Annotated in this window: 94 protein-coding genes and 1 pseudogene; 12 read left to right on the top strand and 83 right to left on the bottom strand. The window is 36.7% G+C overall.

Annotation, left to right across the window (positions count from 1 at the left end):
* A partial coding sequence (locus tag ACXVYO_RS02085) for a UDP-N-acetylglucosamine 2-epimerase (protein WP_176541828.1) occupies positions 1 to 274 on the top strand: 274 nt, incomplete at its 5' end.
* Between the two features lie 47 nt (positions 275 to 321).
* On the opposite strand, the gene tagH is transcribed toward ACXVYO_RS02085, so the two are convergent.
* The 33 genes and pseudogenes from tagH to nuoA form a co-directional block, all read right to left on the bottom strand.
* The gene (tagH, locus tag ACXVYO_RS02080) at positions 322 to 1,971 is read right to left on the bottom strand and encodes a teichoic acids export ABC transporter ATP-binding subunit TagH (RefSeq protein ID WP_458465905.1); all 1,650 of its coding nucleotides are present in this window, start codon (positions 1,969 to 1,971) and stop codon (positions 322 to 324) included.
* A gap of 15 nt (positions 1,972 to 1,986) precedes the next feature.
* Positions 1,987 to 2,793 (bottom strand): ABC transporter permease, encoded by an 807-nt coding sequence (locus tag ACXVYO_RS02075; protein ID WP_458465904.1) that lies wholly within the window; start codon positions 2,791 to 2,793, stop codon positions 1,987 to 1,989.
* Complete coding sequence (locus ACXVYO_RS02070) at positions 2,790 to 4,073, bottom strand: nucleotide sugar dehydrogenase (protein WP_088093295.1); 1,284 nt, start codon at positions 4,071 to 4,073, stop codon at positions 2,790 to 2,792. The genes ACXVYO_RS02075 and ACXVYO_RS02070 overlap by 4 nt, the downstream gene beginning before the upstream one ends.
* Positions 4,074 to 4,147: 74 nt before the next feature.
* Positions 4,148 to 6,838: a heparinase II/III domain-containing protein gene (locus ACXVYO_RS02065; RefSeq protein WP_458465903.1), complete on the bottom strand. Its 2,691-nt coding sequence runs from the start codon at positions 6,836 to 6,838 to the stop codon at positions 4,148 to 4,150.
* A gap of 153 nt (positions 6,839 to 6,991) precedes the next feature.
* Positions 6,992 to 8,644: a glycosyltransferase gene (locus ACXVYO_RS02060; RefSeq protein WP_458465907.1), complete on the bottom strand. Its 1,653-nt coding sequence runs from the start codon at positions 8,642 to 8,644 to the stop codon at positions 6,992 to 6,994.
* A gap of 541 nt (positions 8,645 to 9,185) precedes the next feature.
* Positions 9,186 to 11,750, bottom strand: a complete 2,565-nt coding sequence (locus ACXVYO_RS02055) for a CgeB family protein (RefSeq protein ID WP_458465902.1) — start codon at positions 11,748 to 11,750, stop codon at positions 9,186 to 9,188.
* On the bottom strand, positions 11,750 to 12,115 hold the full coding sequence (locus tag ACXVYO_RS02050; RefSeq protein WP_240687584.1) for a hypothetical protein: 366 nt from the start codon (positions 12,113 to 12,115) through the stop codon (positions 11,750 to 11,752). Before ACXVYO_RS02050 ends, ACXVYO_RS02055 begins: the two co-directional genes overlap by 1 nt.
* A 151-nt stretch (positions 12,116 to 12,266) precedes the next feature.
* On the bottom strand, positions 12,267 to 13,565 hold the full coding sequence (locus ACXVYO_RS02045; RefSeq protein WP_458465901.1) for a glycosyltransferase: 1,299 nt from the start codon (positions 13,563 to 13,565) through the stop codon (positions 12,267 to 12,269).
* On the bottom strand, positions 13,516 to 14,757 hold the full coding sequence (locus tag ACXVYO_RS02040) for a glycosyltransferase family 4 protein (RefSeq protein ID WP_458465900.1): 1,242 nt from the start codon (positions 14,755 to 14,757) through the stop codon (positions 13,516 to 13,518). The genes ACXVYO_RS02045 and ACXVYO_RS02040 overlap by 50 nt, the downstream gene beginning before the upstream one ends.
* Positions 14,758 to 15,052: 295 nt before the next feature.
* Entirely contained in the window at positions 15,053 to 16,054 is a 1,002-nt protein-coding gene (gene mreB / locus ACXVYO_RS02035; RefSeq protein WP_000457991.1) for a rod shape-determining protein, read from the bottom strand.
* A 161-nt stretch (positions 16,055 to 16,215) separates the two neighbouring features.
* Positions 16,216 to 16,488 carry a sporulation transcriptional regulator SpoIIID gene (gene spoIIID / locus ACXVYO_RS02030; protein WP_000544012.1) on the bottom strand — a complete coding sequence of 91 codons (273 nt, stop codon included), beginning with the start codon at positions 16,486 to 16,488 and terminating at the stop codon, positions 16,216 to 16,218.
* Between the two features lie 394 nt (positions 16,489 to 16,882).
* Positions 16,883 to 17,263 carry a triple tyrosine motif-containing protein gene (locus ACXVYO_RS02025; protein ID WP_098239249.1) on the bottom strand — a complete coding sequence of 127 codons (381 nt, stop codon included), beginning with the start codon at positions 17,261 to 17,263 and terminating at the stop codon, positions 16,883 to 16,885.
* A gap of 152 nt (positions 17,264 to 17,415) precedes the next feature.
* Positions 17,416 to 17,550 (bottom strand): hypothetical protein, encoded by a 135-nt coding sequence (locus tag ACXVYO_RS02020; protein ID WP_000008903.1) that lies wholly within the window; start codon positions 17,548 to 17,550, stop codon positions 17,416 to 17,418.
* A gap of 287 nt (positions 17,551 to 17,837) precedes the next feature.
* Positions 17,838 to 18,743, bottom strand: coding sequence for a peptidoglycan DD-metalloendopeptidase family protein (locus tag ACXVYO_RS02015; protein WP_458465899.1), 906 nt, complete (start codon positions 18,741 to 18,743; stop codon positions 17,838 to 17,840).
* Between the two features lie 161 nt (positions 18,744 to 18,904).
* The gene (locus ACXVYO_RS02010) at positions 18,905 to 19,612 is read right to left on the bottom strand and encodes an ABC transporter permease (RefSeq protein WP_088064857.1); all 708 of its coding nucleotides are present in this window, start codon (positions 19,610 to 19,612) and stop codon (positions 18,905 to 18,907) included.
* Entirely contained in the window at positions 19,612 to 20,454 is an 843-nt protein-coding gene (locus tag ACXVYO_RS02005) for an ABC transporter ATP-binding protein (RefSeq protein ID WP_163095916.1), read from the bottom strand. The genes ACXVYO_RS02010 and ACXVYO_RS02005 overlap by 1 nt, the downstream gene beginning before the upstream one ends.
* 201 nt (positions 20,455 to 20,655) lie before the next feature.
* Positions 20,656 to 21,663, bottom strand: coding sequence for a LytTR family transcriptional regulator DNA-binding domain-containing protein (locus ACXVYO_RS02000; protein WP_458465898.1), 1,008 nt, complete (start codon positions 21,661 to 21,663; stop codon positions 20,656 to 20,658).
* Between the two features lie 116 nt (positions 21,664 to 21,779).
* Positions 21,780 to 22,256, bottom strand: a pseudogene (locus ACXVYO_RS01995) (AMP-binding enzyme); the annotation flags it as partial.
* A gap of 107 nt (positions 22,257 to 22,363) precedes the next feature.
* On the bottom strand, positions 22,364 to 23,383 hold the full coding sequence (spoIID, locus tag ACXVYO_RS01990) for a stage II sporulation protein D (protein WP_073517180.1): 1,020 nt from the start codon (positions 23,381 to 23,383) through the stop codon (positions 22,364 to 22,366).
* A gap of 207 nt (positions 23,384 to 23,590) precedes the next feature.
* Positions 23,591 to 24,895, bottom strand: coding sequence for a UDP-N-acetylglucosamine 1-carboxyvinyltransferase (gene murA, locus ACXVYO_RS01985; protein ID WP_000411269.1), 1,305 nt, complete (start codon positions 24,893 to 24,895; stop codon positions 23,591 to 23,593).
* Between the two features lie 39 nt (positions 24,896 to 24,934).
* Positions 24,935 to 25,639 (bottom strand): YwmB family TATA-box binding protein, encoded by a 705-nt coding sequence (locus tag ACXVYO_RS01980; protein ID WP_458465897.1) that lies wholly within the window; start codon positions 25,637 to 25,639, stop codon positions 24,935 to 24,937.
* A gap of 51 nt (positions 25,640 to 25,690) precedes the next feature.
* Complete coding sequence (locus tag ACXVYO_RS01975) at positions 25,691 to 25,927, bottom strand: DUF1146 family protein (protein WP_071724788.1); 237 nt, start codon at positions 25,925 to 25,927, stop codon at positions 25,691 to 25,693.
* 212 nt (positions 25,928 to 26,139) lie between these two features.
* Positions 26,140 to 27,654 carry an NADH-quinone oxidoreductase subunit NuoN gene (nuoN, locus tag ACXVYO_RS01970; protein WP_458465906.1) on the bottom strand — a complete coding sequence of 505 codons (1,515 nt, stop codon included), beginning with the start codon at positions 27,652 to 27,654 and terminating at the stop codon, positions 26,140 to 26,142.
* Positions 27,655 to 27,661: 7 nt separating this feature from the next.
* Positions 27,662 to 29,164 carry an NADH-quinone oxidoreductase subunit M gene (locus tag ACXVYO_RS01965; protein ID WP_458465896.1) on the bottom strand — a complete coding sequence of 501 codons (1,503 nt, stop codon included), beginning with the start codon at positions 29,162 to 29,164 and terminating at the stop codon, positions 27,662 to 27,664.
* Entirely contained in the window at positions 29,161 to 31,023 is a 1,863-nt protein-coding gene (nuoL, locus tag ACXVYO_RS01960; RefSeq protein WP_458465895.1) for an NADH-quinone oxidoreductase subunit L, read from the bottom strand. The genes ACXVYO_RS01965 and nuoL overlap by 4 nt, the downstream gene beginning before the upstream one ends.
* Before the next feature lie 29 nt (positions 31,024 to 31,052).
* Entirely contained in the window at positions 31,053 to 31,367 is a 315-nt protein-coding gene (gene nuoK / locus ACXVYO_RS01955; RefSeq protein ID WP_000100078.1) for an NADH-quinone oxidoreductase subunit NuoK, read from the bottom strand.
* Positions 31,360 to 31,884: an NADH-quinone oxidoreductase subunit J gene (locus ACXVYO_RS01950; protein WP_001012824.1), complete on the bottom strand. Its 525-nt coding sequence runs from the start codon at positions 31,882 to 31,884 to the stop codon at positions 31,360 to 31,362. Before ACXVYO_RS01950 ends, nuoK begins: the two co-directional genes overlap by 8 nt.
* Positions 31,881 to 32,300: an NADH-quinone oxidoreductase subunit NuoI gene (gene nuoI / locus ACXVYO_RS01945; RefSeq protein ID WP_000677191.1), complete on the bottom strand. Its 420-nt coding sequence runs from the start codon at positions 32,298 to 32,300 to the stop codon at positions 31,881 to 31,883. Before nuoI ends, ACXVYO_RS01950 begins: the two co-directional genes overlap by 4 nt.
* Positions 32,301 to 32,325: 25 nt before the next feature.
* The gene (gene nuoH, locus ACXVYO_RS01940) at positions 32,326 to 33,327 is read right to left on the bottom strand and encodes an NADH-quinone oxidoreductase subunit NuoH (RefSeq protein WP_000573437.1); all 1,002 of its coding nucleotides are present in this window, start codon (positions 33,325 to 33,327) and stop codon (positions 32,326 to 32,328) included.
* A complete protein-coding gene (nuoD, locus tag ACXVYO_RS01935) occupies positions 33,327 to 34,427 on the bottom strand; it encodes an NADH-quinone oxidoreductase subunit NuoD (RefSeq protein WP_458465894.1) in 1,101 nt (366 codons plus the stop codon). Before nuoD ends, nuoH begins: the two co-directional genes overlap by 1 nt.
* 3 nt (positions 34,428 to 34,430) lie before the next feature.
* The gene (locus ACXVYO_RS01930) at positions 34,431 to 35,492 is read right to left on the bottom strand and encodes an NADH-quinone oxidoreductase subunit C (RefSeq protein WP_458465893.1); all 1,062 of its coding nucleotides are present in this window, start codon (positions 35,490 to 35,492) and stop codon (positions 34,431 to 34,433) included.
* Positions 35,489 to 36,007, bottom strand: a complete 519-nt coding sequence (gene nuoB / locus ACXVYO_RS01925) for an NADH-quinone oxidoreductase subunit NuoB (RefSeq protein ID WP_000236331.1) — start codon at positions 36,005 to 36,007, stop codon at positions 35,489 to 35,491. Before nuoB ends, ACXVYO_RS01930 begins: the two co-directional genes overlap by 4 nt.
* Positions 35,998 to 36,366, bottom strand: coding sequence for an NADH-quinone oxidoreductase subunit NuoA (nuoA, locus tag ACXVYO_RS01920; protein WP_000179273.1), 369 nt, complete (start codon positions 36,364 to 36,366; stop codon positions 35,998 to 36,000). The genes nuoB and nuoA overlap by 10 nt, the downstream gene beginning before the upstream one ends.
* A gap of 289 nt (positions 36,367 to 36,655) precedes the next feature.
* Here nuoA and ACXVYO_RS01915 point away from each other — a divergent pair, with 289 nt between their 5' ends.
* Positions 36,656 to 39,385 (top strand): putative bifunctional diguanylate cyclase/phosphodiesterase, encoded by a 2,730-nt coding sequence (locus tag ACXVYO_RS01915; RefSeq protein ID WP_458465892.1) that lies wholly within the window; start codon positions 36,656 to 36,658, stop codon positions 39,383 to 39,385.
* 16 nt (positions 39,386 to 39,401) lie between these two features.
* On the opposite strand, the gene ACXVYO_RS01910 is transcribed toward ACXVYO_RS01915, so the two are convergent.
* The 19 genes from ACXVYO_RS01910 to ACXVYO_RS01820 form a co-directional block, all read right to left on the bottom strand.
* Positions 39,402 to 40,055, bottom strand: a complete 654-nt coding sequence (locus ACXVYO_RS01910) for a DUF975 family protein (RefSeq protein ID WP_458465891.1) — start codon at positions 40,053 to 40,055, stop codon at positions 39,402 to 39,404.
* Positions 40,056 to 40,102: 47 nt separating this feature from the next.
* On the bottom strand, positions 40,103 to 40,885 hold the full coding sequence (locus tag ACXVYO_RS01905) for a DUF975 family protein (RefSeq protein WP_458465890.1): 783 nt from the start codon (positions 40,883 to 40,885) through the stop codon (positions 40,103 to 40,105).
* A gap of 284 nt (positions 40,886 to 41,169) precedes the next feature.
* Positions 41,170 to 41,571 (bottom strand): F0F1 ATP synthase subunit epsilon, encoded by a 402-nt coding sequence (gene atpC, locus ACXVYO_RS01900; RefSeq protein WP_060487972.1) that lies wholly within the window; start codon positions 41,569 to 41,571, stop codon positions 41,170 to 41,172.
* 20 nt (positions 41,572 to 41,591) lie between these two features.
* Positions 41,592 to 43,001, bottom strand: coding sequence for a F0F1 ATP synthase subunit beta (gene atpD / locus ACXVYO_RS01895; protein WP_001032603.1), 1,410 nt, complete (start codon positions 42,999 to 43,001; stop codon positions 41,592 to 41,594).
* Positions 43,002 to 43,241: 240 nt separating this feature from the next.
* Positions 43,242 to 44,102, bottom strand: coding sequence for a F0F1 ATP synthase subunit gamma (gene atpG / locus ACXVYO_RS01890; RefSeq protein ID WP_073517190.1), 861 nt, complete (start codon positions 44,100 to 44,102; stop codon positions 43,242 to 43,244).
* Positions 44,103 to 44,315: 213 nt separating this feature from the next.
* Positions 44,316 to 45,824 carry a F0F1 ATP synthase subunit alpha gene (gene atpA / locus ACXVYO_RS01885; RefSeq protein ID WP_000027514.1) on the bottom strand — a complete coding sequence of 503 codons (1,509 nt, stop codon included), beginning with the start codon at positions 45,822 to 45,824 and terminating at the stop codon, positions 44,316 to 44,318.
* A gap of 11 nt (positions 45,825 to 45,835) precedes the next feature.
* Positions 45,836 to 46,378 (bottom strand): F0F1 ATP synthase subunit delta, encoded by a 543-nt coding sequence (atpH, locus tag ACXVYO_RS01880; RefSeq protein ID WP_000064683.1) that lies wholly within the window; start codon positions 46,376 to 46,378, stop codon positions 45,836 to 45,838.
* Positions 46,375 to 46,881, bottom strand: coding sequence for a F0F1 ATP synthase subunit B (gene atpF / locus ACXVYO_RS01875; RefSeq protein ID WP_001142618.1), 507 nt, complete (start codon positions 46,879 to 46,881; stop codon positions 46,375 to 46,377). Before atpF ends, atpH begins: the two co-directional genes overlap by 4 nt.
* A gap of 129 nt (positions 46,882 to 47,010) precedes the next feature.
* Complete coding sequence (atpE, locus tag ACXVYO_RS01870; RefSeq protein ID WP_000052064.1) at positions 47,011 to 47,229, bottom strand: F0F1 ATP synthase subunit C; 219 nt, start codon at positions 47,227 to 47,229, stop codon at positions 47,011 to 47,013.
* A gap of 56 nt (positions 47,230 to 47,285) precedes the next feature.
* Positions 47,286 to 48,005, bottom strand: coding sequence for a F0F1 ATP synthase subunit A (atpB, locus tag ACXVYO_RS01865; protein WP_016085476.1), 720 nt, complete (start codon positions 48,003 to 48,005; stop codon positions 47,286 to 47,288).
* Between the two features lie 7 nt (positions 48,006 to 48,012).
* Positions 48,013 to 48,405, bottom strand: a complete 393-nt coding sequence (locus ACXVYO_RS01860) for an ATP synthase subunit I (RefSeq protein ID WP_000567600.1) — start codon at positions 48,403 to 48,405, stop codon at positions 48,013 to 48,015.
* Complete coding sequence (locus ACXVYO_RS01855) at positions 48,405 to 48,629, bottom strand: AtpZ/AtpI family protein (RefSeq protein WP_042981045.1); 225 nt, start codon at positions 48,627 to 48,629, stop codon at positions 48,405 to 48,407. The genes ACXVYO_RS01860 and ACXVYO_RS01855 overlap by 1 nt, the downstream gene beginning before the upstream one ends.
* Positions 48,630 to 48,655: 26 nt before the next feature.
* The gene (locus tag ACXVYO_RS01850; RefSeq protein WP_071724806.1) at positions 48,656 to 48,769 is read right to left on the bottom strand and encodes a DUF4024 domain-containing protein; all 114 of its coding nucleotides are present in this window, start codon (positions 48,767 to 48,769) and stop codon (positions 48,656 to 48,658) included.
* A gap of 370 nt (positions 48,770 to 49,139) precedes the next feature.
* Positions 49,140 to 49,769, bottom strand: coding sequence for a uracil phosphoribosyltransferase (gene upp / locus ACXVYO_RS01845; RefSeq protein WP_000517539.1), 630 nt, complete (start codon positions 49,767 to 49,769; stop codon positions 49,140 to 49,142).
* A 271-nt stretch (positions 49,770 to 50,040) separates the two neighbouring features.
* Positions 50,041 to 51,282, bottom strand: coding sequence for a serine hydroxymethyltransferase (gene glyA / locus ACXVYO_RS01840; RefSeq protein ID WP_000349795.1), 1,242 nt, complete (start codon positions 51,280 to 51,282; stop codon positions 50,041 to 50,043).
* Between the two features lie 228 nt (positions 51,283 to 51,510).
* The gene (locus ACXVYO_RS01835) at positions 51,511 to 52,128 is read right to left on the bottom strand and encodes a TIGR01440 family protein (RefSeq protein WP_458465889.1); all 618 of its coding nucleotides are present in this window, start codon (positions 52,126 to 52,128) and stop codon (positions 51,511 to 51,513) included.
* Positions 52,129 to 52,149: 21 nt separating this feature from the next.
* Positions 52,150 to 52,593, bottom strand: a complete 444-nt coding sequence (gene rpiB / locus ACXVYO_RS01830) for a ribose 5-phosphate isomerase B (RefSeq protein WP_000869917.1) — start codon at positions 52,591 to 52,593, stop codon at positions 52,150 to 52,152.
* Between the two features lie 96 nt (positions 52,594 to 52,689).
* On the bottom strand, positions 52,690 to 53,130 hold the full coding sequence (locus ACXVYO_RS01825; protein WP_458465888.1) for a low molecular weight protein arginine phosphatase: 441 nt from the start codon (positions 53,128 to 53,130) through the stop codon (positions 52,690 to 52,692).
* Positions 53,131 to 53,371: 241 nt separating this feature from the next.
* Positions 53,372 to 53,869, bottom strand: a complete 498-nt coding sequence (locus ACXVYO_RS01820) for a PTS sugar transporter subunit IIA (protein WP_000473666.1) — start codon at positions 53,867 to 53,869, stop codon at positions 53,372 to 53,374.
* A gap of 465 nt (positions 53,870 to 54,334) precedes the next feature.
* Between ACXVYO_RS01820 and ACXVYO_RS01815 the strand changes: the two genes are divergently transcribed.
* Entirely contained in the window at positions 54,335 to 54,721 is a 387-nt protein-coding gene (locus ACXVYO_RS01815) for a DoxX family protein (protein ID WP_061680023.1), read from the top strand.
* Between the two features lie 158 nt (positions 54,722 to 54,879).
* Entirely contained in the window at positions 54,880 to 55,491 is a 612-nt protein-coding gene (locus tag ACXVYO_RS01810; RefSeq protein WP_073517195.1) for a flavin reductase family protein, read from the top strand.
* Between the two features lie 508 nt (positions 55,492 to 55,999).
* Here the strand turns inward: ACXVYO_RS01810 and ACXVYO_RS01805 are convergent.
* From ACXVYO_RS01805 to spo0F, 16 genes are all read right to left on the bottom strand, one after another.
* The gene (locus ACXVYO_RS01805; RefSeq protein WP_061680025.1) at positions 56,000 to 56,515 is read right to left on the bottom strand and encodes a hypothetical protein; all 516 of its coding nucleotides are present in this window, start codon (positions 56,513 to 56,515) and stop codon (positions 56,000 to 56,002) included.
* A 9-nt stretch (positions 56,516 to 56,524) separates the two neighbouring features.
* On the bottom strand, positions 56,525 to 56,800 hold the full coding sequence (locus ACXVYO_RS01800) for a DUF3935 domain-containing protein (protein WP_000197468.1): 276 nt from the start codon (positions 56,798 to 56,800) through the stop codon (positions 56,525 to 56,527).
* Positions 56,801 to 56,881: 81 nt separating this feature from the next.
* Positions 56,882 to 57,013, bottom strand: a complete 132-nt coding sequence (locus tag ACXVYO_RS01795) for a hypothetical protein (RefSeq protein WP_001037631.1) — start codon at positions 57,011 to 57,013, stop codon at positions 56,882 to 56,884.
* Between the two features lie 19 nt (positions 57,014 to 57,032).
* The gene (locus ACXVYO_RS01790) at positions 57,033 to 57,581 is read right to left on the bottom strand and encodes a manganese efflux pump MntP (RefSeq protein WP_242257361.1); all 549 of its coding nucleotides are present in this window, start codon (positions 57,579 to 57,581) and stop codon (positions 57,033 to 57,035) included.
* Positions 57,582 to 57,658: 77 nt separating this feature from the next.
* The gene (locus tag ACXVYO_RS01785) at positions 57,659 to 58,699 is read right to left on the bottom strand and encodes an L-threonylcarbamoyladenylate synthase (protein WP_458465887.1); all 1,041 of its coding nucleotides are present in this window, start codon (positions 58,697 to 58,699) and stop codon (positions 57,659 to 57,661) included.
* A 108-nt stretch (positions 58,700 to 58,807) separates the two neighbouring features.
* Positions 58,808 to 59,266: a mechanosensitive ion channel protein gene (locus tag ACXVYO_RS01780; RefSeq protein ID WP_458465886.1), complete on the bottom strand. Its 459-nt coding sequence runs from the start codon at positions 59,264 to 59,266 to the stop codon at positions 58,808 to 58,810.
* Positions 59,267 to 59,315: 49 nt separating this feature from the next.
* The gene (gene spoIIR, locus ACXVYO_RS01775; protein WP_458465885.1) at positions 59,316 to 60,179 is read right to left on the bottom strand and encodes a stage II sporulation protein R; all 864 of its coding nucleotides are present in this window, start codon (positions 60,177 to 60,179) and stop codon (positions 59,316 to 59,318) included.
* 111 nt (positions 60,180 to 60,290) lie between these two features.
* A complete protein-coding gene (gene prmC, locus ACXVYO_RS01770) occupies positions 60,291 to 61,142 on the bottom strand; it encodes a peptide chain release factor N(5)-glutamine methyltransferase (RefSeq protein ID WP_458465884.1) in 852 nt (283 codons plus the stop codon).
* On the bottom strand, positions 61,142 to 62,209 hold the full coding sequence (prfA, locus tag ACXVYO_RS01765) for a peptide chain release factor 1 (RefSeq protein WP_033656424.1): 1,068 nt from the start codon (positions 62,207 to 62,209) through the stop codon (positions 61,142 to 61,144). The genes prmC and prfA overlap by 1 nt, the downstream gene beginning before the upstream one ends.
* A gap of 391 nt (positions 62,210 to 62,600) precedes the next feature.
* On the bottom strand, positions 62,601 to 63,185 hold the full coding sequence (locus tag ACXVYO_RS01760; RefSeq protein ID WP_000281086.1) for a thymidine kinase: 585 nt from the start codon (positions 63,183 to 63,185) through the stop codon (positions 62,601 to 62,603).
* A 110-nt stretch (positions 63,186 to 63,295) separates the two neighbouring features.
* Positions 63,296 to 63,541 carry a type B 50S ribosomal protein L31 gene (locus ACXVYO_RS01755; protein ID WP_000643447.1) on the bottom strand — a complete coding sequence of 82 codons (246 nt, stop codon included), beginning with the start codon at positions 63,539 to 63,541 and terminating at the stop codon, positions 63,296 to 63,298.
* Positions 63,542 to 63,982: 441 nt separating this feature from the next.
* On the bottom strand, positions 63,983 to 65,254 hold the full coding sequence (rho, locus tag ACXVYO_RS01750; protein WP_001053898.1) for a transcription termination factor Rho: 1,272 nt from the start codon (positions 65,252 to 65,254) through the stop codon (positions 63,983 to 63,985).
* 394 nt (positions 65,255 to 65,648) lie between these two features.
* Positions 65,649 to 66,614, bottom strand: a complete 966-nt coding sequence (glpX, locus tag ACXVYO_RS01745) for a class II fructose-bisphosphatase (RefSeq protein WP_000442336.1) — start codon at positions 66,612 to 66,614, stop codon at positions 65,649 to 65,651.
* A 116-nt stretch (positions 66,615 to 66,730) separates the two neighbouring features.
* On the bottom strand, positions 66,731 to 68,020 hold the full coding sequence (gene murA, locus ACXVYO_RS01740; protein ID WP_000413265.1) for a UDP-N-acetylglucosamine 1-carboxyvinyltransferase: 1,290 nt from the start codon (positions 68,018 to 68,020) through the stop codon (positions 66,731 to 66,733).
* Between the two features lie 333 nt (positions 68,021 to 68,353).
* Positions 68,354 to 69,211, bottom strand: a complete 858-nt coding sequence (locus ACXVYO_RS01735; RefSeq protein ID WP_001131859.1) for a class II fructose-bisphosphate aldolase — start codon at positions 69,209 to 69,211, stop codon at positions 68,354 to 68,356.
* Between the two features lie 211 nt (positions 69,212 to 69,422).
* Entirely contained in the window at positions 69,423 to 69,791 is a 369-nt protein-coding gene (spo0F, locus tag ACXVYO_RS01730) for a sporulation initiation phosphotransferase Spo0F (RefSeq protein WP_000398592.1), read from the bottom strand.
* 201 nt (positions 69,792 to 69,992) lie between these two features.
* Here spo0F and ACXVYO_RS01725 point away from each other — a divergent pair, with 201 nt between their 5' ends.
* Positions 69,993 to 70,517 (top strand): DUF2529 domain-containing protein, encoded by a 525-nt coding sequence (locus ACXVYO_RS01725; protein ID WP_458465883.1) that lies wholly within the window; start codon positions 69,993 to 69,995, stop codon positions 70,515 to 70,517.
* A gap of 31 nt (positions 70,518 to 70,548) precedes the next feature.
* Here ACXVYO_RS01725 and pyrG read toward each other — a convergent pair whose 3' ends face one another.
* From pyrG to ACXVYO_RS01685, 8 genes are all read right to left on the bottom strand, one after another.
* Positions 70,549 to 72,156: a CTP synthase gene (gene pyrG, locus ACXVYO_RS01720; protein ID WP_000170443.1), complete on the bottom strand. Its 1,608-nt coding sequence runs from the start codon at positions 72,154 to 72,156 to the stop codon at positions 70,549 to 70,551.
* Between the two features lie 259 nt (positions 72,157 to 72,415).
* Positions 72,416 to 72,946, bottom strand: coding sequence for a DNA-directed RNA polymerase subunit delta (gene rpoE, locus ACXVYO_RS01715; protein WP_458465882.1), 531 nt, complete (start codon positions 72,944 to 72,946; stop codon positions 72,416 to 72,418).
* Between the two features lie 154 nt (positions 72,947 to 73,100).
* On the bottom strand, positions 73,101 to 73,730 hold the full coding sequence (locus ACXVYO_RS01710; protein ID WP_000238598.1) for a TetR/AcrR family transcriptional regulator: 630 nt from the start codon (positions 73,728 to 73,730) through the stop codon (positions 73,101 to 73,103).
* A 66-nt stretch (positions 73,731 to 73,796) separates the two neighbouring features.
* Positions 73,797 to 74,936: an acyl-CoA dehydrogenase AcdA gene (gene acdA, locus ACXVYO_RS01705; protein WP_107134735.1), complete on the bottom strand. Its 1,140-nt coding sequence runs from the start codon at positions 74,934 to 74,936 to the stop codon at positions 73,797 to 73,799.
* 21 nt (positions 74,937 to 74,957) lie between these two features.
* The gene (locus tag ACXVYO_RS01700; protein ID WP_001009064.1) at positions 74,958 to 76,088 is read right to left on the bottom strand and encodes an acyl-CoA dehydrogenase; all 1,131 of its coding nucleotides are present in this window, start codon (positions 76,086 to 76,088) and stop codon (positions 74,958 to 74,960) included.
* Positions 76,089 to 76,159: 71 nt separating this feature from the next.
* Positions 76,160 to 77,011, bottom strand: coding sequence for a 3-hydroxybutyryl-CoA dehydrogenase (locus ACXVYO_RS01695; protein ID WP_458465881.1), 852 nt, complete (start codon positions 77,009 to 77,011; stop codon positions 76,160 to 76,162).
* A 56-nt stretch (positions 77,012 to 77,067) separates the two neighbouring features.
* Positions 77,068 to 78,351, bottom strand: a complete 1,284-nt coding sequence (locus ACXVYO_RS01690; protein WP_458465880.1) for an acetyl-CoA C-acetyltransferase — start codon at positions 78,349 to 78,351, stop codon at positions 77,068 to 77,070.
* 9 nt (positions 78,352 to 78,360) lie between these two features.
* Positions 78,361 to 80,472 carry a heterodisulfide reductase-related iron-sulfur binding cluster gene (locus ACXVYO_RS01685; protein ID WP_458465879.1) on the bottom strand — a complete coding sequence of 704 codons (2,112 nt, stop codon included), beginning with the start codon at positions 80,470 to 80,472 and terminating at the stop codon, positions 78,361 to 78,363.
* Between the two features lie 301 nt (positions 80,473 to 80,773).
* Here ACXVYO_RS01685 and cls point away from each other — a divergent pair, with 301 nt between their 5' ends.
* The 3 genes from cls to ACXVYO_RS01670 all read left to right on the top strand — a co-directional run bounded on the left by cls (position 80,774) and on the right by ACXVYO_RS01670 (position 85,761).
* Positions 80,774 to 81,967, top strand: a complete 1,194-nt coding sequence (gene cls / locus ACXVYO_RS01680) for a cardiolipin synthase (RefSeq protein WP_458465878.1) — start codon at positions 80,774 to 80,776, stop codon at positions 81,965 to 81,967.
* A gap of 33 nt (positions 81,968 to 82,000) precedes the next feature.
* Positions 82,001 to 82,954 (top strand): UV DNA damage repair endonuclease UvsE, encoded by a 954-nt coding sequence (uvsE, locus tag ACXVYO_RS01675; RefSeq protein WP_458465877.1) that lies wholly within the window; start codon positions 82,001 to 82,003, stop codon positions 82,952 to 82,954.
* A gap of 128 nt (positions 82,955 to 83,082) precedes the next feature.
* Positions 83,083 to 85,761, top strand: coding sequence for a DUF4084 domain-containing protein (locus ACXVYO_RS01670; protein ID WP_458465876.1), 2,679 nt, complete (start codon positions 83,083 to 83,085; stop codon positions 85,759 to 85,761).
* A 14-nt stretch (positions 85,762 to 85,775) separates the two neighbouring features.
* Here ACXVYO_RS01670 and papR read toward each other — a convergent pair whose 3' ends face one another.
* Both papR and ACXVYO_RS01660 read right to left on the bottom strand, forming a co-directional pair.
* A complete protein-coding gene (papR, locus tag ACXVYO_RS01665) occupies positions 85,776 to 85,922 on the bottom strand; it encodes a quorum-sensing peptide PapR (RefSeq protein WP_098880605.1) in 147 nt (48 codons plus the stop codon).
* Positions 85,923 to 86,065: 143 nt separating this feature from the next.
* Positions 86,066 to 86,929 carry a helix-turn-helix domain-containing protein gene (locus tag ACXVYO_RS01660; RefSeq protein WP_073517210.1) on the bottom strand — a complete coding sequence of 288 codons (864 nt, stop codon included), beginning with the start codon at positions 86,927 to 86,929 and terminating at the stop codon, positions 86,066 to 86,068.
* A 409-nt stretch (positions 86,930 to 87,338) separates the two neighbouring features.
* Between ACXVYO_RS01660 and ACXVYO_RS01655 the strand changes: the two genes are divergently transcribed.
* Positions 87,339 to 87,662, top strand: a complete 324-nt coding sequence (locus tag ACXVYO_RS01655) for a bacillolysin (RefSeq protein ID WP_088022214.1) — start codon at positions 87,339 to 87,341, stop codon at positions 87,660 to 87,662.
* 12 nt (positions 87,663 to 87,674) lie between these two features.
* Here ACXVYO_RS01655 and ACXVYO_RS01650 read toward each other — a convergent pair whose 3' ends face one another.
* From ACXVYO_RS01650 to ACXVYO_RS01635, 4 genes are read right to left on the bottom strand one after another with little or no spacing between them, the layout of a single operon-like run.
* On the bottom strand, positions 87,675 to 88,277 hold the full coding sequence (locus ACXVYO_RS01650; protein WP_458465875.1) for a response regulator: 603 nt from the start codon (positions 88,275 to 88,277) through the stop codon (positions 87,675 to 87,677).
* Entirely contained in the window at positions 88,274 to 89,398 is a 1,125-nt protein-coding gene (locus tag ACXVYO_RS01645; RefSeq protein WP_458465874.1) for a sensor histidine kinase, read from the bottom strand. The genes ACXVYO_RS01650 and ACXVYO_RS01645 overlap by 4 nt, the downstream gene beginning before the upstream one ends.
* Positions 89,399 to 90,133, bottom strand: coding sequence for an ABC transporter permease (locus tag ACXVYO_RS01640; RefSeq protein ID WP_061131882.1), 735 nt, complete (start codon positions 90,131 to 90,133; stop codon positions 89,399 to 89,401).
* On the bottom strand, positions 90,130 to 91,032 hold the full coding sequence (locus ACXVYO_RS01635) for an ABC transporter ATP-binding protein (RefSeq protein ID WP_458465873.1): 903 nt from the start codon (positions 91,030 to 91,032) through the stop codon (positions 90,130 to 90,132). Before ACXVYO_RS01635 ends, ACXVYO_RS01640 begins: the two co-directional genes overlap by 4 nt.
* A gap of 157 nt (positions 91,033 to 91,189) precedes the next feature.
* On the opposite strand from ACXVYO_RS01635, the gene map reads away from it, so the two are divergent.
* The 3 genes from map (at position 91,190) to ACXVYO_RS01620 (ending at position 104,035) form a co-directional block, all read left to right on the top strand.
* Positions 91,190 to 91,984, top strand: a complete 795-nt coding sequence (map, locus tag ACXVYO_RS01630) for a type I methionyl aminopeptidase (RefSeq protein ID WP_458465872.1) — start codon at positions 91,190 to 91,192, stop codon at positions 91,982 to 91,984.
* Between the two features lie 728 nt (positions 91,985 to 92,712).
* Positions 92,713 to 102,144 carry a SpaA isopeptide-forming pilin-related protein gene (locus tag ACXVYO_RS01625; protein WP_458465871.1) on the top strand — a complete coding sequence of 3,144 codons (9,432 nt, stop codon included), beginning with the start codon at positions 92,713 to 92,715 and terminating at the stop codon, positions 102,142 to 102,144.
* Positions 102,145 to 102,634: 490 nt separating this feature from the next.
* Positions 102,635 to 104,035, top strand: coding sequence for a M28 family metallopeptidase (locus tag ACXVYO_RS01620; protein ID WP_458465870.1), 1,401 nt, complete (start codon positions 102,635 to 102,637; stop codon positions 104,033 to 104,035).
* Positions 104,036 to 104,659: 624 nt separating this feature from the next.
* Here the strand turns inward: ACXVYO_RS01620 and ACXVYO_RS01615 are convergent.
* A partial coding sequence (locus tag ACXVYO_RS01615) for a Cna B-type domain-containing protein (RefSeq protein WP_458465869.1) occupies positions 104,660 to 105,722 on the bottom strand: 1,063 nt, incomplete at its 5' end.

Genomic DNA, 105,722 nt, shown 5'->3' with positions numbered 1-105,722 from the left:
AATGTTAACTGATTCTGGTGGTGTACAAGAGGAAGCGCCGTCATTAGGTGTACCGGTTCTTGTTCTTCGTGATACAACGGAGCGCCCAGAAGGTATTGAAGCAGGTACATTGAAATTAGCAGGAACAGACGAAGAGACAATTTTTGGTCTTGCTGATGAATTGTTATCAGATAAAGAAGCTCATGATAAGATGTCAAAAGCATCTAATCCTTACGGTGATGGCCGTGCATCAGAGCGTATTGTAGAAGCAATTTTACAACACTTCAATAAGTAAATAAAAAAGAGCCAAATCATATGCGATTTGGCTCTTTTTATTATTAATCATTTCTTTACAATTGATATAGATTGAATTTCTTTATGCGTCTGATCTGAACGGGCTGCAATATAGTAACTTTTTGTTTCATAAAAGTAGTTTTTCTCTACATCATTACTTAAGCTTTCTTTTCCTAATAATTCATGTAACTTTGCAATCGACATTGAAATATCTTGGAATACAACCTCCACTACCTTATCTTGTGAAATGCCAAATTGAATATTGCCATCTTTAACAATCGTTTTTCCCATCATACTCGGTAATGGATTTAAAGGTTTAGGATAAGTTTCCTTTAACTCATTTATTGTTTTACCAAAATAAGTAGGAGCACTTTCCATATTCCCTCCATATACACGTTTTAACAACGCAGTTACATCCGCTAACTTGGCGTCCTCAATTATGTTATTATTCGATTTAAACGGTTCAATATACTTTGTATTTATCCATCCAATTTCACCATCTGATAGTTTTACTTGTATCCATTCAACATCTTTTTTCTCGCTTTTATTATTATCAGATATGGTAAAAATATCCCCGAAGTTTGCTACAGCTAATCGTTTACTGCTTGCATCTGCTTCTTCACGAATACTGATTTCATTACTGTTTACCATATACTTCGCTTCTTCTTTTTCCTTCTTTACCATTTGCTTATTTTCAGTCACATTCTTATTTGAAACAATTTTTTCAGTATATTTATTTTCATTGTTGAATGGTAGTAAATTTTTATAATACAAGCCTGTGGAAATTATACCTGCTAATAGAGCTATACAGACTCCTGTAATCAGACGACTCTTCCTTTTAAACTTCCGGCGTGTATTTTTCCCTTTTTTACGTTTTTTCTCGCTACTGGTTTGATTCCCTTGCAATAAGCCATGTTGAAATTGAGATATTTGTTCTTCTCTTAAGTTTTTTCTTTCCTCAACACTCATTTGATTATATTTCTTCAGAAATTCATTATAATGATCGACTATCTCTTTTATATCCCCGTATTCTTTTACTTGACCATAGTGAAGCCAAATTGCTTTTGTACAGAAACTTTTCACTTGAGAAAGCGAATGACTAATAAAGAAAATTGTTTTCCCTTGTTCTTTAAATTCATTCATCTTATCTAGGCACTTTTTCGTAAACGTTTGGTCACCAACAGAAAGTGCCTCATCTATCACTAAAATATCAGGATTAATATGAACTGATATCGCAAATCCTAGTCGGGATTTCATTCCACTTGAATAAGTTTTGACAGGTTGATACATAAACTTTCCAATATCAGCAAAGTCAATGATTTCAGGAATAATTTCCTTAATCTTCTCTTTTGTAATCCCCATCATTAAACCTTTTAATTCGATATTTTCAACCCCTGTTAATTGACCATTAAGCCCTGAAGAAATTGCTATCAATGCGGCTGAACCTTTAATATCCACTGTTCCTTTATTAGGCATCGTAACACCAGCAATTAAATTCGACAGTGTACTCTTACCAGAACCATTTAAACCTACAATTCCAACAATTTCCCCCTCTGGCACTTCAAAAGAAATATTATTCAAAGCATAATGATATTCTCCATCTTTGCTCCTAAAAAATAAATCCTTAAGCTTATCAAAGGGCTTGTTGTACAGCTTGTACTTTTTTGTAACATGTTCAAACTTAACTTTATAATTCATTGAATCATTCACCTTTTATAAGTAGTCAACAAACTGCTTGCGGAATCGAATATGAAGCATAGATCCAGCAAGAAACAATATGGTTACAGTTCCCCAAAAGTATAATGTGTACCATGATAAAACTATAGACGTATCATTATAAATTAGAGCTCCACGATATACTTCCACTATATAATATAGCGGATTGATCTTAATAATAAATAATAATAAACTCGACATATTTTCCTTAGGTTCCCAAAAAATAGGTGTTAAAAAGAACAACATACGTGTTACGGATTGAATTAATAATTGAATATCCCTTAACATAGTCGATAATGTCGATGTTAAAAAAGATAACGCTATTAAAAAGACAGTAGACGTAACTAATCCATACAATAATTCTAATATATTGATTGTACTAAACCCCAAATTAAAAATAACAATAACCAATGCAAATATAATTAAAATCAAATGTGTATATAATTGTGAGATTACCACATATGTAGGAATAATACTCAATGGAAAATTCATTTTAGATACAGTATTAAGCCTGCTATATATTGAATTAGCACTTTGAGTAATTGTTGTTCCTACAAAAAACCATGTAACTAACCCACAAACTAGCCAAACAAAGTAAGGAACGCCATGTACTGGCGCTCCTCCTCTAATCCCTAATCCAAACACTAACCAATACACACCAATTTGTGATAAAGGATTCAAAAACACCCATAATAATCCTAATAAATTACCTGCATAAGCTTGTTTTAATTCATATAATGATAATCTCCGGATTAAATATAGATTTTCATATTGTTCTTTAATAATGGTTTTTAACGATTTCATACCATCATCACATTTTTATTCAATGCCTCATATAAAGTACCAAAATTGATGATTTTCATTTCATCAGTTGACACTGCTTGTACACAATTACGTGTATCAAAAACAACAGTTTTCGCCATGTATGGTGCCAATGATTCATAATTCATTGTTTTAAATTCATCATGATCTGTTAATACAAGAATTAAATGGGCATCCTTAACAGCTTCTTCTGCAGAATGTAATTCAAAGAAATCAGATTCTACATGCGGATCATGCGCTGAAACTGTGATTCCTTCATTTCGGATTAAATCAATTACATCCATTGCTGGACTTTCACGCATATCATCTACGTTTCCTTTATACGTCACACCAAATGCTGCTACCTTTGGATTTTCAACACCTGCAAGCAATTCTTTTACTTTTTCAGTCACATAATGCGGCATAGAAACATTTGTTTCACGAGACAATTTTATAATATTTGCTAACTCAGGTGCTTTGGCAACAATAAAATACGGATCAACTGCTAAACAGTGTCCACCTACCCCAGGGCCTGGATAGTGTAAGTTTACACGTGGATGTTTATTAGCCATTTCAATTACATCTAATACATTGATATCTAGTGAATTACACACTTTTGTTAACTCATTTGCAAGCGCAATATTTACATCACGGAATGTATTTTCCATAAGCTTCGACATTTCTGCTGTTTTTGCATTTGTTTTAATAATTTCGCCTTCTACAAACACACCATAAACACGAGCACCCGCTTCTGCACAAGCAGGAGTTACGCCCCCCACAATACGATTATTGTGTACTAACTCATGTAAAATTTGTCCTGGAAGAACTCGCTCTGGGCAATGAACAAGGTAAATATCCTCTCCAACTTTAAATCCAGCTTCTTCCACTAAAGGTTTTACATAATCATCCATACTACGTGGTGCAATTGTAGACTCGACAATGATAACATTTCCTTTTTTTACAAATGGCAATACTTTTTCTGTAGCTGTTAAAACATATGATAAATCACAAGACTTATGTTCATCATCATGATTTGGTGTTGGAACAGAAATAATAAATGCATCTGCCTCTTCTGGCGTTAAAGATGCACGGAATTTTCCATTTGCAACTACCTCCTTTACAACTTCTCCAAGACCTGGTTCTTCAATATGAATTTCCCCATTATTCAGCTTATCTACTACTTTCTGATGAATGTCTACACCTACTACCTCTGTTCCGTATTTTGCAAACATTGCTGATGTCGGTAATCCGATATAACCTAGTCCCATTGTACAAATTTTCATAATTACTTTCCCCAATCTTATAAATATATTATTTTATTAATAGATTATTAAAAAACTAGTAATAACATCTTTAATTATACTTTACCAAATTTGAAAGTTTTTGTAATAATTCTATTGTACTGATCTTTAACAAAAACTTTAAACATATATTCACCTAAATCTTTTAATTCATAATATAGGTGTGATTTCATAGTATACATAAACTTATCAATTGTATGACCATCTTTATAAACGTAATATGCGTATTGTATATTACTTCCCGTGGCATCGCATGTCAAAATAATATTACTTCCTTCTATATACCTAATGTCAATCGAATGGATAATAGGTTCTTCAACGTTAGATAAAGAAGATTGTTTTTTATCTAGAATTTCTTCTACTTTATTTTGTAAATAAAGTGGAAAATGTACTTTTAAATCTGCATGAGTTAAATCTTCTTCTATTTCAAGTTGAACTTCATATCCATTTTCAACCAACATTTCATATAAAGGCATTACGTGGTTCAAATAGTGATGATCTTTTGTTCCCACTACAAGATTTATGCTAGGTGAAACTTCATTGGGCTGAGTTAATAACTGAAATACTAATTGATCCAGATAAAAGCAATCTGACTCTTCATCCCCACCTGCAATATACCTTGCTATATTTTTATGATTAGCTTGATTAATTAAAAAATGTCCAAGCTTACTCTGTGGTGCACCAGCTATAACATTTCCAAAATAGTATTTTAGTGCAAAGTAGACTGCTGCATATCCTCCTTTTGAGGATCCTATTGTAGTAACCTGTCCATGACAAATCTTATGTTTAGCCATAATATATTGAATTAACGAAGATACTGCAGTTTCAATAGCATGATCTCTCTTATTCCCTAAATAATAAGCACCCTGATCCCCAAAGTCATCTAAAATAAATAACTTATTAACATCTACGTCCTTTAAAGATCTCATATAGTTGAAAGCAAACTTATATTCCGGTGCCATAGCGGAAAAAACAACAAATAATTTATTTTTGTGTTTCGGATTCTTAGCTTCCTCAAAATGATACCTTAAACTACGTGTACTCATGAATGTTTTCTCTAAATTATAGGGAAGCAAATCGTCTCTACCTAATTTAAAATCCTTTAATCGAAATTCTGTTATACACTCTACATTAGAACCACTAATATCCACCTCAATTGTCGTGGTACCTCGTCTTTCCCCCATTTTTGGAAATACCCAACCACTCACCTGAGGCTTTGTTTGTTCACTTAATGCCCGTATACTAACGCCAGTAACTGTAGTTACTTCTATTTCCATTACTTTATGGTTGTTACGAAACAATTCAACAATACGATCCCTTACATGTACTATAATATCTGATGCAACATGCCATAATAACTTATATTCATGACGTTTATCAGATTTCACCAAATCCTTCACTACTATTTTTTCTTCGTCTTTCATGTAACTTACAGTACGACTATGTTCAACACCTGCATACCGTAGGTTAATTCCCGACGCTTCAACTTTGTCTTTGTTGATTTCATAATCTGATAAATAGACTTTTTCATACTGACGATCAGTTCTAGGTAAGCCCTTTCCATCAACAATCAGTGTATTATGAGCAAATGATGAATACGCATATTCAGTAAAAGGATCTTTATAATTATATCCATTAGGACCCGCTTCTGTAATAATTTCCCCATCGGAATAAATATATAAATTTAAATCATCACTATGTTTATGGTAATCTCCATGATAAGCAGCTGTAAATAAAACATAAGTAGCCTTCTCTTCTTTACTCCAATCATTTCTAAAGATTGCATATCCTGATTTAGGAAATACCTTATCATCTTCTGTAGGGGCCTTTCCCTTTTTCCCCTTAGTAACTGCATAAAGATACTGATCACTCTCATATAAATCCCAATAATTACTTTTCACTAAATTTGCTTCCGTATCACATATTGGTGGTAAAGAACCATCCGGACGAATAATATGTATGGCATATTCTTCTGTTTTTTTATAAATCTTATTAAAAATTAAACTTACATCCTTATCAAATTCCTTCATCCAGTTTGCTAACTTCTTGATATTAGAAGCTACTAATAAATGATAAGATGGTGAATGCTCCTTATGAACCCCTTCCTCAGTAAAGACCGTTTCAAAATAATCCTTTAAACGTGTTACAGCCAACTTTATATATTTTTCAAGAGAAGGATTTTCTCCTTTAAAATATGATGCATAAGTAAGTAGCGCCCTATCTTGAAACATACCATGATTTGTATTAGTAGAATGAAAAAAGTCCTCTGATAAAAGTTTTGCAGTGTCTTCCATACTTTTTTCTAACAATATAATTTCTTCCTCTGATAACACTTGACGTGTAAAGATGTAGAATCTTAACCAATACTGTAGACGCAGCGCTGTAGTTTCATCATGAAAAGCCATGGAATGTCGGTGATGTTCAAATGCGTGACTATTAATCCAATCTTTAATTAACTCTATAGATTTTTTTATATACTTCATATCACCAGTATCATTATACGCGGCTATTAAGCATCCTAAAAACGTATGACCGTGTATTAATCTTAAATATCCCCGTTCCCTCGGTTCATTCCAATTAATTAAATTAGAATATGAACTACTTCCGAATGGAGGAATCATATAAGTATTTTTTTCTATCATTAGGTTGGCAGCTTTTACATAATCTTTATTTCTATTTCCCGGCAAGACCGCAAGAATCGCTTGTACTTTTTCCACTGTCATACCTGTAGGAATATATAATTCCATTAAGAACAACTCCTCATTTTCATTAAAATAAGGCATGATTCATACTTTAATCATTAAATACATTCTATTATTTACTAAAAGCAACATCTTATCTAAAGATATTATAAATATGTTAAATGCATTATTATAAATATGCATTTAACATTCTTCTTTTTATCTTAATCTTGCTATTAATTCTTCCCAATCACCAAAAATCTTTTCAATATCAAAGCGATGCCTCACATAAGTTCTTACATCTATATCATTAGGCCCCATAACTTGATTTCTCTTCAATATGAAGGTTGCTGCCTCATCAACATTCTCGAAAATAAAATCTTCATCATAAATTGTATGACACCCTTCCCACCTTATAATTATAGGAAATGCACCAGAAGCCATTCCTTCAGCTGGAGCAAGATGGAAGCTTTCAAAATCACTAGTTGATAAAATATAGCCTATTTTTTGGAACCACGTATCCATGTCGTTTCCAAACCCATCAAAAATAATAGAATCACGCCATTTACTACTATTAATTCGCTTAAATACTTGTTCATAATATTTTTTTTCTTCTTCTTTTTTCCATAACCAAGGATAATGTGTTGGTAATTGCCCCTTAATGTGTAATGTATAACGAGAATCTTTTTCTTTTAGCTTCTCAAAAATATCAATTGCACGATCTAATCGTTTTCGAGATGGACAAATTCCTGTAATCCCCAAATTGAATTGAGTATCTTCGTACTTCTCTAAATCAAATTTCTTACAGTTCACAGCATTGTAAATCATGACCATATTATCACTTGGTATACCACAGTTATTTACAAATTCATCACGAATATATGGAGAAATTGCAATAATTGAATCAATAGCATCATAATTAAACTTTAAGTAGTGTTTAGTCTCTCTTTCCTGTAGGTGCATTCTTACAATTAACGTTTGGTCTTGTCTAACTCTATTAGAATACCAAACTGCATTACCTAATCCCCATTCACAAAAAATAACATCTGCCCAATTTAAACAGTTTGTACTGTGTGATTCGTCATTTACGCTATGTCCCTTCCATTGATCAATCTCTACTTCATAACGCGTTCTAGATGCAAAACGATCAATAAACATTTTGGCAAATTTCAAATCATGGCCAGCAAACACAAGCCTAATCCTTTTATTCTTTGCCTCCCAAAGAAACGGAGATATTCTCTCGTAAGTTTTGGCAAACGTAAAATCGGTACAAACCTTATATACCGTTTCAGCTGCACTTACATAAATATCATTATTAGTTAAAGACTGCGTAATACAAGAAACAAATTCTTCTTCACTATTTGCATAAAACGGATAATCAGAACCAAATAGTCTTTCATGCATAGGGGTACGATTTAAAATAACCGGTTTTCCCAATGCCCCATACTCTAATGCTTTTGTAGACAATTCTAAACTATCATTAAGACTATTGTTTCGCCATCCAATACCAATATCACTTTGCTGGATTAATTTTTGTACCTCTTCCCTAGTAACTCCACCAACCCAATCTACATTCTTATAAGTTTTCAATTTTTGAGTTACTTCTTCTTTAAAATTTGGATTTTCAGGATGAAGGTTAAATTTATCTCCAGCTACTACCAACTGAAATTCATGGTTAGTTCGCACAATCTTTGCGAAAGCTTCTAAAATCTCATCTGAATTCCAATCCTTAGCAAACTTCCCTGTATAAATTAAAGACTTTTTCCCAATAACAAAATTTGGTTTATTAGAATCCATGTTAGGAATCATTGGATTCAAAATAAAAAACTTTTCTCCAGACACATCTAATACTTCGTTTAAATATTCTTTCATTTCATGTGTTTGGCATATACAGTATCGCGAATTATGATAAATGGATTTTAAAGACTCTAATTGCTTTTCGTCAATCTTATCCTTATCATGTTGGAAATCTGTTATATACGAGTATATCTTTTTTGATAAGAATGGTATTTTAGAAAGTTTATACGCTAATTCAAATCCACGAACTAAAATCACATCATAATTATGCTGCTTCTCTTGCTCTTTAATTTTTTGAATAGCATCATCAACAAGTAGACGTTTTCTTTTATACCATCCTTCATTCCCTTTAGCACATGAGAAAGGGTCAATAAAATTAACCCTTTCCTTTTTTAATAAAGGCTTGACCAGCTTATTGTTAATAATAGGTCGCTTCTGAAGTATATCAATATCAATATTTTTATCCTCATGTAAAACTTGAGTTAATGAAACTAACCACATAGCTGATCCATCTATTAAATTTAAGTCTACATCACCATATAATAAAATTTTTAATCGTTCTGTCATTACTTTTAATCCTTTCAGTTATAGATTAAAGAATGTAGGAATAATATTTTTATAATTCAACTTCCTGAATATTCCCTAATACTGAATCACTAACATTTTTAACAAAATTATATTTATCGGCACTAAATAAACGAACTCCTATTTTGAATAAAAAGTCCATAGATTGTTTTTCTTCTAATAGTTCCATTCGCTTTTGATGTTCTAAATTTAAAATTACCTCCCGGCTAATTAAAGAAGCCGCTGGCTCTAAATCATGTACATAAGTATAAGTTTGTTCATCTTTACCAACCATCGATTCTACATTTTCACTATAATAAGTAGCTTTGCCGTTTACTTCAGCGTTAGAGTATTGAGCCGCAATAACCAAATCTCGAATGTAATTAGCACCATAAAAATTATTTGAACTAAATAAAGCATAATATTGTAATGAAGACTCTTCTTCTATAAAGCTTTCTACCTCATACTTTTTAATAGTTATAACATCTGCATATACCTTAATATTTACATCGGTTACTAAAATTAATTTTTTATGTTGATAATTTTGTCGTTGAAATTCACTATATACCTTTTCAGCTTCTTTATCTGTTTGAACGAAGGCTACTACGCCTACTGAATGATTGTCTCTCTCCTTAACATCAATCCCTATTTTATCAAGAATAAACCACAATCTCTCTTCATACGTATGTTTTTCATAAACCACACGTATTCCTTCTAATACGCGTTTATTATATTCAATTGAATTTTGAATTACTGAAACATATGTCTCTTCTAATTTTTCAAGTTCTTCATCCATTATGATTAATTCAGAACCAAAGATTTCATCGATTCCAACAGAATACGTACTTACAATCGGTGTGCCACATGCTAATCCTTCAAACACACGACGTGAAAACATAGTCGGTGACTCTTTTACAGAATTAACATTAAACATAAATTTATATCCTTTATACGCCTGATCAATTTGAGAATATGGTAAAGACGGCTTAACTGCTGATTGATATTGGATAGGGAATCGAAAATCTGGATTTTCATTATGATAATTTCGATCATAAATTGTAAAACCATGTTTCATTCCAACTTCAAATAGATCATCCATATCTTTACGACGTGCTTCATGACGATTACCGTAGTAAGAGCCTGCAAACACAGCTCCTTCTTGTCTCTCATTAATTAACTGAATTGGATTATGCAGATTTGGTTGAATAGAGAATGGTAGCGCATATACATTTTCATGCTTAACTACTTCTTTATATCTTGGAATCACATTTGCATCTGTAGTAAAAATATGATCAAACATAGAAGCTGTTTCAATAAACTTTTCAAAATGTATTGGATCTTCTTTATTCCAGAAAATCGTTGGTATTTTATTTTCTCTACACCAATTTATTAACTCTCTTAGTTCTGATTTATCCTGATTATTATATTTAGCAATTTTATATTGCCATGCTCCCCCATTTCCTTTCCATGCTGATTCAACAAATAATAAATGAGGTCGATTTATTGAAAATACTTCCTTCCAATTATCCTGTCTAAATGTAATGAGATCCACTTCATTTTTATAGCAATTCATTGTAAACTCATCAAAAATACAAGCTATTTTTAACTCTTTTAATGATTGTGGTGTCTCATACCCAACTAATTTTAAAAGGCTATTTGGGCTAAGAGTAAAAACTTCACTATCTATAGCTGAATTTACACCTTGCTTCACTGCATCTGCTATTTCTATCTCAATACATTTTGTAGGTAAGGTTCCCGTACCCTTTACAAAAAAGGATAGGGTCTCTTCTAAAATATCGTTATTTCTTAGGGACACTGCTTTAGTTTCGCCCAAACTTATCCTAATAGTTTGAATCCCTTCCTGTTCATTATGTACTAATAAATTCACATAACCTGTAAGCTTGTTATTTTCAGGTTGAGCTACTTTAATAATCAGGCTTTTGATTTCTTTCTTCTCTTGTTTTAATGGTAATTTGCGAAAAAGAAATGCTCCTTGCCCTGATGTATTAATTTTAGTTATATTTGCTTGACCTTTATGCTCACCGTGCATCGTTATCTTTTTAGTATCATAAACCCACTCTTTATCGCTTAGCGCATATATGTTTGCATCATTATATCTATCACTTTTAATTTCAAGAGGAATACCTGTTATAAAAACATTATCTATTTGCAAAGTACCAGTACCTTTTACAAATAAAACTATGCGAGCTTTTTCACATCCACTTGGAACCGTTAATTCCTTAGATTCATTCAATCTTATAGTCTCTCGTTTTAATACCCCTTCTTTTCCATAGAAAAAGATATATATAGAAGTATCTTGCAAACCTTTTTGATGTCCCTCTATATTTACATTTACAGATTGAATATTTTCAACTGTAAATGAAGACATTTCCGGAGCAGATGAGAATCCCTCTCCTTCATTATTATGAAGAATATAGACTCCTTTATCACCTGTTTTGACACTATATAATCCATTGTGTACCTTTTTTATTTGACCAGCCTTTTTAGAGTATGACCAACTTGAATTTGCTAAATCAAAGTCAACATAAAATCCTAAATCTTTAGCAACCTTTTCTCTAAGACTTATTAGCTGATTGATTTTTGTTGAAACACTCATCATTTACCCACCTTATTCTTCTTTTTCTTAAATGACCAGTACCATAAAGTTAATCTTCCTAATTTCGAGTTACTTAAGGACTTGTACCTTCTATCCAATACTTTTAATTCTTTCTCTTGTTTTTTTGAAAGTTTGTTTAACTCTTTATTTTCCTCTCGAACTTTCTGTAAATCGTCTACTGTATTCATATATTTTTCTACCAACTGTAAATAGTCGTAACGAAAAGCTTCATATTGATGTAATCTCTCATTTTCTTCTATCACTTCAGATGATAATTTGTAAAATTCACTCAGTAACTCTACAGAACTTTCTTCATTATCTACACTATTAGTTACTTTTTTAGGGTGAAACCTTTTTTTTGCCACAGCTATACCTCCATATTTAAATAAACAATTAGAAAATTCTATAATAAAATTAAAAAGATACTGTAAAAATTATATACAATTTATACATTTCAATCGCTATACTATCCCTAAAGAAAAACCGTTATTTTATTCAATTAGGCACAGAAAAATTTTATATAATTTCTTCATAAATTTTTATAAAATTCATTTTTTCTCTTTGCCAATTATATTTTTCCCTTGCATTTAAACAATTTACCATCATTTTTTCCCTATCGCCCTGATTATTTAATAAGTAGTTTACCCCATCCGCAATTGAAACTGGATCATGCGAGTCAACACAAACCCCTATGTTTTCTTTTTCAACTACACCTTGAATTTCAGGAAAACTACATGCAACTACAGGTACACCACTCATCATATATTCAAATAATTTATTAGAAGAAGCAGAATAATGATTAAAACAAACATTATTTAATACTTGAAATCCTAAATAGGCATTCTTTGTATAATGAATTAAATCCTGTACTGGCACTTTTGGTATAAACTTTACTCGCTCTTCTAATTTCATATCTTTTACCATTTGTTGTAATTCAGGCTTGATTCGGCCATCTCCAATGAATACCACTACACCCCGTTTAAATAAAGGAACTGCTTGTACCAATTTATCAAGACCACGTCCAATTTGAATTCCACCTTGATATAAAAGGATTGGTTCATCTCGTGAAACATTTAATATTCCATGTAAATCAATTGATTTACTCAGTTCCGGACGCGAAACAAATGGATAATTATGAATGACTTTTGGATAAAAACCATATAATTCTTCTGTATACTTTGCTCTTGTATGATTTTCCATAATCATTACATCACAAAATTTAATAAAAAACTTCTCCATAATCCCATAAATATTACTGTTATATCCTGTCCTGCTCGTCTGTACTTCATGAGAATCGTAAATTAATTTTTTCCTTCTCAATATTTTCGCACATATAAATCCTTGTGGTAATGTATTTAAATCGTTCGAGTGATATATATCGTACTTCTTTTTTAATCCTGCTCGAACCATCCTAAACAAAATTGCTCCTCTCACAAATAAAGTAGCAACCTTTCTCTGCGAAAATAATAAAGCTAGTAATAGCAAACTAACTGTTATCATAGGGAACTTCCAAATTCCTAATGCCAATAATAGACCAAGTACAGTCATTGTAGCGATATTTTTCATCGCCACCCTTTTGACGCGTTTAGCCACCCCAAATATTTTCTGTAATATCGGTACTCTATTCTTCACACGAGTTACTGTAAAGCCCTCTTGACGCTTTTCCCATAAAGGAAGATCCTCTTGTTTCCAATCGTGAATACAAATTAAATCAACCTCATACCCAGATTCCGCCAAGGCTGTACATTCTCTTAATACACGTGCATCATTTGTGAAGTGATTCCATACAAACATGCACACTTTCTTCTGTGACATCTCTTTCCTCCAATATTTTCAATAAAGTTTCAATATTTGTTTTCCAGCGTAATGTTCGAAATGCATATTGATATCCATTCTCACCTAGTCGATTTCGTAACTGCTTATCCTGTGCTAACTTGATAATGTAATCGCTTAGTTCAGCAACCGTTCTATCTTCAGTAACAAAACCACACTGAGCTTCTTCAACAACCTCTTTTGCATAACCAGCAACATCTGCAACAATCGGTTTTCTCATACTCATATAATCCATTACTTTCCCCGGGAGAACTTTTTTAAATACATCTTTTTCCACTAAACTCACATATGCTATATCTGCATTAACAATTTCAGCGAGAGTATCTTCACGATTTTTGGGCTCAATCAATTGCATATTTGGAAGTTGCTTTGCTTCGATACTCTCTCCAAGCTCTCTCTTTTGATAACCATATCCAATAATCTTAAATGAAATATTCTTATACTCTTTCAAATACTCTGCAATCAAAATTAATTTTTCTATATCTTGCGCTAATCCTATATTCCCTGTATAAATCACAGTTACTTTATCACTGTCGTTCCTCTTCGGAACAATAGATAATTCTTTTTCCGTTAAAGAATTAGGCATAAATGAAATGCGATTAGGGGCAATACCTGTAGAGGAGATATAAGAATAAAAACCTTTACTATTAATAATAATGTTATCAGCCGCATGATATATTTTATACTCTAATTTATAAGCAAATTTTAATATCCACTTTTTATTAAAAAAACCTATGCCTATTAAGGATTCCGGCCATAAATCCCTTACATCTACAATTAATTTCGCCTTCATTTTTCGTTTCGCAAACATCCCTGCTACAGGGATAAAGATGGATGGTGTGGAAACAAATATATAATCATATTTCTCTTTATCCTTACAAATTGCCAAAATCAACCTAACAGCAACCTCTATGTACAGCATCAACCTTCGAAAAAGGTTTCTTGTATATTTTCGTGTTTTTGGATGGATACGTACTATATCTTTTTCTATATTTTCATCATACCAATAACTCGAATCTTTGTATAAATTACGATTTGGATAACTAGGATCAGAAGTTAATATCTTGACATCATAACCTCGTTCATTTAATTCCAAGTATATATTTTTCATCCTATTAGAAGCACTACCAATTTCCGGATAAAAATTTTGTGTTACCATTAAAATTTTTTTCATACTAAATTAATCTCCGCTCACTTATGATGTTAGTATTACTTAAACAATCATTGTTATTTAAATCTTAAAATCAAATATTATCAAAAAAAATCTAAATGTAAGATTTACACATATCTAAGAATACTATGAAACATTCATGAGTTAAATACCTTTCCTAAAATCCATAAATCCACATTTAATAATAATATTAGAATTCACCTGAAAAAAAATTTATATATAGGAATTATATAAAACAACAAAAATACCCATGCAAAATGAAATACACTCTCATGTTTTGCATAGGTACTTTTTAATTTTATTTTAGTGCACGACGTGGTAATTTATCAATATTCTCTAACATAATACCTGTACCAACCGCAACACATTGCATTGGGTTTTCAGCAATTAATACTGGTACTTTTAGTTCTTCTGCTAGAAGCATGTCGATACCGTGTAGTAAAGCTCCACCGCCTGTTAGAATAACACCGCGGTCGATGATGTCCGCAGATAGTTCTGGTGGCGTGCGCTCTAGTACGCCTTTTGCAGCTTGTACAATGATAGCCGCGTCTTCTTTTAGTGCTTCTGTAATTTCTTCAGAGCATACTGTAATTGTACGTGGTAAGCCTGTTACCATGTCACGTCCGCGAATTTCAAGCTCTTCGCTACGCGCACCTGGGAATACTGTACCAACTTTAATTTTAATATTTTCTGAAGTACGTTCTCCAATTAACAGCTTATACTTACGTTTAACGTAGTTTAAGATCTCCATATCAAACTTATCGCCAGCCATTTTGATAGAGGAAGAGGTAACAATATCACCCATAGATAGTACAGCGATATCTGTTGTACCTCCACCAATATCAACAACCATGTTACCGCTTGGTTGGAAGATTTCCATACCAGCACCAACTGCGGCTACTTTTGGTTCTTCTTCTAAAAATACTGTTTTACCACCTGAACGTTCAGCAGCCTCACGAATTGCCTTTTGTTCTACTGATGTGATATTTGTTGGACAACAAATTAAAATACGAGGTTTTGAAAAGAAGCTCTTTACGTCCAATTTGTTAATGAAATACTTTAACATTGCTTCTGTAATTTCGAAATCTGCAATTACACCATCTTTAAGTGGACGAATTGCTACAATATTACCAGGCGTACGTCCCACCATACTTCTTGCTTCTTCACCTACTGCTAATACTTTACCTGTGTTACGATCAATTGCAACAACAGATGGCTCATTTAATACAATACCCTTACCTTTAACATGGATTAATACGTTAGCCGTACCTAGGTCAATTCCGATATCTCGCGCAAACATTCCCGTTTTTTCCTCCTCGATATTCAAAATCAGGTTACACCCGAATTCTTTTACACCTAATTTCTGATTTTATCATAAATTTAACAGAAACGTAATATTCGCAAAAAGAATTCTTCTGAAAAATATTACCGAATTGAAACGGAATGTTTGCGATCGCATATTTATTGACGTACCGGCTTTTCTACATCTTCTTTTCTATACTTTTGTTTTGTTGCTTCTCCGCCTCTTAAATGACGAATAGACTTATGATAATCAAGAATTTCTTTCACTTCATTTGCGAGCTCTGGATTAATTTCTGGTAGACGTTCCGTTAAATCTTTATGGACTGTACTCTTTGATACCCCAAATTCCTTTGCAATGACACGCACTGTCTTTCTTGTCTCCACGATATACTTACCAATCTTGATAGTTCTCTCTTTGATGTAATCGTGCACACCACTCGCCTCCCTAAATTGGATGTGAGAAGTGTGAAATGAGCCTCGCTGCATACGACTAAGAAGTAAGTGTGAGTGCTGTTTGTAAGCGTTAAACATTCTTGGATTTATAATGAAATGATTCACGATTTCTCACCTCAAACACTCTCTTTGCTTTGGTTTATACCATTGTATTGCCCGCACTACTGATATATGCTACATGTTCACTTTTTTTGCGGACTAAATAAAAAGATTTAGTGCTTATGGTAAAAAATCATCATCTCAATACTTTAACACTCTTTATTTTAAACCATGCGTTCTAACGCATATTACTATTTAGACAAACAAAAAAGAATACCCAAAATGTTAATGGGTATTCCTTTTTATTTGTCTAAAGCCTATGAATAAAATATAATTACTTTTCTATTGTCACTTCGTTTGTATACACAGAATCTATCTTCTTATTCGCATCTTTAGCATACGCTTTAACTTTGTATTTACCTGGTTCTTTTACTTCATACTTTAAGGAGTTCTCAGGTTTATACCAAATTTTTTCTACTATTTCTTCTCCTTTATAAATGTAATATGCATACGTTAGCTTTTCTCCTGTTGCTTTTACATCTACCATCAAGTTTTTTCCATTAACCGTATTAATCTTAACCTCATCGATTTTTACAGGCGCAGTTTTTTTATGTTGCTCTACTTTTTCCTTTGGGCTCTCTTTAGCTACTTCTTTGTTACAACCAGAAATTAATACTGTTGCAGCGAATAATGGTACAAACACTTTCTTAAACATTTACTTCCTCCTCAAATTCATTACAAGTTACACAGTTTTTTTCTAACAAGTAAGAATTATATCATCTTTTCATCAACAGTTCTTACTATGAAATTGATTTCTCTAACATATAAGTATAAATCATAAAAAAATGACACCTTATATATAAGGTGTCATTCTTCTCGTTCCAATTCTTCTTCTAACAATTGATGGTGGGGAACCTCTTTCTTACCGGCAATATAATAATATAAAGTGAATAAAACAAACAATAAAATAATAGCAGTCGACAGAACAAACAAAAATGACACAGTATCCCCTCCCTTTTGTAATATATATTCGAGAATCTCGTCATTTTTCCTTGTTATTGCAATTTTTTTCTCGAAATTGAGTATTTTTATATAAAGTGAAACTTTAATCAGTGGGTGCCATTTCCCACTGATTATTAGTTGAACCAATCGGACTTTTACGGGCAGTTGATCCCAGGCCTAACTTCTTAACTTTCACTGAATTTTGAAGTAGGGGTCTTACTGCCCGTTAATGCGGGGTAAAAGTAAAAAAATCAGCTCTCCTAGTGAGAACTGATTTTTCCACTTTTTTATTCTTGTGAAGAAGAACTGTTAGATGATTCTGTAGAACCATTTGTTGATTTTTCTTCTTTCTTCGGTTCTTCTTTTTTGTCACTAGTCGAACCGCTCGTTGATTTCTCTTCTTTTTGAGACTTATCTTCTGTTTTATTTTCTGGTTTCGTGCTCGTTGACTTTTCTTCTTTTTGAGATTTGTCTTCAGCTTTTTTACCAGAAGCGTTCGTTGCTTTTGCAGCGCCTGCTTCAGCTTTAATTTCTGCTACTGATTTATTTAAGTAGCGCTCAGGGTTCACAGCCACATTGTCTTTACGTACTTCAAAGTGAACGTGAGAACCTGCTTCTTTATTCATTGCACTTAGACCGGATTTTCCTAATACTTCACCTTGTGCAACTCGTGCACCTTTTTCTACTTTTACACTGCCTAAGCTTTGATAAGAAGCTGCTACACCATTTCCGCTATCAACTGTTACAACATAACCAAGAAGTGAATCTTTTTCAGCTTTCGTTACTGTACCGCTTAAAGCAGCTGCTACATTAAATTCTTTTCCATTCTTCGCAGCAATGTCGATTCCTTTATTTGGGGAATATGTGTTGTTATAAAAGACAAGTGCTTTTTCTTGTTCCGCCTCAGTTGCTGCATCTTCATAGAACTTCTTCTGTACGACTACTTCCGCATTAGCGGCAGCTGGCATTTTCACTACTTCTGAAGATTTCGTTACTGGTACTGCTGGATCTTCCGATTGTGTATACGGTGTTGCTTGATCTTGGTTCGGAGTCTTCTTCGGATTAGCTCCTTGGAACCATAGCGCAACCATTAAGATTACCGCTGCACAAGCAATGTACAGTGCCGGAAACACCCATCTTTTTTGAAATAAATGTACTACCTTTTGCGACTTTTTATTATTTCTTCCTCGCATTCCATCATCACCTCAGCAATCATTTTGAACAATATTCACGTATCCTATACAACGTATAACTAATTACTTTTCGACAAAATCTGTAAAAATATGTATAGGAATTGTAAAATTTCCGAGGAAATGATTGAAAAAAGAAAAAACTGAGCGTTTCAGCTCAGTTTTTAGTCCATTTGTTTCTTTCTATACACGAAGAGTGTAATAACAAGTACCGCAACTAACCAAATTATTATGTTCAATAAATTACTAGTAATTGCACTAAAACCCTCCCCCTTTATAACACTGCTAACTGCCACACCAATATGACGAGTTGGTAAATAATCGATTATTTTTGTAACGACTTCATTCTTCACAAACATTCCAATTAAATCACCGAAAAGAAATATCATTAATATTGGCAATCCAATTGTTGATGTTTGTGGTACATTTTGAGCTAATAATCCAATACAAGTACCAATAAGGTTAAATATTAGCATTCCGAGAACAAAGATAAGTAATAATAATGCAAAATTACCTTCTAATTTACCTAAAATAAGTAGATTAATAAAACAGATTGCAACTGTAATCAGACCTGTTAATGAACTTTTACCAATTAATACTTCAATTGATGATGCTGGTGATAGCATAAGAACACGAAGCGTATTTTTTTCCTTTTCTTCAGCAATGAGCATTGCCTGTACAAAACCTCCGACCATAACTAACGTCATCGCAGTTAATGAATTCGCTCCAATTTCTCTCATATTATCGGAGCGACTAAATAATACCGAAAAGACAAGTGGCATTAACAACATAATTAAAGTTTGTGAATTCGTTTTAAAATCCTGTAACTCTTTCCGAAAAATAGCTGAAAATCTTCTCATTGAAAATGTCATTATAATCCCCTCCCAGTAACTTCAATAAAGATATCGCCTAGCGTTGGTTCGTGTGAATGAATGGATAGTAATTCACCTTTTTTCATCCATTCCGAAATACGTTTTGCACCTAATTCGTCTTTTTGTACGATTTCTTTTTGCTTATCTTTTAATACGACTTGTATTTGGTCTTTCGCGTATTGCAAGCGAAGGTTTTCCGGTGTATCAAGCGCTACAATCTCCCCACCGCATAGAAAGGCGATGCGATTACAAAGTGTTTCTGCTTCATCCATGTTGTGCGTTGTTAAGAAAATCGTCGTCCCTTCTTTATTTAGGTCTTTTAAGATTTTATGAATGTTTTGTACGTTTACTGGATCAAGAGCAGATGTTGGTTCGTCTAAGAAGAGGATATCTGGTTTATGTAGGATTGCTCTAGCTAATGTAACGCGCTGCTTCATTCCTTTTGATAGTTTCTTTACTGGTGTTTTTTTATCATCTAATAGATTCACTTGCGCTAGTACTTCATCGATTCGTTCTTTTTTGCAATCGTATAAGTCGCAAAATAATAGTAAGTTATCATAAATGCTAAGTCTTTCGTATAAGCCGCTATTGTCTGTTAAAATACCGATTCGTTTATAATCGATGCTGCTTGGTCCGGTAATATCTTTACCTAGTACCCTCACTGTTCCAACGCTATGCAGCAATTGAGAAGTTAAAATCTTTACTGTTGTCGTTTTTCCAGATCCACTCGGTCCGAGGAATCCAAAAATTTCTCCTTGCTTCACCTCAATATTTACATTTCGAAGTGCCGTTTTTTCGTTGAAACTTTTCATTACATCTTTCATTTCAATTGCTAATGTCATCTCGTCATCCCCTTTGTTTTTTTCTTTTATAGATGAAAGTCGCTTTAGCGCTTTTCGTTTGTTTATTTCGCTTTTCGTTTGTTTGTTTCGCTTTTCTTGACTCAATCATATGAAAAACAAAGAGGTTACGCAGTAAAATACCGGTAAAAGGAGTATTTTTACCGGTGAATGAATCGTATTTTGAGCTTATTGGGGTAATTTTTACAGCCCAATCACACCTTTTAATTCATCCATTCGTCCTTTTGAAAGCGGAATTGAACTTTTTCTTTCGTCATCCAAAATTAAACTAAAGCTATTACGAGTCCACGTAATTACTTCTCGTACTCTTTGTAAATTCACAAGGTACGAGCGATGACATCTAAAGAAACCGAATCCTGTTAATCTCGCTTCTAGTTCACTTAATGTTAATGCACATACGAAATCACCTTCGCGTACATGAATATGTGTCACTCCATTTTGCGTTTCAATGAAATGAATTTCCATCGGATCAAGTAAAATAATTTTATCGTTCACTTTCGCTGGAATTCTTTCAAGTTTCATTTGCGGAATCATTTGAACAACCTTTTCTTCATCAACCTCTTCAACTTCTTCTTGTTCGATTTCTATTTTCTTCACACCATCGTTATTTAAAATGTATACATCCTCTGTTAACGAAAGGGCGTCTGATAGAAAGGATGACGTAATAAAAATCGCTTTTCCTTTCTCCTTCATTGCCATAATTGCTTTTCGAATAATAATCGTGCTCTCTGTATCTACATTTTGCTCTGGCTCTTCCAAAATAACTAAATCCGGATTATGAATCATAACTCGCCCGATATGAAGGCGACGTTTCTCTGAAAATGATAATTTCTCTATTTTAACGTTTAACTTATCTAAGAGACCGACATATTGTACGACTTCTTCCGTGCTCATATTTGATCCATACAGCCCTATTAAGAACTTAAAGTATTCCTTTACCTTCAAACGTTCGTATGCTTCATCTTTCAAAAAACAAAAACCGATGCGAGAATAATTTTTCTTTCCAATCGATTCTCCCTCAAATAGCACGTTGCCAGTTGAAGCTTCTTCCTCACCAATAATGATGCGGTGCAACACTTTAGCTGTATGGTTATTGCATTGCAAAACAACACATTGTCCCTTCTCAACCGTCAGTTCAACTACTGGTAACTGGTTCGTTTTTCCTAACTGTCTCAACTCCAATAACGCCATTCTGTCTCCCCCAAATGCTTTTTATCTTATTATATCAAACAATTAATGGAAAATTTTGATATTTTATGGAACATTCTAAAAAGAAGACTATCCAAATGAAAGGATAGCCTTCTTCTCTAGTTTTGCTCTACCATATACGTCTTGAGCTGATCACGCAGCGCTCGTTTTAAAAACTTCCCTACAGATGTTTTCGGAATTTCGTTTACAAACAAAATATCGTCTGGCATCCACCATTTCGGAAACTCTGCTTCTAATAAAGCATACAGCTCTTCCCTTTCTACTGCTTGTCCCTCTTTTCATACAACGTAAGCAACGGACGTTCTTGCCATTTTTCATGCGGCACCGCCCACAACAGATGCTTCTAACACTTTATCGTGCGACATTAAGGCATTTTCTAAATCTACGGAAGAAATCCATTTACCTCCAATTTTAATTCCGTCTTTCGTACGATCAGCAATTTTAATAAATCCTTCCGAATCAACCGTGACAATGTCTCCTGTATAGAGCCAACCGTCTTTCATTGATTCTTCTGTACATTCATCCTTGTAATAGCTTCCAGCGATCCATGGGCCCCTTAAACAAAGTTCTGTCATCGCTGAACATTGACGATTTTTTAATATATCAACGATTCGACAAGGAACCTATCTACTAACAAAAGAAAACCGTCCCAACATACCTCTTGGAACGGTCTCTTTTCCCCCTACTTCTTCACCATTAACTTTCCTTCATAATCATTCATCGACTTTATTTCGACACCCTTATAATAATGAGCAACGATATCTGTATATTTCTTGCCTTCCGCTGCCATGCCATTTGCTCCGTATTGGCTCATGCCAACGCCGTGGCCGAAGCCTTTTGTCGTAACAATGATTTTATCTCCATCTTGTTTCCACGTGAAGTCAGAAGAGCGTAAATCTAATTTGTCACGCACATCTCTTCCGGTTAATGTTTTCCCTTGAAACGCTACGTCTTTTACACGTTTTCCTTCTGTGCGCCCTTTAATATCACCAACTTTTCCGTCTGTTAGCACTTTCACACCGAGACGTTTTTGGAAGTCAGCTACTGTAAATGTTTGCTCGCTCGTAAATTTTGGAGAAGCTTGATCCCACGGACTATCTACGCTCTTTAAGTACGGATAATCATTTCCCCAATAATCAGCCGCGTTTTCTGTCCGGCCATTACTCGTTGAGAAGAAGGATGCTGAGATTGGTTTTCCATCATACGTTAAAACTTGTCCTGCGGTTTTCGAAACGGCTTCTTCGATTTTCTTCAAATTATTTTCGTAGTTATTACCCCATTGTTTCTTCAATTCTTCTTTACTTTTGTACACTTGATCTTTCACCGTATCTGTCACGTCCGCATTGTTTTTCTTTCCTCCGCTTAGCATACGCTGCACCACAAATGTTCTCGCTGCTAATGCCTGCGCCTTTAGCGCCTCTATTTCAAAACTGGCATTCATCTCAGAAGCTACTACACCGGTCACATACTCCTCCATAGGTAATGTATCTACCTTTTTCTGTTTCTCACGATATACAGCAACTTGCACCGCTGTATCCACTTTCCCTGGAGCTGGTATACTTTCTATTGCTGGAGGAGTTTTAGAAGCTGCTTCTTCCCCTACCTTTGCTTTCGCAAACGGAATAACAAGAGCAGCAGGTACAATGATAACGAGCGCTATGAGAAGCGCTACTGTGATGAAAAGTGGCTTTGAAAATTTCATCTTATTTCCCCCAATATCCAAAAGCTTTACTCCATTCATTCTTATGGAACAACTCTTTCTTTTAGAACATACTTAAGGGGAACCAGCTAAAACGAAAATTTTCTAAATATTTTTACTGGTACGTGCATAAGTATAGAATTTATTGACTATAACAGTAATAACCCAAAAAAATAGCCCCTACGCCAAAAGACGTAGAGACTATTTCAATTAAGCGTGAAGATCAGAAACTTCTTGTTCTTTCACTTCTTCTACTTTTTCGTTTACACGTTCAATAGTTGCACCTAATGCAGCTAATTTCTTATGGAAATCTACATAACCACGGTCAAGATGCTTTAACTCAGTTACACGAGTGTAACCTTCAGATACTAAACCAGCTAAGATTAATGCAGCAGCAGCACGTAAATCAGTTGCGCCTACTTCAGCACCTTGTAAGCTGTTTGGACCGTTCATAATAACAGAACGACCTTCGATTTTAATATCAGCATTCATACGACGGAATTCTTCAACGTGCATAAAGCGGTTTTCGAATACCGTTTCTGTAATCATACTTGTTCCATCAGCTTGTAGTAATAATGCCATCATTTGTGATTGCATGTCTGTTGGGAAACCTGGGTGAGGCATAGTTTTAATATCAACCGCTTTTAACTTATCTGGGCCGATAACACGTACACCTTCATTTTCCTCAATAACTTTAACACCCATTTCTTCCATTTTCGCTGTAATTGAGCGTAAGTGTTCAGGTACAGCATTTTCAATTAAGATGTCTCCACCAGTAATTGCCGCTGCAACCATGAATGTTCCCGCTTCAATACGGTCAGGAATAATAGAGTGGTTTCCACCATATAATTTATCAACGCCTTCGATACGAATCGTTCCAGTTCCAGCTCCGCGTACTTTCGCTCCCATCGCATTTAAGAAGTTCGCTAAGTCAACGATTTCTGGTTCTTTCGCTGCGTTTTCAAGGATTGTTGTCCCTTTTGCTAATGTAGCTGCAGACATAATGTTTTCTGTCGCGCCCACGCTTGGGAAGTCTAAATAAATTTTAGCTCCTTTTAGTTCTCCCTCAACGTATGCCTCAACAAAACCATTACCAACCTGTACTTTTGCTCCCATTGCTTCGAAGCCTTTTAAATGTTGGTCAATTGGACGTGAACCAATTGCACATCCACCAGGAAGTGCAATACGAGCACGACCGTTACGCGCAAGTAATGGTCCCATTACTTGAACAGATGCACGCATTTTACGTACATATTCAAATGGTGCTTCGATGTTTAGTTCTTTAGAAGCATCGATTGTTACTTGGTTATTTTCAAATACGACTTCAGCATTTAAATGACGTAATACCTCATTAATTGTGTATACATCAGACAAAACTGGTACTTCAGATAGTACATTCTTTCCATCACTCGCTAATAGGGCTGCAGCGATTATAGGTAATACAGCATTTTTTGCGCCCTCAACACGCACTGTGCCGTTTAACCGCTTTCCGCCACGGACGATGATCTTTTCCAAATTATTCCCCTCCGTGTCCTTTTTTCAGTATCTATTCACTCAATACTCAGAAGTTATGATCGGTGTGCCAACCACAATTGTATCTTTGTTGTCTGTAGAACGTATTGCTATTTGCACATTTATTTTCTCTCTATTTGTTGAAAGAGCGTCATCCCACTTTTTATTGTATGCGGAGACTGACACAAATGCTCTTTCTTCTATCTGTTCGATCGCTCTTGCTGAAAGATCTTTCAAAACCTGATTGGTTTTATTTTGCAAAACACCTTCAATCTTATCATTCAGTACACCTTGAACACAAGTGTAAATTATAGGTTTTTCACTAAAAATTTTATTTGTTTTCTGAATGTACTTCGGGTCCCATTTCGCCCCACTTACTTCAAAAATAATGAAAGTGTTTTCTTTAGTATTTTCCTTACTCCATGTTACTACTACTCGTTCTTCATAAGAAGAAAACTTTTTATAGGATGTAGCTTTATATCCATCTGGAGATTGCTCTAATTCCCACCTTTGAATATTCGCCTTGTCCTTCACATCGTTTAACAACTTTTGAAACGTATGTATATTAGAAATTGTTTTTGTTTCTCGCGCTAACCATGACCACTTCTCTACTTTAGCATTATTTTTCTCTAAAGTTGCAATCATGCTCTCCATTTTCTGTTCATCACTGATCGGTTTCATTTCTCTATATCCAACCAAAAATAAAACAACACTTATCACAACAATAAGAATGGCTTTAAGCTTCAATTTCATCCCCTCCTATCCCCATTGTTAACGGAGATATGAGGTTCTATACACTTACTTTACTAAATACGTTAAACTCTTTGAATAGCCTAAATAATCAAGGAAAAAGTTACTTACAGAGGTCCCAATTGTAATTGTAATTAGGATGAGTAATACTCGCGTCTGCATCACCTTTCCAGGCTTCATTAAACGCTCAATGTGAATACCTTGTAAGGCCCACCACGTAATGGTAATAAACAATAAATGCGAAACGATGGCAATCAGTGCTTGTTGCCCTAAAAGATGTGCCAAAAAATCGACCCCTTTTTACCCAGCTACTACTTACGAAATACTATAAAAACGATACCATAATAAGTAGGAGCCACACTTTTTCAAATACAAATAAGCATCTTACATTTCACATCGTAATTTACTCTTAAAAAACGTATACCTACATGCATTTTCAATTGTAGTTCACACAAAATAAAAAGCGCAGAGTAACAACTCCACACCTTTTATTTTCACTATTGTACCACGTTCCCTAGGAAGAAGAAATCCTTCATTAATGGAAAATATTCATAAAAGAAATTGTATCCGATCATCGGCATAATCCCTAGTATTACAATCGAAATTGCACAAAGGCTCATAACAACCTTTATATTGAATGGCAAATGAAATTTCTCTTCCATTTCTCCCGTCCGGAAAAACATTTGCTGTAGAATACGGAAATAATATACGAATGAAATGACTGTCGTCCCCATCATAATAGAAGCTAGTACGTAATGAGCTGGCTCTACATGCAGTGCACCTAAAAAGATGTTAATTTTCCCGATGAAACCAGCTGTTCCTGGTATTCCGGCCAACGATAAAATAAAAATCGTCATCACTATCGCTGTAAATGGCGACCTTTTATATAATCCGGTGAAAATCGTAATGTTTTCTTTGTCGCTTTGTAAGATTAAGCCGTGGATAATTGCAAACGCGCCTATATTCATAAGCATATACGCAAGCATGTAAAACCACATGCTATCCATCGTAAATGGTGATAGTGCTACAAGCGGAACGAGTAAATACCCCGCATGTGCGATTCCCGAATAGGCAAATAGGCGTTTTACGTTATATTGCTTTAACGCTACTACATTTCCAATAATCATCGTAATACTCGCTAGTACCGCAATGTATATGCTCATACGTCCGTATAAAGATTGCATGTCTCCTTGCACCGATACACTTGCAAAAACCATGAGAAACAGACGAATAATGAGTAAGAATCCAGCAATTTTAGAAATCGTTCCAAGAAAAGCAGTAACAGGCGTAGCCGCTCCCTCATACACATCTGGTGCCCACATATGAAACGGCACCGTCGCAATTTTAAACGAGAGTCCAACGAGTAATAGTAGAAATGCGAGAGCTAACAATAACTGAATACCACCAGCAAGCTCCCCTGCGAATACTTTTTGCATATCCACGATATTAGTTGATCCTGTAATACCGTATAAATAACTCATTCCAAAGAGCGTAATTGCCGTTCCAATCCCTCCGTTAATGACATATTTCATGGCCGCCTCGTTTGATGCACGGTTCTTTTTTCGTATTCCTACTAAAATATATGAAGAAAGTGAAAGCAATTCTAAACCGACGAAAAGTGTAATGAAGTCGACACTAGAAGCCATAAACATAGCCCCAAGAAGTGCCATTAAAAATAAGTAATAATATTCTCCCTTATCTTCAATGGGATTCTTCTTATCATCGCTCATTGCGGTGCATAAGATAAGAGCTGCTCCGCCTAACAACAACGTTTTGAACCCTTTTGAAAACCCATCTAACACGAACGATCCGTTTAAAATATCTCCTGTCGGTTCACCATATAGCGTAATTAATGACACGATTGCTAATATGACAGCTGCGATTGCACTAAGCGCTACATATCTATGGTTCAACTTAAAAAACAAATCACATATGGAAAGAAGGATGGCCGCTCCGAGAATTATGAATTCTGGCACCATGAGATGCCATGACAAGCTAAGTAACGTATTCATATCCATCCTACTTCACCCCCAATGTTTTCAATGTATTTTGAAGCGGATCCCCTAGTATTTCTGGCATTACTCCAATTGCAATAATGCAGAAGATAAGTAGCAATATAGGGACATACTCCCACCCGTGTATATCAGCTTTCGCTTCCCACTCTTTCTTACCAAATGTTACTTGCAGTGTTGCTCTTAATACGTATACAGCGGTTAAAATGATGCCGAGTACACCGACTGCCGCAATGACCGGCTCTCCTTGGAATAAACCGAGAAAGGCAAGAAACTCGCTAACAAATCCAGACATTCCTGGTAATCCAAGCGATGCCATTCCTCCCGCTAAGAAGAATCCGCTAAGTACCGGGACACTTTTTGCGAGTCCGCCAAGTGCTGTAATATCCGACGTTCCAAAGCGCTGTTCTATAACGCCAAGTAAGAAGAAGAGTAAGGCTGCAATTAAACCGTGCGAGACAACTTGGAATAGCGCCCCTTGTGTACCTGGTGCATTTAACGCCGCAAGGCCCATTAATACAATGCCCATATGCGAAATACTAGAGTAAGCAAGCACCTTCCGAAAGTCCGTTTGGATGAGCGCTAAGAAGGCTCCGTACAATAAATTAATAACTCCCAAAATCGCAATGAGCGTTGCAAACTCGCGAAAGTATTCCGGGAATAGCCCTTTTCCGAAACGAATCATACCGTATGCTCCAATCTTCAGTAAAACGCCCGCATGAAGCATAACTACAGCTGGATGCGCTTCAATATGCACATTAACCATCCAGCGATGTAACGGGAAAACGGGTAGTTTAATCGCAAAAGCGATCATTATGGCAAGAAACAAACCGAACTGTAAGCTACTTGAGACAGCCATTCCTCCCCCAGCACCTACACTCGTTAATATTTCTTTAAGCTCTGTAATATTTGTTGTACCTGTTTTTGCAAATAAAACCGAGAAAACGATGAGTAAAATAGCGGAGCCGATACCGTTATATATTAAATAACTATAAGCAGCCTTTTCACTCGACAATTTCCCCCACTTCCCAATTAATAAAAACATTGGCGGCAATGTAATTTCAAAGAAGATAAAGAACAACATTAAATTTTGAGCAGCGAATACGCCGAGCATCCCTATTTCTAGCATGAGTAGCAGTATATAAAAGGCTTTTAAGTTCCTTTTAATAGTAAATGCCGCAATTGCTGCAAGCATCGCTAGAAGGGCCGTCAGCACCATCATAACGAGCGATAAACCATCAATACCAAGCTCGTAATAAATGGAAAACCATCTTTTATCCACCGCTGCAAAATCCCCAAATTTAATCCATTTCACTTTTTCATCGAATAGCGACAAACTCTTTCCAGAAGCATATGTACAAGCGAGGACGATAGCAATTCCAAATGGAAGCGCCGTCCCAAATAAACCAAGCGCTCGCACTGTACGTGATTCTTTTTTCGGTGTTAATACAAGTAAAAGAATTCCTAAAAGCGGGGAAAAAATGAAGAACGTTAATAACAAATCATTCATCGTAAATCCCCTCCCGTATAGAGCAAAATAATGACGAGTACTGCAAGCGAAACAGCTGTTACAGTGCCGTACACTTGTACATTTCCATTTTGGAGTCTAGAACCGAGTCCGCTTATCCCTTTAACTAGACTCCCTATTAAAACAGCAATTCCTTCGACTACATACACCTCAAATAAGCGAAGCACATGAGCGATTCCCTTCGTAATAGGGCGCACCGTCATATTGTATAGTTCATCCACATAATATTTCTCTTTCAAAACGTTATAAAGAGGTGTTCCCTCGCCACCAGCCCAATCTCTAGAAATAGATTTCTTACCATATATGAAATATGCGAGAGCGATTCCTGCAAATGAAACGAGCGTCGCTACGATCATAATCCAAACTGGTCCGTGTACCTCTCGCGCTTTAAATGCTACATCTTTCGTAAGCCAATCTCCTAGAAATGTCCCAAACCATGGTGTATTCATATAACCTGCCACTACCGCGAGGACGCCGAGGACAATCATCGGATACGTCATAACGCGTGGCGATTCATGCACATCTTCCTTCGTCTTCGCTTCCCCAGTAAAGACAAGGAAGTATAGCCGGAACATGTAGAATGCTGTTAAAAATGCTGCAATGACTGCTAATATGAATAAAACATAATTGCCATTCATCCAAGCCGCCGCTAAAATTTCATCTTTACTAAAGAAACCGGAAAGGAGTGGCACACCACTAATTGCAAGAGTACCGATTAAAAATAGTGCACCCGTTACTTTCATCTTCTTCTGTAAACCGCCCATTTTATTAATGTTTTGCGTATGCACTGCATGAATGACACTTCCTGCCGCCAAAAATAGTAGCGCTTTAAAAAAGGCGTGTGTCGTTAAATGGAAAACCCCAGCTACATAACCAGCAGATCCTAACGCAAGCATCATATACCCGAGCTGGCTAACTGTAGAATAAGCAAGTACTCTCTTTATATCCGTTTGTACAAGACCGATGGAAGCCGCAAATATTGCAGTGAAGGCTCCAACAATTGCCACCGTCTGCATCGCCACCGCACTTGCTGAAAATAACGGGAACATCGTCGCCACTAAATATACGCCAGCTGCGACCATTGTCGCCGCATGAATAAGTGCCGAAACAGGCGTCGGCCCCTCCATTGCATCTGGTAACCACGTATGAAGCGGGAACTGACCTGATTTTCCCATTGCCCCAATAAAAATTAAGATCGCCGTTATTGTAATCATCGTAGGGGTAAGATCACCTGTATGAATCGCTCTAAAAATTGCATCATATTCAAAACTACCTGCATGCCAGAAAATTAAGATCATCCCAATAAATAAACCGACATCTCCAATACGGGTCATAATAAAAGCGTTTTTCGCAGCAGCCTTTGCTTCTTCTTTAAAGAAATAAAAACCGATGAGTAAAAATGAACCGAGACCTACTAACTCCCAAAATATATAAAGCTGTAGTAAATTCGGTGATATAACGAGCCCGAGCATCGCAAATGTAAAGAGCCCTAAATAGGCATAAAAGGTTGGCAATCTTTCCTCGCCTTTCATATAACCTTTCGAATACACATGTACAAGTAAACTCACAAGTGTAACGATAAACAACATTAAAGCTCCTAATGCTGTCACTTCAAAGCCAAATGATATATCAATATCTCCTGTTCTAAGCCATACCCACTTATGCTTCACTGGTACTGTTGAAAACCGTTCTATTAATACAAATACCGCAATGATAAAGGAGAGAAAGACGAGGAAAATACTAAGTACACTGCTTCCTTCTCTAATTTTCTTCCCGAATATAAGTAATAACAAAAACGAAACAAGCGGGAAAAGCGGTATGAGCCATGCATAATCGATCATTGTTTCCTTCCCCCTTTTCGGTCACAATGTTATCCTTTGAGCGTATCCATTTCATCTACATGAACCGTCGTACGATTACGATACAGAGCAATTAAAATGGCGAGCCCTACCGCCGCCTCCGCAGCCGCTACAGCCATCGTAAACAGAGAGAAAATTTGCCCTGTTAAATTTGGGAACAAACCTAATTTACTAAACGCTACTAAATTTAAATTGGCCGCATTAAGCATTAATTCAATACAAACTAATACAATCACTGTATTTCGCTTCGTTAAAGCTCCAAACAAACCGATGCAAAACAAAATAATTGCAAGCGTTAAATATGCAGAAGCCGGAACGCTACTCATTGGAATCCTCCTCTTTCTCATCCTTCTTCGCAAGTATAATCGCGCCAACAAGTGCTACAAGTAAAATAACTGAGGTTAACTCAAATGGAATAATATATTTTGAATAGAGAAGTGTACCGATTTGAAGTGTGTTTTTTTCATGGAGAGGTAAACTTCCTTGTGTGCTTTCATTTGCAAAATCAATATTGTTAACAGCGAAATACATAACTGCCCCAAATGCTACAACCGCAAAGAAGATAATCCACTTTCGAAGAGTAAGACGTGATTCATTTTCTGCGTTATGTTGTGTTAACATAATGCCAAAAATCATAATAATTGTGATCGCACCCGAGTAAAGTAAAATTTGTGCAACTCCGATAAATTCGGCCGATAAAAGAAAATACAAACCTGCGATACTAAGAAATGTCAGAACGAGAGCTAGCATCATATGCATGACTTTCGTTAAATTCAACATAAGAACGCCGCCGATAATTGCAGACAAGGATAGTATGAAGAATGCTACAAACTCGCCATTCATGCTTTATTCTCCTTCCTGACGTTTTCGTCGTTTTCATCAAGCCACTGCAAATTTTTAAATAAATCATCACGTGAATATTCCGCGAGTTCAAAGTTGTTTGTCATAACAATCGCCTCTGTCGGACAAACTTCTGTACATAAATCACACAGAATACAAATTTCAAAATTAATATCGTACGTGTCGATAATTTTTCCTTTTTTCGTAGGATCCGGATGTTTTTTCCCTGTTAACTGAATACAGTCTGTCGGACAAATGTTAGAGCACTGGTTACAAACAATGCACTTTTCCGGATAAAACTTTTGAATACCTCGAAAGCGGTCTGGCAACGGCAACGGTTGATTCGGATAATCGTAAGTCACCTTCTTCTTACTCAAATTGCTTAATGTATATTTTAATCCTTTAAATAGTCCTTTCATCTCTTACTGGCACCCCCCTCATAGATTAGAAGAATAACTCCTTAATCAATGCCGTTAAGAAAATATTCGCAAGTGCAATTGGCAATAATACCTTCCAGCCAAACTCCATTAACTGGTCACCTCTTATACGCGGGAACGTAACGCGGAACCAAATTAATAGAAAGACTACACTGCTAAATTTCAAAGCAAACCATACAGCTCCTGGAATAAATCCAAGGAACATGACTGGATTCCACCCACCTAAAAAGAGCACTGTAATTAAAGATGCCATTCCGAAGAAATATACGTACTCTGAAAGCATGAAAAACGCCCAGCGAAATCCTGAGTATTCCGTATGATATCCAGAAACAAGTTCCGACTCGGCTTCTGGTAAATCAAACGGCGTCCTATTTAACTCTGCTACCGCCGCAATTAAGAAAACGACGAATCCGATTGGCTGCACGAAAATGTACCAAACATTCTCCTGCGCTGCTACAATTTCATTTAAATTCAGACTACCAGCTAACAAAACAACGCCAATTACACTCATTACGAGCGGAATTTCATAAGAAATCATTTGCGCCGCCGCACGCATCCCTCCTAAAAGGGAATATTTATTATTTGATGCCCATCCTCCGGTCACGACACCAATCGTCGTAATGCCAGAAACAGCAATGTAATACAGTAAGCCTACGCCAATATCCGCAAACTGAAATTTATCAGTAAACGGGATGACTGCAAGCACCATAAATGCCGGTGCGAATGCAATAACGGGTGCTAATATAAACAACGGTTTATCTGCCGCTTTCGGAATACTATCTTCTTTCAGTAATAGTTTTAAAACATCGGCTACCGTTTGCAGTAAGCCGAACCGGCCCCCAACTTGATTGGGTCCAATCCGCCCCTGCATAAACCCCATTACCTTCCGTTCTGCCAAAATACCATATGTAACGAAGCCAAGGACTGCAAATAATAGAAGCACCGCTAATCCGAAAAAAATGAAGAAATTCGTCCAGCTTGAAGGTGATTGTAAGAGCGTTTCAATCATTAGCCATCAACCTCCCCAAGTACAATATCAACTCCACCTAAAATCGTAATTAAATTGGCGATGTTTTCACCTTTCAATAACTTCGGTAAAATTTGCAAATTGTAAAATGACGGTCTGCGAAACTTTAAGCGGTACGGCTCTTTCTTTCCATCACTAGCAATATAGCAACCAATCTCTCCTCGCGGTGATTCTATACGTACAAACGCTTCCCCTTTAGGCACCTTAATGATTTTCGGCACTTTCGCCAGCACAGCTCCGTCTTTCGGGAACTGCTGAACAGCTTGCTCAACAATTTTTAATGACTCCTCAATTTCCTCCATGCGGCAAACGTAACGATCCCAAGCATCTCCCAGGCTCCCAACAGGAATATCGAAATCAAAACGATCATAAATAGAGTACGGTTCATCCTTGCGAAGGTCCCAGTTTACTCCGGTACACCGCAAATTCGCTCCGCTTAAAGAATACGAAATCGCTTCTTCCGCGCTATATATACCAACGCCTTTTACACGATTTAAGAAAATCTCATTACCGCTAACGAGATCATGATAACCTGCCAATTGCTCTCTCATATACGGAACAAACTCTTCCACTTTTTCAATCCAACCGTCCGGCGCATCCCACTTTACACCCCCGACTCTCATATAATTAAAAGTAAGCCGGGCACCGCATAATTCATTTAATAAATTTATAATCATCTCTCGTTCACGAAACGCGTACAAAAATGGGCTGACCGCTCCTATATCAAGAAGATTCGTCCCCCACCAAACGAGGTGGCTCGCAATCCTTCCAAGCTCCATTGCAAGTACTCGCAAGTATTCGGCCCGCTCCGGTATTTCAAGCCCCATCATCGTCTCTACAGCATGGCAAATGACATAATTATTCGTCATGGCCGATAAATAGTCCATTCGATCTGTATAAGGGATAATTTGCGTATACTGTAAGCTCTCAGCAATCTTTTCGGTCCCGCGATGCAAATATCCAATAACCGGTGTAGCTTCTTTAATAATTTCCCCATCAATCTTAATAACAAGCCTGAACACACCGTGCGTACTCGGATGCTGAGGCCCTACATTCAAAAGCATTTCTTCCGTACGGATCATAAGCTACACCTCCACATCATACGGTTCATAATCTTTCCTAAGCGGATGCCCTATCCAATCATCTGGCATTAAAATACGTGATAAATTTGGATGTCCCTTAAATACAATGCCGAGCAAATCATACGCTTCCCGCTCCGGCCAGTCCGCGCCTTTCCAAAACGCTGTCACCGATTCTACTTGAGGCTCTTCCCTATCCAGCTTCACCTTCACCGCTACTGACTGTTTCTTTCCATATGAAAATAAATGAACATATACTTCCATATGTGTCACAAAATCTGTCGCATGTAACTCTGACATATAATCAAAAGCAAGTCCCTCATGGAATCGCAGTAACTCCATCACTTCATAATATTTTGAGGGCTCCACCACAAGAGTTGGTACATCTTTTGAAAGTTTATTAATGTAGGAATCTACTAATGTATTCTCTCCTACTTTCCCCTTAATAACTTCAACATACTGATTTAAATACGGTCGATTCACAGATGGCTCTTCCGGCTTCAGTTCCTCTTCCTTCTTACCTTCAGTGCCCTTTATCTTCGCCCTTGCAGCCGCTGCCGCTTTTGCCTTCGCTGCTGCAATTGCCTTCGCCTTTTCATCTCCCGAATCCCCATCACCTTGCGAGGCCTTCTGCTTCGCTAGAGCCGCTGCTTTTGCCTTTGCTACCGCCACGGCCTTTGCCTTCGCTTTTGCCTTGTCCTCTTCCGTTACTTCTTCGCTTCCTCCTCTTTTTTGCTTCGCTAATGCTGCCGCTTTTGCTTTTGCCGCAGCGGCTGCCTTTGCCTTCGCTTTGGCCTTTTCTTCTTCCGGTATTCCTTCTATTTCTTCTCTTTTTTGCTTCGCTAACGCCGAAGCTTTTGCTTTTGCCGTAGCGGCGGCACGGCGTTTTGCGTCTTCCAAAGTCATTTCACTATCTTTTGGTAGCGCTTTCTCTTTTTCTCGATTTTCTTCCTCAAGTTTACTTATTTCTGCATCATGTTTCGCAACAAGACGCTTTCTTGCCTCTTCTTTCGCACGCCTAGCCGCTTCTCTTTTCAAATCCTCTAAGTCTTTGTTTGGATCACTCATTTATTCGTCACCTGCTTTCCCGTCTTTGCCTCGTAACGAATTTTTTCTTTCAATTTATTAATTCCATAAATTAAGGCAGCAGGATTTGGTGGGCAGCCAGGAATATACACGTCAACTGGTACGATTTGATCTACACCTTTCACAACAGCGTATGAATTTACATATGGACCACCTGCTGTCGCACAGGATCCCATTGCAATAACCCATTTTGGTTCAGGCATTTGATCGTATAAACGCCGAACAATAGGAGCCATCTTCTTCGTTACCGTTCCCGACACAATCATAACGTCCGATTGCCTTGGTGAAGTCCGAAAAAATGACCCAAATCGATCTAAATCATAATGTGATGAACCTACTCCCATCATTTCAATTGCACAGCATGCTAGTCCGAATGTCATCGGCCATAAAGAGTTGCTACGTGCCCATCCTTTCAACTGTTCCAATGTAGAAAAAAAGATATTTCGTTCTAATTCCGCTCGTTCATTTGGATGTAATTCCTCAAAATTTATAACCATTGTAACACCTTCTTTTTCCAAGCATACGCTAATCCAACTAGCAACATTACAACAAAGATGAGCATTTCAATCAATGCAAATAAACCGAGCTTGTCATATGCGACGGCCCATGGATATAAAAATAAAGTTTCTACATCAAAGATGACAAACAATAAAGCAAAAATATAATAACGAGCATGAAACCGAATATTCGCATCATGAAAAGGCTCAATCCCACTCTCATACGTCGTCGCTTTCGCTGCACTTGGTTTGTTTGGACGCAGCATCCTTCCTAATGTAAGAGCCACTACCGGCAGCAATATGCCTAATAGCAAGAAAATCAAAACGATCATATAACTATTTTCATATACACTTGCCATTGTGAAACCCTCCCCCCTGAATTAAGAACAAGTTCACTTAGTAAACAATATGTCCTAGTTGCAGTAATTATTATTTTTAAATTTTTCTAAATAATGCAACTATTTTAATCATTATAGCAAACTTCAAATTCCTATGTCGATATATTGGGGACAGAAACGAGAATTATTAAAATCTATTTTTATAAATCGCTATACCTGTGCAAAATAAGTATAGAAATTATATATATTTTTCAAGAAACAATAAAAAGGAAAAAGAGGAATTTATATGTATATACCGTGGGTGAGATAAATGAAGAAACAAACACATGTAAGTATTCTTATAAGCATTATATTGTTGTCTGTAGCGATTCATTACGTAGCAATGCCATTTCTATATGAATACTCATTTCCTTTTCAAATTTTAATTGGAATGAGTACCTTATTCATTGATATTGTCGCTTGTAGTTATATACTTTATTTTTCAAATAAAAAAGAAGGATTACCTCGTTTATTTTGGACCATTTTATGTGTTGGAGCTCTCTCTTATTTCATTGGTGATATCGTCGTTGCCTATCAACGTTTAATTTTAAAGGACTACTATACATTTGTTGATGCGTCCGATTTTTTTTATCTACTTTTTTTAATTAGCTTTGCATTTGCCTTTCTATATGAAATCATCTATAACCGCGATTTATTAGAAAAGCTTTTTATGATATGTGATATTTGTATTATTGTTACAGCACAATTCACTTTAAGTTACTACTTACTTATTGAACGCACCATTCACGTTTCTTCAACATCCTATATCGACATATTCGTTCAACTTACCTATCCAATGGCCGATTTACTCTTTTTTCTCATAGGAATCAATCTGTTATTCAAGCCATTATCCTTATTATCCAAAAAAGTTGGTGCACTTCTTGGCAGTGCTTTAATTTTATATGCTACTACAGATGCGATTTATGCTTATATCAAATACTTCACACCCGAGTATTCTATGTTTACAGTTACTCCTCTCTATCAAGTAACCTTAGTACTAGTAGCAATCGCCTGTATTCTGCATACAAAAGAACCTGAAAGACAAGAGCAAGTACTATTAACCCCTAAACTTGGGGAATCAATCAGATTATCATTACCTTATATTTCTGTAGTCATGCTTATTGTTTTTATATTAGTTGAATATGTTTTTGCACCTATTGTAGTAATCGGGCTTATGATAACTTTCTCCTTCGTTCTCATACGCCATAGTTTAGTTCGAAAACAAAATAAAATATTATTACTAGCCCAAATGCAATTCAACTCCGAACTCGAAAAACAAATTGAACTACGTACAGAAGATTTAGTAGAACAAAAAAATGAACTATATCATAACCAACAAATGTTTAAATCTTTATACGAGCATCATCCAGATCCAATTTTCACATTAGACTTGTACGGTAATTTTCTCAATGTGAACAACGCTGGTACTACTTTACTCGGTTATCAAACGAATGAATTATTAAAACAACCATACTATTCACTTATGTACGAAGAAGATTTGGAAGAAATCATCAATGCCTTTCATCGGGTAAAAAAGGGGAAATCTATTTCTTTAGAAGTACGGGCGTATCATAAGAATAGAGATATTTACTACTTGCATGTTACAGCTGTTCCTATCTTTTTAAAGAATCATATTTCTGGTGTTTATTTAATGATTAAAGATATTACGGAGAGTAAACAACAACAAGAGCAAATTAATTTTCTAGCCTATCATGATACTTTAACAGAGCTTGCAAATCGCCGCGCATTTCATCAATATGTAGAACAAGCAATTACTCGATCCGAAATATCAAAAAGGCCTTTTGCTGTTATGTTTCTTGACTTAGACCGCTTTAAAGTTATTAATGATACCCTCGGTCATAGAGTTGGAGACCTTCTATTAATTGCAGTAGCAAAAAGACTCGAAAGAATAGCAACACCAAATATGAAGCTTGCCCGATTAGCCGGGGATGAATTCACAATCCTTATTGAGAATTATAAAAAAAGACCAGATGTAAAAAAAATAGCTGATGCAATTGTAGCAGACATGAACGAACCATTCGAAATTGAAAATCAACATTTAAAAATCTCACCAAGCATCGGGATTGCAATATATCCTGAAGCAGGTGAAGATCCATTATCAATCTTGCAGCATGCCGATATGGCTATGTACGAAGCAAAAAACAAAGGGAAAAACGGTAGCTCTCTGTACACGAAAGAATTGTATAAAAAAATGGAACGAAAAGCTCGAATTGAAAAAGATTTACCACTCGCCTTAGTAAACGAAGAATTCTATCTCGTCTATCAACCACAAATTGATATTACGACGAAAAAGATTATTGGTGCTGAAGCATTAATACGCTGGAAGCACTCGCTCCTAGGTGACATTCCACCATGTGAGTTCATTCCAATTGTAGAGGAGACTCCACAAGTTATTCCACTCGGTCATTGGGTATTAAAAGAATCTTGTCGCCAATTAAAAATATGGCATACTTTTGGCTACCAAGATTTAAAAATAAGTGTGAACTTATCAGCAAAGGAGTTCCAACAAGATAATTTAATCAAACACATTTCACAAATACTAACAGACCTTAACATCGATCCCAAATACGTAACACTTGAGTTAACAGAACGCATCGCGATGATCGATGAAAAAGAAACATTATCAATACTAAAACAATTAAAAGAATATGGTATTCAAACGTCCATTGATGACTTCGGTACCGGCTATTCTTCTCTCGCTTATTTATCAATTTTCCCTATCGATACATTAAAAGTACCGAGAGAATTTACCCAACTAGCCGATCATCGGCCTGAGGAAAGAGCCATCGTTTCCACTATCCTTTCCCTTGCAAATACTTTAAACCTTTCTGTTGTTGCTGAAGGAATTGAAACAGAAAAACAACTTAAGTTTCTACAAAAGAACAACTGTAAATATATGCAAGGTTACTATTTCAGTAAACCACTTACTAGTCATCAATTTATAAAATTTCTACAAAAAACACCCAGTATGAACCAATAACTCATACTGGGTGTTTTTATAGTGTCGGAATTTTTTTCTCGTAATATTCCTCTGCAATTTCTTCATAAAAAGCTGCTGAAGTCGTATAAAAATATGGAATTAGCCATAGGAATCCAATCCCGAGTGTAATACAACTTAATATAAACCAGCCAATAAAACTTAAACATAAAATGAAATACTCCATCTTATGCCCATCCATCATACGACGGCTTTCTGTAATAGCTTGATTTATAGAATACTCAGGGTGATCATTTATAATAAAGTACGTCATCGCATAAGAAAATGATTTAATAATGCCTGGAATAATAAATAGTAAAAACCATAAGAAAATATAAATGTTCACTACTATATATAATAAAAATGACTTAATAAACTTACTTCCTTCTGTAAACCATCTAAATATATGCCCAATACGCGCTTCTTTCTCACGAAGAATATGTAGTGCTAAATAATAACCACCTAGCGTTAATGGACCTACCATCAATATTGAAATAACGTCTACTGAAAGTGAGCTATTTACTTCTTTCCAATCCCAAACCTGAGAGAAAATAAAATTAATACTAAAACTAAAAGCTGAAATAAGAATCGAAATCAGTAGTGTTGCACCGACAGCTAATCCCCATTTCCCTTCTAATGAATCTAGCGCTTCTCCTTTTAAATCACTAATCATAATCGTCCTCCTATACGTAATAACTCTATTAGTATAGCATGTTCCTACTACAATTCATCTTTTGAAAGATGGCGATAAAAATGCGCTGTCGTTGTACTCATATACGGGCTAAGCCAAAGAAAACCTATTCCAAGTGTTAAAATCGCTAAAATTGCCCAACCTATAAAACTCAGCCATAACAGAAACAAATCCAATTTGTGCCCCTTCATAAGATGCTTACTTTCTTTCATCGCCTGTGACACACTATACTCTGGATTTTCAACCATTACATAGTACGTCAGCGCATAAGAAAAGTACATCACAATCATACCAACGATTGAAATAGCTAATAGTACAAAGAAAGCAATAGCAAACGACGTATTTCCTTCTTCACCAAAAAATGCGAATACGGCTACTAGCAACATTGGAATCCATGTGCCTGTATATAACAAAATCGCAAGCATTGCCCACATCGTTTTCATCATTCTTTTAAAGCCACGAAATCCTTCGAATAAGTGATCTACTTTAGCATCTTCTCGTTTACTAATCTGTAAAAATACATTTGTATAACCGTATGATGTAATTCCATACGATGCGTTACTTAAAATTATCATAATGCAATAAAAAACCCCAAATGTAATACCTGCTCCAATTGATATTGTGTCCTCTTCAAGTGAACCTGTGAAACCAGCAAATAGTAAAAATATAATAACTCCGGGAATTAAAAGTATAAGCATTGCAGCCATCGAAACAACGTAACTTAAAATAAAATATAAAATTGTTGATCCAACCCCTAGTCCCCAATTTCCTTTTAAAGAGTGCAATGCTTCTCGTTTCATTTCACCAATCATTTATTCATCTCCTTTATAAAGTGAAACTTTAATCAGTGGGTGTTTTGTTCATCCCCCACTGATTATTAGTTGAACCAATCGGACGTTAACGGACAGTTGATCTCCCACCTAACTTCTTTGCTCCAACTGAATTTTGAGGTGGGAGTTTTACTGTCCGTTAACGCGGGATAAATTGTTGTACATTCTCTACTTATACAAGCATCAATATAATTATACCATTTTTGTAAAATTATCCATAAACCACACAAAAAAATCCGTAAAGGCAAAGCCTTTACGGATTTTTTTTATTTCATATCGGAAACGTTTAAACGGTTCACAGCACGTTGTAATGCCATTTCTGCACGTTTAAAGTCAACATGTGCTTGTTTATCTTGCATACGTTGCTCAGCGCGACGCTTCGCTTCATTTGCACGATGGATATCGATATGGTTTGCTTCTTCAGCAGATGATGATAATACAGTTACTTTATCTGGACGAACTTCGATAAAGCCACCGCTTACTGCTACATAATCAGTGTGTCCACCATGTTTCAGACGAACTGCACTAATTTTTAACGGTGCAACAGTTGGAATGTGACCTGGTAAGATCCCCATTTCCCCACTCTCTGCTTTTACACTTACCATCTCTACTTCTTTTTCGTAAACCGGTCCATCAGGAGTTACAATACTGACTGGAAATGTCTTCATAATTCGTCCCTCCTAAGGCCTTACGCCATCATTTTCTTCGCGTTTTCAATAACTTCTTCAATGCCACCAACAAGGCGGAATGCATCTTCTGGAAGGTCATCATATTTTCCTTCTAGAATTTCTTTAAATCCGCTAACTGTATTTTTTACAGGTACGTAAGAACCTTTTTGACCTGTAAACTGCTCAGCTACGTGGAAGTTTTGAGATAAGAAGAATTGAATACGACGAGCACGATGTACAACTAACTTATCTTCTTCAGATAACTCATCCATACCTAAGATAGCGATGATATCTTGAAGTTCTTTATAACGCTGTAAAGTTTGCTGTACTTGACGAGCTACTTCATAATGCTCTTCTCCTACGATTTCTGGAGAAAGTGCACGAGATGTAGATGCTAATGGATCTACGGCTGGGTAAATACCCATTTGTGTTAAACGACGCTCTAAGTTTGTTGTTGCATCTAAGTGAGCGAACGTTGTAGCTGGTGCTGGATCCGTATAGTCATCGGCTGGTACATATACCGCTTGGATAGACGTGATAGATCCTTTATTTGTAGATGTAATACGCTCTTGTAATTGACCCATTTCTGTTGCAAGTGTTGGTTGGTAACCTACCGCAGATGGCATACGACCAAGAAGGGCAGATACTTCAGAACCTGCTTGCGTGAAACGGAAGATATTATCGATGAACAGAAGTACGTCTTGTCCTTGCTCATCACGGAAATGCTCAGCCATTGTTAAACCTGTTAATGCAACACGTTGACGTGCTCCAGGTGGCTCGTTCATTTGTCCGAATACCATCGCAGTTTTCTTAATTACGCCAGAATCGCTCATTTCGTGGTATAAATCGTTACCCTCACGAGTACGCTCACCTACACCAGCGAATACAGAGATACCACCGTGTTCTTGTGCGATGTTGTTAATTAATTCCTGAATTAATACAGTTTTACCTACACCGGCACCACCGAATAGACCGATTTTACCACCCTTAATGTAAGGAGCAAGTAAGTCTACTACTTTAATACCAGTTTCAAGAATTTCTACTTTAGTAGATAATTCTTCGAATGCAGGTGCTTGACGGTGAATTGGATCACGACGTACATCGGCAGGAACCTCACCATCTAAATCAATTGCATCACCTAATACGTTAAATACGCGACCAAGTGTTGCATCACCAACTGGTACAGAGATTGCTTTACCAGTATCTTCTACTTCTGTACCACGAACAAGTCCGTCTGTGGAAGACATTGCAACTGTACGAACTGTATCATCACCTAAATGAAGTGCAACTTCAAATGTTAAGTTAATGCTTGTTCCGTTTTCGTTGCTTTGTTTTACCGTAAGGGCGTTGTAGATTTCTGGTAGCTTTCCGCCATCAAACTTAACGTCTACAACCGGACCCATGATTTGCGTAACGCGCCCTTTATTCATCGGGTTCCCTCCTAGCTTTCTTTTAATTAGCCAACTTTCTACGAGCAGTTAGCTTTTCATTTTGTATTGGTTTATAGCTTACGCGGCTCTTTGAAAAGAGCCGCTTACGCTTTTTATTGAATCTAGTTCCAGCGGCTAGAACAGTCGGTCATTTCGCGCCTTCCTACGAGGCAAAAAGCGCCTCTTTGTCAGGAGCTCCAATGCCCTCCTGTTCTGGACGAGCCGCTTCCACTTTTTATACTACTCTAACGCTGCTGCTCCACCAACGATTTCCGTAATTTCTTGCGTAATCGCTGCCTGACGCGCACGGTTGAATGAAAGTGTAAGTGAATCGATAACTTCCATTGCATTGTCTGTAGCACTCTTCATTGCTGTCATACGCGCTGCGTGTTCACTTGCTTTACCGTCTAGTAATGCACCGTACACTAAGCTTTCTGCGTATTGTGGCAATAGTACTTTTAAAATTTCTTCTTCAGAAGGTTCGAATTCATAAGCTGTCGTCGGTTTATCAGACGCCACATCAGTAAGCGGTAAAATTTTATTTTCCGTTACTTCTTGTGAAATTTTACTTACGAAATGGTTGTAGTAAATATACAGCTCATCATAAGCACCATCTGCGAACATCGCAATCGCTCGAGAAGCAAGGTCTTTAATATCAGTAAATGATGGGTGGTCAGATAATCCAACTACTTCATCAATGATGTTAAAGCCGCGACGTTTTAAATAATCACGTCCTAGTCGGCCAAGCACAATAATTGAATATTGGTTTGAGTCCATATTATGACGTTCACGAATTACGTTACTTACTGTACGTAATACGTTACTGTTATAACCACCTGCTAGTCCGCGATCAGATGTAATAACGATGTATCCTGTACGCTTTACAGGACGCGCATTTAGCATCGGATGATTAATTCCTTTACTTCCTTGCGCAATGCTCGCTACTACTTCTTGAATCTTTTCCATATACGGAACGAAAGATTTAGCATTTTGCTCTGCACGGTTTAACTTAGATGCAGATACCATCTCCATCGCTTTCGTAATTTGACTCGTTTTCTTTGTCGAGTTAATCTTCGCTTTTATATCGCGTAAAGATGCCACAGGTTTTCACCACCTTTTTTCCGGAAGTTGGCACGATTAGTAAGAATTCTCTTCCTAATCTACGTTGCAAGATATTCTTGCTCATGATTGAAGGAAAAGAATAGGTGCACCTACTCTTTTCCTTTACATAACCGTCAGCGATCTCAGAGCCTGAGATGCCTTATATATTATCTAGCTCCAGCGGCTTGTACGAGTCGCTGAAGCTTTTATTTATTACTCAGAAGCTACGAATACTTTTTTAAATCCGTTAATTGCTGCTGCAAACTTGTCGTCATCCGCAAGTTTCTTAGTTGTGCGGATTTCTTCTAATAAGTCAGTCGCATTAGAATCTAACCAAGCATGTAATTCTTCTTCGAAACGAGTGATATCTGCTACTGGGATATCATCTAGGAATCCACGTGTTAAAGCGTAAAGAATGATAACTTGTTTCTCTACACGTAACGGTTTGTGTAATCCTTGTTTTAATACCTCAACAGTACGAGCACCACGGTTTAGTTTCGCTTGAGTTGCTTTATCAAGGTCAGAACCGAACTGAGCGAACGCTTCTAACTCACGGTAAGATGCAAGGTCAAGACGAAGTGTACCTGATACTTTACTCATTGCTTTAATCTGAGCAGATCCACCTACACGAGATACAGAAGTACCCGCATCGATTGCTGGACGTACGCCAGAGAAGAACAGATCAGATTGTAAGAAGATTTGTCCATCCGTAATAGAAATTACGTTTGTTGGGATGTAAGCTGATACGTCCCCTGCTTGTGTTTCGATGAAAGGTAATGCAGTTAAAGAACCGCCGCCTCTTGCATCACTTAATTTTGCTGCACGCTCTAATAAGCGAGAATGTAAGTAGAATACATCCCCTGGATAAGCTTCACGACCTGGAGGACGACGTAATAGTAATGAAAGCTCACGGTAAGCCGCTGCTTGTTTTGATAAGTCATCATATACTACTAATACGTGTTTACCATTGTACATGAACTCTTCACCCATTGTTACACCAGCGTAAGGAGCTAAGTATAATAATGGAGCTGGTTGAGAAGCAGATGCAGTTACAACGATTGTGTAATCTAATGCACCGTGCTTACGTAGTGTTTCTACTACGTTACGTACAGTTGATTCTTTTTGTCCGATAGCTACATAGATACAAATCATATCTTCATCTTTTTGGTTAATGATTGTATCAAGTGCAACTGCTGTTTTACCTGTTTGACGGTCACCAATGATTAACTCACGTTGACCACGGCCAATTGGTACAAGAGCATCGATCGCTTTAATACCTGTTTGAAGTGGCTCATGAACAGATTTACGATCCATTACACCTGGTGCTGGACTTTCGATTGGACGAGTGTTTGTTGTATTGATTGGGCCTAAACCATCAACTGGTTGACCTAATGGGTTTACAACACGACCGATTAGTTCTTTTCCTACTGGTACTTGCATGATGCGACCAGTACGACGAACTTCGTCACCTTCACGGATTTCTGTGTAAGGTCCTAAAATGATAATACCTACGTTGTTTTCCTCTAAGTTTTGTGCTAGTCCCATAACGCCGTTAGAGAACTCTACAAGTTCACCAGCCATAACGTTATCAAGACCATGAGCACGCGCAATACCGTCACCAACTTGGATAACTGTACCAACATCACTAACTTCGATTTCAGACTGATAGTTCTCGATTTGTTGCTTTATCAGTGCGCTAATTTCTTCAGCTCTGATGCTCATGTGCTTCACCCCTATCTATTCTTCATTAATTCACGCTGAATACGTGCTAATTTTCCTTGTAAACTTCCATCATAAATGCGATTTCCAATACGTACTTTAATGCCGCCTAGTAAATCTTCATCTACAACATTTTTTACGCGAATTGCATCTTTTCCTGTTCTCTTTGCAAATGCTTCTGCAATGTTAAGCTTCTCTTCCTCTGATAGAAGACGAGTAGAATATACAGTTGCATCCGCTACGTTACGTTCTTCATTAGCAAGAACAACGTATTCATCTGCAATTTCAGGTAAGATATCAATGCGTTTGTTATCAATTAAAATATATAACGTATTTAAAATAGATTCAGAAACAGACCCGAATACGTTTGCAAGAAACGTTTTCTTTTGTTCCTTTGAAATGTTCGGTTGCGTTAAAAAGCTATGTAGTTCTCCGTTCTTTACATAAACGTTTTGTACAAGGCGTAATTCCTCTTCAAACATTTCTAATACGTGTTTTTCTTTTGCAATTTTAAAAAGAGCGACAGCATAACGTTTTGCTACAATCCCATTGCTCATCGCGCTTCTCCTACTTCTTTAATATAATCGCGAATTAACTTAACTTGATCTTCTTCTTTTAACTCTTTTTCAATTACTTTAGAAGCAATTTGAACAGATAAAGAAGCAACTTGTTCTTGTAAAGCAGCAATCGCTTGCTCTTTTTCGCGTTGAATTTCTTGTACAGCAGATGCTTTAATTGATTCTGCTTCTTCTTTCGCAGCAGCAACAATAACATCTTTTTGATCTACAGCTTGCTTTTTCGCTCTTTCGATTAACTCTTGTGCTTCAACACGCGATTGTTTTAACATTTCACGTTGTTCTTCTACTAATTTTTTCGCTTCAGCGTTACTTCTTTCTGCAGCGTCGATTTCATTAGTAACATGCTCTTCACGTTCTTTCATAATTCCCATTAAAGGACCCCACGCAAATTTGCGTAGCATTACTAATAGAAGTAAGAAAATGAACAATGTATAAGCAATCGTTCCAAATGGAATGGCAGCCCCTAATAATAAAGTTGGCACAAGGATTCACTCCCTTCAAAATATCTAAATTGATCATATGAAAAAAAAAGACATACGTTTCATCCATAAAGCAATGGCGAAGAAAGTTCGGAAAAACACTCTTCGCCATCTATGTAAGGGGAGTCTCCCTTATTTGTTCATTACGATGAATGCAATAACTACACCGATGATTGGAAGTGCCTCAACTAAAGCAACCCCGATGAACATAATTGTTTGAAGTGCGCCTTTTAATTCTGGTTGACGAGCAACACCTTCGATTGTACGTGATACGATAAGACCGTTACCAATACCTGCACCTAATGCTGATAAACCAATTGCAATTGCAGCTGCGATTACACCTAAACTCATTTAATTTGTCCTCCTTTGTATTATAAAAAAATAAATTTTTTCTTACTTAAATTATATTAATGGTCATGGCTTACTTTATGAGCCATATAAACCATCGTTAACATAACGAAAATAAATGACTGGATTGATCCAACGAATACGCTGAACCCCATCCATGCTAACATTGGTACAAGCGCACCTAATGCTCCAAGGAATGATGCCCCGCCTAACTTAGCAAGTAATCCTAATAAGATCTCACCTGCATAAATGTTACCAAATAAACGAAGACCTAACGTTAATGTGTTAGCAAACTCCTCAATAACCTTTAATGGGAATAAGAATTTCATCGGTTGGAAATAACCTTTAACGTATTCTTTCGTACCCTTCATCTTAATTCCATAATAATGGGTGAGGGTAACTACCATCACGGCTAATGTTAATGTAACTGCTGGATCAGACGTTGGTGATCTCCACCATGCAATATGTTCGCCAGCCTCAACTGTTGAATACATGAATGGTAAACCAAGGAAGTTCGATACGATGATAAACATGATAAGCGTAACGCCAAGCGTTAAGAAACGTCCACCTGTTTTCCAGTCCATCGTACTATTGATAATCCCTTTCACGAAGTCAAACACCCATTCCATGAAATTTTGCATTCCTGTTGGGCGAAGAGCTAAACTGCGAGTTCCGATAACAGCGATTAAGAAAACAATAACTGCTGCTACAGTAACCATCATAACTGATGACAAATCGAACGTTAAACCTAGAAATTCAACTAATCTACCGTGTTCCACTAGTAATTCACCTCTCTTCCCTGCTCTTATACTCTAAATAAAGAAAATCTATGATCATGACAAGGTATCCTGTCAGCAATCCCACACCTAAGCCCCACATCGCAATTAACTCTTGATATTTGGCTGCAAATAAAATTAATAACCCAATCGTGGCGAATCTTGAATATGTACTTACCGCTGTCGCCTTAAACTTCACGTTTTCTCCATTTGTTACGCGATCCAACAGCTTGTCTGTTCTACGTGCAATGATGCGCAAACTAAGAAAACTGAAAATCGTTCCGATAATCAGTCCAAGAAATACATCCTTGTAAGAGGTGAATCCCCATCCTAGCACTAGAAGCGCAAGCAAGTAGTACATATATTTCTTTTGTCTTTGGACAAGTCCATGTACGTCTATCATCATTGCTCTCCCGAATAGTAATGTCGAATGAGTCGAATCATTGCGTATACCCCAGTTCCTAATCCGAGTAATAACCCGATAATAAGAAACAACGGAAACGTTCCAACCTTACTATCAATCCACTGCCCACCAAAGATCCCAATAAGAATAGAACCGACTAACTGAGCAAGAATACCTGACATTAAAGCATAAGCTTTTATATGGCTGCGATCGTTTTTTTGCAAGGATTCATCCCTCCAATATGTAACCCTCATTCACGATGTGTTAATAATAACTCATTTTTCTGCATAAATCCTATACAAAATAAAAAGTTTACATTTTCGTCACTGAATAGATGTATTTTTGTCACTGAAAGCCCTACCATCTATCCCCGTTGTTAGCATACAATAGGGTATTAACAGTGTCAACGAGAAATCGTAAAAAATCAAAAAATTTGAGTATTAGTCATTTCCTCCCAAAAATGAAAACGTTCCCCTTCTAAATACTGGTTAGAGATATGCAATTTCTAACAGTTTTCTCTTTATAATAGAAGGAAATGTTCACAAGTTTGTCACTATTATATTTTTACGATATAACGCTTTCCTTCCATAATATAGTGCTCTTTAGACGTAAGACTTCTATATTATATGTGATGTGCATGCAACTTATGTTGTATATACTATGTATATTTATCCCCCTCCCCTACTTAATCAAGGTACAAAAAAACGAGAGGGAATCCCCTCTCGTCAGTTGTCTTACTTCGTTCCGAATAAACGGTCACCAGCATCACCAAGACCTGGTACTACATATCCGTGGTCATTTAATTTCTCATCTAATGCTGCTACATAAATATCAACATCAGGATGTTCTTCTTGTACTACTTTTACTCCTTCTGGAGCTGCAACGATACACATTAATTTAATTTGCTTTGCACCGCGCTTTTTCAGAGAGTTAATTGCTTCAGCTGCAGAACCACCTGTTGCTAGCATCGGATCTAGTACGATAAAGTCACGCTCTTCTACATCCGTTGGAAGTTTCACATAGTATTCTACCGGTTGCAATGTTTTAGGGTCGCGATATAAACCAACGTGTCCTACTTTTGCTGCTGGAATTAATTTCAGAATTCCATCAACCATTCCTAAACCTGCACGTAAAATCGGAATTAAACCAAGTTTTTTACCAGCGATCACTTTTGTTGTCGCTTTGCTTACAGGCGTTTCAATTTCAATATCTTTAAGTGGAAGATCGCGAGTAATTTCAAAAGCCATTAAGCTTGCTACTTCGTCCACTAATTCACGAAAATCTTTCGTACCTGTATTCTTATCGCGAATATATGTAATCTTATGTTGAATTAACGGGTGATCAAATACATACAGTTTTCCCATGTGAATCTCTCCTTTAGATGATATTCATGCGTTTGCACGCTTTTTTACACTATTTACGATTGTAAAGAAAACGCTACTAATATTCAAGGGCAAATTTGGCAAAATCATGATTTTACGATGAATCTATCTAGTATCTTTACCAATTATGGGAGCTGTATCCTTCATTATATCGCCAAAATTTATTCATCATTTGTATACATACTTAAAGAACAATATATGTCCAAAAAAAAACTGCTAAAACAATTACGTCTCAGCAGTCTTCTTTCATCTATTATAGATCTGTGTACATTGGGAATTTGCTTGTTAACGCTTCTACACGCTTACGTGCTTCTTCTAATGCAGCTTCATTTTCATGATTTTTTAATGTGTAAGCAATAAGTGACGCAATTTCATCCATGTCTTCTAAACCGAAACCACGTGATGTTACAGCTGCCGTACCGATACGTACACCGCTTGTTACAAATGGGCTTGCTGTTTCAAATGGAATTGTATTTTTGTTCACTGTAATACCAACTTCATCTAATACGTGCTCTGCTACTTTACCTGTGATTTCTAAGTTACGAACATCAATCAGGATTAAGTGATTGTCTGTTCCGCCAGAAACAAGTGTAAGTCCTTCTTTTTGAAGACCTTCAGCTAAGCGGTTCGCATTATTAATGATATTTTGTGCATATGTTTTAAAATCATCTTGTAGTGTCTCACCAAATGCAACAGCTTTTGCAGCGATTACGTGCATAAGTGGACCACCTTGAATACCAGGGAAGATTGATTTATCAATTTGTTTTGCAAATTGCTCTTCACATAAAATCATACCACCACGTGGACCACGTAATGTTTTATGTGTTGTCGTTGTAACGAAATGTGCATGTGGTACTGGGTTTGGATGTAAACCAGCAGCTACTAAACCAGCGATATGTGCCATATCAACCATAAAGTATGCACCCACTTCATCTGCAATCTCACGGAATCGTTTGAAATCGATAACACGAGGGTATGCACTTGCACCTGCAACGATTAATTTTGGTTTATGTTCTTTCGCTTTTGCTAATACATCATCGTAATTAATACGGTGAGATTCAGCATCCACGCCATATTCTACGAAATTATATTGTACTCCACTGAAGTTAACAGGGCTTCCGTGTGTTAAGTGACCACCATGAGATAAATTCATACCAAGTACTGTATCGCCTTGCTCTAAAATCGTGAAGTATACTGCCATGTTCGCTTGCGCACCAGAATGCGGTTGAACATTTACATGCTCTGCACCAAAAATTTCTTTCGCGCGATCACGTGCGATATCTTCTACTACGTCTACGTGCTCACAGCCACCATAGTAACGTTTTCCAGGATATCCTTCAGCATACTTATTCGTTAAAACAGAACCTTGCGCCTCCATTACTGCTTCACTTACGAAGTTTTCCGAAGCAATTAACTCAATCTTTGAACGCTGTCTTCCTAGTTCTGCCTCAATTGCAGCAAATACCTTTTCATCTTGACGTTTTAAATGATCCACCAAAATCCCCCTTTTCTGAACGAATTACATCGATTCCCAATAGTTTTTTCTCATTTATTCAGAAAAAACGAAAATTCAGGTTGTAATTCTTTCGAACCTTCATGTTTTCAACTACATTCTAACATGACTTTCTATATCATAAAAGAAAAAAAAGACCGAAAATCGGTCTTTTCTTTCTTCTATGATAAAGTCAGACAACATACCTTATTCGTAGGATACAATGAAATTTTAACGGCAAGAGATACTCTCTTCCTTCGCCACATAAACAGCACGTGCTCCACCAATTAGTTTTCCACGTGTTGTTGCCATCGTTACATGCGCACTTCCAATTTCCTTCACACCTGTACGAACCGGAACAGCTACATGTTTTAAATGCATACCGATAAATGTATCACCAATATCCATTCCTGCATCTGCCTTAATAAACTCAATTACTACCGGATCTTTCAAATTGTGATACGCATATGTTGCTAATGCACCACCTGCTGATCTAACAGGCGTAACTGTTACAATTTCAAATTGATATTTCATCGCCAACTCTCTCTCAACTACTAAAGCACGGTTTAAATGCTCACAACATTGAAACGCCAACTCAATACCTGTTTGCTCTTGAAATTGTTTTAACTCAGAAAAAATCGCCTCTGCTACTTCCATCGTCCCTGATGTTCCAATTCTTTCTCCTAGCACTTCGCTCGTACTACACCCCACTACAAAAATTTGACCACTTTGTAATGAAGCTTGTTCTTGGAAATCAGAAAGCGATATTTGTAACTGTTCTCTTACCTTTACGATTTCTGTCATTACGCCTCTTCCTTTCACAGGTTGGTTCACCAAATTATATTTCATACTGCTTCTAGTTAGAATCTATTACTTTGTTTCGTATGTTTTAATTTTTCCTACGCGGTTTTCGTGACGACCACCTTCATAGTCAGTTGTTAACCAAATTTTTGCGATGTCACGTGCTAGACCTGCACCAATTACACGCTCGCCCATTGCTAGCATGTTCGTATCATTATGCTCTCTCGTTGCTTTCGCACTGAAAGTATCATGAACTAATGCACAACGAATACCATTTACCTTGTTTGCCGCAATTGACATACCGATGCCTGTCCCACAAACTAAAATACCACGGTCTACTTCGCCATTCGCTACCATTTCCGCTGCTGGAAATGCAAAATCAGGGTAATCAACAGAACCAGCTTCACATTCACAACCTAAATCAATATATTCAATATTTAACTCTTCTAATAAACTTACAAGTTCTTTACGGATATTCATACCGCCGTGATCAGATGCTACTACTACTTTCATTTTTACCCCTCCAAAGTTTCAATCAATTATCTTCATCTCTCACTCGCTACCATAATGGAACGAAGTGATCTCCAATATCGTATTATACACGAAACATCAACCTTCTGAATGTTTTTTCAGTAAAGTTTGTACAAGTTTTTCCATCTCTTCTAACGTTTCTTTATAAATAGAAAGTGATCCGCCAAATGGATCTGAAATATCCTTACTTATCCCCTCGGTTACTCCATATAATGTATCTACTTTCTCTTCAACGCTCGGATAATGTCCAACGACGATTTGTTTATGGTTTTCCGTCATCGTTACTATAATATCTGCCCAATCAATCAAAGTTTCATTTACCTGCTGCGAAGCATGATCGATTGCAATTCCCTTTTCAGCCAAAGCTTCCTTTGCATAAATCGACGCATCACTTCCAGGATAGGCGAAAACACCAGCAGATTGCACTTCAAACTTACCTTCCCCATGATGACGAAGCAACGCCTCAGCCATCGGGCTACGGCATGTATTTCCAGTGCAAACAAATAATACTCGTTTCATCTAACCCCACCCCTTTTCTCTTCTTCCTTTATCATAGCGTACATAAGAATAGAACAAAAGAAATGTGAATATACGAAAGGCGCATTTCTCTTATATTTTTTCTAAGAAAAATGCGCCTTATCCACATATATGTGAAACCCTATTTCCAAGTGCCCAAAGTATTTTAACATACATAAGGAACAGACTACAAAACAAAATAAGGAATCCATTTCATACGAAACGGATTCCTTTCATGCAATAATTATTTCATTGTAACTTTCATTACTTCTGTTGAACCTTTTGTAGCAGTTACACCTACAGTTGTCTTAATAGACTCAGCTGCATCTGTATTTGTGATAACGATTGGAGTAATTGTGCTTTTCGCTTTTTCACGGATTAATTCTAGGTCGAATGAGATTAATTTATCTCCAGCTTTTACAGCTTGTCCTTCAGAAACGTGAGCTTCGAAACCTTCGCCTTCCATTTTTACAGTTTCTAATCCAACGTGGATTAAAATTTCTGTACCGTTTTTCGCTTTAATTCCAATTGCATGTTTCGTGTGGAATAATTGTACGATTTCACCATCAACTGGAGATACAACTACACCTTCAGTAGGATCGATTGCAACACCGTCGCCCATCATACGACCAGCGAATACTGGATCTGGTACTTCTTCAATATTTTTCACTGCTCCAGTTAATGGAGCTACGATTGTTTCTTCATTTGTTTTTGAACCAAGACCGAATAATTTTTTAAACATAGGATAGTCCTCCTTATAATTTACCTAAAAGTTTATAGGGCAATCTCTATTAAAGATCCAAATAAACGTAAGACCTCATACTTCGAATATTATACTGTAAAAACGCTTTCGAAATAAATTACGTCATTACTACTAGACTCTTATTGTAGCGCCTCACAAAATTCCAGTCAATTCTGATTGTCTGAATAACAATAAGAAGTTAACTTCTACTTATATTTTCTCTTTTTTTACCCAACTTGTCTAGAGGTCTTTACTACATTTTGTTTTTTGTCGCTAATTTGTAAAATTTACCCCGCGTTAACGTCCGATTGGTTCAACTAATAATCAACGGGGGATGAACCGCCCCTGCTGATTAATGTTTCACTTTATTTCAAACTTTTTTCGAAATCCGCTTGACTAAAGTAAGTAACTATTTTATCATTACTTACATAAGGTAAGTTAATAACTTTTAGGAGGTTTTTAAAAATGATGGATTTCGGTCTTCTTATTATTCGTCTTATTATAGGTATTACATTCATGGGTCATGGTGCTCAAAAATTATTTGGTTGGTTCGGCGGTTACGGTTTAAAAGGAACAGGCGGCTGGATGGAATCAATCGGTTTACGCCCTGGTGTATTCATGGCATTTATGGCTGGCGCAACTGAATTATTAGGTGGCTTCTTATTCGCATCAGGGATTTTCACTGCAGTTGGTTCATTATTTATCGTTGGAACAATGTTAATGGCAATTTTCACTGTTCACGGAAAAAATGGTTACTGGGTGACACAAAACGGATATGAATACAATTTAATGTTAATCGCTGTTGCGATTGGTGTAGCTTTAATCGGACCTGGCGCATACGTTTTACTGTAATATTCATCTCAGTTTCGAGATTATTTAAAAAGAACTTACTTCATTACAATTGAAGTAAGTTCTTTTTATGTAATAAAAATATTTTTCCAGCAGGAGTTTTCCACTAAAATCTTGTAAACAAACAATAAGTCGTTACATTCAGAAAGGGGATTTTACACATGTTATCCATTAATCCAAATGAACAAACAGAAAAAGAGAATTACAAATTATTAACGGGAAGTATCATTCCACGCCCTGTCGCATTCGTTACTTCCGTAACAAAAGACGGCGTATTAAACGGAGCACCGTATAGTTATTTCAATATTGTCGCTGCTAATCCACCACTTATCTCAGTTTCTGTACAACGAAAAGCAGGAACACCGAAAGATACTTCTCGAAACGCAATCGAAAAAGGTGAGTTTGTCGTACATATTTCTGATGAATCTTACGTAGAAGCAATTAACGAAACAGCAGCTAACCTCCCGCCAAATGAAAGTGAAATTGAACTAGCAAAACTAACACCAATTGAAAGTGATGTCATCTCCGTTCCAGGTGTAAAAGAAGCAAACATTCGAATGGAGTGCGTACTAGAACGCGCAATCCCTCTTGGCGGAACAGAAGACTCACCAGCTTGCGATTTACTAATCGGACGCGTCGTTCGTTTCCACGTCGCAGAACACCTATACGAAAATGGACGCATTCATGCAGAAGGACTAAAACCAGTAAGCCGTCTAGCAGGACACAACTACGCAAAACTAGGAGAACAATTTGAATTGGTAAGGCCTATCTAAAAGTGGAAGTGGCTCGTTCAGAACGGGAGGAGGATGGAGCTTTTGACGAAGAGGCGCTTTTTGCCTCGTAGGAAGACGCGAAACCACCGACCATTCTAGCCGCTGGAACTGGATATATCTAAAAGTGGAAGCAGCTCGTTCAGAATGGGAGGGGGATGGAGCTTCTGACAAAGAGGCGCTTTTTGCCTCGTAGGAAGACGCGAAGCCACCGACCATTCTAGCCGCTGGAGCTGGATATATCTAAAAGCGGAAGCAATTCACTCAAAATAGAATACCTGTAAAATATAAAAGGCTGTACCAAAATAATTTGGTACAGCCTTTTCATAGAAGAAGAAAAATAATTTTTCAATTTTGGTCATCGACCTCTTTTACCATCATTGGTCATCGGTAAAAAGTAACAGTGTGATTGGTAATTGGATGATTGGTTGTCCCTTGGCCATCACAAATCTCATTTTTACAAAAGCGGTCTTCTTCTATGCCTTGAAGCAAAGTCTCACCACTTCAAGGTTTAAAAATATTTTTCACCATCGAAGTCTAATTCAATCGCGTAGTTTTTCGCATTAATTAAATTGGACAATCTATTAGCTTGTCTCTCTAACTCTAAACCTTTTACACGATATACTTCAGGATCGAACATCGCTACTTTTAAAAGAGACGATGTTTCACCGTAAGAATATACATGCTCTTCTTTCTTACTCACGCCAAACTCTTTACACTTTCGAGCTTTCGCACGTAACTGTGTTGCGAGCTCTATCGCTTCAACAATCGTTACGTTTTCTCCGTTGAAATTAACTTCGTTTTGAATATTTGCTTCATACATCAATTTATCTAAAAGACGAAAATCAGCGCGAACTTCATCTAATTCCTGTTCCACCTGTACCAATGTACGCGTCTGTTTTGGAAGTGTATCACCTTTTTCAATTTCAACAAATCCAATTTGGTTCATCTCTTCTTCTAATTCATGTATTCTTTTCGATAATACGCTTTTTAATTTTACAGCTTCTGCTAAAGAAATGTTAGACATAGTCTCCCCTTATATCTCTTCCTTCTGCTCCTCTAAAGTAGGTACTTTCTCTTTTTTCGGTTTCCCAAGCTTAATTACTAAGAAATATAGGGAAAGCAATGTAATAAGAAAAACGATTATAAACGGATACGGAGAATAAAAGGCACGCGCCGCCTCCGTTTTTCCCGCAACAAACTTCAATGACTCAATATCTAAAAACTCAGCAAACATTTGTACACCGAGCATACTAAACCAAAAAACAAAAAAACTAATAATAATACCAAAAACTTGCTTCAATCTCGTCATTCATCTCATCCTTTCTATTTGTGTAATTTTTTAGCGCAATCAATATAGTATAAATAAAACTATGCACAGAAAGGAGCTATCTTACCATTCGCGAATTAACTTCATCCAACCTAAAATTGAAATTTGCAAAATAATACCCCAAATAACAAGCAGTCGCAACCATCTAGGAAAGAAAGTTACAAATCGAATATACCATTCCAATAGCTTGTTCATAACGCCCTCCTCCTTAAAATTATATAGGAAAAAGGAGATATAATCCAAATCCAACCAAAATGATACCGCCTACTATCTCACCATATGTGCCGAGCATATCTTTCGCATGCCTACCAATTAATAAACCAAGCCACGCTAATAACATACTAACAAACCCAAAAAGTAATATCGTAATAAGTGTCTGCGCCCCGTAAATACCAAGACTAAGGCCTACTGAAAAACTATCTATACTAACACCAAATGCAAATACGAATAAGCTAATTCCAATAGGGGCCGTTCTAGTCTCTTCATTCTCCAAAACAGATGAATATACAATATAAAATCCTAGTCCAATTAATAAAATAGCACCTGCAAAATGTGCAACATCTCCATACTGCTCTGATAAAAAACGACCTAATACCATCCCTATAAATGGCATGATAATATGAAATATCCCTATCGTCATACCGATATACAGGATTTGTCTTCCCTTTAAGGTCATCATTCCCATACCAAGACTCACCGAGAACGCATCCATCCCTAAGGCGAATGCCATAATTGTTAAAGGTAGTAGCTGTTCAAACGTCATTCATGTCCCTCCTCGGACGTGCTACTTCAAAATATGCTTATCCGAGGAGAAATATTCTGTTTGCTAATCGTACCTTATCATTCAGTAATAATTTGATGCCCTGCCGCTTTCGTTAAGCGATTCATAATGGCATTCCCTATTCCTTCATCCGGGAATGATTCACTAAAAATAACATCCACTTCACTTGCATCAAACGTTCTAAGTACATCATATAATTTAGTCGCAACGCTTGCTAAATCGCTTCGAACACCACAAGATAATACAACATCCGCGCTGTATACATGCTGATACTCTTCTGTCGTTAATACACCTACTTTGAATCCTTCTTCTTTCTTCTCATCCACAAGGCGTTGAATAAATTCACGTGAACCTTCAACAATACTCAGTGGCGCTTTCGGTGCATAATGTGTATATTTCATTCCAGGTGATTTCGGTTTTTCTTTCTCGTCCTTTAAAGCCGGATCTAAAGAAACAGTACCAATCACCGCTTCTAATTGTTCTTTCGTAATCCCACCTGGGCGTAATATCGTTGGAACCTCGCTCGTACAATCAATTACAGTCGATTCAACACCTACTCCCGTCGCACCACCATCTACAATACCTGCGATTTTTTCATTTAAATCTTCATATACGTGAGACGCTAACGTCGGACTTGGACGACCAGAACGATTCGCACTCGGTGCTGCAACAGGTACATTTGCCTCTTCAATAAGAGCAAGTGCTACTGGATGATCAGGCATTCTTACTCCAACCGTATTAAGTCCTGCCGTCACCTTCTCTGAAATCCCTTCTTTTCTAGGTAAAATAATTGTTAACGGACCTGGCCAAAAATGCTCCATTAACTTCTCTGCAACTGGCGGGATTTCTTTCACAATCCCGTCCAACTGTGATTTTGTACCGATGTGGACAATCAGTGGATTATCACTCGGTCTTCCTTTCGCTTCAAAAATTTTCGCGATTGCTTCATCATTCATCGCGTTGGCACCTAGTCCATATACCGTTTCTGTAGGGAAGGCAATCGCCTCGTTTTCCCTTAATAATTTTGCTGCTTCTTGTAACTGTGGATAATATTTTTTTCTTTCCACAACATTATCCACAACCCACATATTTGTATGCATTTTTTCACACGTCCTTTTCTACCCTGAAATACTTGTCTATTTTTAGTTTACTATGAGATTTATCCAAAAGACAAACAAGGTTTATCCACAAAATGTGGATAAACCTAATTAATCCGTGGATAACTTTGTGAATAGCTGACAATTTAGTATTATTGCATTTGGCTCTTTTATATTTTTACAAAAGTGTTCTAACTGTCGAATTCCCTCTGGTACGTTTTCTTTCTCTATAGTAACAAAGTCAAAAAACTGAAAGATTGTTATAGATTGTGGATGATTTGTTAGTAAGTACAATTGTCGAATATTTTTTTCTTTCATATACTGCAAAAACATTTCAAAAAAATATAAGAAAGTCTGTTTATCCACATTAGGTGTGAATAAACAAGAACGAATCAGTGCGTGTTCTTCACTTTGTTCATATCCGATGACAGCCCGTATTTCTTCCACCTCTTCCAAAATCATAAATTGCGCGTATAACTCATTTATTTTATCATCTTTTTTATTAGCTTGTCCGAAAAAAGAATGCAATCTTTCCACATCTGCTTTCGTCGCAAAATATACCTTCTTCATAGTAAATCCCTCCTCTTTTTTATATATGAGAAGGGACCTACTAATAGTACTATTTAGAGAATAAAGATGTAAAAGCTTCTACAATAAATAACTTAACTTCTGGCTTTTCTTCTTCCTCCTCTACTTTGACATACTCATTTTGTTTTTCTTGCTTTTGTTCCACAGGTTTCTCCACTTTGTCCACAGTTTTTGTTTCTTCTTTACTTACAGCTTGTTCTTCTACTTTCGTTTCATTTTTTACTACTTTCTTTTCAGAAGCTGTTACTTTTTTTGCCACTTCCTGCTTTACAACTTTCGTTTCTTTCACTTTATCCTCTTTCTTCTCTGGTACATCCACTACTTCCTCATCTTGCTCCTTAACTTCCCCCTCTTCAGGAGATTCAGCCTTCACAACATGTTCTTCTTTCCTTACAGCTGTACCACTTGAAAAATCTAAGAAACACATCGGCGGAAATAATACACACCACCAGTTTGCCCCTTCACCTTCCCCAATTGTAATTAATACGGCCTCATATTCCCCTGCTGGATAAATGAAATTCCCATATACCTTTGTAGGAAACTTTACATTCTTACTGAATTTCACTTGAAACGAATCTTTATTTCCTTCTTTTTTCAACGTATTTGCCACTGTTTTTTCGATTTCTGGAATATGACTTTGAATGACTTTACGCGCCTCTTCAAATGAAGTTAAATCCGCTACCCATCCATCAATTTGTGCTTTTACTTCATCACGCACTTTGCGTTTTAACGCCTGATCTTTATCTGAATCACTATTTGCTAAAATTCGTAATCGAACGGCCTCTTTCGGAATAACTGAAGGCCCTTTCGCATCAGCTTTCATATATCCAAACTGCACAAGCAATTGTGCACCAATTAATAATAGAAGAAGATAAGCAATAACTTGTTTTTTCATTTCCTCCACCGTCCCTTCTACAAACAGTGTGGACAGACTTTCATCTTTCTAAACTATTAAATTCAAAATCTATATAAATTTTCCCACAAAAAATAGAGTAAGGTGTGAACCTTACTCCATTTCTGCAAATACCATACGATCTTTTCCGTTAATATCAAAAACAACCTCAACATGAGCATGTGGAAAAGCTTGTTGTAACAGCTCTTTTACGTCCTCACCTTGCCCTACTCCAATTTCAAATGCCACAATTGCTTTCTTCTGCAACACATTCGGCAACTCTTCCATAAAACGGCGATAGAAATCTAATCCGTCTTCACCGCCAACAAGTGCTCTCTTTGGCTCATGCTCTTTCACCACAGGAGAAAGGCCACGCCAATCCTCTTCCGGTATATATGGGGGGTTTGAAACAACAACATCTAACTTTTGACCTGTTTTATGAAATGGTGACAATAAATCACCATGATAGAACGTTACTTCTGCGCCCAAAGTTTTTGCATTTTCTTGTGCAACTTCAATCGACTCTTGTGCAATATCTACCGTATACACATGAAGATTTTTATTTTCTAAAGCAAGTGTAATAGAAATCGCTCCACTACCTGTACCGATATCCGCCACATGCAGTTTCTCATCACCAAAATGACGCTCGATTCTTTCTAACACTCCCACTATAAGCTCTTCTGTTTCCGGTCTTGGTATTAATACTTCTTCATTCACAAAGAACGACCGTCCATAAAACATTTCATAACCAATCATATATTGAATGGGAATACCTTCTACATGCTTGTGAATAAACTCCGTAAAACTTGTTTCTTGTTCCACAGTTATTTCTTCACGCATATTCATGAGCATTCCGGTTCTGTTCGTCTTTAATACATGACAAAGGACAATTTCTCCCGCATTTTCATCTCGTCCATTTTCCTGTAAAAAAGAAGAAGCCCATTTCAGGGCTTCATAGACACGCATTACTCAGCTGCCTCCATCTTTTGAGCCTGATCTTCCATCACTAAGGCATTGATGAAATCATCTAACTTACCTTGTAAGATTTGATCTAGCTTTTGAATCGTTAAACCGATTCGATGGTCTGTAACACGGTTTTGCGGGAAATTATACGTACGAATACGCTCTGAACGATCACCCGTACCAACAGCTTGTTTACGGTTTTGATCATACTCAGCTTGCGCTTCTTGTCTAAACTTATCATAAACACGTGCGCGTAATACTTTCATCGCTTTTTCTTTATTCTTAATTTGTGATTTCTCATCCTGACACGATACAACTACACCAGTCGGTAAATGCGTTAAACGTACCGCTGACATCGTTGTATTAACACTTTGTCCACCAGGACCACTAGAAGCAAACGTATCAACACGAACATCTTTTTCATGAATACTAATTTCTACTTCTTCTGCCTCTGGTAATACAGCTACAGTTGCTGTAGACGTATGAATACGTCCACCAGATTCCGTTTCAGGAACACGTTGTACACGGTGAGCACCATTCTCGAATTTCAGCTTCGCGAATGCACCTTTACCGTTAATCATAAAGATAATCTCTTTATATCCACCTAACTCTGTATAGCTCGCTTCGATAATTTCAGTTTTCCAACCTTGTACCTCAGCATAACGGCTATACATACGATATAAATCACCAGCAAATAAAGCTGCCTCATCACCACCAGCAGCACCACGAACCTCAACGATAACGTTTTTATCATCATTAGGGTCTTTTGGAACAAGTAAAATTTTCAGACGCTCTGATAATTCTTTATCTTGTCCTTCTAATTCAGAAACCTCTTCTTTTACCATCTCACGCATATCAGCGTCTAACTTATCTTCTAACATTGCTTTTGCATCTCTTAATTGCTCACGAACATCTTTATACTCACGGTACACCTCTACCGTTTCCTGCATATCAGATTGTTCCTTTGAATACTCACGAAGCTTATTCGTATCACTAATAACCTCTGGATCACTTAACAATTCATTTAACTTCTCATAACGATCTTCTACAGCTTGCAAACGATCTAACACACCATTCACCTCTACATCCTAGTATCTAATACAAATAGTATATGGTACTTAATAAAAAAAACGCAAATTATATTTAAAAGTGGAGGTGGCTCGCTCTGCTCTGACTGGCTTAGGTTCTCTCGCACAGAAGACGCTTTTGTCTTCTCGTGCGGGAGGTTCTTAGACACGAAGGGCTAGCCACCGGAACTAGATATATTTAAAAGCGCAAGCGGCTTGCTCAGAATCGGAAGAAGCGAAACCACCGACCATTCTAGCCGCTGGAGCTAGATAATATTTAAAAGCGTAAGCGGCTCGCTCTGCTCCGACTACCTAACGTTCTTAGCTGTACGAAGAGCTGGCCACCAATCTTCATCTATTTTGAAAAAAACCCGCTCTACATAGCGAGTTTCATTTATCTTTGTTTTGTAGGTACTGCATGACAATGACGACAACGTGGTTCATACGATTCTGAAGCCCCAACTAAAATAATTGGATCATCAAATGCCGCTGGTTCTCCATCGATTAAACGTTGCGTACGACTTGCAGGAGATCCACATGCAGAACAAACTGCCTGCAATTTAGTTACATGTTCAGCAATCGCCATCAGCTGAGGAACTTGTCCAAATGGTAGACCACGGAAATCTTGGTCTAATCCAGCTACAATGACACGATAGCCACGATTTGCCAATACTTGCACCACTTCCACAATGTCCCCATCAAAAAATTGTACCTCATCGATTGCAATAACATCCATTTCTTCTGTTACATGGTTAAATATATCTTTTGAAGCTGAAACAGGGACCGCTTTAACCTTTAATCCATTATGTGATACAACATCTTCTTCACTATAACGATTATCAATACATGGTTTAAATACAATCGCATGTTGCTTCGCAAATTGCGTACGGCGTATACGGCGGATGAGCTCTTCTGATTTTCCAGAAAACATACTCCCGCAAATCACTTCAATCCAACCATTTTGATTCATTAAGTACATTGAGCTCTCCTTTCATCTACTTTCCTAATCCAAAGTAGGGTAAAGGTTTAATATTTTTGCAAAAAAAACAGACAAGCGAATACATACACTTGCCTGTTTTATGTTCTTTATTACTTGATACCGTATTTCTTATTGAAGCGGTCAACACGTCCGTCTGCAGTAGCAAACTTCTGACGTCCAGTGTAGAATGGGTGAGAATCAGAACTGATCTCAATTTTTAGTAATGGATAAGTGTTACCATCTTCCCACTCAACAGTTTCGCTAGAGCCTTTAGTAGACCCGCTTAAGAATTTGAAGCCTGTGTTCGTGTCCATAAATACAACTTTATTGTAATTTGGATGGATTCCTGCTTTCATTCTTTTCATCTCCTTCCGCCCTGAATCATTTTCGAAACAGAGTTTTTCATCTTCAGCTGCTTGCACAACTATATTGATGAAACACATATGATGAAATTATAACAAGGCTAACTCCATTTTGCAACTACCTGTTTTTGTCTTTTTGAATTTAAAAGCAAAAGCGGCTCGTTTAGAATCGCAGGACATTGGAACTCTCGACCTTGAGGCGCTTTTTGCCTCTTAGGAAGACGCGAAGCCACCGACCATTCTAGCCGTTGGAGCTGGATATAATTTAAAGCAGAAGCGGCTCGTTCAGGATCCAGAACACTTCAAGCTCTCGGCCCAAATATGATTTTCATCTCAGAAAACAAAATTTTTCCATATATTACTCTCTCTAATATTCCCTTAAAAAACATAAAAAACTCGCTTACTACGAAATAAGCGAGTCCCAATCTTTTCCCTTTACTTAGTTGTTACATATCTTTTCGAATCTGCAACAATGTTTTGTAAAAATTCTTCATTTGTCTTTGTTTGACGAAGTTTACGTAAGAAACCTTCAACAAAGTCTGGTGTATCGCGCATTGTTTTACGAATACCCCATAGCTTGTCTAAATGTTCTTTCGGAATTAATAGATCTTCTTTACGTGTACCAGAACGGCGAATATCAATTGCCGGGAAGATACGACGCTCAGCTAATGAACGATCTAAGTGAAGTTCCATATTTCCAGTCCCTTTAAATTCTTCGTAAATTACATCGTCCATACGAGATCCTGTATCAACAAGCGCTGTTGCTAAAATCGTTAAGCTACCGCCTTCTTCAATATTACGTGCAGCTCCAAAGAAACGCTTCGGTCTATGGAAGGCAGCTGGGTCGATACCACCCGATAATGTTCTACCACTTGGCGGAATAACAAGGTTGTAAGCTCGCGCTAAACGGGTAATACTATCCATTAAAATGATAACATCTTTTTTGTGCTCTACAAGACGCATTGCACGTTCTAACACAAGTTCGGCTACTTTAATATGATTTTCTGGTACTTCATCAAAAGTAGAGCTTACAACATCACCTTTAACAGAACGTTCAATGTCTGTTACTTCCTCTGGACGCTCATCAATTAAAAGTACAATTAATTCAGCTTCCGGATGATTTGTTGTAACACTGTGTGCGATTTCTTTTAATAAACTAGTTTTACCAGCCTTTGGAGGCGCGACAATTAAACCACGTTGTCCAAATCCAACTGGTGCGATTAAATCCATGATGCGTGTCGGTAACTTTTTCGGTTCCGTTTCCAATTTCATTTGGCGATCTGGGTATAATGGTGTTAATGCAGGGAAATGCACACGCTCTTTTGCTGACTCTGGATCATCTCCGTTTACAGCTTCAACTTGTAATAATCCAAAATAGCGTTCATTTTCTTTCGGAGGTCGTACTTTACCAGAAACCTTGTCTCCATTACGTAAATCGAAACGACGAATTTGCGAAGCTGAGATATAAATATCTTCTGAGCTTGGAGAATAGTTGATAGGACGTAGGAATCCAAATCCTTCTGATTGAATAATTTCTAATACGCCTTCCATGAAGAAGAAACCTTCTTTTTCTGCTCGAGCTTTTAGGATAGCGAAGATTAACTCTTTTTTCGTTAATTTGCTATAATACGAAATCTTAAATTCTTTCGCAAGCTCGTATAACTCTTTTAATTTCATGTTTTCTAATGCTGCAATTGACAAATTCATTCAGACACCACACTTTAACGTTATTCTCTTTTCACATGGGTAAAGGGAAAAAATACGGAAGGCAAATAATTAATAATGAAAGGCAATAAGTTCAAGTAGGGTAATATTCACTATTGTAACCCTTTTATCTAGTTTTAATCAATACGTTGAAACACAAATACAAGAAGCGAAGACAAGAAAATTTGTCTTCGCTTTTATTTAACCTAGTTCCAGTAGCCAGAATGGCCGAGAGCTCCAATGCCCTGCGATTCTGAACGAGCCGCTTCCACTTTTTACTTAATCCAACTTCAGCAGCTAGAATGGTCGGTGGCTTCACTTCTTCCTACGAGGCAAAAAGCGCCTCTACGTCAGAAGCTCCATCCCTCTCCCATTCTGAACGAGCTGCTTACGCTTTTTATTTAATAACCAAGTTCGGTTTCTTATTCAAGCTATGACGTCCGTCTACGAAGCGTACTGTGCCTGATTTTGCACGCATAACAAGGGATTGTGTTGTTCCTACGCTACCTTTAAATTGAACGCCGCGTAATAGTTCTCCGTCTGTTACACCTGTTGCTGCAAAGATTGCATCGTCACCTTTTACTAAGTCTTCCATGCGAAGGATACGATTTATATCTTCAATGCCCATTTTTTTACAACGAGCTAATTCAGCTTCATTTTGAGGCAGAAGCTTTCCGTGGATTTCTCCACCTAAACATTTTAATGCAACTGCTGCTAATACACCCTCAGGTGCTCCACCAGAGCCGAATAAAATATCTACACCTGTGCGATCAAATGCAGTATTAATTGCTCCAGCCACATCTCCATCGTTAATCAATTTAATACGAGCACCAGCTTTACGAATTTCTTCGATAATCGCTTGATGACGTGGACGGTTTAAAACTGTCGCTACAACATCTTCAATATCTTTATTTTTCGCTTTCGCAACTGCACGTAAGTTATCGATAATAGGCGCATCAATATCGACCGCCCCAACTGCTTCTGGGCCAACCGCGATTTTATCCATGTACATGTCAGGAGCATGTAACAAATTACCATGATCTGCAATTGCAATAACAGCAAGAGCATTCCATCCACCAGCTGCTACAATGTTTGTCCCTTCTAAAGGATCAACTGCAACGTCTACACGTGGTCCATATCCTGTACCTAATTTCTCTCCGATATACAACATTGGCGCTTCGTCCATTTCACCTTCACCAATGACAACTGTACCTTTCATCGGGATTGTATCAAATACGTCACGCATAGCTGATGTTGCTGCACCGTCTGCCTCATCCTTTTTCCCGCGCCCCATCCAACGCGCTGATGATAATGCTGCAGCCTCTGTTACACGTACTAACTCCATAGATAAACTTCTTTCCACGATAATCCCTCTCCTTTAAGTCTTTATATTTCTGCCGTATTTTGTGAACCGTGTTTCTCTACAAAGTATACTTCCGCAAGTAGTGATGCTTCGCTTCCCCCTTGCGGAAGTATCACTTATGCGTTCTTCATCTCTTCAATTTCTTGACTTGTCATTTGTTCTCGCCAAATGTTTGCGCCAAGACCTTTAAGCTTGTCTACTATATTTTCATAACCTCGATCAATATGCTCAAGTCCAGTTACTTCTGTAATTCCATCCGCCATTAACCCCGCAATAACAAGGGCCGCTCCAGCTCGCAAATCACTCGCTTTCACTTTTGCACCTTGCAATAAAACAGGACCAGTTACAATTGCCGAACGACCTTCTACTTTAATTTGTGCGTTCATACGACGTAACTCATCAATGTGTTTAAAGCGCGCACCGTAAATCGTATCCGTTACAACGCCCGTTCCGTGAGCCTTTGTTAAAAGAGTCGTAAATGGTTGTTGTAAATCTGTTGGGAATCCTGGATATACAAGCGTTTTTATATCAACTACTTTTAACCTTCTATTACCGTTCACTGTAATTTGGTCATCGTTCGTTTCAACTTGGACACCAGCTTCTCTTAACTTCGCTGTAACTGACTCTAAATGTTGAGGAATAACATTATCAACCGTTACTTCTCCTCCTGATGCAGCTCCTAAAATCATATACGTACCCGCTTCAATACGATCCGGAATGATCGTGTGATGACAACCATGCAGTGAATCCACACCATCAATTCGGATTACATCTGTGCCAGCACCTTTAATACGTGCACCCATGCTTGTTAACAATGTAGCTACATCAATAATCTCTGGTTCTTTTGCTGCGTTTTCAATAACAGTTCTACCCTTCGCTCGCACAGCTGCCAACATAATATTAATCGTAGCCCCTACGCTAACAACATCTAAATAAATACGTGCCCCGCGCAATTCATCTGCTCTTAAATAAATAGCACCCTGTTCATTCGTAACATGTGCACCTAACGCTTCAAATCCTTTAATATGCTGATCAATCGGCCTCGGTCCTAAATGACATCCACCTGGAAGCCCAATAACAGCTTTTTTAAAACGGCCAAGCATCGCACCCATTAAATAATAAGAAGCACGCAATTTTTTCACTTTTCCATTTGGTAAAGGCATTGCAACCATGTTAGAAGGATCGACTACCATCTCTTCCTCCTGTCCATAAGTTACCCTTCCTCCAATTTCCTCTAGCAAGTCTCCTAACATTTTCACGTCCGAAATATTAGGGACACCACCAATAGTTACTGGAGTATCTGCTAAAATTGTCGCTGGAATTAGTGCGACGGCGCTGTTCTTTGCACCACTCACTCGAATTGTTCCATTTAAAGCTCTTCCGCCTTCAATTAGCAATTTTTCCATATTGAGCTCCCTTCTTGTGAATGTATTTACTTTCTATATCTTTATAGAAAGCTCCCCTTAAGAATCTCAATCACTCTTTCCACCCTAACACTCAATAAATAGGAAACCATTATCTTCATTTCTCCTGTAGTACGACTAGATAAAGATTAACTATTCATCGAATTTACTTTATCAATTTAGATACGTTATCACATTTATTTAATAGGACTATGCACATTATTTTCTATTTGAAAAACAAAATGATAAAAATCTTTAGACTTGTTCACGCTTTCATTATACAACGAAAGGAAACCGTCTAAAAGACTAGACGGTTTCCAAAACGGAATTTTATTCTTACGCTTTACCGTTAGAACCGAATTCACGCATTTTACCAGCAACAGTTGCTTTAATAGCGTCGCGGCCAGGTCCAATAAATTTACGAGGATCGTAAACTTCTTGGTCTTTGTTTAATACTTCACGAACAGCTTTTGTAAACTCGATTTGGTTCTCAGTGTTTACGTTAATTTTTGAAGTACCTAAAGAGATAGCTTTTACGATATCAGCAGTTGGGATACCAGTACCACCGTGTAATACTAAAGGTACACCAGTGAAGTCACGAACTTGTTCCATTTCAGCGAATCCTAAGTTAGGCTCACCTTTGTAAGGACCGTGTACAGAACCTAAAGCTGGAGCTAGGCAATCGATACCTGTTGCTTCAACAAGGTGCTTACACTCTGCTGGATCAGCGTAAATTACGCCTTCAGCGATGATGTCGTCTTCTTGTCCGCCAACTGTTCCAAGCTCAGCTTCAACAGATACGTTACGAGCGTGTGCGTATTCTACTACTTTTTTAGTAGTTTCAACGTTTTCTTCGAATGGGTGGTGAGAAGCGTCGATCATTACAGATGTGAAACCTGCATCGATTGCTTCTTTACATTTTTCGAAGCTTGAACCATGGTCAAGGTGAATCGCTACAGGAACAGTGATGTTCATTTCTTCGATTAAAGCTTTAACCATAGCTACAACTGTTTTGAAACCAGTCATATGACGAGCTGCACCCTCAGATACACCTAGGATTACAGGAGATTTTTCTTCTTCCGCAGCAGCTAAGATAGCTTGAGTCCACTCTAAGTTGTTCATGTTGAATTGACCAACTGCGTATTTTCCTTCTAGTGCTGTGTTTAGCATTTCTTTCATAGAAACTAAAGGCATGGTGAATCCTCCTAAAAAACGTTTTTTGTATCCGATAAGTTCTTATCGCTGGTAGTATGACCAGAATAAGGTAAAATATGTATATTTACATACCGGACTTTTTTCTACACTCAATAGGATAACAACTTGTACTCAAAAACTCAACCGTATTCACCTGCTCAATAGTCCATGTAAACGCTTTTTTCCATATTTTTTATAAAAAATTCATTTTTTACGCCTCTACAGCAAGCTGATCTCTCACTGCTTGACGAATCTCATCAATATCAAACGGTTTAGCAAAGTGCATTAAAGCTCCTAAATCTTTTGCTTCTTGGATCATATCAAGCTCTCCATAAGCAGTCATTAAAATTACTTTAATGCTCTCATCAATTTCCTTTACATGTTTTAAAATCTCTATACCATCCATACCTGGAATTTTCATATCTAACACTACTAAATCTGGATTATCCTTTTTTACGATATCTAAAGCTTGAAATCCATTCGCTGCTTGGAATGTCTGATAACCTTCTTTTTGGAACACTTCATGTAATAACACACGAATGCCATATTGATCATCAACGATTAAAATTTTCCCTTCCATAACTCCCAACCTTTCTGTGTAAGTACAAGATTTAAAGCTTCTTATATCTTAACGATTAATTTTCGCTATTCTTTGGCAAATTCCTTCCTATTCTTTCTTATTTTACCGTTTCCTATTTTGTTATGCTACCCTTCGATTTCACCTTTCTAAAAAAATAAACTATAATGAAAGCCGGTAAACACGTACGAAGGGAGTAACATTATGTTAAAAATTTTTTCAACTCAATTAAGTGGTTATTTCTCCAGAGTTTCTCAAAAAGAGGAAATGAATATAGAAGATAGCGCCCGTCTACTTGCTCAAGCATTAGTTGGCGATGGTTTCATTTATTTACATGGTACAAATGAAATGGAGGGCGTTGTGGCTGAAGCATTATCCGGTGCTGAACCAATGAGGCAAGCAAAACGATTATTTGAAAACGGTAAAGAAGTAGAAGTAACTTCTGCAGATCGTGTACTTCTTATTAGCCGTTTTTCAACAGATGAAGAAGTTGTAGCAATGGCAAAAAAACTTCAAGCAGATGGACACTCTATTGTCGGTATCTCTGCTATTCAAGAAGGTACTGAATCACTAGAACAATATACAGATGTACATATTGATACAAAGCTGTTAAAAGGTCTTATTCCAGATGATGAAGGCAATCGCTACGGATTCCCAAGTTTAATGATAGCTTTATTTGCATATCATGGGATCAAATTTACAATCGATGAAATGTTAAATGAATATTAAAAAAAGCGCCCTATTTCAGGCGCTTTTTTTATTACTTGCTCTCTTTATTCGTAATAGAAGCTCTTACGAAGTCATGGAACAATGGTTGTGGACGGTTTGGACGAGAAACTAGTTCTGGGTGGAACTGTGCTGCCACGAACCAAGGGTGATCTTTTAATTCAATGATTTCAACTAGACGGCCGTCTGGGCTTGTACCAGAGAATACAAATCCTTCTTTTTCCATATCCGGACGGAATTGATTGTTGAACTCATAACGATGACGATGACGCTCATATACAACCGGCTCATTGTAAGCACTGTAAGCATTTGTTTCTTCAGCAAGCTTACATGGGTATAGGCCAAGACGAAGTGTACCACCTAAGTCTTCTACATCTTTTTGTTCTGGTAATAAGTCAATGATTGCATAAGGTGTGTCAGGATTAATTTCAGAAGAGTTAGCTCCTTCTAATCCTAATACGTTACGTGCAAATTCGATTGATGCAAGTTGCATACCTAAGCAAATTCCTAAGAATGGTACTTTGTTTTCACGAGCATATTGAATTGCAACGATTTTACCTTCTACACCACGATCGCCGAATCCACCAGGTACAAGGATACCATCTGTATCGCCAACTAATTCTTGTACGTTCTCTGGTGTTACGTGTTCAGCATTTACCCATTTCACTTCTACATCTGTGTCGAATGAATAACCCGCATGACGAAGTGCTTCTACAACAGAAATGTATGCATCTTGAAGCTCTACGTATTTACCAACAAGAGCAATTTTTGTTTTCTTAGAAAGGTTACGTACTTTATCAACTAGTGCAGTCCACTCTGTCATATCTGCAGCTGGATTGTCTAATTTTAAGTGATCGCAAACGATTTGGTCCATATTTTGCTCTTGAAGAGATAATGGAACCGCATATAAAGTATCTGCATCGCGTGCTTCGATAACTGCTTTTGTATCAATGTCACAGAATAATGCAAGCTTGTCTTTCATATCTTGAGAAACAGGCAATTCTGTACGAACAACGATAATATTTGGTTGAATACCTAAACTGCGAAGCTCTTTAACGCTATGTTGCGTTGGTTTTGTTTTCATTTCACCCGCTGCTTTTAAGTACGGGATTAACGTACAGTGAATGTACATTACATTGTCACGACCGATGTCGCTCTTAATTTGACGGATTGCTTCTAAGAATGGTAGAGACTCGATGTCACCAACAGTTCCGCCAATTTCTGTAATAACAACGTCCGCGTTTGTTTCGCGACCAGAACGGTATACACGCTCTTTAATTTCGTTAGTAATGTGAGGAATAACTTGAACTGTTCCTCCTAGGTATTCACCACGACGCTCTTTTTGAAGAACTGAAGAGTAAATTTTACCTGTTGTTACGTTGCTGTATTTGTTTAAGTTGATGTCGATGAAACGCTCATAGTGACCAAGGTCTAAGTCTGTTTCTGCACCATCATCTGTTACGAATACCTCACCGTGTTGGTATGGGCTCATAGTCCCTGGGTCTACGTTAATGTATGGATCAAACTTTTGAATCGTTACGTTTAAACCACGATTCTTTAAAAGTCTTCCAAGAGATGCTGCTGTAATACCTTTTCCTAAAGACGATACTACACCGCCTGTTACAAAAATATACTTAGTCATGAAAAAGCTCCCTCCTATTTTGTGCTGTTATATAATCACCGTTGCAAAGCGCAACGTATGTAGATAACACTGTATCCATCTTATTGTTAGACTCTTTTTATTTTCTAAACAAAAAACAAAAAAGAAAATTGCTCCCCTCATCACATAAAGTAATAAGTAGGGAGCAATTTTCTTTTATATTTACACTTTAAAAGTATTATCGTCCTTTTTTAAAGAGCCCAAAAATGATTCTACATGGACGATAATGAAAAGTCAAGAACTACAGTTCTTCCTCTTCTTCTTCTTCAGTTTCATCGTACTCAAGTTCTTCTTCGGCGAAGTCATCGTCATCATCTTCATCTAAATCATCAAGATCATCGTCTTCTCCGTCTTCTTCTTCAAGAACCTTGTCCAAATCTTCTACCTCTTCGTCCTCTTCATTTCCGTCTGCTTCGTCGAAGTCTTCATCTTCTTCAATGTAGTCGTCAAAACCGTCTTCTTCAACTTTACGTTTCTTCTTCGGTTTTGGCTGAGGCAAGATTTCTTCATCAATTTGCTCATATGGGTACCAGCTACGTAGCCCCCAACGATTTTCTCCTAAATTAATGAAACGTCCATCGATGTTTAAATCTGTATAAAATTGTGCGAGTTTCGCATTAACTTGCTCTTGAGATAGTCCCAGCACTTGAGCGATTTCTTGAACCAACTCGTTGAATGTCGTTGCTTGTCTTTTATCCCCTAAAACGCTATGTACAACTTCAATCATTGAACATTCTTTTAGCTCTTCTGGTGAATATTGCTTAAAATTCACTTATGCGGCACTTCCTTTCTTCAAATATAACCTTATATATAACGGTCTGCTTAAAAAAATCCATACTATTCATTATAAACAAAAGTCGCACAAATATGCTACAAAAAAAACGGGAAACTTTAATATGGTAATAAAATTATAATTTGTCTATTCCTTATTTCGGAAACATATGCGCTCCTTGCAGTACATACCTGATTTGCATTTCTGTATATTCTTCAAGCGTATACAGTTTTTGCAGGGCCCAACGTCTAAATCCCCACATTTGTCCTTGTATAAAAATGTTATGTGCAAGAAGCTGTATCTCTTTTTTATTTAATGTAAATGTCCCATTTTCTGTACACTGCTCTAAAATATTCTCAAACATCCCGACCATTTGAAACTCTTTTTCTAATACGTACGGAAGTGATTCTTTCGGTAAAAAACGTACCTCTTGATACATTATTAATACTTCTTCCTGCAATTCGTCCATCACTTTAAAGTAATTCGTTATTGCTATCTTTAAACTTTCTATACTCCCTTTTTCTGTACAAACTACTTCCTCTAATCTTTCTTTTACATGTTCATAAATACTATCACAAACTAAATATAAAACATCATCTTTTGTACGAATGTACTCATAAAGTGTTCCAATACTAAATCCAGCCGCCTTCGCAATCTCTCTCGTTGTTGTACGTGGGAACCCTTTTTGCTTAAACAATTGCACCGCACCTTTAATCATTTGTTCACGTCTTAACGCAACTAATTTTTCATCTTTCACGGACGCATGAACATTATGTTTAACCATTCCCTTCACCTCTCTCTATTATTTTTTGGAAGGAAAAAGCGTAGGAAAATACCTACGCTTTCGTTCCTACTTCGTTAACATACGAGAAATTACAAGCCTTTGAATCTCTTGTGTTCCCTCATATATTTGTGTAATCTTTGCATCTCGCATATAACGCTCTACTGGATAATCTTTCGTATAACCGTAACCACCAAATACTTGTACCGCTTCAGTCGTCACCTTCATCGCTGTATCGCCTGCAAATACTTTTGACATCGCTGACTCTTTCCCGTACGGAAGCCCTTCCGATTCAAGCCAAGCCGCTTGGTATGTTAGAAGACGCGCCGCCTCCACATCCGTTGCCATATCTGCAAGTTTAAAGCCAATTCCTTGCTGCGCCGCAATTGGTTTCCCAAACTGATGACGCTCTCTTGCATATTCTACAGAAGCATCTAAAGCCCCTTGCGCAATACCGACTGCTTGCGCAGCAATACCATTACGGCCGCCATCTAATGTTTGCATCGCAACTTTAAATCCTTGGCCCTCTTCCCCTAGTAGATTCTCTACAGGAATACGGCAATCTTCGAACATAATTTCAGTTGTTGGTGAAGAGCGAATCCCTAACTTGCTTTCCTTCTTCCCGACTGAAAATCCTGGTGTATCACTTTCCACAATAAACGCGCTCGTACCACGCTGCTTCGATTCAGGATCAGTTAACGCAAAAACAACATAAATATCAGCAATACCACCATTTGTAATAAAGATTTTCGATCCATTTAAAATGTAATGGTCTCCATCTCGTTTCGCAGTTGTCCTCATTCCGCCAGCATCTGAACCAGAACTTGGCTCCGTTAAACCGTATGCGCCAATTTTCGTTCCTTCTGCCATCGGTCGTAAAAACTTTTGCTTTTGTGCTTCCGTTCCAAATTTAAAAATTGGCCAACCAGCAAGTGAAGTATGTGCAGACAGCGTTACACCTGTTGAAGCACAAACACGAGATAACTCTTCAATAGCAATTACATACGCTAAGTAATCGCTTCCAATTCCGCCGTATTCTTCAGGCCATGGAATGCCGGTTAAACCAAGCTCTGCCATTTGATCAAATAGTGCACGATCAAATCTTTCTTCTTCATCACGCTCAGCTGCCGTCGGTGCTACTTCATTCTTAGCAAAATCCCGAACCATTTTTCTTATCATTTCATGTTCTTCTGATAGTTTAAAATGCATGCCCGTCTCCCCCTTTTCCTTTTATAAAGCTCGACTAATAACAAGTTTCTGTATCTCACTCGTTCCTTCATATATTTGCGTGATTTTCGCATCACGGAAAAATCGTTCTACTGGATAGTCTTTCGTATAACCGTAACCACCAAATACTTGCACCGCTTCAATCGCAACCTCAACAGCCGTCTTAGAAGCGAATAATTTTGCAATAGATGCCTCTTTACCACATGGTAATCCTTGTGCTCTTAGCGATGCCGCTCTATATACAAGTAATCGCGCTGCTTCTACACTAGTTGCCATATCTGCAAGTTTGAATCCGATTCCTTGCTGCGCCGCAATTGGCTTTCCGAATTGCTCACGTTCTTTCGCATAATCAATTGCACACGCAAGCGCTGCTTCCGCAATCCCTAAAGCCTGCGCACCAATTCCAATTCGTCCAACATCTAAATTCGCCATCGCTACCTTAAATCCTTGTCCTTCTTCACCAAGTAAATTCTCAGCCGGCACTTTCATATCTTCGAACGTAAGTTGTACTGTGCGAGAACCGAGAAGTCCCATTTTATGCTCATCTTTTCCAATAATTAAGCCCGGTGTATCTTTTTCTACTATAAATGCAGAAATCCCACTTTTTCCTGCCTCTGGATTTGTAGAAGCGAATACAATATATGTACTTGCTTCACCGCCATTTGTAATAAATACTTTCGATCCATTAATAATGTAGTGATCGTCTTTCTTTACAGCTCTTGATTTCAAACTCCCTGCATCTGATCCTGCATTCGGTTCTGTTAGAGCAAATGCACCTAAATACTCACCAGTCGCAAGTTTAGAAACATATTTCTGCTTCTGTTCTTCTGTTCCGAAGTATAAAATCGGATTCATTCCAACTGACGTATGTACAGCTAAAATTACACCAACCGTTGCACTTACCTTTGAAATTTCCTCAATTGCTAAAATATATGAAATAAAATCCATTTCTGCTCCGCCATATTTTGCAGGCGCTGGAATACCCATCAGTCCAAGCTCACCCATCTTTTGCAAAATCTCTTTCGGGAATACCCCTTGTTCCATACTAGGAACAAAGGGAGCTATTTCCTTCTGCGCAAAATCTCGAACCATTTTCCTCATCATTTGTTGCTCTTCAGTAAAATGAAAATTCATGTACTTCGCCTCCGTTTGCTATATATCTTTTTAAAATTTGGTAAGACCACTATTTTAATAAAGGGAGGATTTTATTCGTAAACGTAGAAGCCACGACCCGTTTTACGTCCTAACCATCCTGCATTCACATACTTGCGTAATAATGGACATGGGCGATATTTACTATCACCTAAACCTTCATGCAACACTTCCATAATGTATAAACATGTATCTAAACCGATAAAATCAGCGAGCGTTAAAGGCCCCATTGGATGATTCATACCGAGTTTCATTACTTCATCAATCGCTTCTTTCGTCGCTACACCTTCATATAACGTATAGATTGCCTCGTTAATCATCGGCAATAAAATACGGTTCGATACAAACCCTGGGAAATCATTTACTTCAACTGGTACTTTCCCAATTTTCTTCGTAATATCCTCAATCGTTTCATATACCGCATCATCTGTAGCCAAACCGCGAATAATTTCAACAAGCTTCATAACCGGAACCGGATTCATAAAGTGCATACCGATTACTTTCTCCGGACGTTTCGTTACCGCTGCAATTTCTGTAATTGGCAGAGATGAAGTATTCGTCGCTAAAATTGCGTGATCTGGAGCAATTTCATCTAGATTCGCAAAGATTTTCTTTTTAATATCCATTTTCTCAACAGCTGCTTCAATAATGAGGTCCGCTTCCTTCACACAATCTAAATCAAGCGTTACTGTAAGGCGATTTAACGTTTCTTCCTTCTCTTCTTCCTTCATGCGTCCTTTTTCTACTTGGCGCCCTAAGTTTTTCGTAATAATAGCCAATCCTCTGTCTAATTGCTCTTGTTTTAAATCTTGTACCTTCACATCATATCCTGCCATTGCACATACTTGCGCAATTCCCGATCCCATTTGTCCCGCACCAATTACAACTATTTTTTGTACACCCATTCTTTCTTCCCCCTTAATATAAATTGTTAATAAATCAAAAATCACCTACACGTAAATTAACGAACTTCAATCATAATTGCGTCACCTTGACCGCCACCGCTACAAATCGAAGCAATTCCAATTCCACCGCCGCGCTGCTTCAGTGCATGGATAAGTGTAACGATAATACGTGCTCCACTTGCTCCAATCGGATGTCCCATTGCCACTGCGCCGCCATTTACATTCAATTTGTCTGGGTCAATTCCTGCAATCTCTGTACTTGCAATTGCTACCGCTGCAAATGCTTCATTAATCTCAAATAAATCGATATCTTCAATTGTCTTGCCTGTTTTTTTCAACAATTCGTTAATTGCATAACCTGGCGTTCTTGGGAAATCTTTAGACTCCACTGCAATTGCCGTATGTGCCAAAATTGTCGCTAATGGCTTTCTTCCTTCTTGCTTTGCTCTGTCTTCGCTCATTAGTACAAGTGCAGCACCACCATCATTTAGTCCTGGCGCATTACCCGCTGTCACTGCTGATGTCTTATCAAATACAGGTTTTAATTTCGCTAATTTTTCAATCGTTGTATCCGCGCGTGGCGCCTCATCCTTTGCAACGACAATAGGATCGCGTTTTCTTTGCGGAATCGTTACTGGTACGATTTCCTCTTCAAAACGTCCTTCTTTATGCGCTGAAACCGCACGTTGATGGCTACGGTACGCCCATTCATCTTGCGCTTCACGAGAGATTCCATCTTCCTTCGCAACTTCTCCGCCATAAACGCCCATGTGTATACCTGAAAATGCGCATGTTAAACCGTCAGCAACGTTTAAATCAATTACTTCGTTGTTACCCATTCTGTATCCCCATCTTGCTCCGCGTAAAATGTAAGGACTGTTACTCATCGACTCCATACCGCCAGCTACAATAAGTGATTGATCGCCAGTACGAATAATTTGATCCGCTAACGTAACCGCACGAAGTCCTGATGCACAAACTTTGTTCACTGTTTCCGTCTGCACTTCCCAAGGGATTCCAGCAGCCCTCGCAGCTTGGCGTGATGGAATTTGTCCCTGTCCACCTTGAATAACTGTTCCGAATATAACTTCTTCAACATCATTAGCAGAAACGTTTGCTCTTTCAAGCGCTGCTTTAATTGCAATTCCCCCAAGTTCTGTTGCTTTCACGTCTTTTAAAGATCCTCCAAATTTCCCAACCGGTGTTCTTGCAGCACTTAAAATAACTGTTTTACTCATATCTATTTCCCCCATCTCTTTTTTTAGCACCGAGCGCTCGCTCGGTGTTCTTACGTTGAGAAGAGGTGCAATGATTGCACCTCTCTCTAAAGTTGTATTCATGCTTGCAAATTACATCGCTTCTTTCTTCTGTCCGATAACAGATCGTTCTAAAATCTCTGTTACATCAAGAGTTTGAACATTCTCTTCTACTTCCTTCGCTTTCGTCCCATCGCTAATCATCGTTAAGCAATATGGACAACCTGTACCGATAATAGATGGTTGCACAGCTAGTGCTTGTTCTGTACGAGCAACGTTAATACGTGAACCTGCTGTCTCTTCCATCCACATTAGGCCACCACCTGCGCCACAACACATTCCTGTTTCACGGTTACGTGCCATTTCTACAAGATTCACACCAGGAATTGCTTTCAAAATGTCGCGCGGTGCTTCGTATACTTCGTTGTATCTTCCTAAATAACAGGAATCATGGTACGTAACTGTTTCCTCAATAGCGTGAACAGGTTTTAAGCGTCCTTCTTTCACCCACTGAGCTAACAATTCTGTATGATGATAGACTTCTGCTTGCAAGCCAAAGTCTGGATACTCATTTTTAAACGTGTTATAAGCGTGAGGATCAATCGTAACGATTTTCTTCACTCCTGCTTTTTCAAATTCCTCGATATTTTTTGTCGCCATCTCTTGGAAGACAAATTCATTTCCAAGACGTCTCGGTGTATCCCCAGAATTCTTTTCTTTATTACCAAGTATCGCGAATGAAATGCCTGCTTCGTTCATTAACTTCGCGAATGATATCGCAATCTTCTGACTACGATTATCATATGATCCCATTGAACCAACCCAGAATAAATATTCGAACTCCTCGCCAGCTTTCGATTTTTCTTTTACAGTTGGAACCGTTACTTCATCATCACCTTGGCGCCAAGTTTCACGCTCTTTACGGTTCAGTCCCCACGGATTCCCTTGACGCTCGATGTTTGTCATCGCACGCTGCGCTTCCGCGTCCATCTTTCCTTCTGTTAAAACGAGATAGCGGCGTAAATCAATAATTTTGTCAACATGCTCATTCATAACTGGACACTGGTCTTCACAGTTACGGCACGTTGTGCAAGCCCAAATCTCTTCCTCTGTAATAACATCTCCGATTAAACTCGGATCGTAAGCTAGCGTTGTAGCTGCTGATTCTTGTTGCCCTTTCCCAGCTGCCATCATCGCTAACTGATTTCCTTGTGTATTATTAAAAGCAACTACTGGAACCCATGGTGCTTTTGATGTCACTGCTGCTCCTTTATCAGTTAAATGATCGCGAAGTTTTAAAATTAAATCCATCGGCGATAACATTTTCCCTGTTCCTGTTGCCGGACACATATTTGTACAGCGACCACACTCTACGCAAGCGTATAAATCAATAAGCTGATTTTGTCTAAAGTCTTCGATTTTACCAACACCAAATGTTTCTTGCGTTTCATCTTCAAAGTCAATCTTTTCAAGTTTCCCTGGATTTGAAAGACGACCGAAGAAAACGTTGGCTGGTCCCGCAATTAAATGCGCGTGTTTTGATTGTGGAACATACACTAAAAACGTTAACAAAATTAGTAGATGCACCCACCAAGAGAAATAGAACACAGAAATGGCTACGGTTTCATTTATTCCTGAGAAAACGTAAGCGATTGCAGAAGCGATTGGTTCACTCCATGAAAGCTCCTCGCCGTGCCATATAATTCCCATCCCATTACCGAGTAGCACAGAAATCATTAATCCACCAATAAAGATAAGAACAAGACCTGATTTGAAATTACGTTTTAAACGAACTAGCTTCTCAACATAACGTCTATGAAAAGCCCAAAAGACTGCAATTAATATAACAAGTGTGACAATTTCCTGGAAGAATGTAAATGCAGGGTATAGTGGTCCAAGTGGAAGATGTGATCCTGGTGCGAGTCCTTTCCAAACGAAGTCAATTGCTCCAAATTGGACAAGAATAAATCCGTAAAAGAACATAACGTGAATAATGCCGCTCTTCTTATCTTTCAGCAGCTTTTTCTGACCGAAAACATTGACCTTAAGGAGATCCCAACGCTCTTTAAAACGACGGTCAAATTCAATCCTTTTTCCTAACTGTATGTAGGCCATCCTCGTTCGTATAAGATACACAAACAAATATCCCGCATAAGCAATAACAGCAATGGCAGCCAGCCAATTCATGATCAGTAAGCTATTCATTTTTATGCTACCCCTCTCTTTGTAAGCCCTCTTTCTTTTTTTAGAATCTTCAAAAACATATAATTTTCTGAATTTTTTCCCCTATCTTCATTATATAATGAGTGAGCATTCAGTCAACAGTTTTTTGTTATACAACAACATATTTTTTTCATAAAGCTGTTTATTTCGGTGAAACTATAAAGTGAAACTTTAATCAGTAGAGCGCTATGTATTCCCTACTGATTATTAGCCTCACCAATCGGGCTTTACCGGACAACCAGCAAAATGAAGGTGAAAAGAATGCAAAGGAGGGAATTCACTTATGTTCTTCTTATCTCTCTTGTTACTATGCGTTACTCTTTGGATCACAATTGACCTTTTATATGGGAGGATTCTTCATTTAAAGCGTGTGCGCTCTCGTACTTTCCCTTTACGTCAAAGTAATTTTCACCTTTATACATACGGGCAAGATTTATATGATGCTTTATTTACTGATATACAACAAGCAAGGCACCATGTGCACGTTTTATTCTTCATTGTAAAAAACGATAAAATCAGTCGTGAATTTTTAAAGTTACTTATCGATAAGGCACAGGAAGGAATTGAAGTAAGACTTTTACTCGATCGATTAGGAAGCCATTATTTATCAAACGAAGCAATTCGTTCCTTACAAAAGCATGGCGTCTCTTTTTCATTTTGTCATAAAGTGAAATTTCCGTTCCTTTTCTTTTCTGCCAATCAGCGCAACCATAGAAAAATCACGGTGGTTGACGGAAAAGTTGGTTATATCGGGGGATTTAATATCGGCGAAGAGTATTTGGGACATAATGAACGTTTAGGCTTATGGCGAGACTATCATTTACGTATCTCAGGCGAAGGAGTACAAGATTTACAAAAACAATTTTTACATGACTGGTTCGATGATACAAACCAAAACTTATTGGATACTTCTCTTTACTTTCCGAAACTGCAACCTGGTACCATCCAACATCAATTTATTCCGACCGATGGGGCCTATTTACAACATACTTTTTTACACTTAATTGAAAATACGAAAGATGAACTCTTTATCGGTACACCATATTTCATTCCTGGGAAAAAAATTATGAACGCATTATTAAGGGCACGAAAACGTGGGGTTCAAATCACGATTCTCGTTCCAGAAAAAGCTGATCATGCCCTTGTTCGAGAAGCAAAATTTCCATATTGCCGAAAGTTAATACAAGCTGGGTGTAATATTTACGCATTTCAACAAGGGTTTTTTCACGCTAAAGTTATTATAGCGGACGATTATATTTGTGATATCGGAACTGCAAACTTTGATATGAGAAGTTTATATATTAATCATGAAATCAACTGCCTTTTATATGATAAACATTTTATACAAACAGTTAAAAACAAATTCCATGAAGATCTAGAAAACGCGTCATTACTTTCCTTTAAAGATGTTAGCCCGCAGTCCCTTATTGATAGGGGGAAAGAATGGATAGGAACGATACTTTCTTTCTTCTTATAGGAAAGATAATGAGTAAAAAGAGGTGTATCACATATGATTATGCGATTTGGATATGTCTCACATGCAATGGCACTGTGGGACTGTTCTCCTGCCAAAACGATGACATTTACAAGCTTTCAAAAGCTCAGCAAACAAGAACGAGAAGATAAATTGTACGATGTTACAAGACAGAATCTTGAGCATACAATACGTATTCTTCATTACAATATAGCGCATGAAATTCCTTTATATCGTTTATCCTCTTCCATCGTCCCACTTGCAACACATCCCGAAGTAGAGTTTGATTATATCGGGGCATTTACACCGCTTTGGCGTAAAATTGGGGCATTAATTAAAGAACATAATTTACGAGTAAGTTTTCATCCAAATCAATTTACACTATTTACAAGTGACAAGCCACATATTACAACTAACGCTATAACAGATATGACCTATCATTATAAAGTATTAGATGCAATAGGAGTTGCAGATTCTTCCTATATTAATATCCATGTAGGTGGCGCCTATGGAAATAAAGAAAAAGCGGTTGGGCGTTTCCATGAAAATATAAAAAAACTTCCTACACATATAAAAAAGCAAATGACGCTTGAAAACGATGATAAAACATATACAACTGCTGAAACTTTATCTATTTGCCAAAAAGAAAAGATCCCATTCGTATTCGATTATCATCATCACGTAGCAAACCTTTGCGAGGAACCGCTAGAATTGTTACTTCCTGCAATTTTTGAAACTTGGTCACATACAAATATCCCTCCTAAAGTTCACATTTCCTCCCCTAAATCAAAAAAAGAATTTAGGGCCCATGCTGAATATATTGATTTAGAGTTTATTAAGCCTTTCTTACACATTGCAAAAAAAACCAATCTTAATTTCGATATTATGATTGAAAGTAAACAGAAAGATTTAGCAATGCTGCAATTCATACATGAATTATCCTCTATAAGAGGGGTAAAAAGAATAAATAGCTCAACATTACAATGGTAAATTGTAATGTTGAGCTATTTTTTTCAAAAAAAGTAATTTTTTTAGTAAAAAACACCCTATTTTATATGCTATGATTGGAATTAGCATTTTCCACCTGTGATTCAACTTTATTGAAACGGAGTCATAATATGATTAATCAAAAAAAATATGTACATTTTGTCACGATGTATATAACTATATTTTCTCTTTGGATATTCCTTATCCCTAAGGACTTGAATATAAAAGAAATCGGAATTCTCTTCTTATTTTGTTTTGCTGCATTCTTTTCTTGCTATTGCTTATATAAAGCTATTAAAAAAATGAAGCGTAGTGATAAATTATTTTGGGTTTTATTACTATGCACTTGTATATGCGGATTAATTATGGAAATAACTTTATTTCTTCATTCACTTTCTATATATGATCAAGTCATATTCTCATATAAGGCACTGCCTTTTTTCATCATACAATATATTTTTCTCTTTTCTGGATTTGCTATCAAATTCATAAAACATTACTCTATTAGAGGCCTTGCTCAATTTTCATTTGATAGCATTTTCATTGTTATTATGAATATTTATTTTACCTTAACTTTTATTTTGGATCTCTCAAGCTTTCGTTTGTTAACTACAAATCACTGGGTTTTAATTGGATACTTTATTGCACAGGCATTAGTAATTTATGCCGTTATTAGCCTATATAGACGAGAACAATATTCTGCTAGCAGAATTTCATTAATTATCGGCTTTACTATCATACTTGTGTACGGATATATACATCTGTTTCAAATAAACGCAGGGATGAAAACTTCTTCTGAAGTCTCTTACTTAATACATACTGCTTCAATTTTATTAATTGGTTTGTCGTCCATACTATACATTTTAGATAAACCAATGCAGCATGAGACGAAAACAAAATATTATCGATTTGACTATGTGCGCTTTATATTACCTTATTTTAGTATAATCATTACCTTTTCCTTTATTATTATTCAACCATGGGATGATAAGTTCATGTTAGTCGGTCTAGTATTATCACTCATCTTATTATTCCTACGACAACTTTATATGTGGAAAGATAATCAAGCACTAATCGATACATACGAACAGTTGACTACACAACTAGAAGGCAAAGTAGAAGAAGGTGCATCTGCGTTATCAAAGAGTGAACAACGCTATAAATCGTTATTCGAAGATCATCCTGATGCCGTTTTCTCTTTAAATATGGATGGTATTTTCCAAAAATCTAATACAGCTTGTGAAAGCTTATTTACTGCCTACTATTGTGAAGTAAAAAGCTATTCTCTTCTACACTTTATTGACTCAAAAGACCATGATCTACTAAAGAAAGCTTTACAAATGACAAAAGAAGGTAGACCACAAACTTTAGAAGTTCGCACAAAAGAAAAAGAAGGATATTACTATTACCTTCACATTACACTGATCCCTACTTTCATAAATAAAGAAGTTGTTGGGATGTTCGGCATAGCACGTGATATTACAACTTTATATGAAAAGCAAAAACAAGTAGAACATTTAGCCTTTCATGATGCACTTACTGGATTACCAAATCGCCGAAAGTTTGAAAAAGATTTAAAAAGCATTTTAAATACAGCTCAAACTAGTGCGAATGATGTTGCCGTCATGTTCCTTGATTTAGATCGATTCAAAAAAATAAACGATAGACTTGGTCACGATGTCGGAGATCTATTATTAATTGAAGTAGCAAAAAGGTTACGCAATTGCTTGCGTTCAAAGGATGTCGTTGCTCGCCAAGGCGGAGATGAGTTTACAATTCTATTACCAGATATGTACTCAGAGAAAAGTGCGGCTTTTATAGCTGAACAGATTTTAACCATTTTAAATAAACCATTCTTCATTAAAGAAGAAGAACTATCTATTACACCAAGTATCGGAATTGCCATGTACCCTGATTATGGAACAGATGTAACAGAATTAATGAAAAATGCTGATATGGCTATGTATCGCGCGAAAGCAAATGGTAAAAACAGATTTGTTTTCTTCTCAAAAGAAATGAGTATCGCCCAAAATGAAATCCAATTCTTAGAAGGCGAACTCGCAAAAGCATTACAACAAAATGAATTTTTCCTTGAATATCAGCCACAAGTAAATACAACAACAAAACAAATTATCGGTTTTGAAGCATTAATTCGCTGGAAGCATCCAAAACTCGGCATCGTATCTCCTGCCCAATTCATTCCTCTAGCGGAGGAAACTGGATTTATTATTGAACTTGGAAATTGGATTTTACGTACTGCTTGCTTAGAGGCAAAAAGATGGCATAATCAAGGTTTTTCTCACTTGAAAGTTGGTGTGAATTTATCTGTTGTTCAATTTAACCATGCAAATTTAATCCATACTATTTCAAAAGCGTTAGAAGAAACCGAACTCAAACCGGAAGCACTAGATATCGAAATTACAGAAAGTATCGCTATTAATCAAAATCAATCTGTAGTCGCAAAACTAGAGCAGCTTCAAAATCTCGGTATTCAAATTTCCATCGATGACTTTGGAACTGGTTATAGTTCTTTAGCTTATTTAACAAAATATCCAATCAACACATTAAAAATTGCTCGAGAGTTTATTTGCGGCATTACAAATAGCCCTTTAGAGGAAGCGATTATCGCTTCCATCATTACACTATCAAAAGAACTAAATTTAGAAGTTATTGCAGAAGGTGTAGAAACGGCAGAACAATGGAAGTTTTTATATGAACAAAGCTGTGACCACATTCAAGGATTCTTTATTAGCAAACCTGTTTCTAGTAAAGATGTTTGGAGGTTACTCCACAAAAAAACAACCGTCTAAGTGACGGTTGTTTTTTAATGTTCAAATGGTAAATCTGAAGCTAATTGTACCTCTTGATTATTATGAGAAATTACTTGGCTTTTCTCTAAAGCTGTATCTGTTAATGAAATACCCCATGCCATTGCTAACGTTAATAGACTACCAATAAGTAATTTTTTCATATTCCATCACCCACATCGTTTTCTTTTAATATATCATGAAAATTTATCCACAACTTATGCAATTATGCATACCCATTTTTTGGACATTTAATCTTGTGGATGTAACTTATGAAATATACCACTATACATAATTTCAAATCATTTTAGTTTAAATACTTCTTTTTTTTTAATAAGGTTTCTTTGTACGAATGTAAATCTAATAGATCAAAGAAGAAAGACGCTTTTTTATACACTTCTTTAATGTCCTCTGGTGAACACTCTAATTTCTCAAGGCACTCGCCTTTTTGATAATACAATTGACCGATTAATTCCATACTTCCCATATAACGAGAAGATTCAATCGCTTCATTTACTTGGTGCAATGCCTCTTCAAACTGATCACTCAAATATAAGGCTTTTGCATAATTGTATCGAACTTTAACTGTGAATGCTTCATCATTATGTAGCGATTCTAATTGTTCTAAAATAGCTCGAAATGAAGTTATTGCCCTATCTAATTGATTATTTTCCGCACAAATACTTGCAATAGAATTTTCAATATATAAATTTTGAAATACATCTATTCCTCCGTATGATTGATGTACAATTTTTTTCAACTCTAAAATGCAATATTCAAAATTAATTTTCTGTAAAACATATGCAGATAAGTAATAGTACCAAAGAAGAAACTGATTAAATTCTGGATGAAACTTTTCTTTTTTTAATTCATTTGAAACAATGCTATAAATTTCAGCATATTGTTTCTTCTTACTCAACATTTGAATTTTATCTTTAAATAATTTTTTTCTTTCAATATCAGAATAAATAAGTACTTCATAAAAGTGAATAATAGGAACTTGTAATTTCGCTGCAATCCCTTGCAATATATCCATACTTGGGTATACCGCGCCTGATTCAATTCGACTCACTTCCGATTGATGACATATGTTCTCGGATAACTGTTTTTGTGTTAATCCCCTCATTACCCTAATTTTCTTAATTTCACTTCCTAATTTTTCTGCGTGCATACTTACTCACCATCCCATTATAACAATCTAATTTGTTAAGTTGTCATACCACTACAATAATGTGAATTCGACAATTTTTGATATGAAATAATGCATAATATATATAAAATTCGGCAAATTTTTCATACAATTCATCTCACATACAATAATAGATTAGAAGTTTTATAGATAAATTATAGAAAACTTGCTCGTGCTTTTCGTTACATTCGGTTTCTTTATCCTTTATCAGCAGAAGCTATTCACACCCAAGAATTAGATAAAAATGAAGTAAAAGTTGAAATTGCTCAGCCTAGTTTAAAGATAAAAAAATTAACACAACCTCTAAATAATACGAAAAAATATGGCGAAAAAGTATTTAAACGATGAGATAAACGAGGCTAAAGCTCAACAAGAGTGACTGACAACTGAAATGAATGTAGATTCCCAACCTACAAATAGAGATACAAAAGAAAATAAAACCGAAGTTCGCCTTGCACAAACTTACAAAAACTATAAAGTATATGTTCAAGATCTCATTGTAAAAGTAGATAAAAATGGAGTAATTACAACTGTTAGTGGCAAAGTTGTCCAAAATTTAGACCAACAACCTAATCTTACTATAACAAATTTTTTGTCGAAAAATGAAGCAAAATCTTCATTACGTACTACTCTTCAAATTCCAAGTGATTCAACTGAGATGAAATTCTCTAGTGAAACCGTTGTTTATAAGAAAAAAGAAGTTTACCACTCATAGGTAAACTTCTTTTCATATCCATCCCTTTTCTTCCGCAATTGTAATTGCCTCAATTCTATTTTTCGCATCGAGCTTCGTTAATACTTCAGAAATATAATTACGTACTGTTCCAGGTGAAAGATAAAGTGCCTTCGCAATTTCATTTGCCGTCTTTCCTTCTTTCGCAAGTAGCAATACTTCTTTTTCACGATCTGATAACGGATTCTGCTCCTGCCATAAGCCGAACATTAAATCCTGAGAAATCTCTCGTTTGCCTTTCATTACATTACGAATCGACGCAGCTAAATCTTCACTTGGGCTATCCTTTAATAAATATCCGTGCACGCTAGCTTTCATAGCTCGTTCAAAATATCCAGGGCGTGCAAATGTTGTTAAAATCATTACTTTACATGCTGATTTTTCTTTCTTTAACGTTTCCGCAACATCTAATCCACTTTGAATTGGCATTTCAATATCCATAATACTTACATCAGGTTGTAACGATTCAATTAGTTTTAGCGCTTCTTCCCCGTTCGCAGCTTGCCCAATTACTTCAATATCATCTTCTAGATCAAGTAAGGCCCCTAATGCACCACGAAGCATCCTCTGATCTTCTGCAATAATAATTCGAATCATGCCCTCACCTCATCTTTTCCTGTTCTAATAACAACTGGAACTTTTACTGTTAATAGTGTCCCTGGATTGATCGTACCCAGTTCAACAAACCCATCAATAAGAGCGATGCGCTCCTTCATACCACGAATACCATTCCCATCATGGCTTTGATCTGCTAAACCGATTCCGTTATCTTCTACTGTCAAAATCAATTCACCTTGTGATTCTCGTACAGAAACTGTGCAACATGTTGCCTTACTATGCTTTACAACATTCGTAACAGCCTCACGTAAACACATCCCCACAATATTTTGCTCAATTGGTGATAACGAACTAGAACTTGCTTCCTGCTTCACTTCTAATTCGACATTAGCAGCTTGTAAGATTACTTTTATTTGCTCAAGCTCTTCTTCTACTGTAATCATACGCATATCAGAAATTAGTTCCCTTAGCTGCTTTAAAGCGGTACGAGATGTTTGCGTAATTTCCTTTGCTTCCGCACTTGCACGCTCCGGATTTTTTACAATTAACTTCTCCACGAGCTGACTCTTTAACGTAATAAGAGATAGCGTATGCCCTAACGTATCATGAAGATCTCTTGCAATTCGCTGTCTTTCTTCACGTTTTACTAAGTCTTTAATTTGCTCATTCGCTTCGTTTAATTGATTTCTTAACATCTTTTTTTGATTAAAGTTGCGCATACCAAATGGCGCAACAAGCATCAAAATAAGCATCGGGACAGTATTTATAAAGCTTGTAAATGAAAAACCCGCACCATATACAAATGTTATAAGCGTTACAACTAATAAGCCCAATAATATACGGAATATTTTTTTCGTAGGTGCGAATGCTATGGCATTTGATGTAAAAAAACATAAAAAAATAAGATACGGACTATAAAAAAAGCTAAATACCAAGGCTATAACCAGTTGCATACAAGCCCACATTGCGAACATTTTTGTAACAAAATACAACTGCCGGTATGCTAATACAAAAAGAATTAGCATGCCAGCCCCAAACATTAACCTTGAGCCCTCCTCTTGTACAAGTGCATAAATCGGAAACGCTAAATACACAAGCCACATATAAGGGAAAAAACCCATATGTTTCGGAAAAATCTCAATCCTTTTCTTCTCTATCATTTATACCGCTTCCTGTCTTTTTCTTATATATATTGATACTACAACAAATATAAGGAAATAACCTCCTAATACCGCGATATTTTCCCATCCAATTGATTTTCCAGCTACAATATCCCATGCACCGCTTCCGAAATGATATGTTGGTGTCCATTCACCGATAGATCGTAATATTTTTGGGAATACTTCGATTGGCATCCATAGACCGCCAATTACAGCTAAACTCATATTTAAAATATTCGCTAAACCCGCTGCTGCATCCGCCTTCTTAATAGAACCTATTACTGTTCCTAACGCTAAAAATGGTGTCACTCCTAACAACAACCACAATCCAGCACCAATCCATTGTCCTACCGTTAACTCAACATGATTAATTAATATTCCTGCGATAAAGATAACTAAGATTGAAAAAGCATTCACTACTGTTTGGGCAATAATCTTTGCTGTTATATACGCTCCCTCTGGAAGTGGTGTAATTTTCAACAAATGCGTCCACCCTTGCCCCTTTTCTTGAGAAATCCTTACACCGAAACTAAAAAGTGCCGTCCCTACAATACTAAACGTCGCCATTGAGATTAAATAATGTGCTTTCCACGCATCTCCATTTTGTGGAACTTGAATAACATTTGTGAAAATGTAGTAAAACATAACTGGCATTAATAATGAAAAAAAGATAAATAATTTATTCCGGAACGTACGTAAAATTTCTATTTTGCATTGCATCCATAAAGCTTTCATGCGATTTCCCCCTTCTGATTTGCGACAAACTGTTCAAATGCTTCATCAAGACTTCCACGTTCAACTGAAACATCTGTTACAGGTAAGTTCTTTTGATAAATTGCTTTTAAAGTTTCATCTGTATCTTCAGTTGTTAAAGTGAAGTGCCCTTCATTTGACTGTACTTCTGTTACGTTTGGTAATTCTTTTAGTAATTTTGCAGGAATACTTTCCTTCGAATAAAACTTGATTGTTTTTTGCGAAATCGTCGCTTTCATCTCATCTGGTGTACCATCTGCGATAATCTTTCCATTCGCAAACAATAAAATACGATTCGCCAATGCATCCGCTTCTTCTAAATAGTGCGTCGTTAAAATAATTGTTTTTCCTTCACTTGCTAACTTTCGAATTGTTTCCCAAAACGTTCTTCGAGACGTAATATCCATTCCAACTGTCGGCTCATCTAAAAATAACAAATCGGGATTTCCTGCAAGTGCGAGTGCAAAGTTTAACCTTCTTTTTTGCCCACCTGATAATTTCTCACATCTTTGCTTTCGCTCCGATTCTAAATTTGATAACTGTAGTAACGTTTCTTTCGCTACCGGATTCGTATAATAACTACGGAATAACTCAATTGCCTCTTCCACTGTAATACTATCAATGACACTTACTTCTTGTAGCATCGCACCGAGGCTATTACGAACATCTCTATGCTTGGGACTCTTTCCAAATATAGAAACAGTTCCTTCCGTCGGATCCTTTAATCCAAGCATCATCGACATCGTCGTCGTTTTTCCTGCACCATTTGGTCCAAGTAGTGCTACGATTTCTCCTTTATTCACATGAAATGAAACGTTATTTACTGCCTTTTTATATTTAAATGTTTTAGAAACACCATTTACTTCTATAATCTTTTCCATCTCTCCACCCCCGCTGTTTCTTATATTTACATTGTACGTGTTGGAAAACTTAGGAAACAGTATGATGCGTCATGACATCGATATGACAATTGTCATGTATTCCTTATGAGAGGAATCAGCCCACACACCGCAAGCGAGTAGCAGGACGAAAATAAACATGATACAATCGGGTAAGATATATATTCGAGGAAGGACAGTGGTTTTCATGATTATTCGTAATGAACAAGATTTAGAAGGCTTACGAAAAATCGGCCGCATCGTTGCGCTTGCACGTGAAGAAATGAAAAAAGAAGCGAAGCCAGGTATGACAACGAAAGAGCTTGATTTGATCGGTAAAAAAGTATTAGATGAGCATGGTGCTATTTCTGCACCTGAAAAAGAATATGATTTCCCAGGTGTAACTTGCATCAGTGTAAACGAAGAAGTTGCTCACGGTATTCCAGGAGATCGTGTATTAAAAGAAGGCGACTTAGTAAATGTCGACGTATCTGCTGCACTTGATGGCTATTATGCAGATACAGGTATTTCATTTGTACTTGGAGAAGATGTAGCAAAAGAAAAGCTTTGCCAAGCAGCTGTTGATGCATTTTGGGCAGCAATGAAAAAGGTAAAAGCTGGTTCAAAACAAAACCAAATTGGTCGTGCTGTTTCAAACTTTGCACATAAAAATGGATACAATGTGATTCAAAACTTAACTGGTCACGGTATTGGTCTTAGCTTACATGAAGCACCAAACCACATTTTAAGCTACTTTGACCCAATGGATAATGCGCTTCTAAAAGACGGTCTTGTTATCGCTGTAGAACCATTCATTTCTATGAAAGCTGATCACATTATCGAGCGCGGTGACGATGGTTGGACATTCGTTACACCTGATAAAAGCCTTGTTGCACAATGTGAACATACAGTTGTCGTAACACGCGGCGAGCCGATAATCTTAACAGAAATATAAAAAAGAACCGCTTCTTAGTAGGAAGCGGTTCTTTTTTATGTACTTTTTGAAAAGAAGCAATACGGTTGAACTCTTTTTCATTTACGTATATAATTTTTAGCGAAGGTTATTGATGATTATCTCTCATAAAAGATGATCAAGGGAGTACCTTCTTTTTTTATTTAATAGCATCGATTAAAGGAATGCGTTCTATTTATCATAAAACGCTGTCTTCGCTTTAATCTACGAATTGTATACTCTTTTAGACAGTACATATTTTCTTCATCCTGACCAAAGTCAAGCTACAATCTATTACTACCTCAATACGAAAGAACTTTTTACAATAGGATACATTATTTTGGTTAGCATGTATCGTAAAACTCACCTTTATAACGATTCTTTGCACATTGCAAGAATACAAATCATTATAAAATAGTTTAAGCATTTCACTGCATATTTTTTGTATGTGCCTATTTTATAAAGAACCACGTAACAAGTCGCACTCTATAAAGGTCTGATATCATTCCTTATCAGTATTTCATTCGACATTTTTTGTCGAAATTTGTATATTCATTCCCTATATTATTAGAATATACATTTTGTTTTACGTTACAAAGCATCAAATATGAATACTTTCCCTAAAGAGTATACGCAGTAAAGGAGGCATCACGTCAGTCCCATTGATCCATGACAAACAATCCCTTCACAAAGCATTTTTATGCAATAAAAGGATTCATAAAGGAGGCACAATGAAAAAACTTTTCAATATATGTTTAATTGTATTCGTACTATTTTCACAGCTTGCTAGTTTTCCATACAATCAAGTAAAAGCGGAAACATTAACAGGCAATTCATTATTTGACACTGTTGAAATGAAAGATGCAACGAATCAAATTATTGACGAAGCATTAAATTCTAAAAACTTAATACAAGTAGGATCAACCATTCACCTAGAATATGCTTGGTCAATAAAAAATCATCAAACAGACTCAGCAGTGCTCCAAATACCTAACGCATTAAAGGTTAAAAATAATCAACAAGGCAATCTGATGGCAGATCAGCAAATTATTGGTCAATATTTTGTTACAGCAAACGATAACAAAATGAAACTAGTATTTAACGATCGAGTAAAAGATTCCAAAGGCGCTAACGGAAAAATCAATTTTGATACAGTATTCAATCCTGATTTAAAACCTGGTGCAAAATCTGTTCAACTCTCATTCCCTCTAGGTATAACAGCTAAGTCTATTTCAGTCCCTGTTCAAGTAGATAACCCAGCTTCCCCTACTACGAATAAGGATTCTGCCCAACAACCTATGGAAGAGCAAAAGAATGGTGATGCTCAGCAACCTGCGGAAGAGCAAAAGAACGGCAATGCTCAACAACCTGCGGAAGAGCAAAAGAATGGCGGTGCTCAGCAACCTGCGGAAGAGCAAAAGAATGGCGATGCTCAGCAACCTGCGGAAGAGCAAAAGAATGGCGATGCTCAGCAACCTGCGGAAGAGCAAAAGAATGGCGATGCTCAGCAACCTGCGGAAGAGCAAAAAAATGGTGATGCTCAGCAACCTGTTGAGAATCCAGATCCATCACCTAAGCAAATTACAGAAAATATTTTAACGGGTGTCATATTAACAGATAAAGACGGTAAACCATTTAATAATACGGATAATCGTCCAAATCCCAATTCTATTACCCAAATTGATTTTACATGGGAAGTTTTAAAATCGCTAAACGTCAAAGAAGGTGATTACTTTACTTTCCAACTCCCAGACTACTTTCTTGTCCACAATACCATTACAGAAGATCTAATAGATGGAAAAGGACATACGATTGGATCATTCGTTGTTACGCCTGATGGCAAAGTAACGATGACTTTTAACGAATACGTTGAAGATCATCCCGATATAGCTGGACATTTAAACATTCGTACGGAGTTTAATGAAGTAAAAATTACAGGGACTACAGAAAAACAAATCCCATTCCCTATTAAAGAAAAAGACGTTATTATTGAGCTCGATTTTAAACCTAAAGTAAAACAATCTATAGATAAAAAAGGTGTACCTGATAGACCAACTAATACGAATCAAATTAATTGGACAGTAGAAATGAACAAGACAAAAGATAAACTAACAAATGCTGTCTTCCAAGATAACATTCCAAATGGAGCAAGTCTCAATGAAGATTCTATTAAGGTTTATTATTTAGAGGTAGATATTAACGGGAAGACAACTCGTGGAGCCGAAGTTCCTAAAGAAGAATATGAACTTACTTCATCCTCTGATAAATTAAATATCGCTTTTAAAAATGAAACGAATAAAGCTTATCAAATTGAATATGCAACAAAGATTACAGATGAAAGTGTTACTAGTTTCAAAAACGAAGCAAAAGTATCAAGCAAGAATCAAAAAGATGTATCTGCAAATGCAACTGTAACTGTAAAACGAGGTACGCATCTAGAAAAAACTAGCAAGTACAATCCAAAAACACAAACAATCGAATGGACGATCACTTACAACGGTGACCAAAGAAAGATCAGTAAAGAGGCTGCTCTTTTAAAAGATATTCTAGATAAGGATCATAAAATTGATCTAAGTTCTATTGTTGTAAAAAATGCTTCTTATAATGATAGTGGGCAAATTGTCACTGGTGACGATGCTACAAACTTCACAGTAAAAGAAACGACTGAAGGATTTGATTTACAGTTTACTACTGATATTGATAGTGCCTATGTAATTACTTACACATCAAAAGCCGCGGGTGATGTCATCACAGATGGAGAAATCGAAAATGAAATTATCGCAGATGGTGGTTCAAGTAAAACAAACAAAGTTACATTACAACAACAAAACATCATAAAGAAACATAATAAAAATGCAGGCGATACAGATTACAATGCGAAAACAACAAAATGGACAATTATTGTAAATGATAACAACTACGTGTTAAATGATGCTGTTATCAAGGATACGTTTGACTTTGGTGGTCTAACTTTACAGGAAAATAGTTTCAAGATTACTGACGGATCAAATGAACTTAAATTAGGGCATGACTACACACTTCATGCAACCGATAAAGGATTCGAAGTGAAACTAGCTGGTGATTATAAGTCTAATATGAATAAAACTTTAACTATCACATACACAACAGACTTTAATTACGAGAATCTATCCAAAGAGAAAGATAATAAATCATTCAAAAATACAGCAAATTTATCATGGATAGACATAAATGATCAAAAGAACAATAGTTCATCTGATGATACATTTGATCCTGATTACTACACAAAAGGAAACGGATTTAAATACGGTTCTTACAATGCCCAAAAGAAAGAAATTACATGGGACATAGGGTTTAACTATAATAATATGACGATTAAGGACCCTTCTATCGTCGACGTATTAAGAGATAACCAAAAATTAATACCGGAATCTATTGAAGTTCGACACATGAAATTAACTGGTGGTGCACATGGATTTGAAGTAAGTGATCCTGTTCCATCTAACGAATATACGATAGAACATCCAACAAAAGATAATAACAATACATTAACGATTCATTTTAAAAATGAAATTAAAACGGCTTACCATATTAGCTTTAAAACTTCACTTGCAGGTGAACAAATTAATAAGCGCTACGATAATTATGCCGATTTAAAAGATGGATCGAAAACTGTTACTACTATTCATGGTGCATTTGAGATTACAAACGGTGGTAGCGGTGTTACGAAAACAGCAAAGCAAAATGACAAGTATATTGATTGGAGTGTTTCTATTAATGCAAGTCAATCAACTATCGAAAATGCTGTCGTAACAGACGAACCGACAGACAATCAAATGCTTGATGAAAAGTCTTTCCATCTGTATCCAACAACTGTAGCCGTAGATGGAACTTTAACGAAAGATACAGCAAATGAATTAAAAGAAGGAACAGACTATAAACTCAAAGTAATAACAGACAACGATACAGGGAAGCAACAGTTTAAAGTTGAATTCCTTCATACCATTGACCGGGCTTATATTTTAGAATATCGCTCACTCATTAATGCAGACCATAATGAAAAGGTAAGTAATAAAGCGACGATTACTGGTCACCGTTTAACATTAACGAAAGTGGAAGATGTTAAGTTCGTTGAAGTTAAAGTATCTTCTGGATCTGGAGGTGGTTCTGCTAGTAAAGGGCGCGGAAGCCTTCAAATAATAAAGGCTGATGATAAAGACGACAAAGTATTATTAGCCGGAGCAGAATTTACTTTATATGATCAAACCGGTACAACCGCTATTCGAACAATTACAACAGGTGATGACGGTGTCGCTAAGTTTAATAACTTACGACGTGATAAATATTTAATTAAAGAAACGAAAGCACCTAAAGGTTATGTAATTAGTAAAGAATTAAGAGAAGGTATACTTGTTGAGCTAGGTTCCGAAGAAATTACAACATATACCCTTACAAATAAGAAATTTGTCGGGAAAGTAGTACTTACAAAAATTGATGCTCACAGTAAAGAAAATCTTGAACACGCTGTTTTCTCTTTACTGGATCAAAACAAACAAGTCATTCCTGAGCACAAAAAATTAACAACAAATAATAAAGGTCAAATTACTGTAGATAATTTAAAACCAGGAACTTACTACTTACAAGAAACAACGGCTCCTGAGCATTATCAATTAGATGGTCAACTTATTGAAGTTAAAATCGAAGAAGATCAAACAACAGTAATTGAAAAAGAAGCAAAAAATAATTTAATTACAGGTTCGGCTATACTAACAAAAGTTGATAAAAATGGTGAAACTTTAGCAGGGGCAGTATTTAGTGTACGAGACCGAAAAAACAAAATAATCCCTGGCTATGGAAAATTAACGACAAATAATCAAGGACAAATCGAAGCAAAAGATTTACGTCCTGGAGACTATCAATTTGTTGAAGAAAAAGCGCCTAAACATTATAGCCTAGATAAAACACCGATTGCATTTACAATTGAAAAGAGCCAGCAGAAGGTATTTACTGTTACAGCAACAAATCACCTCATTAAAGGTGGCGTCACTTTAACAAAAACTGATGATATCGATGGTACAGCTCTTGCAGGTGCTGTATTTAAAATTGTCGATGCGAATGATGAAAAGAAAGTCATTCGCGAAAATGTAAAAACTGGTGCTGATGGTAAAGTAACTGTTAAAGACTTAGAGCCTGGTACGTATAAATTTGTTGAAACAGAAGCTCCTAAGGATTATGTGTTAAATGCAAACCCTATTGAGTTTACAATCGACAAAAGCCAACAATCTTTAGCTACCGTTACGGCAACGAACAGTTTAAAAACAGGCGAAGTTGAATTATTAAAAGTTGATGAATTCGGTGATAAAAAACCTCTAAAAGGTGCCGTATTTAAAATTGTCGATGTAAATAATAATGATGTTCGTACTGACCTAACTACAGATGCTGATGGAAAAACAAAAGCTGATAAGCTACGTCCTGGTACGTATAAATTCATTGAAACAGCTGCTCCTGAACATTACGTTTTACGAGCAGAACCTATTGAATTTACAATCGATAGAAGCCAAAAAGAAACTCTACTTGTAAAAGCTGAAAATGCTTTAAAACCAGGAGATGTTGAATTAACGAAAGTTGATGATATCGATGGTACAGCTCTTGCAGGTGCTGTATTTAAAATTGTTGATGCGAATGATGAAAAGAAAGTCATTCGTGAAAATGTAAAAACTGGTGCGGATGGTAAAGCTATCGCTACTGGCTTACGCCCTGGCGATTATAAGTTTATCGAAGTAACAGCACCAAAGTATTACGATAAAAATACAACGCCTATCGAGTTCACAATTAAAGAAAGTCAAGGAACTTCACCAATTACTGTTACTGCTAAAAACAGCTTAACAAAAGGCGGTATTGAATTAACAAAAGTGAATGCTGCGGATGAAAAGGAAACACTTGAAGGTGCAGTATTTAAAATCGTTAATAGAGATACGAATGAAGTTATTCATACGGAACTTGTTACGAATAGTAAAGGAATGTTAGTTGTAGATGACTTACGTCCTGGTAACTATACACTTATCGAAACAAAGGCTCCAACTTATTACGATGTAAATGTAGAACCAATTGAATTTACAATCGAAAAAGGACAACAAAAACTTCTTCCACTTACATTTAAAAATAGTTTAACGAAAGGAAAAGTTAAACTTATTAAAGAAGATGATGTGGAAAGTAGTATCGCCCTTACCAGTGCCGTGTTCACATTACAAGACGCAACTGGCAAAGAAATTGCGAAAGATTTAAAAACAGATGATTATGGAGTACTAGTTATTCCTGATTTAGCACCAGGAGATTACCAATTTATTGAAACAGCTGCTCCTGAACATTATAAATTAGATCAAACACCTATTAAGTTCACGATAAAAAAAGGTAGCAAGGATGATATTCCAGTCCCTGTAATTGTAAAAAACAGTTTACTTACAGGTGGCGTTACTTTAACTAAAGTGGATGACGTTGATGGCATTACACTTGAAGGTGCAGAATTTATCATTGTTGATGCTCATGATACTAAAAAAGTCGTTCGTAAAGGGTTAACTACTGATGAACAGGGTAAATTTTCTGCTTCTGATTTACGCCCGGGTGACTATCAATTTATTGAAGTAAAGGCTCCAAAAGACTATGATTTAAGCAAAAAACCAATTCCGTTCACTATCGGAAAAAGTCAACAAGAAAACATAACCGTTACTGCTACTAACAGCTTAACGAAAGGTGCTGTCACTTTAACTAAAATTGATGACATCAATCGTACAATGCTGAAAGATGCAATCTTTAAAATTGTTGATATGGATGGTAAAGAAGTTCGCACAAACCTTGTTACAGATGACAAAGGCGAAATTTCTGTTTCTGACTTACGCCCTGGAGACTATCAATTTATTGAAACTCAGGCTCCTGAACATTATGTGTTAGATGAGACACCAATTCCATTTAAAATTGAAAGAAGTCAAACGAAAAAAATTACTGTTACAGGTAAAAACACGTTGAAAAAAGGTAGCGTTGAATTAGCAAAGATTGACGATATTGATACTGATACGAAGCTCGCTCATGCTGTATTTAATTTATTAGATGCAGACGGAGAGATAGTTGAAGAAGGCTTAAAAACAAATGCTGAAGGAAAAATTGTTGTTGAAAATCTACGTCCTGGTACGTATAAGTTTATTGAAACAGCTGCTCCTGAACATTACGATTTAAATAAAACACCAATCGAATTTACAATTAAGAAAAGCCAAACTGAAATTCTTCACGTTACAGCTAAAAACGCTCTAACAAAAGGTGCAGTGGAGCTTTCTAAAGTAGATGACATCGATGGCACTAAACTTGAAGGCGCAGTATTTAACATTGTTGATATGAAGGGTACTGTAATTCATAAAGGCCTTGTTACAAATGGTAAAGGAAAAATTGAAATTAACGACCTACGTCCTGGTGATTACCAATTCATCGAAATAGAAGCTCCTAAGCATTACGTTTTAGATGAAACACCAATCAATTTCACTATTGAAAAAGGACAGAAGGAAACTATTTCTTTAACTGCTAAAAATAGTTTAAAACAAGGTAGTATCGAATTAATTAAAGTGGATGATTTAAATGATCAAACAAAACTTGCCGACGCCGTGTTTAATTTACTAGATCAAAACGGTAAAGTACTTAAAACGGATTTAAAAACGAACGGTGAAGGAAAAATCATTGTTGAAAACTTACGTCCTGGTACGTATCAATTTGTCGAAACAACGGCTCCTAAACATTATGATTTAGACAAAAAGCCAATGGTAGTTACAGTTGAAAAAAGCCAGAAAAACATTGCTACTGTTACTATGAAAAATAGTTTAACTAAAGGCGGCGTTGAACTTATTAAAGCGGACGACGTCGATGGTACTACTCTTGAAGGCGCAGTATTTAACATTGTTGATGTGAAGGGTACTGTAATTCGCGAGAATCTTACTACAAATTCACAAGGCAAAATTAGCGTTTCTAACTTACGTCCTGGTGATTATCAATTCGTCGAGACGAAAGCTCCGAAACACTACGATTTAAATAAAGAACCGATTCCTTTCACTATTGAAAAAGGACAAGCCGAACCGATTTCTGTTACTGCTAAAAATAGTTTAACAAAAGGTGCGGTAGAGCTTTCTAAAGTGGATGACGTCGATGGCACTGCCCTTAAAGGCGCAGTATTTAACATCATTGATTTAAGTAATGGCAAAGATGTTCACATTAATCTTACGACAGATGCAGATGGAAAAATCTCTGTTCCAGATTTACGTCCTGGAGACTATCAGTTTGTTGAAACAAAAGCTCCTGAACACTATAAATTAGACAGTACACCGCTTAAATTTACAATTAAGAAAAGCCAAGCAGAGAAGCTACAAGTCAATGCTACTAACAGCTTAATTGAAGGTGCTGTTGAATTAATTAAAGTGGATGATATAAATCCAGATACAAAACTATCTGATGCAGTATTTAACATCATTGATGCGAAAGGTAAAGTTGTTCGTACGAATTTAACTACTGATAAAGACGGGAAAGTTTCTGCTTCTAATTTACGACCAGGAGATTATCAATTCGTTGAAACGAAGGCTCCTAAAGATTATGATTTAAATAAAACACCGATTCCTTTCACTATCGAGAAAAGCCAACCAACTCACGTTTCTGTTACTGCTAAAAATGGCTTAACTAAAGGTGGCGTGGAATTAACGAAAGTTGACTCTCTAGATGCGAAAGAAATGCTGGAAGGTGCGGTATTTAAAATTACTGATATGAACGGTAATGATATTCGTACGAATTTAGTTACCAATAAAGATGGAAAAATCATCGCTAAAGACTTACAACCTGGAGACTATCAATTTATTGAAACGAAAGCTCCTACTCATTATGACTTAAACGAAACACCTATTAAGTTCACAATTGAAAGAAGTCAAACAAAACATGTCTTCGTTACAGCTATGAACAGCTTAACGAAAGGTAGTGTGGAGTTAATTAAAGTGGATGATGTTGAAGAAAACACAACACTTGAGGGTGCGGTATTTAAAATTGTTAATAAGGATGGACATGACGTCCGTACTGATTTAACTACTGATAAAAACGGTCGTTTAGTTGTGGATGAATTACCACCAGGGGACTATGAGTTTATCGAAACAAACGCTCCTACTCATTATGACTTAAACGAAACACCTATTAAGTTCACAGTTAAAAAAGGGCAAGAAAAAATCGCTTCCGTTACAGCTACGAATAGCTTAACGAACGGCGCTGTTGAACTTTCTAAAGTGGATGATGTTGATGGTACTGCTCTTAAAGACGCAGTATTTAAAATCGTTGATATGAACGGTAACGATGTTCGTTCTGATCTAACTACTGATAAAGATGGGAAAATTTCTGTTTCTGATTTACGTCCTGGTGACTATCAGTTCATTGAAACGAAAGCTCCTACTGGATACGATTTAAGCGCTAAGCCAATCCCTTTCACAATTACGAAAGGTCAATCTCAAGTTACTTCTGTTACAGCTTTAAATAGTTTAACAACAGGTTCAATGGAGTTAACTAAAGTTGATATGGATCACCATGGAACACTTGAAGGTGCCATTTTCAACATTTTAGATCAAGACGGAAAAGTAGTACAAGAAGGTTTAAAAACAGACGGGCATGGTAAATTAATCGTAAATGATTTGAAACTTGGTAATTATCAATTAGTGGAAACAAAAGCTCCTGAGGGCTATCAATTAGATGCATCTCCAATAAACTTTACAATTGAAAAAGCTCAAGCTACACCACTACAAATTACAGTTTCAAATAAAAAAATCGATTCTTCATCAGGTGGAGATGATAAACCAGTTACTCCTCCTAATAAAGAAGAGGAAACAGGGAAAGAAACTTCTGAAGAACTAGAAAAAGGAAATCCTGAAACACATGGTAAAGAAACTTCCGAAGAACTAGAAAAAGGAAATCCTGAAACACATGGTAAAGGAACTTCTGAAGAACTAGAAAAAGAAAACCCTGAAACACAAATAAACAAACAGCAAGATGACCGAAATAAGGGTAAAGAACTTCCAAATACAGGTCACAAAAATGATCCTACTCAAACAGTAGGCATCGTACTTCTACTAGCTGGATTGTTAAGTATTTTAGCTACAAAACGAAAAAAATATTATTAATAGTTTTTCACACCCAATCAAGTGAACATTTGATTGGGTGTTTTTTTTATGCAAAAAAGGACGATACATAAGGTATCGTCCTTTTAACGGGGTGAGGCTGTCCAAAAGTACGGAAAACCTTTGAACAGCCTCGTATTTTCATATGGATGCCTTACATATATCACTGATGATAATTATGAAATGCGGAAACATATTTATCATCACATGATTCAAACACGAGAAAAGAAACCCTATAGGATTCTTTTCTCTACATAATCTAAAGTTTGGGTACACTAGATTCATGCAATGTAGGAGCTTTCCAAGCAGAAAGCGAACCTTCATTTAAAATGATAGCATACATATCTCCATCAAAAATATGCAAATATGCATATAGCGTTTTTTTATTTCTCAATGTCAGAATATTGAAAACTAGTAAAGATAACGGTAAAATGAAGTCGTTATCCGTCTTCTTTTGTCAGGCAGAGAGAATAGAAGAATAGGAGAGGAAAAAATGAAAAAATCTTTGAAACAAAAAATAGTAAGCTCTTTGCTTGCTGTATCACTCGCTGTTAGCTTAGCTCCAATCGGACAAGCCAAAGCTGATTCCACGTCAGAAATCACACAGACTTCACCTATCACAAAACAATTTGATGCAAGCCGCGCCATCGAACACATTCGTTTCTTATCCGAAACAATTGGTCCTCGCCCTGGTGGGACAAAATCAGAAGAATGGGCTTCTCGCTACGTTGGTATGCAACTTAAATCAATGGGCTATGAAGTAGAATATCAACCATTTCAAGTGCCTGATCAATACGTTGGATTTATTGAATCACCATTATCCACAAAGCGTAATTGGCAAGCTGGTGCTGCCCCTAACGCACTAATTTCTACAGAAGCTGTTACAGCTCCTCTTATCTTTGTTCAAGGTGGGACAAAATTAGAGGATATCCCAAATGAAGTAAACGGAAAAATTGTTCTATTTGAAAGAGGAACAACCGTTGCAGACTATAATAAACAAGTTGAAAATGCTGTTAGCAAAGGAGCAAAAGGTGTCCTTTTATATAGTTTAATTGGTGGACGCGGAAATTATGGACAAACCTTCAATCCCCGCCTAACGAAAAAGCAGTCTATCCCTGTCTTTGGTCTTGCTTATGCGCAAGGAAATGCATTTAAAGAAGAAATCGCTAAAAAAGGGACCACTCTTCTTTCTCTAAAAGCGAGACATGAATCTAACTTAACATCACTAAATGTTATCGCTAAAAAGAAGCCAAAAAACAGTACAGGTAATGAAAAAGCTGTCGTTGTAAGTTCGCACTATGATAGCGTAGTTGGAGCACCTGGAGCAAATGATAATGCTTCCGGTACAGGATTAGTATTAGAACTGGCTCGTGCTTTTCAAAATGTAGAAACTGATAAAGAGATTCGTTTTATTGCTTTTGGTTCTGAAGAGACTGGCTTACTTGGCTCCGATTATTACGTTAATAATCTGCCCCAAAAAGAACGCGATCGAATTTTAGGTGTCTTTAATGCAGACATGGTTGCAACAAATTACGATAAAGCAAAGAATTTATATGCTATGACGTCTAATGGTTCTCCAAACCTTGTAACAGACGCGGCCTTACAAGCAGGTAAACAATTAAATAATGACCTCATACTGCAAGGGAAATTCGGCTCTAGTGATCACGTCCCATTTGCTGAAGTTGGTATTCCTGCCGCTCTATTTATTTGGATGGGTGTCGATAGTTGGAATCCATTAATCTATCATATTGAGAAGGTATACCATACACCTCAAGATAATGTGTTAGAAAACATTTCGCCTGAACGTATGGAAATGGCATTAGAGGTTATCGGGACAGGAGTTTATAATACACTTCAAAAACCTGTTACTCAAACAGAACAGAAAGCTGCTTAATACTATTTCAGACTACCGATTAATCGGTAGTTTTTTATTACATAACAATATTATCCTATTTGAAATTCTAATATATGCATAATTACATATATATTAATACGACTTATCTCTTATAATAAAAATTGTAATATAACCATGCAAATATACCATTAAATGATATTAGCATGTAAAACAAAAATTTTACATCTAACAAATAAGATTTTCTATCATGAAAAACTTACTCCGACAGTTGTGTTAAATTTAATGTTTATTTCAGGAACTAATATTTTTATTCCTGAAATAAACATGGCTGCGACTACAGAAGAAAACAGCTTTATGAAATATTATTTCTAAATTAACTATAAAAGTGACAATGCATTCAACAAGAACTGAATGGAACAAAACGTTAATCCTGAATTACATGAGGCACCGTATTCTAAGCTTGATTTTATTGGATAATAGCCTTCATAGAGCCTATCTTGAAACTATTTCTCTTTTTCTATAAAAATACCCTTCAGGTAGCATTCTTCCATTCACTTTATCATGAAGTGTTTTTGAATACTTGCCTGAAGGGAGCAATATTAATAGTAATTTTTTTATTTGTCCTACTAAGATTACGGTGTAATCAATGATCTAAAGCTTTTATTATTTTATTCGTCGACGAGCGATTAGACTTCCACCTAAAAGGAACAATAGCATACCTCCAAAAATAGAAATCATTTCTGTTGATGTTCCTCCTGTGTTAGGAAGTAATGTTGGTTTATCCTTTTCTGTAGTAGGTGGGACCTGTGAATCGCTATTTTTACCTGTGCTTGGATCTTTCGGACCTGTGCTTGGATCTTTCGGATCTGTGCTTGGATCTTTTGGATCTGTGCTTGGATCTTTTGGATCTGTATGTTGTTCGTCCTTGATTTTTGTGTTTGTGATGTCATAACCATTTACTTCGGACTTGTATCCCTCTACTGGTTGTTCTTTCACTTCATACTTATACGCTACTCCATTTGCATCATATGCTTGGAGTTTTTCGAACGTGTACTTCCAGTTTGTTTCTGCTGTTACTTCTTTTGTATCTACTACTTTACCATTTTGTAAAAGGTCTACTTTAATCGAACTTGGACGATCTGTTGCATTGTTATCATCCCAGATTTTCTTACCACTTACTTCTGTTTGGTCCGTATTCTTGTATGTGTTCGTGATTGTTGTTCCTTCTACTTTTGTTTCGTAGCCGTCTACTTTCACTTCATCTACTGTGTACGTAAATTCATCTCCTGCTCCATCGTACTTTGGTAGATCTTTGAAACTGAAGTTCCAGTTTCCTTCTTTATCTGCTTTTACTTCTTCTGTTTTAAATTCTGTTCCATTTTGAAGCAATTGTACCTTGATGCTTCCTGGACGCGTGTTGAATTTATTATTGTAGTCTTCCCAGACTTTCTTACCATTTACTTCTGTTTTGTCTGTATTTTTGTACGTGTTCGTGATTGTTGTTCCTTCTACTTTTGTCTCGTAGCCATCTACTTTCACTTCACTTACTGTGTACTTGATTTCATTTCCTTGTCCATCATACTTCGGTAGATCTTTGAAGCTGAAGTTCCAGTTTCCTTCTTTATCTGCTTTTACTTCTTCTGTTTTAAATTCTTTTCCACCTTGAAGCAGTTGTACCTTGATGCTTCCTGGACGTGTGTTGAATTTATTATTGTAGTCTTCCCAG

The organism is Bacillus sp. BC08 (assembly GCF_054326875.1).
Note: the sequence above shows the minus strand (reverse complement) of the source record. Positions and strands in the feature narration are given on the sequence as shown.

Excerpts from the sequence above, each read along its gene's own strand:
- ACXVYO_RS01620 (WP_458465870.1), top strand. The coding sequence starts at position 102,635 with ATGAAAAAATCTTTGAAACAAAAAATAGTAAGCTCTTTGCTTGCTGTA.
- nuoA (WP_000179273.1), bottom strand. The coding sequence starts at position 36,366 with ATGGCAAGTGTATATGAAAATAGTTATATGATCGTTTTGATTTTCTTG.
- ACXVYO_RS01725 (WP_458465883.1), top strand. The coding sequence starts at position 69,993 with ATGTTAAAAATTTTTTCAACTCAATTAAGTGGTTATTTCTCCAGAGTT.
- ACXVYO_RS01810 (WP_073517195.1), top strand. The coding sequence starts at position 54,880 with ATGTTATCCATTAATCCAAATGAACAAACAGAAAAAGAGAATTACAAA.
- nuoD (WP_458465894.1), bottom strand. The coding sequence starts at position 34,427 with ATGATCCGTACGGAAGAAATGCTTTTGAATGTAGGGCCTCAGCATCCG.
- spoIID (WP_073517180.1), bottom strand. The coding sequence starts at position 23,383 with ATGAAATTTTCAAAGCCACTTTTCATCACAGTAGCGCTTCTCATAGCG.
- ACXVYO_RS01755 (WP_000643447.1), bottom strand. The coding sequence starts at position 63,541 with ATGAAAGCAGGAATCCATCCAAATTACAATAAAGTTGTATTTATGGAC.
- ACXVYO_RS01640 (WP_061131882.1), bottom strand. The coding sequence starts at position 90,133 with ATGAAAGCTTTATGGATGCAATGCAAAATAGAAATTTTACGTACGTTC.
- ACXVYO_RS01710 (WP_000238598.1), bottom strand. The coding sequence starts at position 73,730 with ATGGTTAAACATAATGTTCATGCGTCCGTGAAAGATGAAAAATTAGTT.
- ACXVYO_RS01835 (WP_458465889.1), bottom strand. The coding sequence starts at position 52,128 with ATGAAATATAATTTGGTGAACCAACCTGTGAAAGGAAGAGGCGTAATG.
- ACXVYO_RS01760 (WP_000281086.1), bottom strand. The coding sequence starts at position 63,185 with ATGTACTTAATGAATCAAAATGGTTGGATTGAAGTGATTTGCGGGAGT.
- ACXVYO_RS01650 (WP_458465875.1), bottom strand. The coding sequence starts at position 88,277 with ATGATTCGAATTATTATTGCAGAAGATCAGAGGATGCTTCGTGGTGCA.
- cls (WP_458465878.1), top strand. The coding sequence starts at position 80,774 with ATGTTCTTCTTATCTCTCTTGTTACTATGCGTTACTCTTTGGATCACA.
- ACXVYO_RS01690 (WP_458465880.1), bottom strand. The coding sequence starts at position 78,351 with ATGAATACAACTTTAGAGAGAGGTGCAATCATTGCACCTCTTCTCAAC.
- ACXVYO_RS02000 (WP_458465898.1), bottom strand. The coding sequence starts at position 21,663 with ATGGCGTTATTGGAGTTGAGACAGTTAGGAAAAACGAACCAGTTACCA.
- ACXVYO_RS01815 (WP_061680023.1), top strand. The coding sequence starts at position 54,335 with ATGATGGATTTCGGTCTTCTTATTATTCGTCTTATTATAGGTATTACA.
- ACXVYO_RS02070 (WP_088093295.1), bottom strand. The coding sequence starts at position 4,073 with ATGAAAATTTGTACAATGGGACTAGGTTATATCGGATTACCGACATCA.
- atpA (WP_000027514.1), bottom strand. The coding sequence starts at position 45,824 with ATGAGCATCAGAGCTGAAGAAATTAGCGCACTGATAAAGCAACAAATC.
- ACXVYO_RS01790 (WP_242257361.1), bottom strand. The coding sequence starts at position 57,581 with ATGACGTTTGAACAGCTACTACCTTTAACAATTATGGCATTCGCCTTA.
- ACXVYO_RS02015 (WP_458465899.1), bottom strand. The coding sequence starts at position 18,743 with ATGCGAGGAAGAAATAATAAAAAGTCGCAAAAGGTAGTACATTTATTT.
- ACXVYO_RS02045 (WP_458465901.1), bottom strand. The coding sequence starts at position 13,565 with ATGTCACAGAAGAAAGTGTGCATGTTTGTATGGAATCACTTCACAAAT.
- nuoI (WP_000677191.1), bottom strand. The coding sequence starts at position 32,300 with ATGAAAGGACTATTTAAAGGATTAAAATATACATTAAGCAATTTGAGT.
- ACXVYO_RS01820 (WP_000473666.1), bottom strand. The coding sequence starts at position 53,869 with ATGTTTAAAAAATTATTCGGTCTTGGTTCAAAAACAAATGAAGAAACA.
- ACXVYO_RS01695 (WP_458465881.1), bottom strand. The coding sequence starts at position 77,011 with ATGGGTGTACAAAAAATAGTTGTAATTGGTGCGGGACAAATGGGATCG.
- ACXVYO_RS01625 (WP_458465871.1), top strand. The coding sequence starts at position 92,713 with ATGAAAAAACTTTTCAATATATGTTTAATTGTATTCGTACTATTTTCA.
- spo0F (WP_000398592.1), bottom strand. The coding sequence starts at position 69,791 with ATGGAAGGGAAAATTTTAATCGTTGATGATCAATATGGCATTCGTGTG.
- ACXVYO_RS01735 (WP_001131859.1), bottom strand. The coding sequence starts at position 69,211 with ATGCCTTTAGTTTCTATGAAAGAAATGCTAAACACAGCACTAGAAGGA.
- ACXVYO_RS01635 (WP_458465873.1), bottom strand. The coding sequence starts at position 91,032 with ATGGAAAAGATTATAGAAGTAAATGGTGTTTCTAAAACATTTAAATAT.
- ACXVYO_RS01660 (WP_073517210.1), bottom strand. The coding sequence starts at position 86,929 with ATGCACGCAGAAAAATTAGGAAGTGAAATTAAGAAAATTAGGGTAATG.
- ACXVYO_RS01645 (WP_458465874.1), bottom strand. The coding sequence starts at position 89,398 with ATGATAGAGAAGAAAAGGATTGAGATTTTTCCGAAACATATGGGTTTT.
- ACXVYO_RS02010 (WP_088064857.1), bottom strand. The coding sequence starts at position 19,612 with ATGACATTTTCAATGAGAAGATTTTCAGCTATTTTTCGGAAAGAGTTA.
- ACXVYO_RS01905 (WP_458465890.1), bottom strand. The coding sequence starts at position 40,885 with ATGATTGGTGAAATGAAACGAGAAGCATTGCACTCTTTAAAAGGAAAT.
- murA (WP_000413265.1), bottom strand. The coding sequence starts at position 68,020 with ATGGAAAAATTGCTAATTGAAGGCGGAAGAGCTTTAAATGGAACAATT.
- ACXVYO_RS01860 (WP_000567600.1), bottom strand. The coding sequence starts at position 48,405 with ATGATAGACGTACATGGACTTGTCCAAAGACAAAAGAAATATATGTAC.
- upp (WP_000517539.1), bottom strand. The coding sequence starts at position 49,769 with ATGGGAAAACTGTATGTATTTGATCACCCGTTAATTCAACATAAGATT.
- spoIIR (WP_458465885.1), bottom strand. The coding sequence starts at position 60,179 with ATGAAAAAACAAGTTATTGCTTATCTTCTTCTATTATTAATTGGTGCA.
- ACXVYO_RS01825 (WP_458465888.1), bottom strand. The coding sequence starts at position 53,130 with ATGAAACGAGTATTATTTGTTTGCACTGGAAATACATGCCGTAGCCCG.
- ACXVYO_RS01910 (WP_458465891.1), bottom strand. The coding sequence starts at position 40,055 with ATGATTAGTGATTTAAAAGGAGAAGCGCTAGATTCATTAGAAGGGAAA.
- nuoK (WP_000100078.1), bottom strand. The coding sequence starts at position 31,367 with ATGAGTAGCGTTCCGGCTTCTGCATATTTAACGCTTGCAATTATTTTG.
- ACXVYO_RS01850 (WP_071724806.1), bottom strand. The coding sequence starts at position 48,769 with ATGGTAGGGCTTTCAGTGACAAAAATACATCTATTCAGTGACGAAAAT.
- map (WP_458465872.1), top strand. The coding sequence starts at position 91,190 with ATGATACAATCGGGTAAGATATATATTCGAGGAAGGACAGTGGTTTTC.
- nuoB (WP_000236331.1), bottom strand. The coding sequence starts at position 36,007 with ATGGTTATAAATTTTGAGGAATTACATCCAAATGAACGAGCGGAATTA.
- mreB (WP_000457991.1), bottom strand. The coding sequence starts at position 16,054 with ATGTTTGCGCGAGATATCGGAATTGACCTAGGTACGGCTAACGTATTA.
- ACXVYO_RS01805 (WP_061680025.1), bottom strand. The coding sequence starts at position 56,515 with ATGTCTAACATTTCTTTAGCAGAAGCTGTAAAATTAAAAAGCGTATTA.
- ACXVYO_RS02065 (WP_458465903.1), bottom strand. The coding sequence starts at position 6,838 with ATGGAATTATATATTCCTACAGGTATGACAGTGGAAAAAGTACAAGCG.
- ACXVYO_RS01670 (WP_458465876.1), top strand. The coding sequence starts at position 83,083 with ATGATTAATCAAAAAAAATATGTACATTTTGTCACGATGTATATAACT.
- ACXVYO_RS01915 (WP_458465892.1), top strand. The coding sequence starts at position 36,656 with ATGAAGAAACAAACACATGTAAGTATTCTTATAAGCATTATATTGTTG.
- nuoH (WP_000573437.1), bottom strand. The coding sequence starts at position 33,327 with ATGATTGAAACGCTCTTACAATCACCTTCAAGCTGGACGAATTTCTTC.
- ACXVYO_RS02060 (WP_458465907.1), bottom strand. The coding sequence starts at position 8,644 with ATGAAAGAATATTTAAACGAAGTATTAGATGTGTCTGGAGAAAAGTTT.
- ACXVYO_RS01655 (WP_088022214.1), top strand. The coding sequence starts at position 87,339 with ATGAATGTAGATTCCCAACCTACAAATAGAGATACAAAAGAAAATAAA.
- ACXVYO_RS01800 (WP_000197468.1), bottom strand. The coding sequence starts at position 56,800 with ATGACGAGATTGAAGCAAGTTTTTGGTATTATTATTAGTTTTTTTGTT.
- atpE (WP_000052064.1), bottom strand. The coding sequence starts at position 47,229 with ATGAGTTTAGGTGTAATCGCAGCTGCAATTGCAATTGGTTTATCAGCA.
- ACXVYO_RS01685 (WP_458465879.1), bottom strand. The coding sequence starts at position 80,472 with ATGAATAGCTTACTGATCATGAATTGGCTGGCTGCCATTGCTGTTATT.
- ACXVYO_RS01780 (WP_458465886.1), bottom strand. The coding sequence starts at position 59,266 with ATGAAGAAGGTATATTTTGCGACGAAAGCAGATGTGGAAAGATTGCAT.
- rpiB (WP_000869917.1), bottom strand. The coding sequence starts at position 52,593 with ATGAAAGTAGTAGTAGCATCTGATCACGGCGGTATGAATATCCGTAAA.
- ACXVYO_RS02005 (WP_163095916.1), bottom strand. The coding sequence starts at position 20,454 with ATGACATTAGCAATTGAAATGAAAGATGTAATGAAAAGTTTCAACGAA.
- ACXVYO_RS01965 (WP_458465896.1), bottom strand. The coding sequence starts at position 29,164 with ATGAATGATTTGTTATTAACGTTCTTCATTTTTTCCCCGCTTTTAGGA.
- uvsE (WP_458465877.1), top strand. The coding sequence starts at position 82,001 with ATGATTATGCGATTTGGATATGTCTCACATGCAATGGCACTGTGGGAC.
- nuoN (WP_458465906.1), bottom strand. The coding sequence starts at position 27,654 with ATGAATACGTTACTTAGCTTGTCATGGCATCTCATGGTGCCAGAATTC.
- ACXVYO_RS02025 (WP_098239249.1), bottom strand. The coding sequence starts at position 17,263 with ATGTTTAAGAAAGTGTTTGTACCATTATTCGCTGCAACAGTATTAATT.
- atpD (WP_001032603.1), bottom strand. The coding sequence starts at position 43,001 with ATGAATAAAGGGCGCGTTACGCAAATCATGGGTCCGGTTGTAGACGTT.
- ACXVYO_RS02055 (WP_458465902.1), bottom strand. The coding sequence starts at position 11,750 with ATGAGTGTTTCAACAAAAATCAATCAGCTAATAAGTCTTAGAGAAAAG.
- atpH (WP_000064683.1), bottom strand. The coding sequence starts at position 46,378 with ATGAGCAATGGGATTGTAGCAAAACGTTATGCTGTCGCTCTTTTTAAA.
- nuoL (WP_458465895.1), bottom strand. The coding sequence starts at position 31,023 with ATGATCGATTATGCATGGCTCATACCGCTTTTCCCGCTTGTTTCGTTT.
- ACXVYO_RS01785 (WP_458465887.1), bottom strand. The coding sequence starts at position 58,699 with ATGCATACAAATATGTGGGTTGTGGATAATGTTGTGGAAAGAAAAAAA.
- tagH (WP_458465905.1), bottom strand. The coding sequence starts at position 1,971 with ATGAATTATAAAGTTAAGTTTGAACATGTTACAAAAAAGTACAAGCTG.
- pyrG (WP_000170443.1), bottom strand. The coding sequence starts at position 72,156 with ATGACTAAGTATATTTTTGTAACAGGCGGTGTAGTATCGTCTTTAGGA.
- papR (WP_098880605.1), bottom strand. The coding sequence starts at position 85,922 with ATGAAAAAATTACTTATTGGTAGTCTATTAACGTTAGCAATGGCATGG.
- ACXVYO_RS01950 (WP_001012824.1), bottom strand. The coding sequence starts at position 31,884 with ATGAATGGCGAGTTTGTAGCATTCTTCATACTATCCTTGTCTGCAATT.
- ACXVYO_RS01930 (WP_458465893.1), bottom strand. The coding sequence starts at position 35,492 with ATGAGTGATCCAAACAAAGACTTAGAGGATTTGAAAAGAGAAGCGGCT.
- acdA (WP_107134735.1), bottom strand. The coding sequence starts at position 74,936 with ATGCATTTTAAACTATCAGAAGAACATGAAATGATAAGAAAAATGGTT.
- ACXVYO_RS02075 (WP_458465904.1), bottom strand. The coding sequence starts at position 2,793 with ATGAAATCGTTAAAAACCATTATTAAAGAACAATATGAAAATCTATAT.
- ACXVYO_RS01795 (WP_001037631.1), bottom strand. The coding sequence starts at position 57,013 with ATGAACAAGCTATTGGAATGGTATATTCGATTTGTAACTTTCTTTCCT.
- ACXVYO_RS02040 (WP_458465900.1), bottom strand. The coding sequence starts at position 14,757 with ATGAAAAAAATTTTAATGGTAACACAAAATTTTTATCCGGAAATTGGT.
- atpC (WP_060487972.1), bottom strand. The coding sequence starts at position 41,571 with ATGAAGACATTTCCAGTCAGTATTGTAACTCCTGATGGACCGGTTTAC.
- rho (WP_001053898.1), bottom strand. The coding sequence starts at position 65,254 with ATGAATTTGTCAATTGCAGCATTAGAAAACATGAAATTAAAAGAGTTA.
- ACXVYO_RS01700 (WP_001009064.1), bottom strand. The coding sequence starts at position 76,088 with ATGAATTTTCATTTTACTGAAGAGCAACAAATGATGAGGAAAATGGTT.
- prmC (WP_458465884.1), bottom strand. The coding sequence starts at position 61,142 with ATGCGTGTCTATGAAGCCCTGAAATGGGCTTCTTCTTTTTTACAGGAA.